This is a genomic window from Streptococcus sp. SCPM-O-B-23252 (M501) (genome assembly GCF_058200355.1).
Map to the genome: position 1 here is coordinate 1 of NZ_JBYQGS010000004.1, position 87,064 is coordinate 87,064.

The following is an 87,064-nucleotide window of genomic DNA, read 5'->3' on the forward strand; positions in this document are numbered from 1 at the left end:
TTTTTTCCGCCATAGCTCAGTTGGTAGTAGCGCATGACTGTTAATCATGATGTCGTAGGTTCGAGTCCTACTGGCGGAGTCAGTACCCGAAAGGGTTTTTTTATTTCTCTTTTATTTATAAATTAAAAAAGGTTCTTTCGAACCTTTTTTCTTATTTAAAGAAAACATCGTATAGAGCTTTAATAGCCTGTTTTTCTTGTTCTTGATTGACGACAAACATGATGGAAACTTCGCTGGATCCTTGCGAAATCATTTGGATATTAATGTTATTTTCTGATAAAGCCTTTGTGGCTGTAGCTGTTACACCAATTTGATTTTTCATATTCTCTCCGACAATCATAATAATGGAAAGATCATGTTCAATTTCGGCATAATCCACTTGTAAATCTTGGATTAGATGTTTTAAAATTTCTTGTTCTTTAATTGGTGTTAATTCTTTCGAACGTAGAATGACAGATAAATCGTCAATTCCAGTTGGCATGTGATCCCAACTGATGTTCAAGTCTTCTAAAATTTGTAATAATTTTCTACCAAAACCGACTTCTCTATTCATCAGGTATTTGGTGGTATTAATGCTGACAAATCCAGAGTCTCCTGCAATCCCAACGACTTTAACATTTTCATCGGTATGGTTCAGCACAATCTTCGTACCTGGATGTTTTGGATTGTTGGTGTTCTTGATCACCATTGGAATCTTTCCACGATATGCAGGAACAAGTGCTTCATCATGGAGGACACTAAAGCCAGCATAGGCTAATTCCCGCATTTCTTTATAGGTTAATTCAGGAATAGAATGTGGCTGTTTGATAATGCCTGGGTGAGCTGCAAAAATACCATCGACGTCTGTAAAGTTCTCGTAGAGATCTGCTTTAACTCCCGCTGCAATAATAGATCCTGTAATATCAGAACCACCTCTTGAAAAAGTACAGACTTGTCCTTCTTTAGTAATTCCAAAGAATCCAGGGATCACTAAAATTTCATTATGATTTCTCAGTTCTTCAATCTTATCGTAACTAGAAGGGAGAATGCGGGCATTGCAAGGTTCACTTGTTACAAAGATACCTGCATCTTTTGGATGGATATATTTTGCTTCTAGACCCTTTTTTACAAAGTAAGCTGCAATGAGTTTTGCATTGTTGTTCTCTCCAGATGCTAAGAAGGTATCATATAAGAAGGTATTATCGGACTTGGGAAGTGTTGCAAGGGATTTGATATCTCTAGCAATCTCTTCGATAATTTCCTCGTCTAAGTCTAACTCCTCTGTAATGGAACGATAGCGATTGATAATCCATTCTTGACTTTGGTTCGTATCTTTTCCGTTGGTATATTCTTTATAATACTTGATGAGGGCATCTGTGACTTTTGTGTCCTCAGCATTGCGTTTCCCTGGAGCAGAAACGACCACGTATTGACGGGTTTCATCTTCTTTAACAATATTGAATACTTTTTCTAGCTGGGTAGCAGATGCTAACGAACTACCACCAAATTTAACTACTTTCATGTGGACTCCTTTACAAAACTTACTTTAAATTATACCAAAGATAAGGCTTGGTTACAATCTAAAAAGCACTGTTATCAAGCGAGTCTTTCGGGTGAGACACTTTGTTATGAAAATGTAATTTACTTCTCAAAGTAGTTGTGCTAAAATAATATGAAAATAAATAAGTTCAATTATCAAACAATTTGAATAGCTAATTAGTAAAGAGGTGGCTTATGGTGTTCGAAACGATTATTTATTCTGTAGAAGAGGATCTCGCATCTATTATTTTAAATAGACCAGAGGTTTCAAATGGTTTTAACATTCCAATGTGTCAGGAAATCCTTGAAGCATTAGAATTAGCTGAGAAGAATCCAGATGTGCGTTTTATTTTATTTAAAGCAGTCGGCAAGGTTTTTTCAGTTGGTGGTGATTTAGCTGAGATGAAACGGGCTGTTGATGCTGATGATATCGATTCGTTAACGCAAATTGCGGAATTGGTCAATCAAATCTCTAAAAAAATGAAGCAAATTCCAAAACCTGTGATTATGGTTGCAGATGGTGCGGTTGCAGGAGCAACTGCTAATATGGCAGTAGCGGCGGACTTTTGTATTGCTTCTGATAAAGCAAAGTTTATTCAAGCCTTTGTTGGAGTCGGTTTGGCTCCTGATGCCGGTGGCCTATTCCTTTTAGGAAGAGCCATTGGTTTGATTAGAGCAACTCAGTTAGCAATGACTGGTGAACCATTAGGTGCTGAAAAGGCTCTGGAATATGGCGTTGTGTACAAGGTTTCTGAAGTAGAAAAATTAGACAAGACTGTCAACCAACTACTCATTAAGTTAAGACGTAGCTCAGACAATTCTTTTGCTGCGATTAAAGAGTTGGCTTGGTCTAGCATGCTGACTGACTGGGATCGTTATGCTGAAATTGAGTTGCGATTGCAAAGAAATCTTTCTCTAAAGGAAGATTTTAAAGAAGGAGTTATTGCCTATTCAGAGCGTCGGCGCCCAAAATTCCAAGGAAAATAAAAACGTAAAATTTTTATGTTTTTATTGCTGAGGCTTGCTATTTGGTTTGATTTTTGATAAAATTCGATTATCAAAGTAATGAATAGGGGGTGTGGTTTTTGAATTTTCAACTAGTCAATGATTACCTTACATCCATTTTTAACAACGTATTAGTCATCGAAGAAACTAGTTTACGTAGCAGTCGATTTAATGATGTTTCCATTAAGGAAATGCACACTATTGATGTCATCGGCTCAACACCAAACGCAACTCCAAGTGATATTTCGCGTTCGTTAATGGTAACGTTAGGTACAGTCACTACCAGTTTAAATAATCTTGAACGAAAAGGTTATATTGAACGAACCAGATCTGAAGTTGATCGTCGGGTCGTCCATTTGAGTTTGACCAAAAGAGGCAAGCTCTTGTATCGGCTTCACCAACAATTTCACAAGCGGATGGTCAATCAAATTATTGATGGGATGTCTCCAGATGAACGGAAAGTGATGCAAAAAGGGTTGCAGAATCTTTATCGTTTCTTGGAGGAGTTGAAATAATGACTTTTGCAAAAATTAGTCAGGTAGCCCATTATGCGCCAAGTCAAGTGATTTCTAATCAGGATCTTTCTGAACGGATGGATACCAGCGATGAGTGGATTGCTAGTCGGACAGGAATTCGGAAGCGTCATATTACTCAATCAGAATCAACCAGCGATTTAGCTACGGAAGTGGCTCGACGCTTGCTTGAAAAAAGTGGTTTACAAGCGGATCAGTTGGATTTTATTATTGTTGCAACGATTTCGCCCGATTCCATGATGCCATCCACTGCAGCTCGTGTTCAAGCTAAAATTGGGGCCTCTAAAGCTTTTGTTTTTGATTTGACAGCAGCTTGTAGTGGATTTGTCTTTGCGCTTGCGACTGCTGAAAAGTTGCTTCGGTCTGGCCAGTACAAACGAGGAATCGTTATTGGAAGTGAAACCTTATCGAAAGTGATTGATTGGGAAGATCGGACAACAGCGGTCCTATTTGGGGATGGTGCTGGCGGTGTTTTATTGGAAGCTTCCGAACAACAAACTTTTTTAGCTGAAAGTTTATTTTCTGATGGTTCTCGTGGAGAGGTTCTTCAATCATCATCTGTTGGTTTATCTTCACCATATTCTGATAAGGAAGAAGATAAAAAATATTTATCAATGGATGGAAGAGCAGTCTTTGATTTTGCTATTCGGGATGTGGCTAAGAGTATTAAACATATGTTGGCTAATGCTCCAGTAGCTGTTGATGAAATTGACTATTTCCTCTTGCATCAGGCAAATGACCGTATCTTAGATAAAATGGCTAAGAAAATCGGGGTTGATCGGGAAAAACTTCCTGCAAATATGATGGAATATGGCAACACCAGTGCCGCAAGTATTCCAATTTTATTATCGGAGTGTGTCGACCAAGGACTAATCAAATTGGATGGAAGTCAAATAATTCTTCTGTCAGGATTTGGTGGAGGTTTGACATGGGGCTCACTTCTTGTTACAATCTAGTTAAATATGTGGTAACACATTTTAAAAATTTTTATTATTTTAAGGAGGCCAATCATGGCAGTATTTGAAAAAGTACAAGAAATTATCGTTGAAGAACTTGGTAAAGAACCATCAGAAGTAACTCTTAAGTCTACTTTTGAAGATCTTGAAGCTGATTCATTGGATTTGTTCCAAGTGATTTCAGAAATTGAAGATGCATTCGACATTCAAATTGAAACTGAAGAAGGATTGTCTACTGTAGGGGACCTTGTTGCTTACGTAGAAGAAAAAACTAAATAATAATGGATGAGAGTATCGAAAGATATTCTCTCTTGTTTAGGTAATAGTTTGACGCTCAAAGCAAAGAACCGCTTTCAAACTATTACTTAAGCGAAAATGAGGAAGGTACTATGCAAACACGAATTACTGAATTATTAAACATTAAATATCCAATTTTCCAAGGTGGTATGACTTGGGTAGCAGATGGAGATCTTGCTGGAGCTGTATCTAATGCGGGTGGTCTTGGGATCATCGGTGGAGGAAATGCACCTAAAGAAGTTGTCAAAGCGAATATTGATCGCGTCAAATCCATTACTGACAAACCTTTTGGAGTCAATATCATGCTCCTTTCTCCTTTTGCAGATGACATCGTTGACTTGGTTATCGAAGAAGGGGTTAAAGTTGTTACTACTGGTGCAGGGAATCCTGGGAAATACATGGATCGTTTCCATGAAGCGGGCATTACCGTTATTCCGGTTGTACCTTCAGTAGCTTTAGCAAAACGGATGGAAAAACTAGGTGCGGATGCTGTCATTGCTGAAGGAATGGAAGCAGGAGGTCATATTGGTAAATTGACGACCATGACCTTGGTTCGTCAAGTGGTCGAAGCGGTCTCTATTCCAGTTATCGGTGCTGGTGGTGTTGCAGATGGTGCAGGAGCGGCTGCAGTCTTCATGCTTGGAGCAGATGCTGTTCAAGTGGGAACACGATTTGTCGTTGCTAAAGAGTCAAATGCTCACCAAAACTTTAAGAATAAAATCTTGAAAGCTAAGGACATTGATACAGTGGTGTCTGCGTCAGTTGTTGGCCACCCAGTTCGTGCGATTAAGAATAAATTGGCTTCTGCCTATAACCAAGCTGAAAAAGATTTCTTGGCAGGTAAGAAGACTCAAGAAGAAATTGAAGAGTTAGGAGCAGGTGCTCTTCGCAATGCGGTTGTTGACGGAGACGTTGATAATGGATCTGTGATGGCAGGACAAATTGCAGGTCTCGTAAGTAAAGAAGAAACCTGTGCTGAAATCTTGGAAGATATCTATCTTGGAGCTGCTAAGGTCATTCAGAAAGAGGCAGCTCGCTGGGCAGATGTTAAATTCTAACAAGTAAAGGAAAGGAAGAGAACAGTGACAAAACGTGCCTTCTTATTTGCTGGTCAAGGTGCCCAAAAATTGGGGATGGCTAGTGACTTGTATGCAACTTATCCCGTTGTCAAAGAGACATTTGATACGGCTAGTCGTATTCTAGGTTATGATTTGCGTGAATTGATTGATTCTAACGAAGAAAAATTGAATCAGACACGCTATACTCAACCAGCTATTTTGACAACTTCTGTGGCTATTTATCGTCTATTGGCAGAAAATGGCATAACACCGGATATTGTGGCTGGTCTCTCCCTAGGAGAATATTCTGCTTTGGTTGCTGCAGGCGCTCTTTCCTTTGAAGAAGCGGTCGCCTTGGTAGCTAAGCGAGGGGAATTTATGGAAACAGCTGCGCCTGCTGGAAGCGGGAAGATGGTAGCTGTTATGAATACTGATCCTGCCTTGATTGAAGAAATCTGTCAACAGGCTTCTGAAAAGGGAGTTGTAACACCAGCTAACTACAATACTCCTGCCCAAATTGTAATTGGTGGAGAGGTTGAAACTGTGGATTATGCAGTTGAACTCTTACAAGAAGCAGGGGCAAAACGGTTGATTCCTCTGAATGTCTCTGGTCCTTTCCATACGGCCTTACTTGCTTCTGCTAGTGAAAAACTGGCGACTGAACTTGAAAAAGTTACTTTTAAGGACTTTAGCTTGCCTTTGGTTGGGAATACAGAAGCAAAGATCATGAAATCAGACGAAATCAAAGCTTTATTAGCTCGGCAAGTGATGGAGCCCGTTCGTTTCTATGATTCGATTGCGACGATTCAAGAGTTTGGAGTAGATGAAGTGATTGAAATTGGTCCAGGTAAGGTCTTGACTGGTTTCTTGAAAAAGATTGATAAAACTCTTCCAACGAAAAATGTGGAGGATCAAGCCAGCCTTGATGCCCTACTGAACGAATAAGATGAGGTGACTATGGAACTAAAGAATAAAAATGTATTTGTTACTGGCTCAAGTCGAGGCATTGGATTGGCTATTGCGCATAAATTTGCGTCAAAAGGTGCCAACATTGTCTTAAATAGTCGTGGAGAGCTCCCAGCAGGCCTAGTGGATGAATTTGCCTCATACGGTGTGAAGGTAGTTGGCGTTACTGGGGACGTATCCCAAGCTGCGGAAGCGAAACGAATGGTCGCGGAAGCGATTGAAGCACTTGGCTCAGTAGACATCCTTGTCAACAATGCTGGGATTACCAATGATAAGCTCATGTTGAAATTGACGGAAGAAGATTTCGAGCAAGTCTTGAAGGTGAATTTGACCGGTGCTTTTAATATGACACAATCAGTCTTAAAACCGATGACCAAAGCACGTGAAGGTGCTATCATTAACATGTCGAGTGTTGTCGGTCTGACAGGAAATGTTGGACAAGCCAACTATGCAGCCTCAAAAGCTGGTTTGATTGGTTTTTCTAAATCTGTAGCACGTGAAGTAGCTGGTAGAAATGTCCGTGTCAATGTCATTGCGCCGGGCTTCATTGAGTCTGATATGACAGAAGGACTTCCTGAAAAAATTAAAGAAATGTCTCTCGCTCAAATTCCAATGAAACGATTTGGAAATACAGAAGAAGTGGCAGATGTTGCAGTCTTTCTTGCGACTCAAGAATATCTAACAGGGCAAGTCATCGCAATTGATGGTGGCTTAACCATGCAATAAAAAGAGGTAGGTTTTGAAATGAAATTAAATCGTGTTGTTGTAACAGGCTATGGCTTGACATCTCCAATCGGAAACACTCCAGAAGAATTTTGGAATAGTTTAAAAGAAGGAAAAATTGGAATTGGTCCAATTACAAAATTTGACCACAGTGACTTTGCTGTTCATAATGCAGCTGAAATCCAAGATTTCCCATTTGATAAGTACTTTATCAAGAAAGATACAAACCGCTTTGACAACTACTCTTTGTATGCTTTGTATGCCGCTCAAGAAGCTGTGAATCATGCAGGTTTAGATGTAGAAGCTATTGATAAAGATCGTTTTGGTGTCATTGTTGCTTCTGGTATTGGTGGTATCAAAGAAATCGAAGATCAAGTGATTCGTTTGCATGAAAAAGGACCAAAACGTGTCAAACCAATGACACTTCCAAAAGCTTTGCCAAATATGGCATCTGGTAATGTTGCGATGCGTTTTGGAGCTAATGGAATTTGTAAATCGATCAATACTGCTTGTGCCTCTTCCAATGATGCGATTGGAGATGCTTTCCGCGCTATTAAGTTTGGTTTCCAAGATTTGATGTTGGTCGGTGGTTCTGAAGCTTCTATTACACCATTTGCAATCGCCGGTTTCCAAGCCCTAACAGCTCTTTCAACAACAGAAGATCCAACTCGTGCTTCTATTCCATTTGATAAAGATCGGAATGGTTTTGTGATGGGGGAAGGATCAGGAATGTTGGTACTTGAAAGTTTGGAACACGCTGAAAAACGTGGTGCAACCATTCTTGCTGAAGTCGTGGGTTACGGAAATACTTGTGATGCTTACCATATGACTTCTCCACATCCAGAAGGTCAAGGTGCTATTAAAGCTATGAAGTTGGCTTTGGATGAGGCAGAAATTGAACCAGCTCAAGTTGATTATGTCAACGCCCATGGTACCTCTACTCCAGCAAATGAAAAAGGAGAAAGTGGTGCAATCGTTTCTGTATTTGGTACAGAAGTTCCAGTATCTTCTACAAAATCATTTACAGGTCACCTCTTGGGAGCAGCAGGGGCAGTTGAAGCTATTGCGACGATTGAAGCAATTCGCCATCAATATGTTCCAAAAACTGCTGGAACACAAGAGTTATCAGATTATATTGAAGCCAATGTCATCTTTGGTGAAGGGCAAGAACGTCCGATTTCCTTTGCTATTTCCAATACATTTGGATTTGGAGGACACAATGCTGTCTTAGCCTTTAAACGTTGGGAGGGATAAAGTGAATATTCAAGAGATTAAAGACCTAATGAGTCAATTTGACCAATCTAGTCTTCGTGAATTTAGCTATCAAAATGCAACGGATGTGCTATCATTTAGTAAAAATGCTGGCAGTGTAGCTAGCCCACAACCTGCTACGCCGGCTCCTGTAGTTCAAGAAGTGGCACCTGCTGTTGAGAGCCCTGTTGTTCTTGCAGAAGAACCAGTTGCTTCTTCAGCACCAGCTCCTGAAGCAAGTCCAGCAGTAGCAGCAGAAGGGGAAGTGGTTGAAAGTCCTCTTGTTGGTGTAGCTTATTTAGCTTCAGGTCCAGATAAACCAGCTTTTGTTCAGGTTGGAGATAGTGTTTCAAAAGGCCAAACCCTATTGATTATTGAAGCGATGAAAGTTATGAACGAAGTTCCTGCACCAAAGGATGGAATGGTCACTGAAATCCTTGTTTCAAATGAAGAAATGGTTGAGTTTGGGAAAGGATTGGTACGGATTAAATGATCGATATTCAAGCTATTAAAGAGGCTCTTCCGCATCGCTATCCGATGTTGTTGGTGGATCGCGTCCTTGAAACAAGTGAGGATACGATTGTAGCCATTAAGAATGTGACGATCAATGAGCCCTTCTTTAATGGGCACTTTCCAAGCTACCCAGTAATGCCAGGTGTCCTCATTATGGAAGCCTTGGCACAAACTGCTGGTGTCTTAGAATTATCCAAACCAGAAAATAAAGGAAAATTAGTCTTTTATGCTGGAATGGATAAGGTTAAATTTAAAAAACAAGTCGTTCCGGGAGATCAGCTCGTAATGACGGCTACCTTTGTCAAGCGTCGTGGTTCGATTGCGGTCGTGGAAGCAAAAGCGGAAGTCGATGGGAAATTAGCTGCTAGCGGGACCCTAACATTTGCAATTGGTAACTAGGGAGGTTTCTATGTTCCGAAAAATTTTAATCGCGAATCGTGGTGAAATTGCGGTCCGGATTATTCGAGCTGCTCGTGAATTAGGAATTGAAACAGTCGCTGTCTATTCAACGGCTGATAAGGAAGCCTTGCATACCTTACTAGCGGATGAAGCAGTTTGTATTGGGCCTGCCAAGTCAACTGAGTCTTATTTAAACATGAATGCTGTTTTATCTGCAGCAGTTTTGACTGGATCAGAAGCGATTCACCCAGGATTTGGATTTTTGAGTGAAAATTCGAAGTTTGCCACCATGTGTGAAGAAGTCGGGATTAAGTTTATCGGACCATCAGGATCTGTCATGGATATGATGGGTGATAAAATTAATGCCCGAGAACAAATGATCAAAGCAGGCGTGCCTGTTATTCCAGGATCAGATGGAGAAGTTCATACAGCAGAAGAAGCCTTGGAAGTTGCCGATCGGATTGGTTATCCTGTCATGCTGAAAGCATCAGCTGGAGGTGGCGGTAAAGGAATCCGTAAAGTAGAACGGGCAGAAGACCTAGTTCCAGCTTTTGAATCTGCTTCGACAGAAGCTAAGGCGGCCTTTGGCAATGGAGCTATGTACCTTGAACGCGTCATCTACCCAGCTCGTCATATTGAAGTTCAAATCTTGGCTGACCAATTTGGGCATGTGGTTCATTTGGGTGAACGGGATTGTTCCCTTCAAAGAAACAACCAAAAAGTCCTCGAAGAATCTCCATCCGTAGCAATCGGTAAGACAATTCGAGACCAAATCGGATCTGCAGCTGTCCGAGCAGCAGAATCTGTTGGCTATGAAAATGCGGGGACAATCGAGTTTCTTTACGATGAAGGTAAAGGCGAATTTTACTTCATGGAGATGAACACTCGGGTTCAAGTCGAGCATCCCGTGACAGAATTTGTCACAGGAATTGATATCGTGAAAGAGCAAATTAAAATTGCTGCTGGGCAAGAATTGACTGTTCGTCAAGAAGATATTCAAATTTCTGGCCATGCCATTGAATGCCGGATCAATGCAGAAAATCCTGCCTTTAACTTTGCACCAAGTCCAGGAAAAATCACCAATCTCTATCTTCCAAGTGGAGGAGTCGGCTTGCGCGTGGATTCAGCTGTCTACCCTGGCTATACGATTCCACCTTACTACGATAGTATGATTGCCAAAATCATTGTCCATGGAGAGAATCGTTTCGATGCCTTGATGAAGATGCAACGCGCCCTCTATGAGTTGGAAATTGACGGTGTAATGACCAACAGTGATTTCCAATTGGATTTGATTTCAGATTCGAATGTGATTGCTGGTGATTACGATACCGCCTTTCTGATGGAGACATTTTTACCAAATTATCAGAAAAATCAATAAGCAATGAACTTTGTAAATGTGAGATTCATTTTCACAAGGAATGAACGCGCACAATTACAAAGTTCTTTTACCAAGTAAGGAGAAGTTGATGGCTTTATTTTCTAAAAAAGATAAGTACATTCGAATTAATCCCAATCGGTCGGCCATTGAAGCACCTCAGCCAAAACCAGAGGTTCCAGATGAGTTGTTTTCTCAGTGTCCGGGCTGTAAACATACGATTTACCAAAAGGATCTGGGAAGTGAACGTCTGTGTCCTAAGTGTGGTTATACCTTCCGCATCTCTGCGGTTGAGCGACTTCAATTGACGATTGATCCAGGAAGCTTTATTGAACTGTTTACGGGTATTGAGACCAAGGACCCGCTTAAGTTTCCAAACTACAAGAAGAAATTGGCGGCTGTTCGTGAATTGACAGGACTTGATGAAGCTGTGCTAACAGGAACTGCAAAGATCGGGGGGCATCAAGTGGCTCTTGGTATTATGGATTCTAATTTCATCATGGCTTCTATGGGCTCTGTGGTCGGTGAAAAGATTACGCGTCTATTTGAATTGGCGACAGAAGAAAAGCTCCCAGTTGTGCTCTTTACCGCTTCTGGTGGCGCTCGGATGCAAGAAGGAATCGTCAGTTTGATGCAGATGGCTAAAATCTCTGCAGCTGTTCAAAGACACTCAAAAGCAGGCTTGTTTTATCTGACAGTTCTAACAGACCCAACAACAGGTGGGGTAACGGCGTCGTTTGCAATGGAAGGGGATATTATCATTGCAGAGAGCCAGGCCCTTGTGGGATTTGCAGGTCGACGAGTGATCGAGTCTACTGTACGGGAACAGTTACCGGATAATTTCCAAAAGGCTGAATTTTTGCAGGAGCATGGCTTTGTGGATGTGATTGTCCAGCGTAGTGAGATGCGTTCAACAATCGCAGACTTGTTAGCCTTTCATGGAGGGAAGTAATGACAAGAATAACACAAATTATTAAAGAAGCTCGTGACCAAGGACGTTTGACAGCTCTCGATTATGCACTTGGAATTTTTGATAATTTTATCGAATTACATGGAGATCGGAATTTCCGAGATGACGGTGCAGTGATTGGCGGAATTGGCTGGTTAGGGGATCAAGCGGTGACGGTTGTCGGTATTCAAAAGGGAAAGAATCTTCAGGACAACCTCAGTCGAAACTTTGGCCAACCCCACCCAGAAGGTTATCGAAAAGCCTTGCGTCTGATGAAACAGGCGGAGAAATTTGGTCGTCCAGTAGTAACCTTCATCAACACTGCGGGTGCTTATCCGGGTGTTGGTGCTGAAGAGCGGGGACAGGGTGAGGCTATTGCCCGCAACCTCATGGAAATGAGTGACTTAAAAGTTCCGATTATCGCGATTATCATCGGAGAAGGTGGCTCAGGTGGGGCTCTTGCTTTAGCTGTAGCAGACAAGGTCTGGATGCTAGAGAACTCCATCTATGCAGTTCTGAGTCCAGAAGGATTTGCCTCTATTCTCTGGAAAGACGGAAGCCGTGCCATGGAAGCAGCTGAATTGATGAAGATTACTTCGCATGAGTTGTTGAATATGGATATTGTGGACAAGGTGATTCCGGAGCATGGTTTTTCTAATGGCGAATTACTAGCTCAAGTGAAGAAGGAAATCAAAGCAGAATTGAAGGAGCTACAAGCCTTGCCTCTCGAAGAACTTCTAGAGCAACGTTACCAACGTTTTCGTAAATATTAAAAAACTGAGCTTGCAATTTGCAAGTCTCAGTTTTTTTAAACTTTATTTTGGTGCGATGACTTCAGCTCCACCCATGTATGGACGAAGGACTTCAGGAATAGTTACAGAACCATCTTCGTTTTGATAGTTTTCAAGAATAGCTGCCACTGTACGTCCAACAGCCAATCCAGAACCATTCAAGGTGTGGAGAAGTTTAACCTTACCATCTGCTTCATCACGGTAACGGATTTGAGCACGACGTGCTTGGAAATCTTCAGTGTTTGAGCAGCTTGAAATTTCACGGTAGGTGTTTTGAGCAGGGATCCAAACTTCCAAGTCGTAAGTCTTAGCAGCTGAGAAGCCCATATCTCCTGTTGAGAGAGCCACGACACGATATGGAAGGTTCAGTTTTTGAAGGATGTTTTCAGCGTTGGCTGTCATCTTTTCCAATTCTTCATATGATTCTTCCGGTTTGGCAAATTTGACCATTTCTACCTTATGGAATTGGTGTAAACGGATCAAACCACGAGTGTCACGACCAGCAGAACCTGCTTCTGAACGGAAAGAAGGGCTCATCGCAGTAAAGTAGATTGGGAGATCCTTGCCATCGATGATTTCGTCACGGTAGTAGTTGGTCAGAGGTACTTCAGCGGTTGGAATCAAGACATAGTTGGTGTCGCTGAGTTCAAAAGTATCTTCTTTGAATTTTGGATATTGACCAGTACCAAACATAGAATCGTGGTTGACCATGTAAGGGGTGATGACTTCTGTGTATCCTTCCTTGCCATGCTCATCCAACATAAAGTTATAGATAGCACGTTCTAAGCGAGCTCCAAGCCCCTTGTAGAAGAGGAAACGAGCGCCAGTGACTTTTCCACCACGTTCCCAGTCAAGGATGTCTAAGTCTTCTCCAAGGTCCCAGTGAGCTTTAGGTTCGAAGTCAAACTCGCGAGGAGTTCCCCAACGGCGAACTTCTACGTTATCATCTTCATCAGCTCCAACAGGCACGCTATCAGCAGGGATGTTTGGAAGAGTCGTAGTAAATTCTGTCAATTTTGCATCGATTTCTGCCAATTCTGCATCAAGAGCTTTAACTTCTGCAGAGAGAGTTTGCATGGCAGCAATCTTATCATCTGCATTTTCTTTATTTCGCTTAGCTTGAGCGATTTCAGCAGATACGGTGTTGCGCTCAGCCTTGAGGCTTTCTACTTTGACCAAGATGTCACGACGTTTGGCATCGATTTCTTTCATTTCGTTCAAGATGGCAGCATCTACACCGCGTGTCGCTAATTTTTCAGCAACTGTATCAAAGTCTGTACGAATTCGTTTAATATCTAACATAGCTTCTCCTTTAACAAAAAGCACACCTGTTACAGTGTTGGAGTGGCAGGGCCACGGTTCCATCCAACTTCACAGGTGTGCACTTGATTTGATCTTCAATTTTTTGATAAACGGTAGAATTTCAATTAAGTCCTCTATCTGCTCACAGCAACCGCAGACTTTCTGAAAGATTTCCTTAATTTACTTATCCGTTTTCGTTTATTATACAAGAAAAGGAGCTATTTTGCAAATAGATTTTTAATTTTAGCTGCGATGGTTTGGATCAAGGTCGGTAGCTTGACAATTTTATCATTCCCAAGGTGTTGACGGGCAATTTTTAAGATTTTCCCCGAGTCTTTAGAAGCAAATAGGAACTTGCTTTCCTTGGTGTAAATTTCAAAATGGCGGCTAATTTTACGCCCGGATACGTTGGCTCCAATCTGTTCGATTTCTTTCCAGGGAATTTGGACGTAGTCTTCTACATTAGCATCTGCGTAAAATTCAAAAGCCACATCTCCAACTAAGATTTTTCCAACCTTTCCACCAACACCTAGATAAGAGACACCAGTGGTATGGAATTCCACGGTTTTATTCTGTGATTGCGCCATGTGATCCTCCTGTATTTCTATTCATTCCATTATATCATAATAAAAAGAAGGCCGAAACCTTCTTTTTAGTTGATTTTTGATTACATCAAGCCAGCAACGTGTGCCAAGACACCGATTACAAAGAGGGCGATGATGATAGTGATTGGAGATACTTTCTTCTTAAGCAACCACATACAAGCGAAAGTAAGAAGCAATCCCATCAAACCAGGAATCAATGAATCCAAGTTTTGTTGGAAAGTCGTAACTTTTTCAGGTGTTTGAGATAGACCTGAACCAACTTGAGCGAAGGCTTCTTGGATACCCTTGTATCCTTCAGGAAGTTTATCCCAGTGGATATAAGCTTTGTCGTCTAATTTGACAGAAGAAACATTAAAGATGAATTTAATAGATACCCAACGTTCTACCAAGACAGCAAGGATGAACATTCCGAGGATAGAAGCTCCTTTAGTGATATCTTGCAAGATCCCACCAGACATATCTTTGGTAATTTCAGAACCTGCTTTGTATCCAAGTTCTTGGGTGTACCACAAGAAGGACATACGAATCGCATTCCATGCAATAAAGAAGATGAGTGGGCCAAGGATGTTACCTGTCAAGGCAAGAGATGCACCAAGAGCTCCAAGGATTGGACGAACTGTAAACCAGAAGACAGGATCTCCGATACCCGCCAAAGGTCCCATCATACCAATCTTAACCCCTTGGATAGCGGCATCATCAATCGCAGCGCCATTTGCTTTTTCTTCTTCAAGGGCAAGAGTTACCCCGATGATTGGAGCAGCTACGTATGGGTGAGTGTTGAAGAACTCCATGTGACGCTCAAGAGCAGCCGCTTGGTCTTCTTTCTTCGTGTAAAGTTTTTTGATAGCTGGGATCAATGAGTAAGCCCAACCCAAGTTTTGCATCCGTTCATAGTTCCAAGAACCTTGCAAGAAGGTTGAACGCCACCAAACTTTTTGACGATCTGATTTAGATAATTGTAATTTTTCAGTCATGATAGTGTCACACCTTTCTTAATAGTCTTCAAGGATATCGCCGATTGGGTCATTAGAAGTAGCAACTCCGCCACCTCCATTGCCACCTTTCTTAGAGAGAGAAAGGTAGATCAAGGCAAGGGCAACACCAATTGCACCAAGAGCAATCAAGGTCAATTGGCTAACAGCAGCAAGAGCAAAACCAATGGCAAAGAATGGCCAAACTTCACGGCTTGCCATCATGTTGATAACCATGGCGTAACCAACGGCAACGACCATACCACCACCGATTTGCATACCGTCTGACAACCAAGCAGGCATCGCTTCAAGAGCACCTTTAACAGTGTCAGCAGGGATCATCAAAAGAAGGGCTGCAGGAATGGCGATACGAAGACCTTGAAGGAGAAGTGCTACAAAGTGAGCGCGTTCTACGCCTTTGATATCACCTTTTTTAGCAGCAGCGTCGGCAGTGTGGACCAAACCAACGGAGAGAGTACGGACGATCATGGTCAAGAAAAGACCAGCAACTGCAAGTGGAATAGCTACACCTTGAGCCACAGCGATTCCTTTAGAGCTAAAGTCACCACCAAGAACCAAGATAATCGCAGCAGCAACTGACGCAAGAGCAGCATCGGGTGCAACTGCGGCACCAATGTTGGCCCAGCCAAGTGCAAGTAATTGAAGGGAACCACCAAGCATAACACCGGCAGTCAAGTTACCTGTTACCAAACCGATTAAGGTACAAGCAACAAGTGGTTGGTGGAATTGGAATTGGTCAAGGATACCTTCAAGACCTGCTAAGAAGGCAACAACGACCACTAATACCATAGAAATAATAGACATGTTTAAAATCCTTTCGTAAGTAATCGGTTATTGAACGTTAGCTTTGTTAATTAAGTCAAACAAATCTTTCTTAGAGTCATTTGGTACTTTACGGACATCAAATTCCACTCCAAGATCACGCATTTTTTCAAATGTAGCCACATCCTCTTTGTCCATTGACAAGACATTGTTAACCATGGTTTTACCAGTTGAGTGGGCCATTGAACCAACGTTCAAGGTTTTAATCGGAACACCACCCTCGATGGCACGAAGGGCATCTTGAGGTGTTTCAAACAAGATCAAAGCATGTGTTTCACCAAAGCGTGGATCTTTTGCAACGTCGATCAATTTTTGAATTGGGACAACGTTTGCTTTCACACCATTCGGTGCTGCTTGCTTGATCAACTCTTTACGGAGCTCATCTTTGGCAACTGAGTCTGAAGCTACGATGATTCGATCCGCTTTTGAATCAGGTGTCCAAGCAGTTGCGACTTGTCCGTGAAGTAGACGAGTATCTAAGCGGGCAAGATTAATCTTGAGTTTTCCATCACCGATTACTGTTCCTTCTGGAATAGCGGCTTGGGCAACAGGAGCAGCTGAAGCAGTGCTTGCTTCTTCGACTGGATTCAATTCTTCTGGAAGAGCTTTGATTCCATCTTTAGATTCTTTGATGATGTTTGCAGCAACTTGATCAACACCAGCAGTTGCATCCATCAAACGTTCAGTATAAGCTTGAATCAACATCGGAAGGTTCAATCCTGTGATGATCGCAAATTTACGATCTGGATTTTCACCCATAACGCGACTCGCTTGGTTAAATGGAGAACCACTCCAAAGGTCAGCCAAAACCAAGATTTCATCTTCTGCATCAAATGCGGCAACAGCAGCATTGAATTTAGCATAGAGATCATCTGGGCCTTCACTTGGCATGAACGTAACCACTTGAACTTTCTCTTGATCCCCAAAGATCATCGAGCCGGATTGGTGGATTCCAGCTGCAAATTCACCGTGGCTAGCAATAATGATACCAATACTCATTATTGACATTCCTCCTTATAAAATTTGTTTGACTTTCAGTTTAAGAAAACTTTAAGCTTATCTATTATAAAACGTTTTCATAATAAAGTCAATTTTTCAATACTAAATTAAAGGAAAAAGAGAGTCTTTAACATATTAAATTGTTAACATCTGAGGTCGCTTGCTAGCAGACTTATTTGGCTATAAAATTCGAAAATCCTTTGGAATTCCTTGACAAGAGGGGAACGAAGGGGATTCTATGTTTCTGAAAAGAGTAGTAGTAGGATCTAATAGGTAAAATAAAAATATAGCAACCCCTTGCAGGTCCTGTTTGTGAGAAACTAAAAAAGACCAGCCTATTTGGGCTGGTCTAATAGGTTGAGTTGATTAGTTGGTGAAGTCAAGTACCATACGTCCTTGAATGGTTCCGGCTTCCATTTCGTCAAAGACTTTGACAGCATCTTCTACTGGACGCTTTTGAACAACTGGAACGACCAAGCCTTCTGCACCAAATTGGAAGGCTTCTTCCAAATCTTTACGAGTTCCTACAAGAGAACCGATGACTTGGATACCATCTAATACTGTTTTCACAATGCTGAGGTCCATCATTTCAGAAGGAAGACCAACTGCGATCACGCGGCCACCTGCACGAACAGAATCTACTGCTTGGTTGAAAGCTACTTTAGAAACAGCTGTTACGACAGCAGAGTGAGCTCCACCATTTGTTTTTTCTTTGATCAATCCTGGGACATCTTCGACTTCGTAACCGTTGATGACAAAGTCTGCACCAACTTCTTTTGCCAATTCGAGTTTATCATTGTTGATATCAACAGCGATGACATGAGCGTTGAAGACTTTCTTAGCATATTGAACAGCCAAGTTTCCTAGTCCACCAGCTCCATAGATAACGATCCATTGTCCTGGTTCAGCTTTGGCTTCTTTGATAGCTTTGTAGGTTGTAACACCGGCACAGGTAATAGAAGAAGCTTGAGCTGGATCTAATCCCTCTGGTACTTTTACTGCGTAGTCTGCAGTTACGATACATTGTTCAGCCATTCCTCCATCAACAGAGTAACCAGCATTTTTTACAGTACGGCAAAGAGTTTCGCGACCAGTTGTACAGTATTCACAAGTACCACATCCTTCGAAGAACCAAGCAACACTGACACGGTCACCAACTTTTAAACTTGTCACATCTGGAGCAAGTTCTTTAACAATCCCGATTCCTTCATGTCCAAGAACACGGCCTGGAACTTTACCGAAGTCTCCGTGAGCAACGTGCAAGTCAGTGTGGCAGACACCACAGTATTCGATTTGAACAAGAGCTTCCCCTGTTTCTAATGGGCGCATCTCCTTGTTTGCAACGATTTCAACACCGGTACCTTCTGGATTTACAACAACAGCTTTCATAGTTTTCCTCCTCAAGAGCTTAGTTGAATTAGAGACGGTAATAAAACGAGAAGTAACATCACTTGAATCATTATCGTATGAAACGAGCTAGGCTCCTTTTTTATTTTTGTTATGTTAATTTTATCACAAACTTTATCAGTTAGCAAGCGTTTACATAGAAAATTTTCTGAAAATAAACTTAACCAGTTAAACTGTTTTCAGAAAAAGTCTCTATAAGGTTCCGTATGTTTGAGAAAACAAAAAGCTTGAATCCTTTCTTGTAAAAGGTGATTCAAGCGCTTCTCTATTTATAGGAAGAGTTTTTCTAGTTGACGAGCAACGCCGTCCTGATCATTTGTATACTCGGTTTGTTTATCGGCATAGGGGAGGAGAACAGGATTGGCGTTTTTCATTGCAAAACCAGTTCCTGCGAAAGCCAACATGTCTGTATCATTTTGTTCGTCTCCAAAGGCGATAAGGTTTTTCCGATCAAGTCCGTAAGTCTTGAGGAGATAGTTGAGGGCAAAGGCCTTATTGACGCCTTTTGGAGCACATTCCAGAATGTTGAGGGGACCACCCCAGCTATTGATTTCTAGCTCGTGATGGTAGTAATCACGCATTTCTTCGGCTAAAGCATACTTATCTTCAGCGCGTGTTTGAAAGAGGATGGCGTTTGGGTTTTCGGTAACTTTATGAGCTTCGAATTTTGTTTTGGAGGAGATTTTAGAAACCCCAAATAAGGCGGGATCAATAGTATGGTGGTAGGTGTGGGTGACATAGAACTTATTGCGATACTCTCCAGCGATAAAGTCCGCCTGGATGTCATTTTCTCTCTCGACCATATCTAGGAGGTATTTTTTATCAAGGGTCATGGATAGTTCTTTTGACCATTTTTTATTTGGAATATGAGTGAGAGCGCCGTTAAAGTTAATCATGGGACTTTCCAATCCCAATTCCTTATAGATGTGATCTGCCATTCGATAGGGACGGCCAGTTGTAATAATGACCAGGTGACCTTGTTCACTGACTTTCTGGATGGTTTCAATCGTATAAGGCGATAATTTGCTCTCAGAATTTAATAAGGTGCCATCTAAATCGACAGCGATTAGTTTTTTATTCATAGGAAGATTCCTTTCATTTGTATGGTTTTTCTTACTCTAAATGAGGAGTATAGAAGTGCCATATTTTAAGAAGAATGCTACCATTATACCAGATAAACAGGAAAATTTCAGTTTTTCGAATAGTAAATGATGTGGCACAAAAGATTATCCAGATGAATCTCTTGTAAAAGTGAATGATATTTGATAAAATATTTGTATTGTTCGTGATTGAGTCGCGAGCAGATTTATTTTTTTTAAGGAGTTTATTGGAAAAATGGATAAGTTTTTCAAACTATCTGAACACGGAACGACGGTTCGTACAGAGGTATTAGCTGGTTTAACGACCTTCTTTGCCATGTCTTATATCTTATTTGTAAACCCTCAAATGCTCTCCCAAACAGGAATGCCAGCTCAAGGAGTATTTCTGGCAACCATTATTGGGTCAGTCGTTGGGACTCTTATGATGGCTTTCTACGCGAACCTGCCTTATGCCCAAGCACCAGGAATGGGCTTGAATGCCTTCTTTACCTTTACAGTGGTATTTGGGATGGGCTATTCTTGGCAAGAAGCCTTGGGAATGGTCTTTATTTGTGGATTGATTTCCTTGGTTATCACATTAACTAATGTTCGGAAAATGATTATTGAGTCAATTCCAAATGCTTTGCGTTCAGCTATTTCAGCTGGTATCGGAATTTTCTTAGCCTATGTTGGAATTAAAAATGCTGGCTTGTTGAAGTTTTCGATTGATCCGCATACCTATACGGTGGCAGGAGAAGGGGCTGACAAAGCGAATGTAGCGATTACAGCAAATTCTGCAGCGGTCCCAGGACTTGTTAGTTTTAATAGTCCGACAGTACTTCTTGCCTTGGCTGGCTTAGCCATTACTGTTTTCTTTGTCATCAAGGGCATTAAAGGAGGAATTATCCTTTCTATCCTTACGACAACAATCCTCGCTATTGTGTTTGGCATTGTTGATCTTTCAACGATTGACTTTGGTAGTACCCATCTTGGAGCAGCCGTTAATGATCTTGGCAAAATTTTTGGAGCTGCACTTGGTTCAGAAGGATTAGGTTCCTTGATTACCAATACTTCTCGTCTTCCTGAAACCTTGATGGCCATCCTCGCTTTCTCATTGACAGATATCTTTGATACGATTGGTACCTTGATTGGAACTGGTGAAAAAGTTGGTATTGTTGCCACAAATGGTGAAAATCATCAATCCGCTAAATTGGATAAAGCCCTTTATTCAGACCTCGTAGCGACATCTGTTGGTGCTATTGCAGGTACTTCGAATGTGACGACTTATGTTGAGTCAGCTGCAGGAATTGGAGCTGGTGGACGGACTGGTTTGACAGCCCTTGTAGTAGCTATCTGTTTCGCAGTGTCAAGTATTTTTAGTCCCCTTCTTGCCATCGTACCAACTGCAGCGACAGCACCGATTTTGATCATCGTTGGGATCATGATGTTGAGTAGCTTGAAAAACATCCATTGGGATGATTTGGCAGAAGCTGTACCAGCTTTCTTCACCTCTATCTTTATGGGATTCAGCTATTCCATCACAAATGGGATTGCAGCAGGTTTTATTACCTATACAGTAACCAAATTGGTCAAAGGTGAAGCCAAAGAAGTTCACAGTATGATTTGGATTTTAGATGCCTTGTTTATCTTGAACTTTATCAGTATGGCCTTGCATTAGAATGAACATAGAGGAAAGCTTGGACAAATAGCCCAAGCTTTTTTTGATTGTCTTAGGTGAGGCAGAAGGTTGATCGACTAAAAATAGTGGGCAATAATCAATTATTTTTGGTATAATGGAGGAATGAAAAGTCAAAATGAACAAGAGTTGATTGCCCTTGGAAAACAGTTGGGTCAACGTTTAGAAAAACAGGATGTCGTGATTCTGACGGGAGATCTGGGGGCAGGGAAAACAACCTTTACAAAAGGCCTTGCTCAAGGGTTGGGCATTCGCCAGATGATCAAAAGTCCTACTTATACTATCGTGAGAGAATATGAAGGCCGTTTGCCCTTGTATCACCTGGATGTCTATCGTATTGGAGACGATCCAGATTCGATTGATTTGGATGACTTTTTATTTGGTGAAGGAGTTACCGTCATTGAGTGGGGAGAATTGTTAGAGACCAGTCTTCCTGCTGGATATTTAAAGGTTGAACTGCTTAAGGACGGTGATGGACGTGAGATATGCTTGTCAGCTGTCGGTGAACGTGCAGAACAATTAAAGGACTCATTTCTAACTTCTGTAGGAGCTTGAAGATGGAACAGGTATTGGATCTCTTTTTGAAAGAGGCTGAGGCTTCGGATGCAGAGTGTTTACTCGACTTTTTTAAAGATGTAGCGACTGAATCGGATTTTATGACCTTGGCTCCAGAAGGGCTTGGGATGACCAAGCAAGAGTTGGAAATATTTGCTGAAACACAAGCACAAACAGACAATCAATTATGTCTCTTATTATACTTGGGTGAGGATCTGGTAGGTGTCTTAAATATTGCAGCGGATCAAAACAGAGCCTTGCGCCATATTGGAGATCTCTTTATCGTTGTTCGGAAGGCCTATTGGAATAAAGGATTGGGTCGTATTCTTCTAGAAGAAGGAATCGCATGGGCAGAAGGTACCAACCTCCTTCGGAAGTTAGACCTCAGTGTCCAAGTTCGAAATGAACGGGCCATCCATCTCTACCAAACGCTAGGATTTGAAATTGAAGGTCTCCGCAAGAGAGGCGTATACAAGGAAGGGGAATATCTGGATGTTTACCTAATGGGCAAACTGATAGATAGACAGAATTAATGATTAAAAAAATTCTATTAATGTTTTTTAGTTTGTTAGCTGTAACGACAATAGGGATTGCGGCCTATGGGCTGACTATCCTCAATCAGTCAACAAATACGTTGAGTAAGACTTATAAAGGGATTGGTGATGAAAACAATGTCATCGCAGAAAACAAACCAATGACCATTTTGCTCATGGGGGTTGATACTGGATCAGGCTCACGAGAGGACCAGTGGGTAGGAAACAGTGATACCATGATTCTGGTGACGGTAAATCCACAGACGCGTGAAACAACGATTATGAGTTTGGAACGGGATATCTTGACCAATATTACGCAGGATGGAGAAACTGTCCAAGCTAAGCTGAATGCGGCTTATGCTCAAGGTGGAGCAGAATTGGCCATTAAAACCATCCAAGATTTGATGAATATTCATATCGACCGTTATGCGATGATCAATATGAAAGGCCTGGTTCAACTGGTTGATAAGGTTGGCGGCATCACAGTAAACAATCCATTTGATTTTGATATTTCAATCGAAGAAAATGAACCGGAATATACAGCAAAAATTCCACCTGGTCGTCAAGAGATTGATGGAGAACAAGCATTGGTATATTCACGGATGCGTTATCAAGATCCAGAAGGAGACTATGGTCGTCAAAAACGCCAACGGGAAGTCATTGAAAAGATCATCAAGAAAGTATTGACTTTGGATGGTCTGAGCAACTATCAAGGAATTATTGAAGCGGTTAGTGATAATATGCAGACCAATATCTCCTTGGATACGAATAGCTTGATGCACTTGATGGGCTATCGAGATGCCTTGAAGAACATCCGTATGGAACAGTTGAAAGGGGAAGATGCCACCCTAGCGGATGGCGGAAGTTACCAAATTGTTACTTCAGAACACCTGTTGAAGATGCAGAATATCCTGCGCAAAAGTCTTGGATTATCGCCTGTAAGAAAGCTCAAAACAAGTGCTGTTCTATTGGATAGCGATGAAGCTAGGGGTACTGATTCGTCAGAAAGTGGCGAAAGCCCAGTAGAGTCGAGTCAGAATACTGGTGGGGGCTATTACGATCCTTCCTATGTTCCGGAAACTTCTGTAAGTTCAGAAACGGTGACACCATACCAACAGATAGTGCCTCCTTATACGGATACAACTGTAGCTGGTGTTGGAGGAAACTAAATTAAAAAAAAAAAGGTTTTGAGATAGCTATCTCAAAACCTTTTTTGGTTAGTCGTTCGTATTAGATTTCTCAGACCAAATAGTTTGGATTTGTTCTACAGAAGCGTTGGCTTGCTGAGAGAAGACCCTTGCCTTATAGGAAAAGTCTTCCAGTAATTGATTTAAAAGGACTCGTTGCTCCTGAATGATTTCAATGTTTTTTTTGATTTTTGAAAGGTTTGATTGGATTCCATCCGTTAGTTGTTTGGTTTCGTTGAATTCATTTTTAAGGGGTTCACGATTTTTAACAAGTTGATAGCTGATGGTTGCTCCAGTCGCAAACCAAAATAGATCTCTTAATTTCATAGTAAGCTCCTTTTTAATGGTTTGAAATTTCCTTGGCTAATTGGGCAAGGTGGTCAAAATCAGGTTCGTGGGCAATGAAATCAATCTTTAGGTCGTCCTCTTGAGAGTAGCGTGGAAGAATATGGACGTGGGTGTGGAAGACAGACTGCCCCGCAATTTCTTCCATGTTACTAATGATATTCATCCCTTGAGGCTGCGTAGCACTTTTCACTTTTTTGGTGACTCTTGAAACGACGTTAAAAAGATCAGCAGTTTCATCTGGTGTCATTTCCAACAGATTACGGGCATGTTTTTTTGGAATCACAAGGGTATGGCCTGGAGTAACTTGAGAGATATCTAAAAAAGCAAGAAAATACTCATCTTCGTAGACCTTAGAAGCAGGAATGTCTCCAGCAACAATCTTACAAAAAATACAATCCGAAACCATAAATGCACCTCAATTTCGTTAGATTTTGTTATAATATAAGAACATTATACCAGAAAGCAGAGAAAATATGTTAGAAATAAAAAACGTGACAGGAGGTTATGTCAATATCCCTGTCTTAAAAGATGTTAGTTTTGAGGTTGGCGATGGACAATTAATTGGATTGATTGGCTTGAATGGAGCAGGGAAATCAACGACCATAAATGAAATTATAGGCCTCTTGCGTCCCTATGCTGGTGAAATCCGTATTGATGGCTTGACTCTAGCTGCTTCTCCAAGTGCTTATCGCCAAAAAATTGGTTATATTCCTGAAACACCTAGTCTTTATGAAGAATTAACCTTGCGTGAGCATATTGAAACAGTAGCGATGGCCTATGATTTGGATCAAGAGGCTGTTTTTGCGCGTGTGACTCCTCTCTTGAAGCAATTTCGACTAGAGGAAAAATTGGATTGGTTTCCTGTCCATTTTTCTAAGGGGATGAAACAAAAGGTTATGATTATTTGTGCCTTTGCTGTTGACCCAAGTTTGTTTATTGTCGACGAGCCTTTCTTAGGTTTGGATCCAGTTGCGATCTCAGATTTAATTCAATTATTGAAAGTGGAAAAAGAGAAGGGAAAATCTATTTTAATGAGTACCCATGTTCTGGATTCTGCTGAAAAAATGTGTGATGCCTTTGTCATCCTCCATAAGGGACAGGTTCGTGCTCAGGGGACTTTAAAGGAATTGCGGACAGAATTTGGAATGGCAAATGCCGATTTGAATGAAATTTACCTTGCACTAACAAATGAGGCGGACCGATGATTGAAGTTTTACAAAAGAGGAAGACGACCTTTCGCAATCAGTGCTTGAAATATTCTCGCTATGTGTTTAATGATCACTTTGTCCTCTTTCTCCTGATTTTTCTAGGCTTTTTAGCGGTTCAGTACAGTCAATTTTTGCGCTCTCTACCAAAAGATAAGAGCCTTCTCCTCCTTGTACTTGCCCTAGCTCCTTTGCTCCTGCTTCCAATTGGTTCTATCGCAACCTATTTTGAGAAGCCAGACATGATTTTTCTTCTGGCAAAAGAAGAGGAATTGAAAGGCTATTTGAACCAACAAATCTTACGAGCGACTATTTTCTGGGGAATTGTACAAACCCTTGTGCTTGTCCTATTTGTCCCTTTGGCTTTGGCTTTAGGCTTGTCTCTTACCATTGTAGTGGTTTATTTGGCTATTCTCTTCTTGTTGAAGGTTCTTGTTTTTCAAGGGAAGGGGAAAAGATTCTATAACCAGGCGGGTCTTGATTGGAAGCGAATCGTAGAGCTAGAAAACCAGAGAAAGCAAAGTATTCTAAGATTTTTCTCCCTTTTTACCACAGTAAAAGGAATGACCAACAGCGTGAAACGGCGTGCTTACTTAGATAAGCTGACAAGCATGGTTCCAAAAGTCAGTGCTAAGACCTGGAACAACCTGTATCTCCGTTCTTATCTCAGAAATGGAGATCTATTTTCCATGAGTTTGCGCCTATTAGGACTATCAGTCGCTGTCTTTGTCTTCATCCCTCAAACGCTAGTAGCAGTGGCCGTCGCGGGTCTCTTGAATTATTTGCTTGTTTTTCAATTGCTCGGACTCTACAAGGCCTTTGACTATCAGTATTTAACGCGACTCTTCCCCTTGGAAATCAGTGCTAAAACACGAGGGCTTCTTCAAACAGTTCAATCGGTGACTTTGTTTGTGGTTCTTGTCGAGGGAGGCCTGGGATTACTGGTCTTTGAAGAGAAAATTCTCGTCCTGGCCTTGCTAGCTTTCACAGCCTTTTTAGCCTATGGTTATGCACCTTTCAAGGTGAGACGATTAGTTGACGAAACGCCTTAAAATTAGTAAAATAGATGGGAAACTTTTTACGGAGGAAGAGATGGACTCGAACGAAAAAGAGCTAACGTTAACCCCAATTGCTGGTAAAAGCGGAAAAGCCTTTATGGGGACTTATCCGGATGGGGGGAAAGTATTTGTCAAAATGAATACAACTCCAATATTAGCAGGGTTAGCTAAAGAACAAATTGCTCCACAACTCTTATGGAGCCGACGCTTACCTGACGGAAATGTGATGAGCGCACAAGAATGGTTAAATGGAGAAATTTTAACTCCAAATGGGATGGGGAAAAAGCAAGTGGTTCATATCCTGACTCGTTTGCACCGTTCACGCCCCTTGATGACGCAATTGAGAAAGTTGGGCTACACAGCTGAATCGCCATTGGATTTATTGAATTCTTTGAGCAGTCAGTTGCCAATTGCTTTGCGTCAAAACAATTATTTGCAATCTGTATTAAAGAGTTTACGACAGACTGTTCCAGCTTTTCGAGAAGATTATGCAACCATTGTTCACGGAGATGTCCGTCACAGTAACTGGATTGAAACGGATAGTGGATTTATCTACTTGGTAGATTGGGATTCTGTCCGCTTAACAGATCGGATGATGGATGTGGCTCATGTTTTAAGTCACTATATTCCAGATTCCCAGTGGCAGGATTGGTTGGTCTATTACGGCTATAAGTACAATGAAACTGTATTTGGTAAATTGTACTGGTTTGGTCAATACTCTTTCCTTTGTCAGATTGTAAAATACTATGAAAACAATGATTTAGAGAATGTGAACCGGGAAATTTATGCCTTGCGTAATTTCCGGTCAAAATATGGGAAGGAAGCATGAGAGTTAGAAACCGCAAAGGTGCAACTGAATTATTAGAAGCCAATCCGCAATATGTCATTTTGAAGCCAGAAGAAGCCAAAGGGAAGTGGCATGAGATTTTTGGAAATGACCATCCTATTCATATTGAAGTGGGAAGTGGTAAAGGAGCCTTTATCACTGGAATGGCAAAACAAAATCCAGACATTAACTATATCGGGATTGATATTCAAAAATCAGTATTAAGTTACGCTTTGGATAAGGTGTTGGAAGCTGACGTTCCCAATATCAAGTTGCTTTGGGTGGACGGAGATAGCTTGACTAATTACTTTGAAGACGGTGAGATTGATCAATTGTATCTCAATTTTTCAGATCCTTGGCCGAAGAAACGCCATGAAAAACGTCGTCTAACCTACAAGAGTTTCTTAGATACCTTCAAACAGATTTTGCCAGAGCATGGAGAGATTCATTTCAAGACGGACAATCGAGGACTCTTTGAATACAGTTTGGTGAGTTTTTCTCAGTATAGAATGACCTTGAAGGGTGTCTGGCTAGATCTTCATGCTAGTGATTTTGAGGGAAATGTCATGACCGAATATGAAAAGAAATTCTCAAGTAAGGGTCAGGTCATTTATCGGGTTGAAGCACAATTTTAAAGTCTAGTTAAGGATCGACGTCTCCTGAAAAGGAGGCGTTTTTCTTTTGGATGGTAGCTGTATGAATGAGGAAGGCGAAATTCTTGCATTTCGACGGAACTTGTGCTAGAATATTTAAAACGAATAGAAAAGGAGAGGCGAAGACATATCTTCGCCTCTTGTCTGTGAGGAGGTGTTGTCCTATCGCAACAATTGTTGAATTAGTAACAGAAATTATTGAACCGGCCATCCAAGCTCCCTTTGAATTAGTGGATGTTGAATATGAAAAGGTTGTAGGAGATTATGTTCTAAGTATCTTTGTTGATAAGCCAGGTGGTATTACTCTAAATGATACAGCGGATTTAACAGAAGTGATTAGTCCTCTGTTGGATCAGATTCAACCAGATCCATTCCCAGAACAGTACTTCCTAGAAGTGACGAGTCCTGGTTTGGAGCGTCCCTTAAAAACCAAAGATGCAGTGGAAAAAGCTCTGGGTCAATATATCCATGTCAGCTTGTACAAGGCAGTTGACAAACAAAAGGTCATTGAAGGAACACTCGTTAAGTTCGAAGATGACCAATTGACCATGGAATACATGGACAAAACCAGAAAGAAAACCATTGAAATCCCCTATAGTCTTGTCTCAAAAGCAAGACTAGCTGTCAAATTATAGCAGAAAAGAAAGGAAGGCTCTTAGTAGCCTAAGAGCAAGAAAAGAATGAGTAAAGAAATGCTAGATGCTTTTCGCATCTTGGAAGAAGACAAAGGAATCAAAAAAGAAGATATCATTGAAGCTGTCACAGAATCATTGCGTTCGGCTTATCGGAGACGGTATGGTCAAGCAGAAAGTGCTGCTATCGAATTTAATGAAAAGACTGGTGACTTCCGCGTTTATACTGTTCGTGAAGTAGTGGATGAAGTATTTGATAGCCGGTTAGAAATTAGCTTGAAAGATGCTCTTTCGATTAGCTCTGCCTATGAATTGGGAGACAAAATCAAATTTGAAGAAGCACCTGCTGAGTTTGGCCGTGTTGCAGCTCAATCTGCCAAACAAACCATCATGGAAAAAATGCGCAAGCAAACTCGTGCGATTACCTACAACACTTATAAAGAACATGAAAATGAAATTATGAGTGGAACGGTTGAGCGTTTTGATAATCGCTTTATCTATGTAAATTTAGGGTCTATCGAAGCTCAACTGTCTAAACAAGACCAGATCCCGGGTGAAGTTTTCCAATCTCATGATCGCATCGAAGTCTTTGTCTACAAAGTAGAAGACAATCCTCGTGGGGTCAACGTTTTCGTAAGTCGTAGCCATCCAGAAATGATCAAACGTTTGATGGAACAAGAAATTCCTGAAGTCTATGATGGAACCGTTGAAATCATGAGCGTGGCGCGTGAAGCTGGAGATCGGACCAAGGTGGCTGTTCGTAGCCATAATCCAAACGTTGATGCGATTGGAACCATCGTTGGTCGTGGTGGATCGAATATCAAAAAGATTACTAGCAAGTTCCACCCAGCTCGTTATGATCAGAAATTGGATCGTATGGTCCCAACAGAAGAGAATATTGATGTCATTGAGTGGGTACCAGATCCAGCAGAATTTATCTACAATGCCATTGCGCCTGCTGAGGTCGATCAAGTCATCTTTGATGAAGAAGACAGCAAGCATGCCCTTGTGGTAGTGCCAGATAGCAAGCTATCTCTTGCGATCGGTCGTCGTGGTCAAAACGTGCGCTTGGCGGCTCACTTAACTGGCTACCGGATTGATATCAAATCAGCTAGTGAGTACGAAGAAATGGAAGCAAGTCAAGAACCTGCTTTTGAAGAAGTAGAAAGTGATTTGAATTCTGTAGACGAATAGGGAGGAAATCATGGTAAAGACAAGAAAAATCCCTTTACGCAAGTCTGTCGTTTCAAATGAGGTCATCGATAAACGAGATCTCTTGCGAATCGTAAAAAATAAAGAAGGTCAAGTTTTTATCGATCCAACTGGGAAAGCAAATGGTCGTGGTGCTTATATCAAGCTTGATAACGAGGAAGCACTTCAAGCCAAGAAGAAGAAAGTCTTCAATCGCAGCTTTAGCATGGAAGTGGATGAAGCTTTCTACGACGATTTGATTGCTTATGTGGATCATAAGGTGAAAAGAAGAGAGTTAGGCCTTGAATAAGCAAAAAGTCAGTAATTTATTGGGATTGGCTCAGAGAGCAGGGAAAATCATCTCTGGAGAAGAGTTGGTCATCAAGTCTGTTCAAGAAGGAAAGGCTTGTTTGGTCTTTCTAGCAGATGATGCAGCTCCCAATCTTACCAAAAAAATCACAGATAAATGCCACTATTATGGCATTCCGGTATTAACCGTGTTTTCAACACTAGAATTAAGTACTGCCATTGGTCGCTCACGAAAGGTAGCGACCGTGACAGATGCTGGATTTTCAAAGAAAATGAGGTCTCTTATGGAATAGAAGAGGAGGACAGCAATTGTCTAAGAAAAGATTGTATGAGATTGCCAAAGAACTAGGCAAGGAAAGTAAAGAAGTCGTCACACGGGCCAAAGAATTAGGGTTGGAGGTAAAGAGTCACGCTTCTAGTATCGAAGGTGAAGCGGTTGAGCGTTTGGTCAATAGTTTTGCATCAAAGGCGCCTCAAACTCCTAAAGTGACGGAAGAAAAACAAGTAAAAGTTGCACCGGTTGCAAAAGAACCTGTTGCAAACCAACCAGAAAAGAAAACGGAAACAGCGGCAGCACCTGTTGTGAAGCCAAAGAGTCGTAATTTCAAGGCGGAACGCGAAGCCCGTGCAAAAGAGCAGGCGGAACGTCGTCAACAACAAGGAAATCGACCTAAGAAACAACAAAACGACCGTCGGGATGGGGATCGTTTCCAAAATCGTAATGAGCGAAAAAATCAAGGAAATGACCGCCGGAACCAAGGGAATGATCGTCGTCGTGACCAAGCTGGTAACGGTCAAGGACGTCCAAATCCTGTAAATGGCGCTCCGAAGATTGATTTCAAAGCCCGTGCGGCAGCATTAAAGGCAGAGCAAAATGCGGAATATGCACGTGGTAGTGAAGAACGCTACAAGCAAAACCAGGCAGCCAAGGTAGAGCAAGAACGTCAACAACGTCGTAAGCGCGAAGAGGCAGTTGCGACTGAAGTTGTCGCTCCACAACCAAAGGCAGAACCAGCGAAGGCGACTCCGGTAGCGGCTCCAAGCCCTGCAGCAGTTGATACACGTCGTAAGAAACAAGCTAGACCAGACAAAAAACGTGAAGATTTTGATCGCGAAGAAGATGGTCCAAGAAAACAACAAAAGAATCGAAGTAGTCAAAACCAAGTGAGAAATCAAAGAAATAGTAACTGGAACAACAACAAAAAGAATAAAAAAGGAAAGAATAACCGCAATGAAGCTCCAAAACCAGTAACAGAGCGTAAATTCCATGAGTTGCCAAGTGAACTTGAGTACACAGATGGAATGACGGTTGCGGAAATCGCAAAACGGATTAAGCGTGAGCCTGCGGAAATCGTTAAGAAACTCTTCATGATGGGAGTGATGGCGACACAAAACCAATCCTTGGATGGCGATACCATTGAACTTCTGTTAGTGGATTATGGAATTGAAGCTAAGAAAAAGGTTGAAGTGGACAATGCGGATATCGAACGCTTCTTCGTCGAAGATGGCTATTTGAATCCAGATGAATTGGTAGAGCGTCCACCAGTTGTCACCATCATGGGACACGTTGACCATGGTAAAACAACCCTTTTGGATACCCTTCGTAATTCACGTGTAGCAACAGGTGAAGCGGGAGGAATCACCCAGCATATCGGTGCTTATCAAATCGTGGAAAATGGCAAGAAGATTACCTTCTTGGATACACCTGGACACGCGGCCTTTACTTCTATGCGGGCGCGTGGTGCATCTGTTACGGATATTACCATCTTGGTCGTAGCGGCAGATGACGGGGTGATGCCTCAGACTATCGAAGCTATTAACCACTCAAAAGCGGCGAATGTTCCAATCATTGTGGCTATTAACAAGATCGATAAACCAGGTGCCAACCCAGAACGTGTCATCGGTGAATTGGCTGAACATGGGGTTATGTCAACTGCCTGGGGTGGAGATTCTGAGTTTGTAGAAATCTCTGCTAAGTTCAACCAAAATATCGATGAACTCTTGGAAACGGTCCTTCTTGTAGCTGAAATCCAAGAACTCAAAGCAGATCCAACAGTTCGTGCCATCGGTACTGTTATCGAAGCGCGATTGGATAAAGGAAAAGGTGCGGTTGCAACCCTTCTGGTTCAACAAGGTACCTTGAACGTTCAAGACCCAATCGTTGTTGGTAATACTTTCGGACGTGTCCGTGCCATGACCAATGACCTTGGCCGTCGTGTGAAAGTAGCTGGACCATCTACTCCAGTTTCTATCACTGGTTTGAACGAAGCGCCAATGGCGGGTGACCACTTTGCGGTTTATGAAGATGAAAAATCTGCGCGTGCAGCCGGTGAAGAACGTGCGAAACGTGCGCTGATGAAACAACGTCAAGCAACCAATCGTGTCAGCCTTGAAAATCTCTTTGATACCTTGAAGGCTGGAGAAGTGAAATCCGTTAATGTCATCATCAAGGCCGATGTTCAAGGATCGGTTGAAGCCCTTGCTGCTTCCCTTCAAAAGATTGAAGTGGAAGGTGTGAAAGTGACCATCGTTCACTCAGCAGTTGGTGCTATCAACGAATCAGACGTTACCCTCGCAGAAGCTTCAAATGCCTTCATCATTGGATTTAACGTCCGCCCTACGCCTCAAGCGCGTCAGCAAGCAGAAGCTGATGAGGTAGAAATCCGTCTTCACTCAATCATCTACAAAGTGATTGAAGAAATGGAAGATGCCATGAAGGGAATGTTGGATCCTGAATTCGAAGAGAAAGTCATCGGGGAAGCAGTCATTCGTGAAACCTTCAAGGTCTCTAAAGTGGGTACTATCGGTGGATTTATGGTCCTCAGTGGTAAGGTCACTCGTGACTCCAAAGTTCGTGTCATTCGTGACGGTGTCGTCATTTATGATGGAGCTCTTGCTAGCTTGAAACATTATAAAGATGATGTCAAAGAAGTGACCAACGGTCGCGAAGGTGGATTGATGATCGAAGGCTACAATGATATCAAGACTGATGATACCATTGAAGCTTACATCATGGAAGAAATTAAAAAATAAACTGTTAACTAGGAAGGAAGAAAGGTAATCTCCTATTTCCTAGTTTTTAAAGACAGAGCAGAAAGGAGTTCCTATGGCAAGTCATTTTCGGACAGACCGAGTCGGTATGGAAATCAAGCGGGAAGTCAACGAAATTTTGCAAAAGAAAGTTCGTGATCCGCGTGTCCAAGGCGTCACCATTACGGATGTTCAAATGCTAGGCGATTTGTCGATGGCCAAGGTTTACTATTCGATTATGAGTGACCTGGCTTCAGATAATCAAAAGGCTCAGACAGGGCTGGAAAAAGCAACAGGAACCATCAAGCGCGAATTAGGTCGGAATTTAAAATTGTACAAAATTCCAGATTTAACCTTTGTCAAAGATGAATCCATTGAATATGGAAACAAGATTGACCAAATGTTACGCGATCTTGATAAAAAATAATGAACAAAACGATAGATTCTGTAGAGTCTATCGTTTTTTTATGGCAAAATTCAGAAGAAATTTCAAAAAAAACTTGTGCCGAAGGGGTGGATGTTTTAAAATAGAGTGAGTAAACTTTTATCGAATGATGATGGAGGAAAAGGAATGTCCATTGATTGGCAGAACATTTTATTTAACTTCTTAGGTGGTTTGGGACTATTTTTATATAGTATCAAAACTATGGGTGATGGCTTGCAACAGGCTGCAGGGGATCGCCTTCGTTACTATATCGACAAATATACCAGTAATCCATTTCTAGGGGTGCTCGTAGGGATTGTCGTGACTGCCCTTATCCAGTCTAGTACCGGGGTAACTGTTATTACGGTTGGATTAGTAAGTGCCGGTCTATTAACGCTACGCCAAGCAATTGGGATCATCATGGGGGCCAATATCGGGACGACGGTCACTTCCTTCATCATTGGTTTCAAGTTGGGAACATATGCCTTGCCCATTATGTTTGTCGGTACAGTCTGTCTCTTCTTTACCAAGAATCGGATAGCTAACAATATTGGTCGGATCTTGTTTGGGGTTGGGGGAATCTTTTACGCCTTGAACCTCATCAGCGCAGGGATGAGTCCTTTGAAAGACTTGCCAGAGTTTAGCCAATATATGGTAACCCTTGGGAAGAATCCAATCCTCGGAGTGCTAGCTGGAGCCATTATCACAGTCTTGATCCAGGCTTCTTCTGCAACGATTGGGATTCTGCAAGGTCTCTACTCAGGTGGATTTTTAGATCTTAAGGGAGCATTGCCAATTTTATTTGGGGATAACATTGGGACTACGCTCACCGTTATCATTGCTGCCATGGGGGCCAATGTTTCTGCCAAACGGGTTGCAGCGACCCACGTCTTATTTAATGTCATCGGGACCATTCTGTGTATCATCTTGTTGGGACCATTTACAAGTATGATTGAGTTCTTCCAAGCTCAGTTGCATCTCTCACCTGAGATGACGATTGCCTTTTCACATGGTGCTTTTAATGTGACCAACACCATCGTTCAATTCCCATTCATTGGGGCTTTGGCTTACTTTGTGACGAAATTGATTCCTGGTGAGGATGAAGTGGTCAAATACGAACCACTTTACTTGGACGAAAATTTGATTACCCAAGCTCCTTCGATTGCCTTGGGAAATGCTAAAAAAGAACTCTTGCACTTAGGAGCTTATGCTGAAAAGATTTTTGATTTATCTTATCGCTATATTTTGAATCAAGAAGAAAAGTTGGCTGAAAAAGGCCATAAAACAGAAGAAGCGATTAATACCATCGATGATCAGTTGACCAAATACTTGATCCGCTTGTCCAGTGAAGCTTTGAGTCCAAAAGAAAGCGAATCCTTGACCAATATTTTGGATTCTTCTCGAGATTTGGAGCGGATTGGAGACCACGCAGAAGCCTTGATCAACTTGACGGATTATCTCATTCGGAAGAAAGTTGTCTTTTCTGACAATGCCTTGGCTGAATTAGAAGATATCTACCAGCAAACGGCGACGTTTGTTAAAGATGCCCTTCGAAGTGTAGAAGAGGATAACCAAGAGTTGGCGGCAGAGTTGGAACAGCGCCATCAGGCAATTGAAAAACTCGAAAAGAAATTGCGGAAGACTCATATTTCTCGTCTGAACAAGGGCGAGTGTACACCTCAAGCAGGTGTCAACTTTATTGATATCATCTCTCACTATACACGTGTCGCAGACCATGCCATGAACTTAGCTGAGAAGGTACAATTGGAGCAGATCTAAAAAAACGAAAAATCCAGTTCTTTAGGACTGGATTTTAGAATGTAGACAAATTTTTTTCATAAAATAGCTAGAAAATTTTTTCAAAAAAATAATTTGTATTTTTAATTAATTAAACAAATTTATTACTTTCCGCTGTGAGAAAAGTGGCTGAAGCGCTAAAGTTTCAGCCACTCGGGAGTTTTGAAACTTTAGGTTCAAAACTAAGTCATGGAACTTCAAATAAGTTCGCTGACGTCCGTACTCACCTAAGGAAAGTTTTAAAGAAGACTTTATATTCAATCTGAAATCCAGCTCAAAAAAACTGGATTTTTTATCGTATTTATAGAGAATATTAATATATTTAAATAAAATAGGTCTAGACCATTTACAAATGCAGTACAAAGGATTATAATGTGTATGAATATATCGGTAGAAAAAGAAAGGAAATCACCATGACAACCTATATACAAGCAGATCAATTCTTTTATCCCCATGGCATTCGTAAGGGAGGATATCTAGAAATTGTCGATGGCAAATTTGGGAAACATGTAGATCAGCTACCAGAGGGAGCTACTGTTTTGGACTATACAGGCTATAGTATTGCTCCTGGTTTGGTCGATACGCACATCCATGGATTTGGTGGAGTTGATGTTATGGACAACAACATCGAGGGAACTCTTCATACTATGAGTGAGGGTCTCTTGAGCACAGGGGTCACTAGCTTTTTGCCAACAACCTTGACCTCTTCTTATGAGCAATTATTGGCAGTAACTGAAAACATTGGAGCACGCTACCAAGAAGCATCTGGTGCTAAGATTCGTGGCATTTACTTTGAAGGACCTTACTTTACAGAGAAGTACAAAGGGGCACAAAATCCAGCCTACATGAAAGATCCTCGAATGGATGAATTCCGTGCATGGCAAAAAGTAGCCAACGGCTTGCTCAATAAAATTGCCCTTGCTCCTGAGCGAGATGGTGTCGAAGACTTTGTCCGCACAGTGACAGGAGAAGGGGTAACGGTTGCGCTTGGTCACTCCAATGCAACCTTTGACGAAGCTAAAAAAGCAGTGGATGCTGGGGCTAGTGTCTGGGTGCATGCCTATAACGGAATGCGCGGTTTGACGCACCGTGAGTTGGGAATGGTTGGGGCTATGTACCAACTTCCTCATACTTATGCAGAGTTAATCTGTGATGGCCATCACGTTGATCCAAAAGCCTGCGACATCCTTCTCAAACAAAAAGGAGTGGAAAATATCGCCTTGATCACCGACTGTATGACAGCTGGTGGCTTGGAAGATGGCGACTACATGTTGGGTGAATTCCCTGTTGTCGTAGAAAATGGAACAGCCCGTTTGAAATCGACAGGGAATCTGGCTGGTTCGATCTTGAAGCTTAAAGATGGATTGAAGAATGTTGTTGAGTGGGGCATTGCCAATCCTCATGAAGCGGTCATGATGGCGAGTCTCAACCCTGCTAAATCTGTCCATATTGATGATGTCTGTGGCCAAATCCGTGAAGGGTATGACGCTGACTTTATTGTATTGGATAAAGATTTAGAGTTGGTAGCAACCTTCTTAGACGGTCAAAAACGATTTGAAGCTTAATGGTGAAAAAGAGGTTCAACTACGAATCGCTTGCTTTCGCCAAACTAAAAATTGAATGTATCCCATAAGCTGAGATGAAAGTCTCAGCTTATTTGAATAGGATTCCTTGATCTAGCCATTTGTCTCTTTGCTCTGATACATGGTATAATGAAAGTAATTGAATCGCGAGGTAGTTTTATGAATAAGATAAACGTACGTTTTTTATTGATGGGCTTGTTTTTCTTTATCTACGGTATGTTGCGCCGTAGTCCCGTCATTTTAGTGGCAGGTAGTGCCTTTTTACTCTATGCCTTTTTTAGTAAATCGATGGTGCAACCGAAGGAAAATATCTTTAAGCCAAAGTTGCGCTTGAATGCGAAGACTTCTAAGTCTGGTGAAAAAACAAAGGAAAGTGACGGGAAATAAGATGAAGAGTTACAAACTAAATGACGGACGCCACATTCCTGTACTTGGTTTTGGTACTTGGAAGGCGAAAGATGGCGAGGAAGCTTATCAAGCAGTAAAAGCAGCCTTAGAAGCGGGCTATCGCCATATTGATACGGCAGCCATCTATCAAAATGAAGAAAGCATCGGAAAGGCTATCAAAGATAGTGGTATTCCAAGAGATGAGCTTTTTGTAACGACCAAGTTGTGGAATAATCGTCACACCTATGAGGATGCTGTCAATGGTCTAGAAGAATCTTTGCACAAATTGGGACTAGATTATATCGATTTGTACCTCATCCACTGGCCGAATCCTGTGACTCACCGAGAAAATGAGGCCTGGAAAGAACGGAATCGTGAGGTTTGGAGAGCCATGGAAGATATGCAGGCAAAAGGAAAGATTCGCTCTATTGGTGTGAGTAACTTCCTGCCCCATCACCTGGATGCTTTGTTGGAGAGTGCAAAAGTTCTTCCGGCAGTCAATCAGATTCGCTTGGCCCCTGGAGTCTATCAAGAGGAAGTAGTCCGTTATTGTCGTGATAAAGGAATTTTATTGGAAGCTTGGGGGCCATTTGGCCAAGGAGAGTTGTTTCAAAATGAGACAGTCCTTACATTGGCTAAACAGTATGACGTGACACCAGCCCAGCTTCTGTTGGCCTGGAGTCTAGCAGAAGGATTTTTACCTCTGCCCAAGTCAGTGACTCCTGAACGCATTGCAAGTAACCTACAATGCTCTGCGATTGCATTATCCCCAGAAGATTGTGACCTTCTTCGGAAGATCCCAGTAGAGGCAGGAGCACCGAATCCAGATACCAAAGACTTTTAGGATTGTTTGTTTTTAATAGACAGTGAGAATTTGCTCTTACTGTCTTTTTTTGTGTAACGAGATGAAAAACGAATGATTTGTTTTAAATATCTAAATATTTGGATATCAAAACCATTAAAAAGCAAACAAAAAACAACTAATTAAAGATATTGTACGGGAATATTACAATTTGATAACAAAGTTAATGTTGAGTGAATTTTCTGAAAAATTAGGAGTATAATAAGAATAATTTAGTATATAGGGGGAATTTTATGAGTAAACAGCGTTTCTCATTGAGAAAATATAAGTTTGGTGTTGCATCGGTGCTGTTAGGATCTGTTCTTGTCTTTGGAGCAGGGAATGTAAGTGCTGATGAAGCGAAACAGCCTGAGACTGCAGTCGTTGCATCTGCAGAAGCAAATCCAATATCGCCAAGTGAGTCTGCGTCTCCTGTAACGAATCAGGCAAGTGAGCAGACTACAGGCTCAGTAGTTGAAAATGGTAAAGTTGTTGACGAGCTAGCTTCCTCAGACAAAGGGGCAACAACTCCATCTGTCGAATCAGACAGCCAAGTCCTTGCGCAGGAAGCAAAAACAGAGGCTCAAGCTACTGAAAAGCAAGCGGAAGTCGTAACTAAAACCGAAGAAAAAACTGCAGAAAAAACATCCGAAGGACAGGAAAAAACAGAAGCAAAACCTTCTTCAACAGAGGAGAAGAGTGAGGCTAAACCTGTAACGGAAGCAAGAACCGAAAAGAAAGCTGAAGATAAACCATTAAGTATTAGCAGCAATACGATTATTAATGTGCCCCAAACTTGGGAAAAAGGGTACAAGGGTGAAGGGACTGTTGTTGCGGTCATTGACTCTGGTTTAGATGTCTACCACGAAGTATTGCGGATTTCAGACCCTACAAAAGGGAAATTCAAAAATCAAACAGAATTAGAAGCTGCCAAAAAAGCAGCGGGAATTGACTACGGAAAATGGTACAACGATAAGGTTGTCTTTGCCTATGATTATATGGATGGAGATGACAATATCAAAGAAAAAGACCATGATTCACACGGTATGCACGTAACAGGGATTGCGACTGGGAACCCTGACAAAAAAGCTGGGGATGGCAACTACGTATATGGAGTTGCTCCAGAAGCCCAAGTGATGTTTATGCGGGTTTTCTCTGATCGTAGTGGATCCACCAGCGATGTTGTCTATGTAAAAGCGATTGATGACGCAGTGGCATTGGGAGCCGATGTCATTAATATGAGTTTAGGATCTGGGACAGGATCTACAGTGAATGCTAGTCCTGCTGTCAGAGAAGCGATTCAACGAGCACGCGCCAAAGGGGTTAGTGTCGTCATCGCGGCAGGTAATAGCAATACTTATGGATATGGTTATAACAACCCAAGTGCTGAAAACCCTGATTATGGTGTCGTGGGTAGTCCTTCAACCGTAGAAGAGTCTATTTCAGTTGCCTCAGTAAACGATTCATTCGTAACAGAAGAAGTCTTTACAGTTCGTGGTTTGGAAGACAATGCTGACTTGGATAAAGGAAAGTTCACCTATACAGCAGCTGAAACAGATGCCAATTTTGAAAATGGGAAAGAATATGACTATGTGGATGCTGGCTTGGGGCGTGAGAGTGATTTAGAGAGTCTCGATTTGACTGGTAAAGTCGCCCTCATCAAACGTGGTGAAATCACCTTCTCAGATAAGGTCGCTAATGTCTATAAAAAAGGAGCGATTGGTGCCCTCATTTACAACAGTGTCGAAGGCGCAAATGTCAAAATGGGTCTAGAAGGTGATGCGAGAAAGATTCCTGCGGTATTTATTTCCAAGCGCTATGGAGAAGCCATCAAAGACAAAGACTACAAGATAGTCTTTGATGGTAGTCTGGATAACCGTCCAAACCCTGACGCTGGGAAGATGTCTGAATTCTCTAGTTGGGGAGTCTCAACGGATGGACAATTAAAACCGGATGTCACAGCACCTGGTGGATCGATCTTCTCTTCACTAAATGATAATAGCTATGGCAGTATCAGCGGAACCAGTATGGCCTCTCCTCATGTGGCTGGGGTATCAGCTTTGGTGAAGGAATACCTTCAAGCTCATCATCCAGAACTTTCACCAGAGGAGCTATCTGCAACGGTTAAGGCCTTGATCATGTCGACTGCAAAACCGCACTTCAACAAAGAAACGGGGGCCTACACTTCGGTACGTCAACAAGGGGCAGGGATTGTAGATACTGCTGCAGCTGTCTCGACAGATTTATATGTAACGAATGAAGATGCTTACCCAAGCGTAACCCTTGGTAATGTAGAAGATCGATTCAGTTTTGATGTGACCGTTCATAATATTTCTGATACTGACAGAGAGTTGAAGATGATTGTGAATACCACTACCGACGATGTAAAAGACGATCACTTTACCTTGAAGCCACGGAAATTAACAGAGACAGTATGGCCAAATGTCACCGTAAAAGCCCATAGTAGTCAGACAGTGACGGTGACTGTCGATGCATCTAAGTTTGCGGAAGAATTGACTAAATTGATGCCGAACGGTTACTTCCTAGAAGGATTTGTTCGCTTTGTGGATCCAGCAGATGATGGCGATGTGGTTAGCATTCCATTTATGGGATTCCGTGGTTCCTTCCAAGATATCCCTGCGGTTGAAAAACCAATCTACAACTTGGTAAGAGAAGGGAAATCAGGATTCTACTATGATGTCCCAGAAACCAAACACGTGCCATCCAATGCGAACGTCACCTCTTTAGTTTCAAACGCGAATGATGTGCTCTATACGACTGCTAAGAAGGAAACAGCAGAACGAAGTCCAATCGTTCTTGGAACAGTGGAAACATCAGAAGGGTTGAATGTCCTTCATTTGGATACTGACGGCAATGTCCGTCTGGCTATTTCTCCAGATGGAGATGGGAACAAAGATTATGTGCAGTATCGTGCAGTCGTCTTGCGAAACCTAAAAAATATGAAAGCAGCTGTCTACAAGGCAGATGATCAAGCATTTGCTAATCCAATTTGGTCAAGTACAGGATCTTTCTCTGCTCGTAAGAATTATTTTGACGGACGTGGGAAACGATCTTATCTAGTCGACAATACGGCTTGGGAAGGAACGGATGCCAAGGGTGAAAAGGTAGCGGATGGTCACTATGTCTATGAAGTTCGCTATACGCCAGCCGTTCCAGGAGCAGAAGAGCAAGTTGTTCGCTTTAATCTCCAAATCGACACCCAAAAACCAGTCTTGACTTCAGGTTATACGACCAAGAAGGATGGGGTAGAAACCTTCTATGCTCGTAAAACAAAAGATATTGGCAATGGTGGAATCTTACGAGAGCAAGTCTTCTATGTCAAAGCCTTTGATGAAGAAGGAACCCTGGTTAAGGAGGGGAAAGACGCCCTAGGGAAGACCAGTCGCTTTGAAAACCGTGTCTATTTAACGGCGAATGAAGATGGTGGCTATACTCTTCCAGAAGGAATCAGTAAAGACTTACTTTACTATGTGGTAGAAGACTACGCTGGAAACCGCGACTTTGCCTCTCTTGCTGATTTTGCTGGTAGTGAAGATAGTGGCCGGATTAAGGTGTCAGTCCTAGATGCCGATACACATAAAGAATTAGATACCGATTTTGTCTACCGTATCAAGGATGATCAAGGACAGTATGTCAACTTAGACAAAGGGAAAGAAATCAATTTCCTTAAGTTTGGTAGCTACGTGGCAGAACTCTTTGCCTATGACAAATCAGATCTGAAACTCGTCAGCGAACGAACTCAGAAATTTGAAATCACTGCAGAGGACAGCTTTAAGACCATCGAATTCTTGGCCAAAGAGATTGTCACTGCACCTTTGAGCCTGGTCTTTGATCAAGCAGTACCAAGAACAACACCAGTTGTCTTGAAAAATCAAGCTGGTGAAACCTTTGTTCTTCCAGTTCAACGCTATGGCAAGAATGCTTTTGGAAAAGATGTCCCAGTTGGAACATACACGATTTCTGTCAGTCTACCAACAGGTTATGAGTTGTTTGAGGATGCACCGACTGTGACCGTTCTAGCAGACCAAAACAATCTCACAAAACTATCTGTTGTCATTAAGACCCAATTGTTGCAATTGTTGGCCCAACAAGCTAACTTGACCAGCACTCCTCAGTACTTTAATGCAACAAGTGAAAAACGTTTAGCCTATGATGCAGCTTATCAAGAAGCTCAGAAAGCTCTTGCGACTAAGTTATCACAAGCAGAAGTTAACCAAATCTTCTCAAATCTTGGATTGGTTACAAGTCAATTAGACGGAAAAGAGTCTGATTTTACAGCGCTAAAATCAGCCATTGCTGCCTATGATGTAACCTCAAAAACAGGTCGCTATGCCAACACTAAGGATTCCGCTCGACGTGCCTTTGACCAAAGCTTTAAGGAATTGGCTCTCTTGCTCGTCCGTGAAGGTGTGACACAAGAGCAAATCAACCAAGCACTTGCGAATTACCAGGCAGCTGATCAACAGTTAAATGGAAAAACAACCGATTTTTCAAGTCTAAAGAAATTGATTGAGGCAGAACTCCAGTTCCAAGCTAAGAACGCTAAGTTTATCTATGCAGCAGATAAGGTGAAGGTAAACTACCTGCAAGCCTTTATCCGCGCTCAAGCTGTATTGGCTAATCCTGGTGCTAGTCAACAGGAAGTCAAGGCGGTATTAGCTGAGGTTAAAGCTGCTAAGAAAAAATTAAATGGGAAAAAACCAAAGATTGTAAAACGCCCATAACAGTCACCTTTCTTTGAAAGGATTTGCAACAAGTCTGAAACACCTGTTTCGGACTTGTTTTTGGTTTACACTAGAGTAGAAATCTGCTATAATACTAGTCAAGAAAGAAAGGCTTATGGCGTTTTTTAAGCGAGCTTGGGATAGTGAAAGCCAAGCAGAACAAGATAAGCAAGTGGCGCTTTCTCTCAGTAAAAAGCTGAGTACAGTAGAATAAAATGAAGTAATAAATTAGGGTGGAACCGCGTTTTTGACGCCCCTAGGTCACTTGACTTAGGAGCAAAGACACGGTTTTTTTGTATCCAAAGTCGCAAGAAATTATAAAAAGGAGAAGAAGATGTCTAAAAAACTAACCTTCCAAGAAATTATTTTGACTTTGCAACAATACTGGAATGATCAGGGTTGTATGCTGATGCAGGCTTATGATAACGAGAAGGGTGCGGGAACCATGAGTCCTTATACCTTCCTCCGTGCCATCGGTCCTGAGCCATGGAACGCGGCTTATGTGGAGCCATCACGTCGTCCAGCTGATGGACGTTACGGGGAAAACCCAAACCGTCTTTACCAACACCACCAATTCCAAGTGGTCATGAAACCATCGCCTTCAAATATCCAAGAACTCTACCTCGAGTCTTTGGAAAAATTGGGCATCAACCCATTGGAACACGATATTCGTTTCGTTGAAGATAACTGGGAAAACCCATCAACTGGTTCAGCTGGTCTTGGTTGGGAAGTTTGGCTTGACGGTATGGAAATCACTCAGTTCACTTATTTCCAACAAGTTGGTGGTTTGGCAACTGGTCCTGTTACCGCTGAGGTCACTTATGGGTTGGAGCGTTTAGCTTCTTACATCCAAGAAGTAGACTCAGTCTATGATATCGAGTGGGCTCCAGGTGTTAAATACGGAGAAATCTTCCTTCAACCAGAATACGAGCACTCAAAATACAGCTTTGAAGTTTCTGATCAAGATATGCTTCTTGAAAACTTCGAAAAATTTGAAAAAGAAGCAGGGCGTGCTTTGGAATTGGGCCTTGTTCACCCAGCCTATGACTACGTTTTGAAATGTTCACATACCTTCAACTTGCTTGATGCTCGTGGAGCAGTATCCGTTACAGAACGTGCCGGATACATTGCCCGTATCCGTAACTTGGCCCGTGTTGTAGCCAAAACCTTCGTCGCAGAACGTAAAAAACTTGGTTACCCACTTCTTGACGAAGCCACACGCGCAAAACTCCTAGCAGAAGAGGAAGAATAAAGAGAGCGTATTAGATGGGATTGACTGATAGAGCAATCCTACAGGACCAGTTGTCGCAGTGATAAAGGTATCGTTAGTTTCTCTAACGATACCAGGCAAAATTGGAGACTTTAGGCTCCAATTTTAGCAATGAAACGACGAAGTCGGTTGCTTGCGTGCCAATCACATAAGGCAAACTGGAAAAAAAGATATTTTTCGGAGAAAAAACATGACAAAAAACTTATTAGTAGAACTTGGACTTGAAGAGTTACCAGCCTACGTTGTCACACCAAGTGAAAAACAACTGGGTGAGAAAATGGCAGCCTTCTTGGATGACAACCGTCTTTCATACGAAAGCATTCAAACCTTCTCAACGCCACGCCGTTTGGCTGTCCGTGTGATTGGTTTGGCGGATCAACAAACAGATTTGACCGAAGATTTTAAAGGACCTTCTAAGAAAATCGCCTTGGATGCAGAAGGTAACTTCTCAAAAGCGGCCCAAGGATTTGTCCGCGGGAAAGGCTTGACAGTAGATGATATCGAATTTCGTGAAGTCAAAGGGGAAGAGTACGTTTATGTCACGAAACACGAAGCTGGTAAACCTGCCAAAGAAGTCTTGGCTGGCGTTCCAGAAGTGCTTGCTTCATTGACCTTCCCTGTTAGCATGCACTGGGCTAACAACAGCTTTGAATACATTCGTCCTGTTCACACCTTGACAGTTCTTTTGGGTGATGAAGCGCTTGACCTTGATTTCTTGGATATCCAGTCAGGTCGTGTGAGTCGTGGACACCGTTTCCTTGGACACGAAGTAGAAATTACCAATGCGGATTCTTATGAAGAAGACCTTCGTACCGTTTACGTGATTGCGGATAGCAAAGAACGTGAAAACATGATTCGTGAACAAATCAAAGTTATCGAAGCAGAACAAGGTGTGCAAGTCCAAATTGAAGAAGGCCTTTTGAATGAAGTTTTGAACTTGGTCGAATATCCAACTGCCTTTATGGGAAGCTTCGACACCAAATATTTGGACGTTCCAGAAGATGTTTTGGTGACATCAATGGAAACACACCAACGTTACTTTGTTGTACGTGACCTTGATGGTCAGCTCAAACCAAACTTCATCTCAGTTCGTAATGGTAACGCTGAGCACTTGGAAAATGTCGTTCGAGGAAATGAAAAAGTCTTGGTGGCACGTCTTGAAGATGGTGAATTCTTCTGGCGTGAAGACCAAAAACTTAAGATTGAAGACCTCGTTGCTAAATTGGCACACGTGACTTTCCATGAAAAAATTGGTTCTCTTTCAGAACACATGGCGCGTGCTGGTGTCATTGCAGCGTCACTAGCTGAGCAAGCTGGTTTGACTGCAGAAGAAAAGGCAGCCGTCGCTCGTGCAGCTGAAATTTACAAATTTGACCTCTTGACGGGTATGGTCGGAGAGTTCGATGAATTGCAGGGAATCATGGGTGAAAAATACGCTCTTCTTGCTGGTGAGGATGATGCGGTTGCGACAGCTATCCGTGAGCACTACCTTCCTGATTCAGCAGACGGAGCCCTTCCTGAAACCAAGGTTGGTGCTATCCTTGCCCTTGCGGATAAATTGGATACCCTTCTTTCCTTCTTCTCAGTTGGCTTGATTCCATCAGGTTCCAATGACCCATATGCGCTTCGTCGTGCAACACAAGGGATTGTTCGGATCTTGGATGCCTTTGGTTGGCACATCCCGATGGATGAGTTGATTGACAGCCTTTATGGACTTTCATTTGATAGCCTTTCTTATGACAATCAAGCAGAAGTGCTCAACTTCATCAAGGCGCGTGTGGACAAGATGATGGGACGCACAGCAAAAGATATCAAAGATGCTGTTCTTGCTGGTTCAAACTTTGTCGTGGCAGATATGTTGGAAGCAGCTGAAGCTCTTTCAGAAGCTGCCAAGACGGATGGTTACAAGGCAGCTGTTGAATCCCTCTCTCGTGCCTTCAACTTGGCAGAAAAAGCAGATGCTTCAGTAGCAGTAGATGCCAGTCTCTTTGAAAATGATCAAGAAAAAGCTCTTGCTAAAGCAATTGAAGAGCTTGAATTGACTGGTGCAGCTAGTGATAAATTGGCACAACTTTTCGCTCTTAGCCCAGTCATCGATGCCTTCTTTGACAATACCATGGTGATGGCAGAAGATGAGGCTGTTAAAAACAACCGTTTGGCCCTTCTTGCAGGTCTTGTAGCGAAAGCCAATAAAGTTGCAGCCTTCAACCAATTGAACACAAAATAAGTACCTGGTAACAGGTAGAAAGTAGGTCTTATTATGACACCTGAAAAAATCGCTCGTATCAATGAGCTTGCTAAAAAGAAAAAAACAGAAGGGTTGACTCCAGAAGAAGAAGTGGAGCAAGCAAAACTTCGTGAAGAATACATTGAAGGTTATCGTCGTTCGGTTCGTCACCATATTGAAGGAATCAAGGTGGTGGATGAAGAAGGCAATGACGTGACACCAGAAAAATTGCGCCAAGTCCAACGGGAAAAAGGCTTGCACGGCCGTAGCCTTGATGATCCCAATTCATAAATAGACAATAGAAAACTCGATCAGAAGTTGAACTGATCGAGTTTTCTTGTTCTATATGGGCTAGTCTGAATCCTTATCTCTATTTTTGTAGTTTTTCCATTGATTTTTAAATATCCAAATGGAGACGGCAAGAACGAAGGTTGCTGTCCAAAAAATCCAAGGGACAGGAGTTCGGAGGAAAAAGTAGACTGCAATTAGATCGGCCACTAGCAAGCCAAGGAGGAGGTATTTCTTATCTTTCATAGAGTTATTGTATCACAATTTGCTTCTATCGGTCTATTGGTTGATAGGATGAGCTTTTGAAGAATGGGAACTTTTTATCCGAAAATGATGAGTGGATTGAGAAGAGAATCTCAAGTGCATCCTGGTCAGATTTGTGGTAAAATAGATAGGATATGAGTAAAGAATTTCATCATGTAACGGTCTTGCTCCATGAAACGATTGATATGCTGGATGTAAAGCCAGATGGAATCTATGTGGATGCCACTCTAGGTGGAGCTGGCCATAGCGAATATTTATTAAGTCAATTAAGTGAAAAAGGACATTTATATGCCTTTGACCAGGATCAGCATGCGATTGATAATGCGGAGAAACGATTAGCTCCTTATGTTGAAAAGGGCATGGTAACCTTTATCAAAGACAATTTCCGGAATCTTCAAGCGCGTCTCCAAGAACTGGGAGTCAATGAGATCGATGGAATCTGTTATGATTTAGGAGTTTCTAGTCCCCAGTTAGATGAGCGGTCTCGCGGTTTTTCTTATAAAAAAGATGCTCCCTTGGACATGCGGATGAATCAAGAAGCCTCTTTGACGGCTTATGAGGTGGTCAACAACTATGATTACCACGATTTAGTCCGAATCTTTTTCAAGTATGGGGAAGATAAGTTTTCCAAGCAAATTGCTAGAAAGATCGAACAAGCGCGTGCGGTAAAACCGATTGAAACGACGACAGAATTGGCTGAAATCATCAAATCGGCAAAACCGGCCAAGGAACTAAAGAAAAAGGGGCATCCAGCCAAACAAATTTTTCAGGCGATTCGAATTGAAGTCAACGATGAATTGGGAGCGGCGGATGAATCAATCCAGCAGGCCATGGATTTATTGGCAGTTGGTGGTCGTATCTCAGTTATTACCTTTCATTCCTTGGAAGATCGTTTGACCAAGCAATTGTTTAAAGAAGCTTCTACAGTAGAAGTACCGAAGGGCTTGCCTTTCATCCCAGAGGACTTAAAACCAAAAATGGAATTAGTCTCTCGAAAACCGATTCTTCCAAGCCAAGAAGAGTTAGAGAAGAACAACCGAGCTCATTCTGCAAAATTGCGGGTTGCTCGAAAAATTCATAAGTAAGAGGAAATAAACATGGCAGATCAACCATTACGATCTCGGGGCAGTCAATTGCAAGATCGTATTCGTCGCTTTACCAGAGTAGAAAAAGCTTTTTATGGCTCGATTGTCCTAACAGGGATTATTCTCGCTGTCAGTATTATTTTTATGCAGACGCGGATTCTACAGGTACAAAGTGACTTAACAAACCTCAATACGGAACTAAAAACAAAAGAGACTGAACTAGAAGATATCCGACAAGAAGTCAATGAGTTGACTCGATATGAACGCTTGTCTAAGTTAGCTAGTTCTCAGGGGATGACCCTCCAAAAAGAAAATCGAAAAGTGGTGAGTTCAAGTAGCGATGAGTAAATTAAAGAAGAAAATCATTCGTTATTCCCTTAAAAAAAGGAAACTTCCAGACCAAAATCGTCGGCAAGTAGCTAAGAATTTAAGTTTGCTTTCCATTCTTGTTTTCTTCATATTTCTCATTAATTTTGCAGTTATTATAGGCACAGATAGCAAATTCGGAAAAAATTTATCTGAGTTATCCCATCAAGTCCATCAGAAAACAGAGATTGTTCCAGCCAAACGAGGAACAATTTATGACCGAAATGGAGCTGTTATTGCTGAAGATGCGACGACTTATAATGTTTATGCGATCATCGACAAAACCTATAAATCGGCAAAAGGTGAAGTTTTATACGTTGAAGAAAGTCAATACAACCAAGTAGCAGATGTTTTTAATCGTTATTTGGGCATGGAAAAAGACTATGTTGTCCAACAACTGTCGCAAAAGAAGCTCAACCAGGTTTCTTTTGGTGCAGCGGGGAACGATATTACCTATAGCAACATGGATGCTATCCGGAGTGAACTAGAAGCTGCCAACATTAAAGGTGTTGATTTTACGACGAGTCCAAACCGGAGTTATAAAAATGGGACCTTTGCCTCTCAATTTATCGGTCAAGCTCAATTGATAGAGGATAAAGAAGGCAATAAAACCTTACAGGGAACAACGGGAATCGAAAAGTCTTTGGATCGCATTCTGGGTGGTCAGGATGGCGTTGTGACCTACGAAAAGGATCGCAACGGAAATATTGTGCCGGGATCAGATAAGGTTGCCGTGAAGACAGAAGATGGAAAGGATGTGTATACAACCCTTTCTGCGGAACTTCAAACCTATCTCGAAACCCGAATGGATGTTTTCCAAGAAAAGGTAAAAGGTAAATATGTCAGTGCGACCCTAGTGAGTGCCAAAACGGGGGAAATTCTTGCAACGACACAACGTCCAACCTATAATGCAGATACCAAAGAAGGCTTGGATATTAAGAATCTGAGAACCTGGAACACGATTCTTTACCAGGATCAATACGAACCAGGTTCGACTATGAAGGTCATGACTTTGGCCGCGGCGATTGATCATGGGACTTTCCCAGCCTATAACGAGGGCTATTATAACAACGAGTTGCAAGTGAAAGATGCGACCATCAAAGACTGGGAAATCAATATGGGCTTGACAGAAGGTCGCTATATGAATATTGCCCAAGGTTTCGCCTATTCAAGTAACATTGGGATGACCAAGCTTGAACAGAAGATGGGCAATAATGTCTGGATGAATTACCTCACCCTCTTTAAGTTCGGACTTCCTACGCGTTTTGGAATGGGAGACGAAGGTTTTGGAGGCTTGCCAGGTGATAACTATGTTACTCAAGCCATGTCTTCCTTTGGTCAAGGGATTTCTGTGACCCAAACGCAGATGTTGCGAGCATTTTCTGCTATTGCCAACGATGGGGAAATGTTGGAGCCTAAATTTATCAGTGCAATCTACGACGGCAAGCATGAAACTGCTCGTAAATCACAAAGAGAGATTGTCGGCAATCCAGTATCCGCTTCGGCTGCCCAACAGACCCGTAATTACATGATTACGGTAGGGACTGATCCTCAATTTGGTACCCTCTATTCATCGGATGGTCCTATTATCCAAGTAGCTGGACAAAATGTTGCTGTTAAATCAGGGACAGCCCAAATTGCGACAGCTAATGGCTACTTGGAAGGCGAAAATGATAATATCAACTCGATTGTTGTCATGACACCTGCTGAAGACCCAGATTTTATTATGTATGTGACAGTTCAACAGCCTGAAGTCAGCTTTAGTCCAAAGAGCTGGCAAGAACTGGTCAATCCAGTCTTGGAAGATGCGGTTGCTTTGAAGGATGAGTTGAATCTGGTAACTGAAACCAAAGCCTTGGATGGGGTCACGAAAGAGGACACCTATAAGATGCCGTCGGCAGAATCCTTGTCGAAAGAATTGAACTTGAAGCAGACCATCAGCCCAGGTGGCTTCGCAGATGAACTGCGTCGCAATCTGATCCAGCCGGTCGTCCTAGGAACTGGAAAGAATATTAAAAAGATGTCTGTATCAGCAGGAACGAAATTAAAAGCAAATGAGCAAGTGTTATTATTAACAGATGACTTGGATTCAGTTCCGGATATGTATGGCTGGACCAAGGAAAATGTTGATAAATTTGCGGAATGGACGGGCATTGAGATCACCTATAAAGGGGAAGGTTCTCGTGTGAGCAAACAAAACGTCAAAGTAAAAACTGCTTTAAAGAAGACGAAGAAAATAACAATTACATTAGGAGATTGATATGTTACTTGCTACCCTAGTAGTATCATTTATTCTAACGGTTATTGGCATTCCTGCCTTTATCCGTTTCTATCAACGGGCCCATATTTCGGGCCAACAAATGCACGAAGATGTGAAGCAACACAAAGCCAAAGCAGGCACTCCTACTATGGGGGGAGTGGTCTTCTTGATCACTTCAGTCTTTGTCACCCTTGTCTTTAGCTTCCTAACTGGGAACTTTACGCGTCCTGTTCAATTGATCCTCTTTATTTTGGTCTTGTATGGAATCGTCGGTTTCTTGGATGACTTCTTGAAGGTCTTTCGTAAGATCAATGAAGGGTTAAATCCCAAGCAAAAATTAGCCCTGCAATTGTTGGGAGGGATTATTTTCTATCTCTTCTCTGAACGCCATGGAGGCGGTAGCCTTCTCAATGTCTTTGGTTGGGATGTCTATTTGGGACATTTCTACATTGTCTTTGCCTTGTTCTGGTTGGTTGGTTTTTCAAACGCAGTCAACTTGACGGACGGGATTGATGGTTTGGCTAGTATTTCGGTGACCATCAGTTTAATCGCTTATTCCATCATCGCTATTTGGCAAAGACGAATCGATATCCTCTTTGTGACTATCAGTATGATTGGAGCTCTATTAGGTTTCTTCGTCTACAACCACAAGCCAGCCAAGATTTTCATGGGCGATGTTGGAAGCTTGGCCCTAGGTGGGATGCTTGCGACTCTATCCATGGCTCTCCACGTAGAGTGGACCTTGCTCTTGATTGGAATTGTCTACGTCTTTGAGACTAGCTCAGTTATGCTCCAAGTGTCGTACTTCAAATGGACGAAAAAACGGACAGGGGAAGGACGCCGGATCTTTCGCATGACGCCTTTCCATCACCATTTAGAATTGGGGGGTCTGTCTGGTAATGGTCCAAAATGGTCTGAGTGGAAGGTCGATGCCTTTCTTTGGAGCGTCGGTGCAGGAATGAGTGCCTTGACCCTCTTGATCTACTTTTTAACCAATTCGTAAGTCATTAAAAATAATAGGTTGGGATGCTATCTCAACCTTTTTCGCTTGCTAGGAATTGCTGTCCAAAAGAAGAGCGGGAAGAAGACTTTTCTGATATAATAGTAGAGATGATGAAAGGATAAGAGAATGAAATTTACAGATTTTAAGTTTAAGGACTATATTCATGAGGCCTTAAAAGAGATTAATTTTATCGAAGCAACAGAAGTTCAAGAAAAACTCATCCCGATTGTTTTAGTAGGTCGAGATTTGGTTGGTGAATCTAAAACAGGAACTGGAAAGACCCATACCTTCCTCTTGCCTATTTTTCAAACCTTGAACGAAGATAGTAGCCATGTTGAAGTGGTCATCACAGCACCGAGTCGGGAATTGGCTACACAGATTTACCAAGCGGCTCGTCAGATTGCTGGCCACTGTGAAAAAGAAATTCGGATTGCCAACTACGTTGGGGGAACTGATAAGGCTCGTCAAATCGATAAGCTCCAAGTAGCCCAACCCCATATTGTCATTGGGACACCTGGACGGATCTATGATTTGGTCGCTTCTGGAGACTTGGCTATTCATAAGGCTCACACTTTTGTGGTTGATGAGGCGGATATGACTCTCGATATGGGCTTTTTGACGACGGTAGACAAGATTGCATCCAGTCTTCCAAAGAAGCTTCAGTTTTTGGTCTTCTCTGCTACGATTCCGCAAAAGTTACAACCCTTCTTGAAGAAATATTTGTCTAACCCTGTCATGGAGCAGATCAAAACCAAAACGGTGATCTCGGACACCATTGATAACTGGTTGGTATCGACAAAAGGGCGCGACAAAAACGAGCAGATTTATCAACTGACGCAGGCTCTTCAACCTTATCTGGCTATGATTTTTGTAAATACCAAGGACAGAGCGGACGATTTGCATGCTTTTCTAGTAGAGAAGGGGCTCAAGGTCGCTAAAATCCATGGGGGGGTTCCTCCACGGGAGCGCAAGCGAATCATGAACCAAGTCAAAAACCTGGATTTTGAATATATCGTGGCAACGGACTTGGCAGCGCGTGGGATTGATATTGAAGGGGTCAGTCATGTCATTAACGATGCCATTCCACAGGACTTATCCTTCTTTGTTCACCGCGTTGGCCGGACTGGTCGGAATGGTCTTCCTGGTACAGCTATCACCCTCTATCAACCGAGTGATGACTCAGACATTCGGGAGCTTGAAAAATTGGGCATCCAGTTTGTCCCTAAGGTCTTGAAGGCTGGAGCTATCGAAGATACCTACGACCGGGATCGCCGGGCTAATCGTGAAAAACGCCAAGAAAAACTCGACATTGAGATGATCGGCTTGGTCAAGAAGAAAAAGAAAAAAATCAAACCAGGCTATAAGAAAAAAATCAAATGGGCTGTGGACGAGAAACGTCGGAAAGCCAAGCGAGCTGAGAATCGTGCTCGCGGTCGGGCAGAAAGAAAGGCGAAACGCCAAACCTTTTAGTGATAAAGAAAATTAAAGATTTCCATAAAAATTAACTATTTGGTCGCTGATTTATTTTGTGATAGACTATCTATAGATAGTCTATTTTTTTGCTTTTGCGGGAGATGCTTGCTTGTTATCACATCAGACCTGAAGCATGATTTACGAACGATCAGTAGCAAAACTCAGCATTTTAACTGTAAATATGATAGAATGATTCATTATCGAGGGAGGAAGTAACGAAGATGTTTACAACTACTTATCTGGCATCTGGCTGGTATGAAGAGTTTTTAAAATGGATACCAGAAGGAGAAATCTTTAACCTACGCGTCGTTTTTGAAGCTATTCCCGGAATTTTAAAAGAGCTTCCAAATACGATTTTGTTAACCTTGGCAGGAGCCTTTTTTGGTTTATTGCTAGCTCTATTGTTTGCCATTGTCAAAATCAATCGGGTAAAAATCCTTTACCCGATCCAAGCCTTGTTTGTGAGTTTTTTAAGAGGGACACCAATTTTGGTCCAGTTGATGCTGACCTACTATGGAATCCCGCTCCTATTGAAGGCCATTAACCAACAATATGGAACAACCTTTAATATCAACGATGTGCCAGCCCATTTATTTGTCATTGTGGCCTTTGCCTTCAATGAGGCAGCCTATGCCAGTGAGACTATTCGGGCAGCGATTCTATCTGTTGATGCGGGTGAAATCGAAGCAGCGAAGAGTCTCGGGATGACCAATGCCCAAGTTTATCGTCGGATTATTATTCCAAATGCAGCAGTGGTTGCGACTCCGACCTTGATCAACTCTTTGATTGGTTTGACCAAGGGGACTTCTCTGGCCTTTTATGCAGGTGTTTTGGAAATCTTTGCCCAAGCCAAGATTATGTCGGGGAATGACAGTCGTTACTTCGAGCGCTTTATCTCTGTTTCATTGATCTACTGGGCCATTAATATTTTGATTGAACAATTGGGACGTTGGATCGAACAGGTACTCGCTATCAAAGATCCAAAAGTTGTTACCCAAACCTTGCAAGAGGAGGAACGAGCAGCATGATTCGGATTTCACAATTATCAAAATCTTTTTCCGGTCAAGTGGTACTAGACCATCTCGATTTGGAAGTTCAAAAAGGGGAAGTTGTTGCCTTGATCGGTTCTTCTGGAGCTGGGAAATCAACCTTCTTGAGAAGCTTGAACTATTTGGAAGCCCCAGATAGTGGCAGTATTGAGATCAATGGGGAAAAGGTAGACTTTGAAAACATTAGTAAGGACGAGATCCTGACCCTTCGAAGAAAGCTAGCCATGGTCTTTCAACAGTTTAATCTTTTCAGCCGCAAGACAGCCTTGGACAACGTCAAGGAAGGACTAATCGTCGTCAAAGGCTTATCCGACCAGGAAGCGACCAAGATTGCCAAAGAAGAACTCGCAAAAGTCGGTCTGTCGGACCGCGAAACCCATTACCCTCGTCATTTGTCAGGAGGGCAGAAACAGCGGGTGGCCTTGGCACGTGCCCTAGCCATGAAGCCAGAAGTCCTCTTATTGGATGAGCCAACTTCAGCCCTCGATCCGGAATTGGTCGGAGAGGTAGAAAAAGCCATCGCAGCAGCAGCTCAGGCAGGTCAAACCATGATTCTGGTCAGCCATGATATGAGCTTTGTTTCCCAGGTGGCAGATAAGGTCTTGTTCCTCGACAAGGGGAAAATTATTGAATCTGGCACTCCAGAAGAGATTATGAAAGCTCCTAAAGAAGAGCGGACAAAAGAATTCTTTGCTAGTTACAAACGAACATTTGTTTGATATAATATATAAGAGCTCGAGTCTGGAACGCGATGTTTCAGACTCGGATTTTTCTTTGAGTAGGTGCCTCAGGAGAAAATGATTATTAGTAGTCCATTTTTTCCGCATAAATAGGTGTTTCAAGTTTATCCAATGGTGAACGAAACGAATCGGCATCTCGTCCCCTCATTCCAATCTTGGATACTAAGGAGATCTTATGTTAAACCAATTGCTATCTCTCTATATCGAGAGCCTAATCATCACTTCAATTGGGGTGTTGGTTGCCTCAGCTATTTGGATAGGCTTGCGAGCGGCTCGTAAGACGGATAAAACAGCTAAGGAACGCCAGTTACACCTCTATGATATTTTATTAATTGATATTATGACAATTCCAGTCCTTACCTTTGCAGTCATTGGAGTTCTGTTTATTCTTCGAGCAAGATAATTGCAAAATGGTTCAATTGGAGTTGGAATCAAGATAGTTACAACTAAAGGAGAAGCTTATGTATGATACACTGATTATCGGTGCAGGACCTGCGGGTATGACTGCAGCCCTGTATGCAGCCCGTAGCAATCTAAAGGTTGCCTTGTTAGAAGCTGGAATTCCTGGCGGACAGATGAACAATACGTCCGATATCGAGAATTATCCAGGCTATGCCAATATCAGTGGACCTGAATTGGCTGAAAAAATGTTTGAGCCACTAGAAGCCCTAGGTGTGGAACACTTGTTCGGTAGAGCCGAAAATATTGTTGATCAAGGAAGTTACAAGGAAATTACGACAGATGATGGCCTCTTGCAAGCCAAGACCGTTATTATTGCGACAGGTTCCAACCATCGCTTGTTGGGAGTTCCGGGTGAAGAAGAATTAAATAGTCGTGGGGTTTCTTATTGCGCTGTCTGTGATGGTGCCTTCTTCCGGGATGAAGACCTCATGGTTGTTGGTGGAGGAGATTCTGCGGTTGAAGAGGCAATTTTCCTGACGCAGTTTGCTAAGTCTGTTACCATTGTTCATCGACGCGATGCCCTACGTGCCCAAAAAGTTCTTCAAGACCGAGCTTTTGCCAATGAAAAGATTCACTTTGCTTGGAATACAGTGGTTGAAGAGATCAAAGGGGACAACCGTGTGACCAGTCTGGTCTTAAAAGATGTTCAAACAGGTGAGGTTCGCGAGCAAGCAGCTGGTGGTGTCTTTATCTATGTGGGCTTGGATCCTGTTAGTGACTTTGCCAAAGACCTCGGTATTCTAGACGACCAAGGTTGGGTGATCACGGATGATCACATGAAGACCTCCGTGCCGGGTGTCTTTGCGGTTGGAGATGTCCGCCAAAAAGATCTTCGTCAGGTCACTACAGCTGTTGGGGATGGCGCTGTCGCCGGTCAAGAAGCTTATAAATATATTACTGAACACGAAGAATAAGAGAGAAGAAAGGGATGTTCGTCTGATGGAAAGAGGCGAAGATCCCTTCTTTTTTACGATAAAAAATGAGGCTCAGCCCGGATTAAAGTCATGTGGTCCTGCTTAAAATGTGCTATAATGTGTTTAAAATTATTTTGGACTGTGCCAGTTGACAGAGCGTGACTGGTGCCATGACGTAAGAAAAAAGAAGAGGGATCAAACATGTACCCAGATGATAGTTTAACTCTCCATACTGATTTGTACCAAATCAATATGATGCAGGTTTACTTTGAGCAAGGCATCCACAATAAAAAGGCGGTCTTCGAAGCCTATTTCCGCCAGCAACCCTTTAAAAATGGCTATGCCGTCTTTGCAGGTCTTGAGCGCATTGTCAACTATTTGAAGAATCTACGTTTTTCAGAGTCGGATATTGCCTACTTAGAATCCTTGGGCTACGAAGGAGCCTTCCTGGATTACTTGAAAAATTTTAAAATGGAATTGACTGTTCGTTCTGCCAAAGAAGGGGACCTAGTCTTTGCCAATGAGCCGATTGTCCAAGTAGAAGGACCGCTTGCCCAGTGTCAGTTGGTCGAAACGGCCCTCCTCAATATTGTCAATTTCCAAACCTTGATTGCCACAAAAGCCGCTCGGATTAAGGCTGTGATCGAAGACGAACCTTTGATGGAGTTCGGGACTCGTAGAGCACAAGAAATGGATGCAGCTATTTGGGGAACCCGTGCAGCCGTTATTGGGGGCGCTAACGGGACCAGTAACGTACGTGCAGGAAAACTCTTTGACATCCCTGTCCTTGGGACCCATGCCCATGCCTTGGTGCAGGTCTATGGCGATGATTATAAAGCCTTCAAGGCATATGCTGAGACCCATCGCAACTGTGTCTTCCTGGTGGATACCTATGATACGTTACGCATCGGAGTTCCAGCTGCGATTCAGGTGGCGCGTGAGATGGGCGATCGTATCAACTTCCTAGGAGTGCGGATTGACTCTGGAGATATTGCCTACATCTCGAAAAAGGTTCGCCAGCAGTTGGATGAAGCTGGTTTCACAGAAGCGAAGATCTATGCTTCAAATGATTTGGATGAGAACACCATCCTCAACTTGAAGATGCAAAAGGCTAAGATTGATGTCTGGGGTGTCGGAACCAAGTTGATCACAGCCTATGACCAACCAGCCCTCGGAGCAGTCTATAAGATTGTTGCTATCGAAGACGAAAATGGTCAAATGCGAAATACCATCAAGCTGTCTAACAATGCTGAAAAAGTTTCAACCCCAGGGAAGAAGCAAGTTTGGCGTATTACCAGTCGGGAAAAAGGCAAATCTGAAGGGGATTACATCACTTACGATGGAGTAGATGTCAATGAACTGACAGAAATTAAGATGTTCCATCCGACCTATACCTATATCAAGAAGACGGTTCGTGATTTTGATGCCATCCCACTCTTGGTTGACATTTTTAAAGATGGAAAACAAGTCTATGAATTGCCAGCTTTGATGGATATCCAAGCCTATGCTCGGAAGGAATTCGACAAACTCTGGGACGAATACAAACGTGTCCTCAATCCACAACATTACCCAGTGGACTTGGCCAAGGATGTATGGCAAGATAAGATGGACCTCATCGATCAGATGCGTCAGAAAGCCTTGGGAGGTGAAGAAGAATGAGCCTACAAGAAGACATTATTGCCCAATTAGGGGTCAAGCCAGTCATTGATCCTCAAGAAGAGATTCGCCGGTCGATTGATTTTTTGAAGGACTACCTGCAAAAACATCCTTTTCTAAAGACCTTTGTCTTAGGAATTTCGGGAGGACAGGACTCGACCCTAGCAGGTCGCTTGGCTCAATTAGCCATGGAGGAAATGCGGGCAGAGACTGGAGATGCTAGTTATCAGTTTGTTGCTGTCCGCTTGCCCTACGGTGTCCAAGCGGATGAAGCAGATGCCCAAAAGGCCTTGGCCTTCATCCAGCCAGACGTCAGCCTAGTCGTGAACATCAAGGAATCGGTCGATGCCATGGAGCGTGCTGTCGAAGCGACAGGAACGGATGTCTCAGACTTTAACAAGGGCAATATCAAGGCACGGAGCCGGATGATTGCTCAGTATGCTTTAGCGGGTGCCTATAGGGGAGCCGTCATTGGGACGGACCATGCAGCCGAAAACATCACTGGATTCTTTACCAAGTTTGGAGACGGTGGAGCCGATATTCTGCCTCTCTACCGCCTTAACAAGCGCCAAGGCAAGCAGTTGCTTCAGGCACTGGGAGCTGATCCAGCCTTGTATGAGAAGGTACCGATTGCGGATTTGGAAGAGGAGAAGCCAGGTATCGCTGACGAAGTAGCTCTTGGGGTGACCTATGCAGAAATTGATGACTACCTAGAAGGGAAATCAGTTAGCCCGGAAGCTCAAGCAACCATTGAAAACTGGTGGCACAAAGGCCAACACAAACGTCATCTACCGATTACGGTATTTGACACCTTCTGGCGTTCATAGGAAAGAAAAGTCGGTTGAGCCGACTTTTTTAAAACAGGATAGGAGGAAAGAGAATGAGAAAATTAGGTACTATTGAACTGAAGACCAAGCGTTTATTACTAAGATGCTTTGTTGTAGAGGATGCAAAGGCAATGTTTGAAAATTGGGCATCTGATACAGATAATCTTAAATATGTGACTTGGGATCCTCATCCAAATCCTAAAGTGACTCGGGCTTCGATCGAAAGGTGGCTCCGTCAGTACCAAGAGGAAAACACCTACAAATGGGCGATTTGCAAGAAAGATGATCCCGCACAGGTGATAGGTGATATCAGTGTCGTTTCTCAGTATCCACAAAAAGAACTGTGTGAAGTCGGCTATATTCTAGGGAAGAACTTCTGGGGTCAAGGTCTGATGACAGAAGCCCTCCAGGCTGTTTTACACTTTTTGTTGGTAGAGGTGGGATTCAAGGAAGTTCAAGCCAAGTATGTCAGTTTGAACCCTGCTTCGGGAAGGGTTATGGAAAAAGCTGGGATGCAATATCTAGCTACTCTCCCAAATGCTGTTGTCAGAAAAGGCTATGTTGGAGATCAAATCATCTACACGATCCATTCTTCTGACCTTTAAAACAATTTTTACTTGAAGATTTTAGCCAATGGTCTATAATGGTAAGTAGCTTTACAAAGGAGAATCATATGTCAGAATTAACACAAGAATTTACAGATCAACTCTATGCGAATTACCAAGCAAATGTGAAATTTGCGGCTCTCGAAAATGCCATCACCCACAATGGGATTCATGCAGCTTTAGAGACACGCAAAAGTGCAATTGAAAACACACCCGTCTTTTCTCTTGATTTAACCAAGGACAAGGTGACGGACCAGAAAGCTTCTGGTCGTTGCTGGATGTTTGCGGCTCTGAATACCTTCCGTCATAAAATGATTGCCAGCTTCCAATTAGAGGATTTTGAGTTGTCTCAAGCTCATACCTTCTTCTGGGACAAGTACGAAAAATCCAACTGGTTCTTGGAACAAATCATTGCGACAGCGGACCAGGACTTGACCAGCCGCAAAGTGGCCTTCCTCCTTCAAACCCCTCAACAAGATGGTGGTCAATGGGATATGGTCGTTTCCCTTTTTGAAAAATATGGGGTCGTACCCAAGTCTGTCTATCCAGAATCTATCTCATCTAGCAATAGCCGGGAGCTCAATACCTACTTAAACAAATTGTTGCGTCAAGATGCGCAGATCCTGCGCGAATTGCTTGCGACTGGAGCAAATCAAGCAACGGTTCAAAGCAAGAAAGAAGAGCTCCTCCAAGAAATCTTTAATTTCTTAGCTATGTCACTGGGCTTGCCCCCTCGTACATTTAGTTTCTCTTATCGCGATAAGGACAATAACTTCCACACAGAGTCTGGCTTGACACCTCAAAGTTTTTACAAAAAATATGTGGATCTTCAGTTGGAGGACTACGTTTCTGTTATCAATGCGCCAACGGCAGACAAGCCTTATGGCCAGTCCTACACAGTTGAGATGCTGGGGAATGTGGTCGGTAGCCGGGAAGTCCGCTACCTCAACGTTCCGATGGAGCGCTTGAAAGAATTGGCCATTTCCCAAATGAAAGCTGGGGAAACTGTTTGGTTTGGATCGGATGTCGGCCAAGTCAGCAACCGGAAAGCTGGAATCCTGGCAACAGATGTCTATGACTTTGAAGCGGGAATGGATATCCAGCTGACTCAAGATAAGGCAGGGCGTTTGGATTATGCAGAAAGTCTCATGACCCATGCTATGGTCTTGACTGGTGTGGACCTGGACGAAGCTGGACGCCCTCTCAAATGGAAAGTTGAGAATTCTTGGGGAGACAAAGTCGGAACAGATGGATACTTTGTAGCTTCCGATGCCTGGATGGACGAATACACCTACCAAATCGTCATCCGCAAGGAACTGTTGACGGCGGAAGAATTGGCTGCCTATGAGGCAGAGCCAATCGTCTTGGCTCCATGGGATCCGATGGGTGCCTTGGCTTCTAAATAATATACATAAAAAGAGAGTGGGACAGAAATCGGTAATTCGTTAGAATTCGATTTCGTCGTCCCACCTCCGCACAGTTGAGTAGGGCTGTAAAAGCTGATGAAATCAGCGTAGTAGAGCCCACTCAGCCACTGCGTCTTGCTCGATAATCCAAAGACAATTGAGAGGCTAGGACTTTTGTCCCAGCCTCTTTATTAATATAGTGTGGTCTAATTAGTGATTATGCTCATTCTCTTTAGAAGATGATTCTGTGTGTTCAGAATTCTCTTCTGAGCTAGATGAACTTGAGCTTTCTTCTGTTGATTCGCTCGTTTCTTCAACTGTATAGCTTGGCTCATAATAGTAGTAATTGTAGTTGTTCTTACCATTATTGAGATAGAGGTAGGAACCGCTACGGTATACGCCACTTGGTTGGGTCCAGTCTTCGCTACCTGATCCGTATTGCTCATACAAATACAGCATCATTTGTTTGTAGACATCCGTCGCGACTTTGGTTCCATCATCAAGGACTGGAGTCAAGCGATTGGTATATCCTGTCCATACAGCCATAGAATATTGCGTGGTGTAACCCACAAACAATTCATCAGGTGTCACAATACTTGAGTAATTGTAGTCTTTGGTCAGTTTTTTTAATTCGTTGTCGGCATAGTTAGAGGTACCTGTTTTACCAGCGTGATAAAGACCAGAGATATTTGCATTGTATCCTGTACCAGCTGTGATAACTGATTTCAACATATCTGTCATCATGTAAGCTGTGGCTTCTTTCATCACTCGTGTTCCAGAGGTATCGAAGTTCTTCGTTGTACCATCGCTAAAGACAACCCGATTCACATATTGTGGCTTGTAATAGGTACCGCCATTTGCGAAGGTTGCATAAGCAGCGGCCATTTTCTCACTGCTAGCCCCGTATTTGTTGCTAGAGTCGCTGGTATTACTTGAGATGGCATTTGCATATACCATTTCTGGATAATCGATTCCGATGCTGCTCAAGAATTTCTGAGCCTTCTTCAAACCAACTTTTTCAAGGGCCCGGACCGCAGGAACGTTACGGGATTGTTGGAGAGCATAGACCATGCTGATATTGCCATAGTATTGTCTATCCCAGTTATAAAACTGCGTATTTGTACCAGGGAAGTTGTAAGGTGTATCAGGAATGGTTACTCCAGTGGAGCTATATTCTTCATGTTCAATCGCGGGAGCATAGTCTGAGATAGGTTTCATTGTAGAACCCCAATCTCGGTTTGTTTCGACAGCTTGGTTGGTACCGAAGGATACATTAGATGATTGATGACGGGATCCCAACTGAGCAATGACTTTTCCGTTTGTCACGTCGATGATAGTAGAAGCAACTTGCAACTCATTATCTGGATAATTGACATATTCGTCAGAGTTGTAAATATCCCACAGACGTTTTTGAGCTGCGGTATCGACGTTGGTGTAGACATCCATACCAGTTGTCAAGACATTGTAGCCTGTCTCTTCTTCGACTTGTTGGATGACTTCTTTAAGGTAGTTATCCATATAAGCAGGATAGTTGCTTGAGCCTGTCAGACTTTGTAAGCCATCTGTAACAGGTGTATTGACGGCACTTTCGTACTGTTCGTTTGTAATGGACTTCATGTCCAACATTTCTTTGAGAACAAGATTACGGCGTTGGAGTGCAGCTTCCGGATTGGTATAAGGGTCGTATTGGTTGGGGGCTTGAGGCATCCCGGCTAATAGGGCCACTTGTGGCAGAGAAAGGTCCTTCAAGTCTTTTGCATAGTAGCTACGAGCAGCTGTTTGCATTCCGTAGTTTCCGTTAGACATGTAGACTTTGTTGATGTAGTAGGTCAAAATCTCTTGTTTAGTGGCTTTTTGTTCTAATTGTGTCGCAAGCCAAGCTTCTTGGATTTTCCGAGATAGGGTTTGGTCGGACGAAGAAGTAGAGAAGTAAGTGAGCTTGATCAATTGCTGTGTAAGAGTGGATCCCCCTTGGCGACCTCCTCGGAGGTTACTGAAGAAGGCTCCTCCAATACGAATAAAGTCGACCCCTCTGTGGTTGAAAAAGCGGTGGTCTTCAATCGCCACAATCGCATTGACCAAGTCGGTTGGGATTTCATTTGTTTTTACGTTGATTCGTTTTTCAGCACCCAAGTCGGCAATCAGATTGTTTTGATTGTCATAGATTTTACTGGAAGTCGTTGCGATGAGGTCTTTCTCAGAAAGAGTCGGTGCTTTTGAGGCATAGTATCCAAATATCAATCCACCCAGAATAAGTAAAAGGAAAAATAAGGAAATAGCCGCAATCGCTGCATATTTTAACCACTGGATAACTGTTTGTTTGTTCATTTAATTACCGCCTAGTAGATTCTGTTCGATAATATCGAGATAAGGGACGCTTGGAAGGCAATCTGTCTCGATACGATAACCATTTTCCTGTATATAGGTCAATGGCATAGATTTACTGCCGTGATCGATGTTGTAAAAGTCTATTAAGGAAGGAGCGGGCAGTAGATAAGTCTCATTGAGCTTTGCAAAATGCAAGAGCACAAAACAAATTCCTCCCTGTTGGACGACCGCAGCCATGTGATCAATCTGGTGCTGATGAAAGTTCTTCATCGGCATGGATTGTTTCTGCTGGGTCTCTTTTGCTTCAAAATCAATGTAGTGTCCTTTATAAACACCAGAATAGTCTGTGGTAGACGCCTGGCGAAAATAAGCTTCCACAATCTTTGCCCGACTGCGATGAGGATAGTCCACCTTTACAATCTGGATGGGTGTCGGCTTTTTATGAATCACCGCTAGCCCTCTAGAAAGGTAGTACTGATTGCTCTCATTGATCATTTTTTCAAATGTCATCCCCCGATTGGCAAAGTTTACACTTTGCTTCCTCTGGATGGGCGAAGAAGATTTCTTGCTAAGTTTGTGAGGATAGTTGACCATAATTCTCCTTATTGGTACAATTACATCACTCTATTATATCACAAAATGAAGAAGGGAGGGGAAATAATGAATAGTTTACTGATTACAGGATACAAGGCATTTGAATTGGGAATTCTGACAACAAAGGACCCTAGACTTCCCATTATTAAAGAGGCGATTCGCAGGGATTTAGTCCGTTTTTTGGAAGAGGGGGTCAAGTGGCTGATTTTTACGGGTAATCTAGGTTTTGAAGCCTGGGCCTTGGAGGTTGCCCAGGAATTAAGAAAAGAATACGAGATACAGTTGGCCACGATTTTTATGTTTGAAAACCAAGGAGAGAACTGGAATGAGGCCAACCAAGAACTCCTTAGTCGCTTTAAGCAGGTTGATTTTGTCAAGTATGCCTATCCCTCTTATAGCCAGCCAGGCCAATTTAAAGAATACAATACATTTTTGTTAGAAAATACAGATGGCGCTTATTTATTTTACGATCCAGAACACGAAACAAATCTCAAATATCTTTACAAAATGATGCTAGAAATGGATCAGTATCATGTCAAAAGATTAAACTTTGATGACTTAAATGAAGTAGCGGAAAAAATTTACGAAAAATAAGTGATTTACCTTGATTTTTGCTCCTCATTTTTTATATAATGATTATGATTAACTAGAACGGAGAGAATGATGGCAAGTATTATTTTTACTGCGAAAGATATTTTTGATCAAGATTTCAAAAAAGAAGTTCGTGGATTTAGTAAAGTTGAGGTAAATGAGTTTTTGGATGATGTCATCAAAGACTATGAAACCTATGCTGCCTTAGTGAAGGAATTGAAAGAAGAAAATGCTCGGCTCCGTGAAGAATTAGCGAAGAAAACGAGCCAAGCAACTCCGAGTCCATCAGTTCCTGAATCTGCTCCAAAGCATGAGTTTCCTCAGGTCACTACTACGACAAACTTCGATATTTTGAAACGCTTAAATCGTCTTGAAAAAGAAGTCTTCGGGAAACAAGTCGTAGATCGTGATTTTTAAGACATAAAAGATGAATCGTGCAATTTTTGGATAATCGCGTGAGAGCTTTCTCTCATGAGGAAAGTCCATGCTAGCACAGGCTGTGATGCCTGTAGTGTTTGTGCTAGGTGAATCCATAAGCCTAGGGACTTGATCTTCAAGTTACGGCGAGCGAACGGGCTAAGTCTTAGGATAAGTTCTACTAGCTCTGAAAGTGCCACAGTGACGTAGTTTTTAGGGAAACCTAAAAAGTGGAACGCGGTAAACCCCTCAAGCTAGCAACCCAAACTTTGGTCGGGGCATGGGATGCATGGAAACGAACATAGCATTCTGACTGGAAACAGTAGACAGATGATTATCGAAGGAAATGGTACCTAGTCATTTCTGGAACAAAACATGGCTTATAGAAAATTGCATATAGGTGGTGAGGGGGAGAGAAATCTCAACCTCCTTTTTTAAACAATGAGGAACAAATGAAAAAACAATTTGAATTAATTGCGACAGCTGCTGCTGGATTAGAAGCAGTGGTTGGGCGTGAATTACGAGAGCTCGGCTACGATTGCCAAGTGGAAAATGGACGAGTCCGTTTCAAAGGCGATGTTCGTGCAATCATCGAAACCAATCTTTGGTTGCGGGCTGCAGACCGAATCAAGATCGTCGTAGGATCCTTTCCTGCCCGTACCTTTGAAGAACTCTTTCAAGGAGTTTTTGCCTTGGATTGGGACCAATACCTCCCTTTAGGAGCGCGTTTCCCTATCTCCAAAGCAAAATGTGTCAAATCCAAACTGCATAACGAACCGAGTGTACAAGCGATTTCGAAAAAGGCAGTTGTCAAAAAGTTGCAAAAACACTATGCCCGACCAGAAGGTGTTCCTCTAATAGAAAATGGAGCAGAGTTCAAGATCGAAGTATCGATCCTTAAAGACCAAGCTACTGTCCTGATTGACACGACTGGTAGTAGCCTCTTCAAACGTGGTTATCGGACGGAAAAAGGGGGAGCTCCTATTAAGGAAAATATGGCGGCAGCCATTCTTCAACTTTCCAATTGGTACCCAGACAAGCCCTTGGTTGATCCGACTTGTGGATCAGGAACCTTCTGTATCGAAGCAGCGATGATGGCTCGCCAGATAGCACCGGGCTTGAGACGGACTTTCTCGTTTGAAGAGTGGAATTGGATCGACAATCGTCTGATTCAAGAAGTTCGCACAGAGGCTAGTAAAAAAATCAATCGGGACCTTGTCCTAGACATCATGGGAACCGATATTGATGCGCGGATGGTTGAGATTGCCAAAGAAAATGCTCAAAAAGCGGGTGTTGCGAGCGACATCACCTTTAAGCAAATGCGGGTGCAAGATCTGCGTTCAGATAAGATTAATGGGGTCATTATCTCCAATCCACCGTATGGTGAACGCTTATCCGATGATGCAGGGGTGACAAAATTGTACGCTGAAATGGGAGAGGTCTTTGAGCCCTTGAAGACTTGGAGCAAATTTATCCTGACCAGCGATGAAAACTTTGAAAAGAAGTTTGGGCGACAAGCGGATAAAAAAAGAAAATTATATAACGGAACCTTAAAGGTTGACTTGTATCAGTTCTTTGGGGAGCGGGTACGTCGACAAGCGACTAGTGAGAAAGGAAACATATGACAAAAGAAGATAAACAGCAGTTGGGCCAAGAGGCAGAGTCAGTTCTTGATTTTAAGGACGCCAAAGAGATGACGATTGGCCAAGCAAACCGCAAAGCTGAAGAAATCGAAGCAGGGGTCAAGGAAACAGATAATGTCCTCGATAAATACATCAAACAGCACCGTGACGAAATCGAAGCTCATAAGTTTGATACCATCGTCATGAAGAAGGAAATGTTGGCTGAGGCAGAGGAAGCAGCCACTGTGGATGCGACGGACCCGATTCCAAGTGAAGAGCCAGTGAAGGAAGTAGCACCGGCTGAAGTAGGTCAAAAAGAAGGCGCGTCTACTCGCATTCCAGATCCAATTCCTGGGGAACGCCCTGCAAAAATTAAGTTTGGTCCAGAGCCAACAGAACCATATGTGGATGAAGAAATTGAGATTCCTGAAGAACCGAAAAAGAGCCGGGTAAAACCAATTCTGTTTTCAGTTTTAGCTCTGACAGCAGTTGCTACGGCTAGTTGGTTGTCTTATCAATGGATCCGTAACCAGTCTAAAGGGGAAACGACAGTCGTCTCTTCTACTAGCTCATCTAGCAAGAAGTCCTCTAGTTCTTCTTCCTCAACGAGCACGAATACAGAGGCTTTGCTGAAGGATTTTAACGATCAGTATGCAGCTTTCTTTACAGATGACACGCAGACGAAGTTGAAAAATGATTCTTTTGGTAATTTGGAAAAACTAAAAGCCAGTTTAGATAAATTGAAAGACACCAAGGAATACGATGCAGCCAAAAGTAAATACGATGAATTGGTGAAGCAGGTTTCTGCTATTCAAACAGTAAACTCTCAGTTTACCAGCCCAGTTATTAAGGATGGGGCCATCGATACCAAGGCGCAGGTAAAGAGTGATGCAGTCTTTTCAGATGTGTCAACATCTAATACACAATTGAACCAATTATTGAAGGATGCAGCTTCTCAAGGACGCTCGCAACAAGTTGCGACTCCAGCACCCGTGACAGATGGTGGTGGCAGTGCTACAGGTGGAAATGCAGTTTCTTCAGGAACGGTAACCAGTCCTGCTCCTACACAAGCCCCAGCTACTGAAGGCAACACGACAGGCGGAGTGAACCCAGGCTATTCTGGCTTTGGTCTTCAAAGTACTGGTGTGCCACTTCAACGAAACTTGAGCCGGGTGCCATACAACCAAGCAACGCTTGACGATGTAAACAATCCTGCATGGACCTTTAACCCTGGTATTTTGGAGAAGATTCTGAAGATTGCCCGGGAACGTGGTCATATCGTTGGGGATCAATACATCTTAGAACGCGTGAATATTATCAACGGCAATGGTTATTACAACCTCTTTAAGCCAGATGGAACATATTTGTTTAGTATCAATGCTAAAACCGGCTACTTTGTCGGAAACGGGAAAGGCCATTCCGATGCATTGGATTATTAAGAATTAAAAAAGACTTCTCTTTGAAAGAGAAGTCTTTTGTTATTTATACGATATGGCGTGTGAATGGATCGTCAGAAATACCTTGTTCGAGAATCAATTTGCACCACTCTTTGGCAGAAAAGAGGCTGTGATCTTTATAGTTTCCGCAAGATTCAATCGTCGTTCCTGGCACGTCTTCCCAGCTTGTTGCTTCAGCAATTTCCTCTAAAGAAGATTTAATCACTTGTGCAATGGTTTTTGGATCGTGCTGACCCCACATAATCATATGAAATCCAGTACGACACCCAAATGGGGAACAATCGATCATCCCATCAATGCGCTTACGGATCAACATAGCTAATAGGTGCTCAATCGTATGTAAACCAGCAGTCGGGATAGAGTCTTCATTTGGTTGAACCAAGCGGATATCATAGTTTGAGATAACATCTCCTTTTGGTCCAGTTTCCTCTCCGATTAGGCGGACGTAAGGGGCTTTTACAGCAGTGTGGTCTAGTTCAAAACTTTCCACAATAACTTCTTTCGTCATGTATCTTCCTCAATTTCTTTTTTCTTGATTATAGCACAATTGGCGCTGGAAGAAAACACAAGAGAAGATAGTGGCAAGTAGCCGTTGAAATAGGATTCAGAAGCTTGTTTTTAGGGTGTTTTCCCGTTAGAATCAAGGGAAAGAAGCATTAGAATGATAGCAGAAATAGATTAGTTTTCGCTAGAAAATTTGTTTGTTAATTTTGTAAAAATATGATAAAATAATAAAGAATTTTTTAATTCAACTATTCATTAGATTAGGGGTAAAAACATGGAATTTGGAATTGCAATTGTTTTTGCCGCAATCATTGGTTTAGTCATTGGATATGTAGGGATCTCAGTCAAGATGAAAGCATCGAAAGAGGCTGCAGAACTTACTCTTTTAAATGCTGAACAAGAAGCAACGAATTTACGTGGACAGGCAGAGCGCGAAGCTGATTTGATTTTGAAAGAAGCTAAGCACGAGTCTAGTTCACTTAAAAAAGAAGCACTTTTGGAGGCAAAGGAAGAAGCCAGAAAATATCGAGAAGAAGTCGATGCTGAGTTTAAATCAGAGCGTCAAGAATTAAAACAATTAGAAACCCGCTTAGCGGAACGTTCGAATAATCTTGATCGCAAAGATGACAATCTTACGAGCAAAGAGCAAGCTCTTGAACAAAAAGAGCAAAGTCTTTCAGATAGAACTAAACACATTGATGCGCGTGAAGAACAATTACATGAGCTAGAAAAGAAGAAAGAAGAAGAATTAGAAAAAATTGCTTCTCTGACTCAATCGGAAGCACGTGATATTATCTTAACGCAAACAGAAGAACGACTTTCCAAAGAGATTGCGACTCGAATTCGAGAAGCAGAAGTGGAAGTGAAAGAACGTTCAGATAAAGTTGCAAAAGATATCCTGGTTCAAGCCATGCAACGGATGGCCGGGGATTTTGTGGCAGAACAGACCAACTCAACGGTTCATTTACCAGATGATGGAATGAAGGGCCGGATTATTGGTCGCGAAGGTCGAAATATCCGAACCTTCGAAAGCTTGACAGGTGTGGATGTGATTATTGATGACACTCCAGAAGTAGTCACCCTGTCTGCATTTGATCCGATTCGTCGGGAAATCGCACGAATGACCATGGAAAGTCTCTTGAAAGATGGTCGCATCCATCCAGCTCGGATTGAAGAGTTGGTAGAGAAGAACCGTTTGGAAATTGACCAACGGATTCGTGAATATGGTGAAGCAGCAGCCTATGAAATTGGCGCACCAAATCTACATCCTGATTTGATGAAGATTATGGGACGCTTGCAATTCAGAACTTCTTATGGACAGAACGTCTTGCGTCACTCCATTGAGGTTGCTAAGTTATCTGGTATTATTGCTAGTGAGCTTGGTGAAAATGCTACCTTGGCTCGTCGAGCTGGTTTCCTTCATGATATTGGTAAAGCCATCGACCGTGAGGTAGAAGGCAGCCACGTAGAAATTGGTACTGAATTAGCTCGTAAATACAAAGAGCATCCAGTTGTTGTCAATACGATTGCTAGTCACCATGGTGATGTTGAACCAGAAAGTGTCATCGCAGTTATTGTTGCAGCAGCAGATGCCTTGAGTGCAGCGCGTCCAGGTGCCCGGAGCGAGTCTCTTGAAAGCTACATCAAACGCCTGCAAGATCTTGAAGAAATTGCAAATGGCTTTGAGGGAGTTAAGACCAGCTTTGCCTTGCAAGCAGGTCGTGAAATTCGAATTATGGTCAGCCCTGAAGAAGTCAAGGATGATAAGTTGACCATCTTGGCTCATGATATCCGTGAGAAGATTGAGTCCAACTTGGAGTACCCTGGTAACATCAAGGTAACCGTTATTCGTGAATTACGTGCCATTGATTATGCAAAATAGAGCTTGTTAAAAGCCATATATAAAAAGATAGTCAGCGAAGGTGGAACAACCTTAGTTGGCTATTTTTTGTGAGTCGTGTTAAAAATGGGATAGCACAGATGAGATGGTTCATTGGTAGAGAAGTGGTTAGGGCCTTGCCTCTAGGAAAAATCTATTGAAAAATCTTTCTATTTTTGTTACACTAGATAGAAAGACAGCGAAGGAGATAAAATGGCGGATCGAGGATTATTAATCGTTTTCTCAGGGCCCTCAGGTGTTGGGAAAGGAACGGTTAGACGTGAGATTTTTGAAAGCTCAGATAATCAATTTCAATACTCAGTATCGATGACAACGCGTGCACAACGTCCAGGCGAAGTGGACGGAGTAGATTATTTCTTCCGGACACGTGAAGAATTTGAGGAGTTGATTCGTCAAGGTCAAATGCTCGAATATGCTGAATATGTTGGCAATTACTATGGGACTCCCTTGACCTATGTGAACGAAACCCTCGACAAAGGGATCGATGTCTTCCTTGAAATTGAAGTTCAAGGGGCTTTGCAGGTCAAGAAAAAGGTACCAGATGCCGTCTTCATTTTCCTGACTCCTCCGGATTTGGATGAGTTGCAAGATCGTTTGGTTGGACGTGGCACAGACAGTGCTGAAGTCATTGCCCAGCGGATCGAAAAAGCAAAAGAAGAAATTGCCCTCATGCGTGAGTACGATTATGCCATTGTCAACGATCAAGTACCTTTGGCTGCGGAACGTGTCAAACGTGTGATTGAGGCAGAACATTTCCGTGTTGATCGGGTCATTGGTCACTACCAAGAAATGCTTCCCAAAGCCACTCAAGTGGTACGATAATTAGAATAGGAATTAGGTAAAAAGATTATGATGTTAAAACCATCTATTGACACATTGTTGGATAAAGTACCGTCAAAATACTCTTTGGTTATTCTTGAAGCCAAACGAGCTCATGAGTTAGAGAGTGGTGCAACTCCTACTCAAGAATTTCAATCAGTAAAATCTACCTTGCGTGCCTTGGAAGAGATTGAATCAGGAAATGTGGTGATTCACCCAGATCCAGAAGCTAAGCGTGAAGCGGTTCGTCGTCGAATCGAAGCAGAACGCTTGCGTAAAGAAGAAGAAGAGCGTAAAATTAAAGAACAAATCGCGAAAGAAAAAGAAGATGGTGAAAAAATTTAAGGTTGGGTTCGCTCAATCTTATTTTTTGCTATTTAGCGCTAGGACAGGAAGGAGGTGGAAGCATGCTAGCACAAGTCATCGTTGATGTTCCCTTGATGCAAACAGACAAGCCCTATAGTTACCAGGTACCAGAAGAGTTTTCTCCTTTCTTGGAAAAAGGAATGCGGGTGCATGTTCCCTTTGGAAAGGGAAATAGGCTCATTCAAGGGATTGTGGTTGGCCTTGAAGAGACCACTCTAGCAGTTAAAGATCAAGAATTGAAAAGTATCGTGGAGGTCTTAGACTACCAACCGGTTCTAGGAGAGGAGCAATTTTGGCTAGCAGATCAGTTGCGAAAGACGGTTTTTGCCTACAAAATCACCCTCTTGAAAGCCATGCTACCGAGTGTTTTAAATTCTTCCTATGACAAAATTCTCCATCCGACAGAACTGTTATCGCCAGAGGATCGAGAAGACATTTTTGGAACAGCGACCAGCTTGGCCTTTTCTTCTTTGGATATTGATGCTCAAGCACGAATGATGCGACTGACTCGTAAGGGAGAGCTGGAAGTAGAATACCAAGCAGTGGATCGTAAACATATCAAAACAGAAAAATGGTATCGAGTAAATCAACCCCTACTTGAAAATTTGGAAATCGCCAAGAATGCTAAGAAGCGCTTGGCCTTGCGAGACTTTGTCCAAGGTCAGGAAGAGGAAGCTCCTTTGAGTGATTTATTGGCGGAATTCTCTCGCCCAGTGGTTAACTATTTCATTGATCAGGGAGCCTTGCTTATTTTTGAAAAAGAAGTCAATCGTGCGGCTGCCTACTTTAAAGACAAAGAGTCGACAGAGGCCTTGGTTTTAAATGCTGAACAAGAACGAGCCGTTCAAGCGGTAACTCGTCAAATCGGGCAGGAATCCAAACCCTTCTTGCTAGAAGGAGTGACAGGAAGTGGGAAGACGGAGGTTTATCTCCAAATCATCCAAGAGGTGCTAGAAAAGGGGAAAACAGCTATTATGTTGGTTCCTGAAATTTCCTTGACGCCTCAAGTGACGGATCGCTTTATTTCTCGCTTTGGGGATCGGGTGGCCATCCTTCATTCAGGTCTATCCAATGGTGAAAAATACGATGAGTGGAGACGTGTTGAACGCGGAGAAGCTCAAGTGGTCGTAGGAGCGCGGTCTGCCATCTTTGCTCCTCTGAAGAACCTAGGAGCTATCATTATCGATGAAGAACATGAGGCTACCTATAAACAAGATAGCAATCCTCGCTACCATGCGCGTGAAGTAGCTTTACTTCGGGCTCAGTATCACCAGGCTGTTTTGGTCTTGGGGTCGGCGACACCTAGTCTAGAAACACGAGCCCGTGCAGGAAAAGGTGTCTATGGCTTTCTTCAATTGACCCAACGAGCCAATCCTCTTGCCCGTATTCCAGAGGTGGAAGTGATTGATTTCAGAGATTATATTGGCCAGCAAGAATCCGGAACCTATACACCTAAGTTGCTAGAAGCGATAGCAGAACGTCTGCAGCGAAAAGAGCAAGTTGTTCTCATGCTCAATCGCCGGGGTTATTCCAGCTTTGTGATGTGTCGGGAGTGTGGTCAGGTAGATACCTGTCCGAATTGTGATATATCCTTGACCCTTCACATGGATACCAAGACGATGGATTGCCATTATTGTAATTACCATAAGGCCATTCCAACAGTCTGCCCTAATTGTCAAAGTCAATCGATTCGTTATTACGGGACGGGGACCCAGAAGGCCTACGATGAGCTACAAGCAATTTTCCCAGAGGCTCGTATTCTGCGGATGGACGTTGATACTACTCGGAAAAAAGGGAGTCACGAGGCTTTGTTGGATCAGTTTGGTCAAGGACAAGCGGATATTTTGCTCGGGACCCAAATGATTGCCAAGGGCTTGGATTTCCCCAATGTAACGCTAGTCGGTGTCCTCAATGCTGATACAGCTCTAAATTTGCCTGATTTTCGCTCGTCAGAGCGGACTTTCCAACTGTTAACCCAGGTGGCAGGGCGGGCTGGTCGTGCGGATAAAGAAGGACAGGTTCTGATCCAGACCTATAATCCTCATCATTATGCCATTGAATATGCGAAACGCCAAGATTATGAAGGGTTTTATGCCTATGAAATGAAGGTGCGCCACCAGTTAGGTTATCCACCTTATTATTACACGGTAGGTTTGACCCTCTCTCACAAACAAGAAGAGGTCGTGGTTAAAAAAGCTTATCAGGTGATGGATCTGTTGAAAGCAGGTCTATCGGACCAAGTCCAAATATTAGGACCAACGCCAAGACCGATTGCTCGCACGCATAATTTATTCCATTACCAGATTCTGTTGAAGTACCGGTTTGAAGACCACTTACCACAGGTTTTAAATCAGATTTTGGACTATACTCAAGAGCGGGAAAATCAAGATCTTCGAGTCAGCATTGACAATGAACCGCAAAGTTTTATGTAGAAGGAGAAAAAATGACAAAAATATTATTTATGGGAACGCCTGATTTCTCAGCTACAGTCTTAAAAGGCTTGATTTCTGATGAATGCTATGAGATTCTAGCCGTTGTGACCCAACCAGATCGGGCAGTTGGCCGGAAAAAAGAAATCCGAATGACGCCAGTAAAAGAAGCGGCTTTAGAAGCAGGCTTGCCAATCTATCAGCCGGAGAAACTATCTGGAAGCCCAGAACTAGAAGATTTATTGGCTTTGGGAGCAGACGGGATCGTCACAGCAGCCTTTGGACAGTTTTTGCCGAGTCGTTTGTTAGAGGCGATGAAGTTTTCTGTCAACGTGCACGCTTCTCTTCTTCCAAAATACCGTGGTGGAGCGCCTATTCATTATGCCATCATGAATGGGGATAAAGAAGCTGGTGTGACCATCATGGAAATGGTCAAAGAGATGGATGCTGGAGATATGATTTCTTCTCGCGCCATCCCTATTTTAGAGGAAGACAATGTGGGAACCCTATTTGAGAAATTGGCTCTTGTCGGTCGGGATCTTCTTTTAGAAACTCTGCCAGCTTACCTTGCGGGAGAGCTTAAGCCCCAACCGCAGGATCCCCAACAAGTCACCTTCTCTCCAAATATCAAGCCAGAAGAAGAACGCCTGGATTGGACACGAACCAACCGTGAACTCTTTAACCAAGTTCGAGGCATGTATCCTTGGCCAGTTGCCCATACCTTATGGAAGGGTGAACGCTTTAAGATTTACCAAGCAAAACCGTGTGAAGGTCAAGGAAAGCCAGGAGAAATTTTAGCTCTCCATAAAAATGAAATCGTTGTTGCGACGGGTGAGGGAGCCTTAGCTTTGACCCTTGTTCAGCCAGCCGGTAAACCCAAAATGCCTGTCGGAGATTTCTTAAATGGTTTAGGACGACAACTGCAAGTAGGTGATCAATTTGGTAAATAAGATGCAGACTGCACGAGGGGTGGCCCTATCTACTCTAGGAGAGATTTTCCAGGACGGTGCTTTTTCAAATATCGCTCTCAAAAAATCCTTGGGCAAGGCAACCTTGTCAGATGTGGATAAAAGTCTAGTAACCGAAATCGTCTATGGGACGGTTTCACGCAAACTAACCTTGGAATGGTATCTATCGCACTTTGTCGCTGATCGGGACCAGGTAGATCCCTGGATCTATCATCTTTTATTGATGAGCCTCTATCAGTTCGTCTATCTGGAGAAGATTCCTCCCCATGCTGTTGTCCATGAAACAGTAGAGCTTGCTAAGCAACGGAAAAAGGGGAGCGAAAAATATGTCAATGCTCTCTTACGGAAAATGCTACGAGAGGAGCTTCCATCAATTGACCAGATAAAACGAATCAACAAACGACTTTCAATCCGCTATTCTCTTCCGGTTTGGTTGGTGAAAAAGTTGATGGACGAGTATGGTGAAGAACGGGCCATTGCGATTTTTGAGAGTCTCTATGTTCGCAACAAGGCCAGTGTTCGTGTTGTCGATCTGGATCAAAAAGAAGACATCAAGGAGCAATTGCAGGCTTCGGATTCTTTATTGGCTTCAACTGCCCTCGTAAAGGAGAATGGCTATTTTGCGGGCTCTGATTACTTCAAACAAGGGAAATTAACCATTCAAGATGAGACCAGTCAATTGGTCGCTCCGGCTTTAGAGGTCCAACCATCAGACCAGGTCTTGGATGCCTGTGCAGCACCTGGGGGCAAGACCACCCATCTAGCTTCTTATCTAGTTGATGGGCAGGTTACAGCGTTGGACTTGTACGATCATAAGCTCCAATTAATTCAGGAAAATGCGGAACGTCTGGGAGTTGCAGATAAAATCCAGACAAAAAAACTGGATGCCAGCAAGGTGTTTGAAGCTTTTGGAGCGGATGCCTTCGATAAAATCTTGGTAGACGCCCCTTGTTCTGGGATTGGTTTGATCCGCCGTAAGCCAGATATCAAGTACAATAAAGACAATGCTGACTTTGCGTCTCTACAGGCGATTCAATTGGAAATATTGGATGGAGTTTGTCAAAGTGTGCGGAAAGATGGTATAATAGTCTATAGTACATGCACAATTATAGGAGAAGAGAATTTTGATGTGGTTGACCAGTTTTTAGAAACCCATCCAAATTTTGAACTCGTGCCATTAGATCATGAACGAAAAGATATTCTGAAAGATGGCTGTATTTTAATTACACCAGAATTGTATGGAAGCGACGGTTTTTTTATTAGTCGTTTTCGAAGAATATCGTAATCTCAGGAGGATACGGACAGTATGGAAATTTCTATCTTAACCGATGTAGGTCAAAGACGGACAAATAACCAAGACTATGCAAATCAATATAAAAATAAAGCGGGAAAATCCATGGTTTTTCTAGCTGACGGGATGGGGGGGCATCGTGCTGGTAATATTGCTAGCGAGATGGCTGTTACCGATCTCGGCGCTGCTTGGGTAGCGACTGAAATCAGCACCATTAACGAAGTCAGAGAGTGGTTTGCGGAGTATCTGGAAAAAGAAAACCAGCAGATCCATCGCATTGGTCAAGATGAAGAACATAAAGGAATGGGAACAACTCTCGAAGCTGTTGCCGTTATTGATGACCAAGTCTTATTTGCGCATGTAGGGGATTCCCGAATTGGACTCGTGCGTAATGGGGAATACCATCAATTGACCAGTGACCATTCTTTAGTAAACGCCTTGCTCAAGGCAGGACAGATTACGGAAGAAGAGGCAGCTCATCATCCCCAACGCAATATCATCACCCAATCCATTGGACAAAAAGATGAATTGCAGCCGGATTTTGGTATGGTTACGGTTGAAGCGGGAGATTTCATTGTTATCAATAGTGATGGATTAACCAATATGATCTCTGGCGATGAAATCCGTGATATCGTTGTCAGTGATTTATCGATTGAAGAAAAGGCAAAAACCTTGATTCGCTTTGCGAATAATGCTGGCGGTTTGGACAATATTACAGTTGTACTGATTCGCTTTGCTGAGGAGGATATGGCATGATTCAAATCGGCAAAATTTTTGCCGGACGATATAAGATAATCCGCCAAATCGGGCGTGGAGGAATGGCAGATGTCTACCTCGCTCGGGATTTAATCTTAGATGGTGAAGAAGTTGCAGTTAAAGTACTGAGGACCAATTACCAAACAGATCCAATTGCAGTTGCTCGCTTCCAACGAGAGGCCAAAGCGATGGCAGATTTGGATCATCCAAATATCGTTCGGATCACGGATATCGGTGAAGAAGATGGCCAACAATACTTGGCGATGGAATATGTCGCTGGTTTGGACTTGAAACGCTATATCAAAGAAAATGCTCCTCTCTCAAATGAAGAAGCTGTTCGCTTGATGGGGCAAATCCTTCTTGCTATGCGCTTGGCGCACACGCAAGGCATTATTCACCGTGATTTGAAACCTCAAAATGTCCTTTTAACATCGGACGGAAATGCCAAGGTTTCTGACTTTGGGATTGCAGTAGCCTTTGCAGAGACCAGTCTCACCCAGACCAACTCTATGTTGGGTTCGGTTCATTATTTATCACCAGAGCAAGCCAGAGGATCGAAGGCTTCTATTCAAAGTGATATCTATGCAATGGGGATCATTTTCTACGAAATGCTGACGGGTCATATCCCTTATGATGGGGATAGTGCAGTGACCATTGCGCTGCAACATTTCCAAAAACCACTTCCGTCCATCATTGAAGAGAACAAAAATGTTCCGCAGGCTTTGGAAAATGTGGTGATTAAGGCCACAGCAAAGAAACTATCCGATCGCTATAAGTCGGTAGCTGAAATGTATGTCGACTTGTCAAGTTGTCTATCTTATGAACGCCGTAATGAGAAAAAATTAGTCTTTGATGACGCTTCAAAAGCGGATACCAAGACCTTACCAAAGGTGAACGTGGTTCCAAAACCGGCTCCACTTCCAACATCGGAAGCTCGTCCTGCAGTTCATGAGGACCGACCAGTGGCTTCAGAGGATCGAACAGCTCCAGTTTCTCCAAAAAATAAACCACGTCGTCGTTTGCGGACGCGCTACAAGGTCTTGTTTGTCGCCCTAGCTTTGGTACTAGCTGCCTTTGCCTTTCTTCTTTACATGAGTCCAGCCAACAAAACAGTTCCGGATGTATCTGGAAAAACGGTAGCAGAAGCTCGGGCTATCATTGAAGATCAGGATCTTCAAGTGGGAGACGAAAAAGAAGAATACAGTGATTCGGTGCTGGAGGGCTATGTAATCCGTACCAATCCAAATGCAGGAGCTCAGAAAAAGGAAAACAGCAAGGTTGATTTGGTTGTCTCGAAAGGGCCAAGCACCTTTGACATGCCGGACTATACTGGTAGGTCTAGAGAAGATGCGGAAAACGATCTGAAAACCACCTATAAGCTTTCTAGCAAGCTCATTTCGATTGAAGAAGTCGAGACCAATGAAGTGGAGCCAGGAATCGTGCTTGAGCAATCTCCTGCTGGTGGTCAAAAATATGATTTGACTTCTAATACCAAGGTTGTTCTGAAAGTATCGAAGGAAAGTAATTCGATTGAGTTACCAAGTTATGTTGGTTCTAATTATGAATTTGCTGTCTCTAATCTCGTACAGATTTACGGGGTGAAGGAAGCAAATATTGAACGGAAGACCACATCGCATCTGCCGGACGGAGTAGAAGTCTTACCAGGTCATATTGTGAGTCAGACTCCAGAAGCTCAATCGAGCATCGATATTAAAAAGACTCGCATTGTCTTAACCGTATACGAACCGAAAACAGAATCATCAAGTAGCACGAAAGCTTCAAGTAGTTCATCAGAAAGTTCAACCTCTACAACTGTAGAATCCCATTCCAATACGGAACCTTCGGCTACTACTGAACCAGAATCTTAACATGATGACCTTATAAAACCAGACCCGATCGGTCTGGTTTTTTTAGTAAAGAGAGAGTTGGAATGAATCCTTCTAGAGGCGGAAGCGAATCCTTTAGAATTTTGATAAAATAGAATGGAGAGGTTCAATTATGTGGAAGATTCAATTGTTTGTGTTTGTTGAAGCTTTGTTACTCACCATGGCTGCAATCACTATTTTGGCGGGAAATATATCTCGTATTGTCCTAATCGTGGTTCTGTGCTTGCTCCTATTGTATTATTACATTGGAAAACAGCGGAGTAATTTTCTTTTAGTGGCATCCAGCATTCTGCTGTTTTTTATTGTCATGTTAAATCCTTATGTCATTGCTGCGCTTTTGTTTGCTGTTGTCTATGCCATGCTGGTGGCTTATCCCTATTTTTACCGTGAAAACGAAGAAGTGAAGATAGATTATGAGGAAGATGTAGAAATCCGACAAGAGAAAACGCCTTGGATTGGGGATCTGCATCATTTTTCAAAGGTAAACTGCCATTTTCGTGATTTAACGATTACTCGTTTAGTGGGGCGGGATACGATCCATTTAGACGAAGTGATTGTTGTGAATCATGACAATGTCATCATCATGAGAAAGATGTTTGGCAATACGAAAATTATTTTACCGGTGGATGTGGAGCTGAGCTTGCAGGTGAATACCTTATATGGAGAATTGCGTCTCTTCTCTCAAAAACCTAGAAAATTGAGAAATGAGACAGTAAGCATGGAGACACCGAATTATCGAAGTTCCCATCGAACAGTGAAGCTTGTTATTGCGGGGATTGTAGGAGATGTGGAGGTCGTCAGAGGATGAAACGAACAGACTATCTTTTAATCTTCCTTTATACGGTTTTAATTCTAGCTGTTATTATCCATTCAATCTTTGGGCTCTTTGACTTTCAGTGGACTTATCTATTGGAAGATTTATCCAAACTGCGTGCTTTTCTGTTTATTGGTTTTGGTTTGACGGTTGCTCTGACTATTTTGATGATTCTATTGATTAAATTGATTCAATTTACAATCATGAATACCGTCCAAAAAAACCTGAGAAACTTGCTCGAAGGCAAGAAGCTAAAACTCGGAGAAAACAAAGAGATTAATGAAGAGTTTCAACGCTTGGATCGTAAGCTCAAACGCCTGACAGAAAATTTGCAACGAACAGAAAATCGGGTCATGCAAAATGAAGAAGAGATTGTAGAAAGAGAACGACGGCGAATTGCCCGAGATCTCCATGATACAGTGAGTCAAGAATTATTTGCAGCTAATATGATTTTGTCTGGTGTAGCCAGTCAGGATCAAGTTCTTCAACTGCCTAAAGTAGGGCAACAGTTGAAGGGGGTCACAGAAATTCTAAACACCGCTCAAAATGATTTGCGGATTCTCTTATTACACTTGCGGCCGACAGAATTAGAAGGTCGAAACTTGGTAGAAGGTCTCCAGGTGATTTTTAGAGAACTACAAGAAAAGAGCAATTTAGAAGTATACTTTGAACACAATGTTCAAAGACTCCCTAAAACAATTGAAGAGCATATTTTTCGTATTGTGCAAGAAGTAGTGAGCAATACACTGAAACATGCCCATGCGAAGCGCTTGGATGTTTATCTGTTGCAAACAGAACAATCTCTCCATCTGAAATTAGCAGATGATGGAGTGGGATTTGATCCAGAATCTTTGGGTGAACTAAGTTACGGTATGAAGAATATTCAGGATCGAGTAGATGACATGGCAGGAAGGATTAAGATTTTGACCAGTCCCAAAAAGGGAGTGGCTATTGATATTAAAGTGCCGTTAGTAGAAGGAGAAGATGATGAAATTATTACTAGTAGATGATCATGAAATGGTCCGATTAGGATTGAAAAGTTATTTAAGTATGCAAGACGGGATTGATCAAGTCTTAGAGGCCAGTGATGGTCAAGAGGGTGTTGAGTTAGCCTTAAAGGAGCGACCAGATGTCATCATTATGGATATTGTCATGCCCCATATGACTGGGATTGAAGCGACACTCGCAATCCTAAAGGAGTGGCCAGATGCAAAAATATTGATCCTGACCTCCTATTTGGACAATGAAAAAATCTATCCTGTCTTGGATGCGGGTGCCAAGGGCTACATGCTCAAAACGTCCAGTGCAGAGGAAATTTTACGGGCTATTCGCAAGGTGGAACAGGGAGAGTTGGCAATTGAGACGGAGGTCAGCCAAAAAGTAGAGTATCGGAAAAACCACGTGGAACTCCATGATGACTTGACCGCGCGTGAACGAGATATCTTGGCTTTGCTAACCAAGGGATATGAAAATCAACGGATTGCCGATGAGTTATTCATTTCATTAAAAACGGTCAAGACCCATGTGTCGAATATTTTGTCAAAATTAGAAGTGAGCGACCGTACTCAGGCAGTGGTCTATGCCTTCCAGCATCACTTGGTTTCTCAGGAAGATTTTTAGTCAAAAACATGCTATAATAGACAGCATACTGAATGGAGACCCACATGGATGCAAAAACACGCTACAAAGCAAAAAAGATTAAAATAGTATTTTTTGATATTGACGATACCTTACGAAATGTTGAGACCGGCTATGTTCCGGCTTCGGTCACCAGAGTATTCTCTCAATTACGAGAAAAAGGAATTTACACAGCCATTGCTAGTGGAAGAGGGATTTTTGGAGTTCCAGAAGAAATCAAGGCTCTCCAACCCGATTTCTATGTCACTCTGAATGGTTCCTACGTGATTGATCGTAAGGAGCATGTCATTTATGAAGAAAGGGTACCAAATCCACTTGTTCAGGACTTTATTGCGTGGGCTAAGCAGGTAGGGATTCATTATGGTTTGGTTGGGAGTCATCAAGCAGCTCTTTCGACTCGGACAGAAGAGATAAGTCGGGCTATTGACCCCATTTATCCAAAGCTACCAGTAGATCTTGATTTTGCTGCCAAACATCCCATCTATCAGATGTGGACTTTCGAGACTGGTAAAACAGTTGATGCCCTACCTGAGAATTTGGAGCAAAAATTGCGTTTGGTTCGCTGGCACCCAATCTCATCAGATGTTGTCTTGGATCAGCAATCAAAAGCTCATGGTGTCTCAAAAGTAGTCGAAAAATTGGGATTCAAACCAGAAAATGTCTTAACATTTGGGGATGGATTGAACGACTTAGAACTATTTGACTATGCTGGTTTAGCGATTGCCATGGGGAATGCCCAGGATGCATTAAAAGCTAAAGCAGATTATGTCACAAAAAATTTAGAAGAAGATGGCATCTTACATGCCTTAGAGGAGTTAAAAATGGTTGAAAAAGAATTGCATTTACCACAAACAAAAATGGATCAAGAAACAGGACCAATTGCGACGATTCATACCAACTATGGAGATCTGAAGATTCGTCTCTTCCCTGAACAAGCTCCGAAAACAGTGGCAAATTTTATTGCACTTGCAAAAGATGGCTACTACAATGGAGTGATTTTCCACCGCATCATTAAAGATTTCATGATCCAAGGTGGGGACCCAACTGGAACAGGTATGGGTGGAGAATCCATCTATGGAGAGTCTTTTGAAGATGAATTCTCAGAAGAGTTGTACAATATCCGTGGTGCGTTATCCATGGCCAATGCCGGTCCAAATACCAACGGTAGTCAATTCTTCATCGTTCAAAACCAACACCTTCCTTATTCTAAAAAGGAAATTGCCCGTGGTGGTTGGCCTGAAGCTATTGCAGAAATTTACGCAGAAGAAGGAGGGACTCCTCATTTGGACCGTCGTCACACAGTTTTCGGTCAGTTGATGGATGAAGCTTCTTATCAAGTATTGGATACAATTGCGGCAGTTGAGACAGGTGCCATGGACAAACCTAAAGAAGACGTGGTCATGGAATCGATTGACATTGAGGGAGAGGCATGAGAATCGGGGATAAACTCAAGGGTGTTGTGACAGGCTTGCAACCTTATGGAGCCTTTGTTGAATTAGAGACAGGGGTAACCGGTTTGATCCATATTTCTGAAATCCGCAGTGGATATATCGACAACATTCATGATATCTTAAAAATTGGGGATCAAGTTTGTACTCAGGTTATTGATATAGATGAATACTCTGGGAAGGCTAGCTTGTCCCTTCGAGCCTTAGAAGCTGGGAACAGAAAGCATTTTCGCCATCATCGTTTTTCAAATGATCGCCATAAGATTGGTTTTACTCCTTTAGCCAAACAATTACCGATTTGGATTAAAGAAAGTAAAGAATTTTTGAGTGACACTAGTCAAGGAAAATAAAAATTTATTTCTGCAGATAGAAAGAAAAGAGGCTACATCGTAGCCTCTTTCTTATTCTTGATCAAAATCGTAAAGGGTAGTTGAAAGGTAACGTTCCCCATTATCCGGTGCCAAAGCCAAGACTTTTTTACCAGCTCCAAGCTCTTTAGCGACTTCAATTGCTGCATAGATAGCGGCGGCAGATGAAATTCCAACTAAGAATCCTTCTTTTCCACCAATGTAGCGACCTAATTCTAAAGCTTGTTCAGAAGTGACGCGGATTACGCCATCATAAGAATTGGTATCCAACGTTTCTGGAATGAAACCTGCTGACAATCCTTGGATTTTATGTGGTCCAGGTTTTTCACCAGAAAGAATCGCTGATTCATCTGCTTCGACTGCATAGACTTGGACAGCTGGGTTAACTTTTTTCAAGGCATGAGAAACACCTGAAATAGTTCCACCAGTTCCAACACCACTGACGTAAGCATCCAATCCATTTGGTCCGAAAGCTTCTAAAATTTCTTGTCCTGTTGTTGCTTCATGGACTTCTGGGTTGGCGCTATTGTTAAATTGGAGGGGAAGGAAACCGTTTCGTTCTGCAGCGATTTCTTCTGCTTTAGCAATAGCTCCTTTCATTCCTTCACTACCTGGAGTTAAGACAAGTTCTGCTCCATAAGCTTGAATGATTTTTCGACGTTCAACACTCATGGTTTCAGGCATGACGATAACGACTTTATACCCTTTGGCAGCCCCGACCCATGACAAACCAATTCCTGTATTTCCGCTGGTTGCTTCAACGATAGTAGAACCAGGCTGAAGAAGTCCATCTCGTTCTGCTTTTTCAATCATGCTAAGAGCAATCCGGTCTTTAACAGATGACCCAGGGTTGAAGGCTTCTAATTTAACATAGACATCAGCAACCCCTTCAGGTACTAGGTGATTCAATTTTACAATAGGTGTTTTTCCGATTAATTCTGTAATATTTTGATAGATTGGCATACGATATACACTCCTTTGTTAGTGTATCTAGTATACCGCCAGTAAGAAGGTTTGTAAAATATAAAAAAGCTATCGATGCGATAGCCTTTTTTTATAACGGGATAGGAACTTCCACTTCCTTTAATCCCTGATCACTAATCTCAACTTTTCCATGGTAAAAATCAATCAGGTCCGCAATCACATCCTCTTTTTGCTCTTTATCTACATAGATCAGACTAAAGACAGCATCGGTGAAGTCTGTCTGGTATTCTGTTAATTGGTGAGCGGATAAAAAGTTCGCAAACTCTTGGTATTGGGGATAAGTCAAGCTAATCCCTAGACCAACCTGCTCTTTGATCTCAACGAGACCGATTTCTTTCACCGCTTGTGCGACACTGCCAGCATAAGCGCGAATGAGTCCACCGGCTCCAAGCTTGATGCCTCCAAAATAACGAGTGACAACGCAACAGACATTGGTCAGTTCGTGGTTCTCTAAAACACCAAGCATGGGCACGCCAGCAGTCCCACTAGGTTCGCCATCGTCACTAGTCCGTTTAATTTCAAATTGCTCTCCAATGACAAAAGCAGAACAATTGTGAGTTGCCTTATAATGTTCCTTCTTGATAGCGGCTATAAAGTCGCGAGCTTCCTCTTCAGTATAAACTCGTTTAACATGGCAAAGAAAGCGGGATTTTTTAATTTCTTCTTGGACGAGACCGTCCTCTTTAAAAGTCTTGTATTCCATACATTTATTTTACAAAAAAACTCTTAAAACTGCGAGCTTTTACGAATATATAAGTATGAAACTTGAAGATTGTTATGGACGTTTGTTCACCCAAGACCAACTGGAGGATGACCTGCTTGAGCAGGCTCAGCAACTACCAGCTATAGTGCAGGAAAAGACGGCGTTGATTTGTAATCGGTGCGGAACCCAGATTGATAAGGCTAGATGGAAACTACAGATAGGAAGCTACTATTGTAGAACCTGTATTCAATTAGGAAGAGTTAGGAGTGACCAAGCACTCTACTACTTTCCCCAACAAGCCTTTCCGCAAGAAGAAGTCTTAAGATGGCAGGGCACCTTAACTCCCTTTCAAAGTCGGGTTTCCCAGGAGTTGGTTCAATCCTTGACAGAAAGCAAGCCAATGATGGTACACGCGGTAACAGGAGCAGGTAAAACGGAAATGATGTACCAAGTGGTGGCGGAAATGATTAAAAAAGGGACATGTGTATGCATTGCTACACCAAGGATTGACGTGTGTATTGAATTGTATAAACGGATGACGCTGGACTTTTCCTGTCCCATCTCCTTGTTGCACGGTGATTCAGATCCTTATTTTCGAACGCCTCTTGTCATATCCACTACTCATCAACTACTAAAATTTTATCAAGCTTTCGATCTCCTCATAATCGATGAAGTCGATGCCTTTCCTTTTGTTGACAACCCCGTTCTCTATCATGCAGTTTCAAATGCCGTAACCAAGAATGGGAAGCTCATTTATTTGACGGCTACCTCCACAGAAGAATTGGATAAAAAGGTCAAAAAACAGGAGATAAAACGCGTTAGTCTACCTAGACGCTTTCATGGTAATCCCCTTGTGGTCCCTAAAAAAGTATGGTTAAAAGATCTACGTAAAAAAATAGAAAAGAAACAAGTGCCAACGAAGTTGCTCAAGCTAATAAAAGAACAACGGAAAACCTCCTTTCCCCTGATCCTATTTGTATCAGAAATCGAATTAGGAGAAAAAATCCTCAGTCTATTAAGAAGGGCCTTCAAGAATGAGATCATCGAACTGGTAACCTCAAAAACGGATAATAGGTTGGAACTGGTAGAAAAATTTCGCAATCAAGAAATCACTATACTTGTGTCAACGACCATTCTCGAACGGGGGGTCACCTTCCCTAAAGTAGACGTGTTTGTGATTGAGGCCAACCATCGATTGTTTACCAAGAGCGCTCTGGTTCAAATCGCAGGTCGTGTGGGAAGAAGTATGGAAAGACCCACAGGGGAATTACTATACTTGGCAGAAGGTAGTAGCAAAGAGATGACGCAAGCTATTAAAGAAATAAAAGAAATGAATCGGGAGGCAGGTTTTTGAGTAATTGTTTGCTATGTGATGAAGAGATTTCCAATCAAGAATCCTTAAAGAGCCTGATCCTAATGAAAAAGGATAATCCAACAATGTGTGACAACTGTAAAAACAAGTTTGACCCAATTAGTGAAGCTAGTTGCAAGACTTGTTGTAAAAAAAGCACAGAGACTTTTTGTGAAGATTGCCAAGAGTGGAAACGAAAAGGAAAGAAGGTAAACCATAGAGCGCTTTACTATTATAATGAAGAAATGAAGGAATATTTTCAAAGGTACAAATTTCAAGGTGACCAATTGTTAGCTTGTCTCTTTGCTGAAGAAATGAAGGCAGAGCTAAAAAAATATAAAGGCTATACCATAGTTCCCATACCTTTGAGCGATGAGAGAAAAGAGAAGAGAGGCTTTAATCAAGTAACAGCCATATTAGAATATGCAGGGATTCACTATCAAGACCTATTGAGAAAAAAGGATACAAAGGCCCAATCACAAAAAAATAAAAAGGAAAGATTGAAAGCAGAACAAGCCTTTGAACGAATAGAGCCAGAAAATCAAAGCTGGCCTGAGAATATAGTGATAGTGGATGATATCTATACAACAGGAGCAACCATCGAAAGAGCCAAAGAAATGTTAATTGTAAATGGGGTGAAAGAAATAAGATCTTTTTCATTAGCAAGATAGAATAATCAAAAATATATTTGCAAAAACAAAATGAAAGCGTTATAATATAGATATAAAAAGAAAAACGTTTAGAAAGAAGGTACTTATATGATTAAATATAGTATCCGTGGTGAAAACCTAGAAGTAACAGAAGCCATTCACGACTACGTCGTTTCTAAACTCGAAAAAATTGAAAAATATTTTCAAGCAGAGCAAGAATTGGATGCCCGCGTAAACCTAAAAGTTTATCGTGAAAAAACTGCAAAAGTTGAGGTCACGATTCCACTTGGTTCCATTACACTTCGTGCAGAAGATGTTTCTCAAGATATGTATGGATCAATCGACTTGGTAGTTGATAAGATTGAACGTCAAATTCGAAAGAATAAAACAAAAATTGAAAAGAAAAATCGTAGCAAATCTGCAACCAGCAAAATCTTTACAGACGCTCTGGTTGAGGAAAGCGTTGCTCTTGAAAAAGTTGTCCGCACAAAAACGATTGACATTGAACCAATGGAACTAGATGAAGCCATTCTACAAATGGAACTATTGGGACATGATTTCTTCATCTACAAAGATGTGGAAGATAATACAACAAATGTTATTTATCGTCGCGAAGATGGAGATGTAGGACTTCTTGAAGTCAAAGAAAAATAAGCTAATACACTAAGAAAGCTCCTGTAGAACATACAGGAGCTTTCCTATGTTAAAGGAAGATAAAGTTTCTAAATAAAAAAACAACAAAAAA

General features: G+C 42.3%; 82 protein-coding genes, 1 tRNA gene, 1 other RNA gene and 2 pseudogenes. 71 read left to right on the top strand and 15 right to left on the bottom strand.

Features of this window, described 5'->3' with window-relative positions; translation table 11 throughout:
• Window positions 1–5: 5 nt before the first annotated feature.
• A tRNA-Asn gene (locus AC3E6G_RS08330) sits at window positions 6–79 on the top strand.
• Window positions 80–151: 72 nt separating this feature from the next.
• Here AC3E6G_RS08330 and AC3E6G_RS08335 read toward each other — a convergent pair.
• Window positions 152–1,501 carry an aspartate kinase gene (locus tag AC3E6G_RS08335; RefSeq protein WP_490700816.1) on the bottom strand — a complete coding sequence of 450 codons (1,350 nt, stop codon included), beginning with the start codon at window positions 1,499–1,501 and terminating at the stop codon, window positions 152–154.
• A 212-nt stretch (window positions 1,502–1,713) separates the two neighbouring features.
• Between AC3E6G_RS08335 and AC3E6G_RS08340 the strand changes: the two genes are divergently transcribed.
• From AC3E6G_RS08340 to AC3E6G_RS08400, 13 genes are all read left to right on the top strand, one after another.
• Entirely contained in the window at window positions 1,714–2,505 is a 792-nt protein-coding gene (locus AC3E6G_RS08340; protein ID WP_061564753.1) for an enoyl-CoA hydratase, read from the top strand.
• Window positions 2,506–2,603: 98 nt separating this feature from the next.
• Window positions 2,604–3,038, top strand: coding sequence for a fatty acid biosynthesis transcriptional regulator FabT (gene fabT / locus AC3E6G_RS08345; RefSeq protein WP_006597415.1), 435 nt, complete (start codon window positions 2,604–2,606; stop codon window positions 3,036–3,038).
• Window positions 3,038–4,012 carry a beta-ketoacyl-ACP synthase III gene (locus tag AC3E6G_RS08350; protein ID WP_048688758.1) on the top strand — a complete coding sequence of 325 codons (975 nt, stop codon included), beginning with the start codon at window positions 3,038–3,040 and terminating at the stop codon, window positions 4,010–4,012. The genes fabT and AC3E6G_RS08350 overlap by 1 nt, the downstream gene beginning before the upstream one ends.
• 54 nt (window positions 4,013–4,066) lie before the next feature.
• Complete coding sequence (locus AC3E6G_RS08355; protein ID WP_490700817.1) at window positions 4,067–4,291, top strand: acyl carrier protein; 225 nt, start codon at window positions 4,067–4,069, stop codon at window positions 4,289–4,291.
• A 110-nt stretch (window positions 4,292–4,401) separates the two neighbouring features.
• Window positions 4,402–5,367 (top strand): enoyl-[acyl-carrier-protein] reductase FabK, encoded by a 966-nt coding sequence (gene fabK / locus AC3E6G_RS08360; protein WP_490700818.1) that lies wholly within the window; start codon window positions 4,402–4,404, stop codon window positions 5,365–5,367.
• A gap of 24 nt (window positions 5,368–5,391) precedes the next feature.
• Complete coding sequence (fabD, locus tag AC3E6G_RS08365) at window positions 5,392–6,312, top strand: ACP S-malonyltransferase (protein WP_490700819.1); 921 nt, start codon at window positions 5,392–5,394, stop codon at window positions 6,310–6,312.
• Window positions 6,313–6,324: 12 nt separating this feature from the next.
• Window positions 6,325–7,059, top strand: coding sequence for a 3-oxoacyl-[acyl-carrier-protein] reductase (fabG, locus tag AC3E6G_RS08370; RefSeq protein ID WP_048688768.1), 735 nt, complete (start codon window positions 6,325–6,327; stop codon window positions 7,057–7,059).
• Between the two features lie 18 nt (window positions 7,060–7,077).
• Window positions 7,078–8,310 (top strand): beta-ketoacyl-ACP synthase II, encoded by a 1,233-nt coding sequence (gene fabF, locus AC3E6G_RS08375; protein WP_156677097.1) that lies wholly within the window; start codon window positions 7,078–7,080, stop codon window positions 8,308–8,310.
• 1 nt (window position 8,311) lies between these two features.
• Window positions 8,312–8,800, top strand: coding sequence for an acetyl-CoA carboxylase biotin carboxyl carrier protein (gene accB, locus AC3E6G_RS08380; RefSeq protein WP_490700820.1), 489 nt, complete (start codon window positions 8,312–8,314; stop codon window positions 8,798–8,800).
• Window positions 8,797–9,219, top strand: a complete 423-nt coding sequence (gene fabZ, locus AC3E6G_RS08385) for a 3-hydroxyacyl-ACP dehydratase FabZ (RefSeq protein ID WP_006596902.1) — start codon at window positions 8,797–8,799, stop codon at window positions 9,217–9,219. Before accB ends, fabZ begins: the two co-directional genes overlap by 4 nt.
• Before the next feature lie 10 nt (window positions 9,220–9,229).
• The gene (locus AC3E6G_RS08390; RefSeq protein ID WP_490700821.1) at window positions 9,230–10,597 is read left to right on the top strand and encodes an acetyl-CoA carboxylase biotin carboxylase subunit; all 1,368 of its coding nucleotides are present in this window, start codon (window positions 9,230–9,232) and stop codon (window positions 10,595–10,597) included.
• A gap of 88 nt (window positions 10,598–10,685) precedes the next feature.
• Window positions 10,686–11,546 carry an acetyl-CoA carboxylase, carboxyltransferase subunit beta gene (accD, locus tag AC3E6G_RS08395; RefSeq protein ID WP_006597410.1) on the top strand — a complete coding sequence of 287 codons (861 nt, stop codon included), beginning with the start codon at window positions 10,686–10,688 and terminating at the stop codon, window positions 11,544–11,546.
• Window positions 11,546–12,316: an acetyl-CoA carboxylase carboxyl transferase subunit alpha gene (locus AC3E6G_RS08400; RefSeq protein ID WP_490700822.1), complete on the top strand. Its 771-nt coding sequence runs from the start codon at window positions 11,546–11,548 to the stop codon at window positions 12,314–12,316. Before accD ends, AC3E6G_RS08400 begins: the two co-directional genes overlap by 1 nt.
• 42 nt (window positions 12,317–12,358) lie before the next feature.
• On the opposite strand, the gene serS is transcribed toward AC3E6G_RS08400, so the two are convergent.
• The 7 genes from serS to AC3E6G_RS08435 all read right to left on the bottom strand — a co-directional run bounded on the left by serS (window position 12,359) and on the right by AC3E6G_RS08435 (window position 19,543).
• Window positions 12,359–13,636, bottom strand: coding sequence for a serine--tRNA ligase (gene serS / locus AC3E6G_RS08405; protein WP_048688786.1), 1,278 nt, complete (start codon window positions 13,634–13,636; stop codon window positions 12,359–12,361).
• Window positions 13,637–13,854: 218 nt separating this feature from the next.
• On the bottom strand, window positions 13,855–14,223 hold the full coding sequence (locus AC3E6G_RS08410; protein WP_048688789.1) for a DUF956 family protein: 369 nt from the start codon (window positions 14,221–14,223) through the stop codon (window positions 13,855–13,857).
• An 80-nt stretch (window positions 14,224–14,303) separates the two neighbouring features.
• Window positions 14,304–15,215, bottom strand: a complete 912-nt coding sequence (locus AC3E6G_RS08415) for a PTS system mannose/fructose/sorbose family transporter subunit IID (protein ID WP_125336177.1) — start codon at window positions 15,213–15,215, stop codon at window positions 14,304–14,306.
• 18 nt (window positions 15,216–15,233) lie between these two features.
• Window positions 15,234–16,037, bottom strand: coding sequence for a PTS mannose/fructose/sorbose transporter subunit IIC (locus AC3E6G_RS08420; protein ID WP_006596895.1), 804 nt, complete (start codon window positions 16,035–16,037; stop codon window positions 15,234–15,236).
• A 27-nt stretch (window positions 16,038–16,064) separates the two neighbouring features.
• On the bottom strand, window positions 16,065–17,054 hold the full coding sequence (locus tag AC3E6G_RS08425; protein WP_154859394.1) for a PTS sugar transporter subunit IIB: 990 nt from the start codon (window positions 17,052–17,054) through the stop codon (window positions 16,065–16,067).
• Between the two features lie 366 nt (window positions 17,055–17,420).
• Entirely contained in the window at window positions 17,421–18,443 is a 1,023-nt protein-coding gene (gene adhP, locus AC3E6G_RS08430) for an alcohol dehydrogenase AdhP (protein WP_048789378.1), read from the bottom strand.
• A gap of 287 nt (window positions 18,444–18,730) precedes the next feature.
• Window positions 18,731–19,543 (bottom strand): Cof-type HAD-IIB family hydrolase, encoded by an 813-nt coding sequence (locus AC3E6G_RS08435; protein ID WP_048789377.1) that lies wholly within the window; start codon window positions 19,541–19,543, stop codon window positions 18,731–18,733.
• A gap of 253 nt (window positions 19,544–19,796) precedes the next feature.
• Here AC3E6G_RS08435 and AC3E6G_RS08440 point away from each other — a divergent pair, with 253 nt between their 5' ends.
• The 4 genes from AC3E6G_RS08440 to lytR all read left to right on the top strand — a co-directional run bounded on the left by AC3E6G_RS08440 (window position 19,797) and on the right by lytR (window position 23,493).
• On the top strand, window positions 19,797–21,218 hold the full coding sequence (locus tag AC3E6G_RS08440) for an NCS2 family permease (protein ID WP_490700823.1): 1,422 nt from the start codon (window positions 19,797–19,799) through the stop codon (window positions 21,216–21,218).
• Window positions 21,219–21,341: 123 nt separating this feature from the next.
• Entirely contained in the window at window positions 21,342–21,791 is a 450-nt protein-coding gene (gene tsaE / locus AC3E6G_RS08445; protein WP_048789375.1) for a tRNA (adenosine(37)-N6)-threonylcarbamoyltransferase complex ATPase subunit type 1 TsaE, read from the top strand.
• Between the two features lie 2 nt (window positions 21,792–21,793).
• The gene (locus AC3E6G_RS08450; protein ID WP_048789374.1) at window positions 21,794–22,324 is read left to right on the top strand and encodes a GNAT family N-acetyltransferase; all 531 of its coding nucleotides are present in this window, start codon (window positions 21,794–21,796) and stop codon (window positions 22,322–22,324) included.
• Complete coding sequence (gene lytR / locus AC3E6G_RS08455; protein ID WP_048688809.1) at window positions 22,324–23,493, top strand: glycopolymer--peptidoglycan transferase LytR; 1,170 nt, start codon at window positions 22,324–22,326, stop codon at window positions 23,491–23,493. Before AC3E6G_RS08450 ends, lytR begins: the two co-directional genes overlap by 1 nt.
• A 48-nt stretch (window positions 23,494–23,541) precedes the next feature.
• On the opposite strand, the gene AC3E6G_RS08460 is transcribed toward lytR, so the two are convergent.
• Both AC3E6G_RS08460 and AC3E6G_RS08465 read right to left on the bottom strand, forming a co-directional pair.
• A complete protein-coding gene (locus AC3E6G_RS08460; RefSeq protein WP_490700824.1) occupies window positions 23,542–23,838 on the bottom strand; it encodes a hypothetical protein in 297 nt (98 codons plus the stop codon).
• A 13-nt stretch (window positions 23,839–23,851) separates the two neighbouring features.
• On the bottom strand, window positions 23,852–24,265 hold the full coding sequence (locus tag AC3E6G_RS08465; RefSeq protein ID WP_490700825.1) for an HIT family protein: 414 nt from the start codon (window positions 24,263–24,265) through the stop codon (window positions 23,852–23,854).
• A 67-nt stretch (window positions 24,266–24,332) separates the two neighbouring features.
• Between AC3E6G_RS08465 and AC3E6G_RS08470 the strand changes: the two genes are divergently transcribed.
• The 32 genes and pseudogenes from AC3E6G_RS08470 to pepC all read left to right on the top strand — a co-directional run bounded on the left by AC3E6G_RS08470 (window position 24,333) and on the right by pepC (window position 60,435).
• Window positions 24,333–25,064 carry an ABC transporter ATP-binding protein gene (locus AC3E6G_RS08470; RefSeq protein ID WP_490700826.1) on the top strand — a complete coding sequence of 244 codons (732 nt, stop codon included), beginning with the start codon at window positions 24,333–24,335 and terminating at the stop codon, window positions 25,062–25,064.
• Window positions 25,061–26,116 carry an ABC transporter permease gene (locus tag AC3E6G_RS08475; protein ID WP_490700827.1) on the top strand — a complete coding sequence of 352 codons (1,056 nt, stop codon included), beginning with the start codon at window positions 25,061–25,063 and terminating at the stop codon, window positions 26,114–26,116. The genes AC3E6G_RS08470 and AC3E6G_RS08475 overlap by 4 nt, the downstream gene beginning before the upstream one ends.
• A gap of 40 nt (window positions 26,117–26,156) precedes the next feature.
• On the top strand, window positions 26,157–26,951 hold the full coding sequence (gene ccrZ / locus AC3E6G_RS08480) for a cell cycle regulator CcrZ (RefSeq protein WP_023022280.1): 795 nt from the start codon (window positions 26,157–26,159) through the stop codon (window positions 26,949–26,951).
• Window positions 26,948–27,583, top strand: coding sequence for a tRNA (guanosine(46)-N7)-methyltransferase TrmB (trmB, locus tag AC3E6G_RS08485; protein WP_156677081.1), 636 nt, complete (start codon window positions 26,948–26,950; stop codon window positions 27,581–27,583). Before ccrZ ends, trmB begins: the two co-directional genes overlap by 4 nt.
• A gap of 164 nt (window positions 27,584–27,747) precedes the next feature.
• Window positions 27,748–28,236, top strand: coding sequence for a ribosome maturation factor RimP (gene rimP, locus AC3E6G_RS08490; RefSeq protein ID WP_185776856.1), 489 nt, complete (start codon window positions 27,748–27,750; stop codon window positions 28,234–28,236).
• A gap of 45 nt (window positions 28,237–28,281) precedes the next feature.
• Window positions 28,282–29,427, top strand: coding sequence for a transcription termination factor NusA (gene nusA / locus AC3E6G_RS08495; RefSeq protein WP_156677080.1), 1,146 nt, complete (start codon window positions 28,282–28,284; stop codon window positions 29,425–29,427).
• A gap of 10 nt (window positions 29,428–29,437) precedes the next feature.
• Entirely contained in the window at window positions 29,438–29,734 is a 297-nt protein-coding gene (gene rnpM / locus AC3E6G_RS08500; RefSeq protein WP_048789373.1) for an RNase P modulator RnpM, read from the top strand.
• The gene (locus AC3E6G_RS08505) at window positions 29,727–30,026 is read left to right on the top strand and encodes a YlxQ-related RNA-binding protein (protein ID WP_490700828.1); all 300 of its coding nucleotides are present in this window, start codon (window positions 29,727–29,729) and stop codon (window positions 30,024–30,026) included. The genes rnpM and AC3E6G_RS08505 overlap by 8 nt, the downstream gene beginning before the upstream one ends.
• Window positions 30,027–30,042: 16 nt before the next feature.
• Window positions 30,043–30,202, top strand: a pseudogene (locus AC3E6G_RS08510) (translation initiation factor IF-2 N-terminal domain-containing protein); the annotation flags it as partial.
• Between the two features lie 356 nt (window positions 30,203–30,558).
• Window positions 30,559–32,766: pseudogene (gene infB, locus AC3E6G_RS08515) on the top strand (translation initiation factor IF-2); the annotation flags it as partial.
• A 73-nt stretch (window positions 32,767–32,839) separates the two neighbouring features.
• The gene (rbfA, locus tag AC3E6G_RS08520) at window positions 32,840–33,190 is read left to right on the top strand and encodes a 30S ribosome-binding factor RbfA (RefSeq protein ID WP_006596876.1); all 351 of its coding nucleotides are present in this window, start codon (window positions 32,840–32,842) and stop codon (window positions 33,188–33,190) included.
• 144 nt (window positions 33,191–33,334) lie between these two features.
• Window positions 33,335–34,966: a Na/Pi cotransporter family protein gene (locus tag AC3E6G_RS08525; protein ID WP_048789370.1), complete on the top strand. Its 1,632-nt coding sequence runs from the start codon at window positions 33,335–33,337 to the stop codon at window positions 34,964–34,966.
• A 431-nt stretch (window positions 34,967–35,397) separates the two neighbouring features.
• Window positions 35,398–36,549: an N-acetylglucosamine-6-phosphate deacetylase gene (gene nagA, locus AC3E6G_RS08530; protein WP_048789459.1), complete on the top strand. Its 1,152-nt coding sequence runs from the start codon at window positions 35,398–35,400 to the stop codon at window positions 36,547–36,549.
• 177 nt (window positions 36,550–36,726) lie between these two features.
• Window positions 36,727–36,954, top strand: coding sequence for a hypothetical protein (locus AC3E6G_RS08535; protein ID WP_006597076.1), 228 nt, complete (start codon window positions 36,727–36,729; stop codon window positions 36,952–36,954).
• Between the two features lies 1 nt (window position 36,955).
• Window positions 36,956–37,798, top strand: a complete 843-nt coding sequence (locus tag AC3E6G_RS08540) for an aldo/keto reductase (protein ID WP_048789458.1) — start codon at window positions 36,956–36,958, stop codon at window positions 37,796–37,798.
• A 251-nt stretch (window positions 37,799–38,049) separates the two neighbouring features.
• Window positions 38,050–42,540, top strand: a complete 4,491-nt coding sequence (locus tag AC3E6G_RS08545; RefSeq protein ID WP_048789457.1) for a S8 family serine peptidase — start codon at window positions 38,050–38,052, stop codon at window positions 42,538–42,540.
• Between the two features lie 334 nt (window positions 42,541–42,874).
• Window positions 42,875–43,792, top strand: a complete 918-nt coding sequence (glyQ, locus tag AC3E6G_RS08550) for a glycine--tRNA ligase subunit alpha (RefSeq protein WP_000038760.1) — start codon at window positions 42,875–42,877, stop codon at window positions 43,790–43,792.
• A 208-nt stretch (window positions 43,793–44,000) separates the two neighbouring features.
• Window positions 44,001–46,037, top strand: coding sequence for a glycine--tRNA ligase subunit beta (glyS, locus tag AC3E6G_RS08555; RefSeq protein WP_490700829.1), 2,037 nt, complete (start codon window positions 44,001–44,003; stop codon window positions 46,035–46,037).
• Between the two features lie 33 nt (window positions 46,038–46,070).
• The gene (locus AC3E6G_RS08560) at window positions 46,071–46,328 is read left to right on the top strand and encodes a DUF896 family protein (protein ID WP_023920274.1); all 258 of its coding nucleotides are present in this window, start codon (window positions 46,071–46,073) and stop codon (window positions 46,326–46,328) included.
• A gap of 395 nt (window positions 46,329–46,723) precedes the next feature.
• Window positions 46,724–47,674, top strand: a complete 951-nt coding sequence (rsmH, locus tag AC3E6G_RS08565; RefSeq protein WP_195550509.1) for a 16S rRNA (cytosine(1402)-N(4))-methyltransferase RsmH — start codon at window positions 46,724–46,726, stop codon at window positions 47,672–47,674.
• 12 nt (window positions 47,675–47,686) lie between these two features.
• Complete coding sequence (ftsL, locus tag AC3E6G_RS08570) at window positions 47,687–48,022, top strand: cell division protein FtsL (RefSeq protein WP_006596866.1); 336 nt, start codon at window positions 47,687–47,689, stop codon at window positions 48,020–48,022.
• Window positions 48,015–50,300 carry a penicillin-binding protein PBP2X gene (pbp2x, locus tag AC3E6G_RS08575; RefSeq protein WP_238656704.1) on the top strand — a complete coding sequence of 762 codons (2,286 nt, stop codon included), beginning with the start codon at window positions 48,015–48,017 and terminating at the stop codon, window positions 50,298–50,300. Before ftsL ends, pbp2x begins: the two co-directional genes overlap by 8 nt.
• A 1-nt stretch (window position 50,301) precedes the next feature.
• Window positions 50,302–51,303 carry a phospho-N-acetylmuramoyl-pentapeptide-transferase gene (gene mraY, locus AC3E6G_RS08580; protein ID WP_490700830.1) on the top strand — a complete coding sequence of 334 codons (1,002 nt, stop codon included), beginning with the start codon at window positions 50,302–50,304 and terminating at the stop codon, window positions 51,301–51,303.
• 126 nt (window positions 51,304–51,429) lie between these two features.
• Window positions 51,430–52,773 carry a DEAD/DEAH box helicase gene (locus AC3E6G_RS08585; protein WP_490700831.1) on the top strand — a complete coding sequence of 448 codons (1,344 nt, stop codon included), beginning with the start codon at window positions 51,430–51,432 and terminating at the stop codon, window positions 52,771–52,773.
• Between the two features lie 224 nt (window positions 52,774–52,997).
• Complete coding sequence (locus tag AC3E6G_RS08590) at window positions 52,998–53,804, top strand: amino acid ABC transporter permease (RefSeq protein WP_048715261.1); 807 nt, start codon at window positions 52,998–53,000, stop codon at window positions 53,802–53,804.
• The gene (locus tag AC3E6G_RS08595) at window positions 53,801–54,544 is read left to right on the top strand and encodes an amino acid ABC transporter ATP-binding protein (protein ID WP_048691970.1); all 744 of its coding nucleotides are present in this window, start codon (window positions 53,801–53,803) and stop codon (window positions 54,542–54,544) included. The genes AC3E6G_RS08590 and AC3E6G_RS08595 overlap by 4 nt, the downstream gene beginning before the upstream one ends.
• Window positions 54,545–54,740: 196 nt before the next feature.
• Window positions 54,741–54,968 carry a DUF4059 family protein gene (locus AC3E6G_RS08600; RefSeq protein WP_006596860.1) on the top strand — a complete coding sequence of 76 codons (228 nt, stop codon included), beginning with the start codon at window positions 54,741–54,743 and terminating at the stop codon, window positions 54,966–54,968.
• Window positions 54,969–55,026: 58 nt separating this feature from the next.
• Window positions 55,027–55,941 (top strand): thioredoxin-disulfide reductase, encoded by a 915-nt coding sequence (trxB, locus tag AC3E6G_RS08605; protein ID WP_023027724.1) that lies wholly within the window; start codon window positions 55,027–55,029, stop codon window positions 55,939–55,941.
• 201 nt (window positions 55,942–56,142) lie between these two features.
• Window positions 56,143–57,600, top strand: coding sequence for a nicotinate phosphoribosyltransferase (locus tag AC3E6G_RS08610; protein ID WP_285338523.1), 1,458 nt, complete (start codon window positions 56,143–56,145; stop codon window positions 57,598–57,600).
• Window positions 57,597–58,424, top strand: a complete 828-nt coding sequence (gene nadE / locus AC3E6G_RS08615; protein ID WP_490700832.1) for an NAD(+) synthase — start codon at window positions 57,597–57,599, stop codon at window positions 58,422–58,424. Before AC3E6G_RS08610 ends, nadE begins: the two co-directional genes overlap by 4 nt.
• A 53-nt stretch (window positions 58,425–58,477) precedes the next feature.
• Window positions 58,478–59,029 carry a GNAT family N-acetyltransferase gene (locus tag AC3E6G_RS08620; RefSeq protein ID WP_285338525.1) on the top strand — a complete coding sequence of 184 codons (552 nt, stop codon included), beginning with the start codon at window positions 58,478–58,480 and terminating at the stop codon, window positions 59,027–59,029.
• 68 nt (window positions 59,030–59,097) lie between these two features.
• Window positions 59,098–60,435 carry an aminopeptidase C gene (gene pepC / locus AC3E6G_RS08625; protein WP_490700833.1) on the top strand — a complete coding sequence of 446 codons (1,338 nt, stop codon included), beginning with the start codon at window positions 59,098–59,100 and terminating at the stop codon, window positions 60,433–60,435.
• Window positions 60,436–60,645: 210 nt separating this feature from the next.
• Here the strand turns inward: pepC and pbp1a are convergent, their stop codons facing one another.
• Together pbp1a and recU are read right to left on the bottom strand one after the other, a co-directional pair.
• The gene (gene pbp1a, locus AC3E6G_RS08630) at window positions 60,646–62,763 is read right to left on the bottom strand and encodes a penicillin-binding protein PBP1A (RefSeq protein WP_366961815.1); all 2,118 of its coding nucleotides are present in this window, start codon (window positions 62,761–62,763) and stop codon (window positions 60,646–60,648) included.
• A complete protein-coding gene (gene recU / locus AC3E6G_RS08635) occupies window positions 62,764–63,357 on the bottom strand; it encodes a Holliday junction resolvase RecU (RefSeq protein ID WP_154854844.1) in 594 nt (197 codons plus the stop codon).
• A gap of 66 nt (window positions 63,358–63,423) precedes the next feature.
• On the opposite strand from recU, the gene AC3E6G_RS08640 reads away from it, so the two are divergent.
• The 5 genes from AC3E6G_RS08640 to AC3E6G_RS08660 all read left to right on the top strand — a co-directional run bounded on the left by AC3E6G_RS08640 (window position 63,424) and on the right by AC3E6G_RS08660 (window position 67,426).
• Window positions 63,424–63,951: an SLOG family protein gene (locus AC3E6G_RS08640; protein WP_366961816.1), complete on the top strand. Its 528-nt coding sequence runs from the start codon at window positions 63,424–63,426 to the stop codon at window positions 63,949–63,951.
• 69 nt (window positions 63,952–64,020) lie between these two features.
• On the top strand, window positions 64,021–64,365 hold the full coding sequence (gpsB, locus tag AC3E6G_RS08645) for a cell division regulator GpsB (RefSeq protein WP_006597079.1): 345 nt from the start codon (window positions 64,021–64,023) through the stop codon (window positions 64,363–64,365).
• Between the two features lie 22 nt (window positions 64,366–64,387).
• Window positions 64,388–64,753: RNase P RNA component class B (rnpB, locus tag AC3E6G_RS08650), an RNA gene on the top strand.
• A gap of 64 nt (window positions 64,754–64,817) precedes the next feature.
• Entirely contained in the window at window positions 64,818–65,990 is a 1,173-nt protein-coding gene (locus AC3E6G_RS08655) for a THUMP domain-containing class I SAM-dependent RNA methyltransferase (RefSeq protein ID WP_048789441.1), read from the top strand.
• A complete protein-coding gene (locus AC3E6G_RS08660; protein WP_048789440.1) occupies window positions 65,987–67,426 on the top strand; it encodes a cell division site-positioning protein MapZ family protein in 1,440 nt (479 codons plus the stop codon). The genes AC3E6G_RS08655 and AC3E6G_RS08660 overlap by 4 nt, the downstream gene beginning before the upstream one ends.
• Before the next feature lie 43 nt (window positions 67,427–67,469).
• Here AC3E6G_RS08660 and AC3E6G_RS08665 read toward each other — a convergent pair whose 3' ends face one another.
• A complete protein-coding gene (locus AC3E6G_RS08665; protein WP_006596848.1) occupies window positions 67,470–67,952 on the bottom strand; it encodes an S-ribosylhomocysteine lyase in 483 nt (160 codons plus the stop codon).
• 270 nt (window positions 67,953–68,222) lie between these two features.
• Between AC3E6G_RS08665 and AC3E6G_RS08670 the strand changes: the two genes are divergently transcribed.
• The 13 genes from AC3E6G_RS08670 (at window position 68,223) to AC3E6G_RS08730 (ending at window position 82,613) form a co-directional block, all read left to right on the top strand.
• Entirely contained in the window at window positions 68,223–69,830 is a 1,608-nt protein-coding gene (locus AC3E6G_RS08670) for a ribonuclease Y (RefSeq protein WP_048715288.1), read from the top strand.
• A 210-nt stretch (window positions 69,831–70,040) separates the two neighbouring features.
• Entirely contained in the window at window positions 70,041–70,670 is a 630-nt protein-coding gene (gene gmk, locus AC3E6G_RS08675; protein WP_006596846.1) for a guanylate kinase, read from the top strand.
• Window positions 70,671–70,697: 27 nt separating this feature from the next.
• Complete coding sequence (rpoZ, locus tag AC3E6G_RS08680) at window positions 70,698–71,012, top strand: DNA-directed RNA polymerase subunit omega (RefSeq protein ID WP_006596845.1); 315 nt, start codon at window positions 70,698–70,700, stop codon at window positions 71,010–71,012.
• Window positions 71,013–71,074: 62 nt separating this feature from the next.
• Entirely contained in the window at window positions 71,075–73,465 is a 2,391-nt protein-coding gene (locus tag AC3E6G_RS08685) for a primosomal protein N' (RefSeq protein WP_125336198.1), read from the top strand.
• 11 nt (window positions 73,466–73,476) lie between these two features.
• Entirely contained in the window at window positions 73,477–74,412 is a 936-nt protein-coding gene (fmt, locus tag AC3E6G_RS08690) for a methionyl-tRNA formyltransferase (protein WP_048789437.1), read from the top strand.
• Complete coding sequence (gene rsmB / locus AC3E6G_RS08695) at window positions 74,402–75,715, top strand: 16S rRNA (cytosine(967)-C(5))-methyltransferase RsmB (RefSeq protein ID WP_125336199.1); 1,314 nt, start codon at window positions 74,402–74,404, stop codon at window positions 75,713–75,715. Before fmt ends, rsmB begins: the two co-directional genes overlap by 11 nt.
• A gap of 21 nt (window positions 75,716–75,736) precedes the next feature.
• Window positions 75,737–76,477 carry a Stp1/IreP family PP2C-type Ser/Thr phosphatase gene (locus tag AC3E6G_RS08700; RefSeq protein ID WP_048691932.1) on the top strand — a complete coding sequence of 247 codons (741 nt, stop codon included), beginning with the start codon at window positions 75,737–75,739 and terminating at the stop codon, window positions 76,475–76,477.
• Window positions 76,474–78,345, top strand: a complete 1,872-nt coding sequence (gene pknB, locus AC3E6G_RS08705) for a Stk1 family PASTA domain-containing Ser/Thr kinase (protein ID WP_125336200.1) — start codon at window positions 76,474–76,476, stop codon at window positions 78,343–78,345. The genes AC3E6G_RS08700 and pknB overlap by 4 nt, the downstream gene beginning before the upstream one ends.
• 130 nt (window positions 78,346–78,475) lie before the next feature.
• Window positions 78,476–79,171, top strand: coding sequence for a cell wall-active antibiotics response protein LiaF (liaF, locus tag AC3E6G_RS08710; protein WP_048691924.1), 696 nt, complete (start codon window positions 78,476–78,478; stop codon window positions 79,169–79,171).
• Entirely contained in the window at window positions 79,168–80,187 is a 1,020-nt protein-coding gene (locus AC3E6G_RS08715) for an envelope stress sensor histidine kinase LiaS (RefSeq protein WP_125336201.1), read from the top strand. The genes liaF and AC3E6G_RS08715 overlap by 4 nt, the downstream gene beginning before the upstream one ends.
• Entirely contained in the window at window positions 80,165–80,797 is a 633-nt protein-coding gene (locus AC3E6G_RS08720) for a response regulator transcription factor (protein WP_048789433.1), read from the top strand. The genes AC3E6G_RS08715 and AC3E6G_RS08720 overlap by 23 nt, the downstream gene beginning before the upstream one ends.
• Before the next feature lie 44 nt (window positions 80,798–80,841).
• Window positions 80,842–82,248, top strand: a complete 1,407-nt coding sequence (locus AC3E6G_RS08725; protein WP_048789432.1) for a bifunctional Cof-type HAD-IIB family hydrolase/peptidylprolyl isomerase — start codon at window positions 80,842–80,844, stop codon at window positions 82,246–82,248.
• Complete coding sequence (locus AC3E6G_RS08730; RefSeq protein ID WP_048715304.1) at window positions 82,245–82,613, top strand: S1 RNA-binding domain-containing protein; 369 nt, start codon at window positions 82,245–82,247, stop codon at window positions 82,611–82,613. The genes AC3E6G_RS08725 and AC3E6G_RS08730 overlap by 4 nt, the downstream gene beginning before the upstream one ends.
• Window positions 82,614–82,664: 51 nt before the next feature.
• On the opposite strand, the gene cysK is transcribed toward AC3E6G_RS08730, so the two are convergent.
• Window positions 82,665–83,594 (bottom strand): cysteine synthase A, encoded by a 930-nt coding sequence (cysK, locus tag AC3E6G_RS08735; RefSeq protein WP_048789431.1) that lies wholly within the window; start codon window positions 83,592–83,594, stop codon window positions 82,665–82,667.
• A 91-nt stretch (window positions 83,595–83,685) separates the two neighbouring features.
• A complete protein-coding gene (locus AC3E6G_RS08740; protein WP_048789430.1) occupies window positions 83,686–84,318 on the bottom strand; it encodes a YigZ family protein in 633 nt (210 codons plus the stop codon).
• 55 nt (window positions 84,319–84,373) lie between these two features.
• Here AC3E6G_RS08740 and AC3E6G_RS08745 point away from each other — a divergent pair, with 55 nt between their 5' ends.
• From AC3E6G_RS08745 to hpf, 3 genes are all read left to right on the top strand, one after another.
• Window positions 84,374–85,672, top strand: coding sequence for an ATP-dependent helicase ComFA (locus tag AC3E6G_RS08745; protein WP_048789429.1), 1,299 nt, complete (start codon window positions 84,374–84,376; stop codon window positions 85,670–85,672).
• A 62-nt stretch (window positions 85,673–85,734) separates the two neighbouring features.
• Window positions 85,735–86,340: a ComF family protein gene (locus AC3E6G_RS08750; RefSeq protein WP_082162662.1), complete on the top strand. Its 606-nt coding sequence runs from the start codon at window positions 85,735–85,737 to the stop codon at window positions 86,338–86,340.
• Between the two features lie 87 nt (window positions 86,341–86,427).
• Window positions 86,428–86,973 carry a ribosome hibernation-promoting factor, HPF/YfiA family gene (gene hpf / locus AC3E6G_RS08755; RefSeq protein WP_006596830.1) on the top strand — a complete coding sequence of 182 codons (546 nt, stop codon included), beginning with the start codon at window positions 86,428–86,430 and terminating at the stop codon, window positions 86,971–86,973.
• The last annotated feature ends 91 nt before the right edge of the window (window positions 86,974–87,064 follow it).

What these genes read in the sequence shown, in the direction of transcription:
- AC3E6G_RS08335 (WP_490700816.1), bottom strand. Translation starts at nt 1,501, where the DNA reads ATGAAAGTAGTTAAATTTGGTGGTAGTTCGTTAGCATCTGCTACCCAG.
- AC3E6G_RS08340 (WP_061564753.1), top strand. Translation starts at nt 1,714, where the DNA reads ATGGTGTTCGAAACGATTATTTATTCTGTAGAAGAGGATCTCGCATCT.
- AC3E6G_RS08350 (WP_048688758.1), top strand. Translation starts at nt 3,038, where the DNA reads ATGACTTTTGCAAAAATTAGTCAGGTAGCCCATTATGCGCCAAGTCAA.
- AC3E6G_RS08355 (WP_490700817.1), top strand. Translation starts at nt 4,067, where the DNA reads ATGGCAGTATTTGAAAAAGTACAAGAAATTATCGTTGAAGAACTTGGT.
- fabK (WP_490700818.1), top strand. Translation starts at nt 4,402, where the DNA reads ATGCAAACACGAATTACTGAATTATTAAACATTAAATATCCAATTTTC.
- fabG (WP_048688768.1), top strand. Translation starts at nt 6,325, where the DNA reads ATGGAACTAAAGAATAAAAATGTATTTGTTACTGGCTCAAGTCGAGGC.
- fabF (WP_156677097.1), top strand. Translation starts at nt 7,078, where the DNA reads ATGAAATTAAATCGTGTTGTTGTAACAGGCTATGGCTTGACATCTCCA.
- fabZ (WP_006596902.1), top strand. Translation starts at nt 8,797, where the DNA reads ATGATCGATATTCAAGCTATTAAAGAGGCTCTTCCGCATCGCTATCCG.
- AC3E6G_RS08390 (WP_490700821.1), top strand. Translation starts at nt 9,230, where the DNA reads ATGTTCCGAAAAATTTTAATCGCGAATCGTGGTGAAATTGCGGTCCGG.
- accD (WP_006597410.1), top strand. Translation starts at nt 10,686, where the DNA reads ATGGCTTTATTTTCTAAAAAAGATAAGTACATTCGAATTAATCCCAAT.
- AC3E6G_RS08400 (WP_490700822.1), top strand. Translation starts at nt 11,546, where the DNA reads ATGACAAGAATAACACAAATTATTAAAGAAGCTCGTGACCAAGGACGT.
- serS (WP_048688786.1), bottom strand. Translation starts at nt 13,636, where the DNA reads ATGTTAGATATTAAACGAATTCGTACAGACTTTGATACAGTTGCTGAA.
- AC3E6G_RS08410 (WP_048688789.1), bottom strand. Translation starts at nt 14,223, where the DNA reads ATGGCGCAATCACAGAATAAAACCGTGGAATTCCATACCACTGGTGTC.
- AC3E6G_RS08415 (WP_125336177.1), bottom strand. Translation starts at nt 15,215, where the DNA reads ATGACTGAAAAATTACAATTATCTAAATCAGATCGTCAAAAAGTTTGG.
- AC3E6G_RS08420 (WP_006596895.1), bottom strand. Translation starts at nt 16,037, where the DNA reads ATGTCTATTATTTCTATGGTATTAGTGGTCGTTGTTGCCTTCTTAGCA.
- AC3E6G_RS08425 (WP_154859394.1), bottom strand. Translation starts at nt 17,054, where the DNA reads ATGAGTATTGGTATCATTATTGCTAGCCACGGTGAATTTGCAGCTGGA.
- adhP (WP_048789378.1), bottom strand. Translation starts at nt 18,443, where the DNA reads ATGAAAGCTGTTGTTGTAAATCCAGAAGGTACCGGTGTTGAAATCGTT.
- AC3E6G_RS08435 (WP_048789377.1), bottom strand. Translation starts at nt 19,543, where the DNA reads ATGAATAAAAAACTAATCGCTGTCGATTTAGATGGCACCTTATTAAAT.
- AC3E6G_RS08440 (WP_490700823.1), top strand. Translation starts at nt 19,797, where the DNA reads ATGGATAAGTTTTTCAAACTATCTGAACACGGAACGACGGTTCGTACA.
- tsaE (WP_048789375.1), top strand. Translation starts at nt 21,342, where the DNA reads ATGAAAAGTCAAAATGAACAAGAGTTGATTGCCCTTGGAAAACAGTTG.
- AC3E6G_RS08450 (WP_048789374.1), top strand. Translation starts at nt 21,794, where the DNA reads ATGGAACAGGTATTGGATCTCTTTTTGAAAGAGGCTGAGGCTTCGGAT.
- lytR (WP_048688809.1), top strand. Translation starts at nt 22,324, where the DNA reads ATGATTAAAAAAATTCTATTAATGTTTTTTAGTTTGTTAGCTGTAACG.
- AC3E6G_RS08460 (WP_490700824.1), bottom strand. Translation starts at nt 23,838, where the DNA reads ATGAAATTAAGAGATCTATTTTGGTTTGCGACTGGAGCAACCATCAGC.
- AC3E6G_RS08465 (WP_490700825.1), bottom strand. Translation starts at nt 24,265, where the DNA reads ATGGTTTCGGATTGTATTTTTTGTAAGATTGTTGCTGGAGACATTCCT.
- AC3E6G_RS08470 (WP_490700826.1), top strand. Translation starts at nt 24,333, where the DNA reads ATGTTAGAAATAAAAAACGTGACAGGAGGTTATGTCAATATCCCTGTC.
- AC3E6G_RS08475 (WP_490700827.1), top strand. Translation starts at nt 25,061, where the DNA reads ATGATTGAAGTTTTACAAAAGAGGAAGACGACCTTTCGCAATCAGTGC.
- ccrZ (WP_023022280.1), top strand. Translation starts at nt 26,157, where the DNA reads ATGGACTCGAACGAAAAAGAGCTAACGTTAACCCCAATTGCTGGTAAA.
- trmB (WP_156677081.1), top strand. Translation starts at nt 26,948, where the DNA reads ATGAGAGTTAGAAACCGCAAAGGTGCAACTGAATTATTAGAAGCCAAT.
- nusA (WP_156677080.1), top strand. Translation starts at nt 28,282, where the DNA reads ATGAGTAAAGAAATGCTAGATGCTTTTCGCATCTTGGAAGAAGACAAA.
- rnpM (WP_048789373.1), top strand. Translation starts at nt 29,438, where the DNA reads ATGGTAAAGACAAGAAAAATCCCTTTACGCAAGTCTGTCGTTTCAAAT.
- rbfA (WP_006596876.1), top strand. Translation starts at nt 32,840, where the DNA reads ATGGCAAGTCATTTTCGGACAGACCGAGTCGGTATGGAAATCAAGCGG.
- AC3E6G_RS08525 (WP_048789370.1), top strand. Translation starts at nt 33,335, where the DNA reads ATGTCCATTGATTGGCAGAACATTTTATTTAACTTCTTAGGTGGTTTG.
- nagA (WP_048789459.1), top strand. Translation starts at nt 35,398, where the DNA reads ATGACAACCTATATACAAGCAGATCAATTCTTTTATCCCCATGGCATT.
- AC3E6G_RS08535 (WP_006597076.1), top strand. Translation starts at nt 36,727, where the DNA reads ATGAATAAGATAAACGTACGTTTTTTATTGATGGGCTTGTTTTTCTTT.
- AC3E6G_RS08540 (WP_048789458.1), top strand. Translation starts at nt 36,956, where the DNA reads ATGAAGAGTTACAAACTAAATGACGGACGCCACATTCCTGTACTTGGT.
- AC3E6G_RS08545 (WP_048789457.1), top strand. Translation starts at nt 38,050, where the DNA reads ATGAGTAAACAGCGTTTCTCATTGAGAAAATATAAGTTTGGTGTTGCA.
- glyQ (WP_000038760.1), top strand. Translation starts at nt 42,875, where the DNA reads ATGTCTAAAAAACTAACCTTCCAAGAAATTATTTTGACTTTGCAACAA.
- glyS (WP_490700829.1), top strand. Translation starts at nt 44,001, where the DNA reads ATGACAAAAAACTTATTAGTAGAACTTGGACTTGAAGAGTTACCAGCC.
- AC3E6G_RS08560 (WP_023920274.1), top strand. Translation starts at nt 46,071, where the DNA reads ATGACACCTGAAAAAATCGCTCGTATCAATGAGCTTGCTAAAAAGAAA.
- rsmH (WP_195550509.1), top strand. Translation starts at nt 46,724, where the DNA reads ATGAGTAAAGAATTTCATCATGTAACGGTCTTGCTCCATGAAACGATT.
- ftsL (WP_006596866.1), top strand. Translation starts at nt 47,687, where the DNA reads ATGGCAGATCAACCATTACGATCTCGGGGCAGTCAATTGCAAGATCGT.
- pbp2x (WP_238656704.1), top strand. Translation starts at nt 48,015, where the DNA reads ATGAGTAAATTAAAGAAGAAAATCATTCGTTATTCCCTTAAAAAAAGG.
- mraY (WP_490700830.1), top strand. Translation starts at nt 50,302, where the DNA reads ATGTTACTTGCTACCCTAGTAGTATCATTTATTCTAACGGTTATTGGC.
- AC3E6G_RS08585 (WP_490700831.1), top strand. Translation starts at nt 51,430, where the DNA reads ATGAAATTTACAGATTTTAAGTTTAAGGACTATATTCATGAGGCCTTA.
- AC3E6G_RS08590 (WP_048715261.1), top strand. Translation starts at nt 52,998, where the DNA reads ATGTTTACAACTACTTATCTGGCATCTGGCTGGTATGAAGAGTTTTTA.
- AC3E6G_RS08595 (WP_048691970.1), top strand. Translation starts at nt 53,801, where the DNA reads ATGATTCGGATTTCACAATTATCAAAATCTTTTTCCGGTCAAGTGGTA.
- AC3E6G_RS08600 (WP_006596860.1), top strand. Translation starts at nt 54,741, where the DNA reads ATGTTAAACCAATTGCTATCTCTCTATATCGAGAGCCTAATCATCACT.
- trxB (WP_023027724.1), top strand. Translation starts at nt 55,027, where the DNA reads ATGTATGATACACTGATTATCGGTGCAGGACCTGCGGGTATGACTGCA.
- AC3E6G_RS08610 (WP_285338523.1), top strand. Translation starts at nt 56,143, where the DNA reads ATGTACCCAGATGATAGTTTAACTCTCCATACTGATTTGTACCAAATC.
- nadE (WP_490700832.1), top strand. Translation starts at nt 57,597, where the DNA reads ATGAGCCTACAAGAAGACATTATTGCCCAATTAGGGGTCAAGCCAGTC.
- AC3E6G_RS08620 (WP_285338525.1), top strand. Translation starts at nt 58,478, where the DNA reads ATGAGAAAATTAGGTACTATTGAACTGAAGACCAAGCGTTTATTACTA.
- pepC (WP_490700833.1), top strand. Translation starts at nt 59,098, where the DNA reads ATGTCAGAATTAACACAAGAATTTACAGATCAACTCTATGCGAATTAC.
- pbp1a (WP_366961815.1), bottom strand. Translation starts at nt 62,763, where the DNA reads ATGAACAAACAAACAGTTATCCAGTGGTTAAAATATGCAGCGATTGCG.
- recU (WP_154854844.1), bottom strand. Translation starts at nt 63,357, where the DNA reads ATGGTCAACTATCCTCACAAACTTAGCAAGAAATCTTCTTCGCCCATC.
- AC3E6G_RS08640 (WP_366961816.1), top strand. Translation starts at nt 63,424, where the DNA reads ATGAATAGTTTACTGATTACAGGATACAAGGCATTTGAATTGGGAATT.
- gpsB (WP_006597079.1), top strand. Translation starts at nt 64,021, where the DNA reads ATGGCAAGTATTATTTTTACTGCGAAAGATATTTTTGATCAAGATTTC.
- AC3E6G_RS08655 (WP_048789441.1), top strand. Translation starts at nt 64,818, where the DNA reads ATGAAAAAACAATTTGAATTAATTGCGACAGCTGCTGCTGGATTAGAA.
- AC3E6G_RS08660 (WP_048789440.1), top strand. Translation starts at nt 65,987, where the DNA reads ATGACAAAAGAAGATAAACAGCAGTTGGGCCAAGAGGCAGAGTCAGTT.
- AC3E6G_RS08665 (WP_006596848.1), bottom strand. Translation starts at nt 67,952, where the DNA reads ATGACGAAAGAAGTTATTGTGGAAAGTTTTGAACTAGACCACACTGCT.
- AC3E6G_RS08670 (WP_048715288.1), top strand. Translation starts at nt 68,223, where the DNA reads ATGGAATTTGGAATTGCAATTGTTTTTGCCGCAATCATTGGTTTAGTC.
- gmk (WP_006596846.1), top strand. Translation starts at nt 70,041, where the DNA reads ATGGCGGATCGAGGATTATTAATCGTTTTCTCAGGGCCCTCAGGTGTT.
- rpoZ (WP_006596845.1), top strand. Translation starts at nt 70,698, where the DNA reads ATGATGTTAAAACCATCTATTGACACATTGTTGGATAAAGTACCGTCA.
- AC3E6G_RS08685 (WP_125336198.1), top strand. Translation starts at nt 71,075, where the DNA reads ATGCTAGCACAAGTCATCGTTGATGTTCCCTTGATGCAAACAGACAAG.
- fmt (WP_048789437.1), top strand. Translation starts at nt 73,477, where the DNA reads ATGACAAAAATATTATTTATGGGAACGCCTGATTTCTCAGCTACAGTC.
- AC3E6G_RS08700 (WP_048691932.1), top strand. Translation starts at nt 75,737, where the DNA reads ATGGAAATTTCTATCTTAACCGATGTAGGTCAAAGACGGACAAATAAC.
- pknB (WP_125336200.1), top strand. Translation starts at nt 76,474, where the DNA reads ATGATTCAAATCGGCAAAATTTTTGCCGGACGATATAAGATAATCCGC.
- liaF (WP_048691924.1), top strand. Translation starts at nt 78,476, where the DNA reads ATGTGGAAGATTCAATTGTTTGTGTTTGTTGAAGCTTTGTTACTCACC.
- AC3E6G_RS08715 (WP_125336201.1), top strand. Translation starts at nt 79,168, where the DNA reads ATGAAACGAACAGACTATCTTTTAATCTTCCTTTATACGGTTTTAATT.
- AC3E6G_RS08720 (WP_048789433.1), top strand. Translation starts at nt 80,165, where the DNA reads ATGAAATTATTACTAGTAGATGATCATGAAATGGTCCGATTAGGATTG.
- AC3E6G_RS08725 (WP_048789432.1), top strand. Translation starts at nt 80,842, where the DNA reads ATGGATGCAAAAACACGCTACAAAGCAAAAAAGATTAAAATAGTATTT.
- AC3E6G_RS08730 (WP_048715304.1), top strand. Translation starts at nt 82,245, where the DNA reads ATGAGAATCGGGGATAAACTCAAGGGTGTTGTGACAGGCTTGCAACCT.
- cysK (WP_048789431.1), bottom strand. Translation starts at nt 83,594, where the DNA reads ATGCCAATCTATCAAAATATTACAGAATTAATCGGAAAAACACCTATT.
- AC3E6G_RS08740 (WP_048789430.1), bottom strand. Translation starts at nt 84,318, where the DNA reads ATGGAATACAAGACTTTTAAAGAGGACGGTCTCGTCCAAGAAGAAATT.
- AC3E6G_RS08745 (WP_048789429.1), top strand. Translation starts at nt 84,374, where the DNA reads ATGAAACTTGAAGATTGTTATGGACGTTTGTTCACCCAAGACCAACTG.
- AC3E6G_RS08750 (WP_082162662.1), top strand. Translation starts at nt 85,735, where the DNA reads ATGAAAAAGGATAATCCAACAATGTGTGACAACTGTAAAAACAAGTTT.
- hpf (WP_006596830.1), top strand. Translation starts at nt 86,428, where the DNA reads ATGATTAAATATAGTATCCGTGGTGAAAACCTAGAAGTAACAGAAGCC.